The organism is Streptomyces venetus (genome assembly GCF_039540295.1).
Classification (GTDB): domain Bacteria; phylum Actinomycetota; class Actinomycetes; order Streptomycetales; family Streptomycetaceae; genus Streptomyces; species Streptomyces venetus.
The window spans coordinates 167,962-283,304 of sequence record NZ_BAABET010000008.1 but is presented as its reverse complement, the minus strand read 5'-3'; the positions used below and the strand labels follow the sequence as shown (position 1 = coordinate 283,304).

The window sequence follows — 115,343 nt, the reverse complement described above, 5'->3', positions numbered from 1 at the left end:
TAGTTGGCGAGGAACATCTCGTCGCCGTCCAGGTGGTGCCGCACCCGGCGCAGCCGCTCACCGATCGGCGACTCGATGCCGGTCTGCGCGAACGTGATCGTCCAGTCGGCGATGTCGGTGGACAGCAGCTCGGTCTTCCCGCCCCGCAGCACGAAGTCGTTGGACGTCGTCTCCTCGTAGTTGAGGAAGAAGTCCTTGATGTGGTGGGCCCCGTAGCCGAGGCACAGGATGAACTCCGTGTGCCCGAAGTGCGCGTAGTAGCGCATGACGTGCCAGATCAGCGGCCGCGGGCCGACCATCGCCATCGGCTTGGGCACGTCGTCCGCGGCACCGCTGCGCATCCGCATCCCGTAACCGCCGCAGAACAGAACGACCTTCATGCCTTGACCTCGACAATGCTCAGTTCCGGTATGGGAAAGACCAGACGGCCGCCCCAGTCGTGCACGAAGGACAACTGCTCGACCAGCTCGGTGCGCAGGTTCCAGGGGAGGACGAGGACGTAGTCCGGCTTGTCGGCGCTGATCTGCTCGGGCGGCAGGATCGGGATACGGGTGCCCGGGGTGAACCTGCCGTGCTTGTAGGGGTTGCGGTCGACCGTGTACGCGAGCAGGTCGGGCCGGATGCCGCAGTGGTTGAGCAGGGTGTTGCCCTTGCCCGGAGCGCCGTAGCCGACGACCGTCTCGCCGCGGTCTGCCGCCTCGATGAGGAACCGCAGCAGGTCCCGGCGCACCTTGGCCACCCGCGTGGAGAACTCGGCGTACCCGGACAGCTCCTGCAGCCCGGCGGCCTTCTCCCGCGCCAGCACGTCGGCCACCCGCCGCGAAGGCTCGCCCGCCACCCCGGCGGGCCGGGCCCACAGCCGGATGGAGCCGCCGTGCGTGGGCAGCAACTCGACGTCCACGAGCGTGAGTCCGCCGCTCGCCAGCGCCCGGATCGCGGACGCGACCGTGTAGTACTGGAAGTGCTCGTGGTAGATCGTGTCGTACTGGTTCTCCTCGATCAGGGTCAGCAGGTGCTGCACCTCGATGGAGACCCAGCCGTCGTCGGCGACCAGGGCACGCAGCCCCCGGGTGAATCCGACGACATCGGGGATGTGCGCGTACACGTTGTTGGCCACGACCAGGTCGGCCGGTCCGTGCTCCTCGCGGACGGCCGAGCCCGTGTCGGGGCTCAGGAACTCCGTGAGCGTGGGCACGCCCGCCTCCCGCGCCGCCGCGCCCACGTTCACCGAGGGCTCGACGCCGAGGCAGCGGATCCCGCGGTCCACCACGTGCCTCAGCAGGTACCCGTCGTTGCTCGCGACCTCGACCACGAAAGCGTCGGGGCCGAGACCCACCCGCTCCACGGCATCGGCGACGAACGTGCGCGCGTGCTCCACCCAGGAGGTCGAGTACGAGGAGAAGTACGCGTACTCCTCGAACGTCTCCTCCGGCGTGATCAGCGGCGGGATCTGCGCCAGCCAGCATTCGGTGCAGACCCGCAGGTGCAGCGGGTACGCGGGCTCCGGTCGATCCAGTCGGTCCGCGGCGAGAAAGCTCTCACACGGCGGCGTCGCCCCGAGATCGACGACACTCGCCATCGCTTCCGAGCCGCAGAGTCGGCATCGCGTCATTTACTGCCCCCCAGTAATTCCGACCGACCCGCGATCGCGGTGCGGTACTCCTCCAGCAGGCGCTCCAGCCCGACGGCCGGGCTGAAGTCCTGTTCGTAACGGCGCCGGGCCGCCTGCCCCATCTCCCGGTTGCGGGCCGGCCCGGCCGTGATCCCTCGCAGGCAGGACGCGAGCGAGGCGGCATCGCCCGGCCGGTGCAGCAGCCCGGTCACCCCGTCCTCGACGAGTTCGACGAAGGCGCCGTGCCCGGCGGCGACGGTCGGGACCCCCGCCGCCATCGCCTCCACGACCACCAGGCCGAACGCCTCCAGCCACGTCGAGGGAGCCACCACGGCGACCGACCGGGCGAGGGCCTTCCGGCACTCCGCCGTGTCGTACAGGCCGACGTAGCGCACGTCGTCCCGGCCCGCCGCCCAGGCGGTCACCTCCGGCTCCAGCGGGCCCGCCCCGGCGATCACGAGCGGTACGCCCACACCGCCGCTCGCCGCGATCTCGTCCCACGCGGCCATGAGCAGCCGTACGCCCTTGGCCTCCGCGAGCCGGCCGAGATAGAGCAGATGCTCGCCGGCGCCCTCGCGGCACGTGCCCGGGTCGGGCACGAAGTTGTGCTTCACCGCCAGCCGTTCGGCCGGCATGCCGGACCGCACCAGGACGTCGCGCTGCGCCGCGGAGATGCAGAAGAACCGCTCCACGCCGGACCACCATCGCCGCCGGTTCACCGACAGACTGACCGCGAGCGGCACCGTCGCAAGCCGGGAGTCGCGGTAGCAGCCGTGCCGGACGGCGGGCAGCGGCGCGGACCCGACGCACTCGGTGCAGGGCCGGCCGTCCCGCTGGAGCGTGCCGGGCGGGCAGACCTGGGTGTAGTTGTGCAGCGTGGCGACGGCGGGCACGCCGGCGTCGGCGCAGGCGGCCAGCACCGCCGGCGACAGGAGCGGGAAGACGTTGTGGATGTGCACCACGTCCGGCCGCTCGGCGCGCAGCCGGGCGGCGAGTTCCGCGCGGACCGCCGGGTTCCACGGCACCAGCAGCGGCACCGCGGCCTTGCCCAGCAGCGACCGGGCGGCGATGTCGTCGCTGCGCCGCTCGAACACCTCGGCCCGGTGGCCGGCCCCGCGCAGCAGCGCCACCTCCTGGTCGACGACCTTGTTCTCCCCGCTCGGCTGCGCCGAGGCGTAGCGGTTGTGCACCACGAGGACGTGCATGTTCAGGTCACCTCCGATCTGCGGGCCCATCGCGGGACGGGACGTCGCGGGGCTGTGGGCGTCAAGGCTTCGGGCGCCGGGGCTTCGGGTGCCGGGGCCTCAGGCGTCGAGGCTTCGGGCGTCGAGGCTTCGGGTGTCGTGAGGGGAGTGGCCGCGGCAGGCGTCGCCAGCAGCGAGGCGGCCACGGTGAGGTGCAGCAGATACGGCGAGGCGTCGCCCAGCCCGGCCTCGGTGTACGACGCGATCGCGCAGTAGCTGATCAGGAAGATCGCGCAGGCCCTCGACAGCGACGGTGGCCGCAGCAGGGCGACGCCGCCCAGCACGAGGAGGAACGCCGCCACCAGGGCGACACCGGTCATACCCTGCTCGTGGTAGACGGCCAGCCAGCTGTTGTCGATCGGCAGCCCGCCGAAGGACTTGTCGCCGAGGCCCGCGCCGAACAGGCACTCCGAGGCCGTCCGGGGCGCCGCCAGCAGGGCGTCCCAGACCTTGGCCCGGCCGGTGAGGCTGGTGAAGTTCTCCTGGCTCTGTCCGCGCAGGAACCACGCCTGGAGCGCGGAGCCGAACCCCACCGCGGCCACGGCGGCGCACAGCACCGCCCAGGTGAAGAACCGGCGGGCGGCGGCGCTGGTCAGGAGGAGCGAGCCGATCGCCAACGCCAGCCCGACGAGCAGGCCGAGCGTGGCCGTCCGGGTGTGGGTCAGCGCGAGCAGGACGAGGGACGGCACGATGACCACCGCCGCGCTGGTCCTGTCGGTCCGACGGCCCATGAGGAGCAGCACGGTGAGCCCGATGATCACCGCGGCGTACTGTCCGATCTGCGGCGGGGTGAGCGGCCACAACGCGCCGACCAGCCGCCCGCCGTAGAGCTCGGGCAGGGCGGCGCCCGGTGAGATGACCAGGCCGGCGGCCACCGACCCGAGCACCGCGAAGTACATCCGGATGTGGTGCCGGACGAACGTCGGGCCGCCGTCCCACCAGCGGCTCAGCAGCCACAGTGTGCCGACGAAGAGAGCGAGCCGGGTGCAGCGGAACAGCGCGCCGAACCCGGACTCCAGATCCGCGCTGGAGATCACGCTCGGCACCAGCAGCAAGGTGAGCAGGAGCAGGAAGGCGCTGGCCCGGATACGCAGCCGGAGGTTGACCGCGAGCGCCAGCGCGAACGCGGCGACCAGCGCGCCCATGGTGGCCATCTGGATGAGGGAGCGGGGCAGCGGGACGATGGTCTTCGCCCCGGCGGAGCCCAGCGTGTTGAGGATCAGCAGCCCCCAGGCCGTCCCGACGATCCTCGACGTGTGGTCCGTGCCCGTGTCCGCGCGCATCTCAACCACCGTCCTGTGCGCGGAAGGTGCTGCCCGTGTCCTGCTGGTACGGCGTGCTCTGCCACTGCCCGGAGTCCAGCAGCCGGCTCGGGTCGTGGGCGACGAACGTCCAGGGCCCGAGGTAGACGTTGTCGTGCCAGCGGTTGTCCTGCTCGCGGGTGATCGCCTCGGCCACCCGCTCGCCCTGGTACGGCGACCAGTCCGGATAGGTGCCGTAGTTGGCCAGCACCGCCATGCGGTCGCACTGCACCGTGCAGCCGACGACGGACTTGTCCAGCACGAAGCGGTTGCCGTGGATGTCCACCCGCTGGGTCTTCCACCGGCAGTCGGCGTAGAGCGGCGCGGTGGCGATTCCCGGCTGTGCGCAGCGGCCGGTGTCCTTCACCAGCAACGTGCAGTCACCGGAGGAGGTGTTGGCCGGGCTGTTGCAGAACCGGTCGGCGTTCTCCCACAGGGTGATGCCGGACCAGTTGTTCTCCAGCACGTTCCGGTAGATCTCGATCTTGTCGGTGCGGGCTCTGACCCGTGGTTCGCCGCCGGACTCGGACAAGTAGATCGTCGCGAACGGGAAGTTGTCCCCGCGGTCGGCGTACCTGCGGCCCTCGACCCGGTTGTTCCGCCGGATCGTGTTGTTCCGGATGACCGCGTTGTAGCTGGTCTCGTAGATCAGCGCGGCACCGTCGTTGGCCTCGAGCACGTTGTCCTCGATGCGGAAGTCGTTGTTGTTGGTGTCCGCCCACAACCCGGCACCGCGGTTGTCGTGGACCCAGTTGCCGCGCACGTCGGCGCCGTCGACGGCCCAGAACTTGACGCCTCCGGTGCAGCCGCAGCCCTTCCGCCGCCGCTCCCAGTCGTCCCTGTTGTTGCCGGCGATCTCGTTGCCCTCGACCACCAGGCCGCCGATCCGGCCGGTGGCCTTGTACGCGTTCATGCCGTACTGACCGTTGCCGCGCAGGCAGCTGGCGCGGACCCGCTGGCCGGCACCGGCCATCAGCCCGGCGCCGGAGTTGTTCTGGATCGTCGTGTGCTCGACCACCCACCCGTCGGCCGAGTCGTGGTTGACCACACCCTCGTCGTGCGGTGCGACGAAACCCTGCACGGTGAGGTAGCGGATGGTGACGCCCCGAGCGGTGCCGCCGAACGCGTACTGGTTGGTCTTCCGGCCGTCGAACACCGCGCCCGGCGCGCCGAGGTAGGTGTTCCCCTCCTTGGGGACGACCTGGGCGTAGCGGTCCGGCTCGAGCCTGTGCCTGCCCGGTCGCAGCCAGAACGTGGTGTTCGCAGGGCTGCTCTTGGTCTTCGCCGCCAGGTCACCGGCCACCGCGGGATCGACCGTCACCGCGCCCGCCGGCGCCTTCGCCGGCCCGGCCGCGGGCTTGTCGCACACCCGCGCCACGGACGTGGACGGCGCAGCGGTCGGCTTCGGCCGCGCGCCCGGCGTGCTCTCACAGCCGGTCGCCGCGAGCAGGACCAGCGCCAGCGGTGCGGCCGGCCATGCCCAGTGCCGCCACTTGATCCCCACGCGCCCCCCTAGCCGCGGAACCCGAGCACGGTGGTGAACCCCTCCACGCCGTCGGCGAAGCCGGTGCCGACGAGTGTGGTGGTGGGTTCCTTGCGCCCGAAGCCGGCGGAGTACCAGCCGAGCGGCGGGTCGGTCTCGCCGCGGTGCGCCCGCCAGGCCAGCTGCCCGGGCAGGTCGAGTACCGCGGAGCGGTCCTCGTTGTCCCGGGTCCAGGTGAGCACCGCCCGGTTTCCCACCAGGTCCGCGGTGATGGCCGGACCGAGGTGGAACGCCAGCCGCACGGCCCGCCGCGGGCCGCGCACCTCGTCGACCACCCTCAGCTCCCTGGCCGCGGCCGTCAGCTCCACCCGGCGGCGGTGCACGGAGGGCTGGTAACCGTCGTGCTCGGCGCACCAGCGGGCCACCCCCTCCTCGGACGCATCCGCGACCAGGACGCGGCTGCGGGCATGCCGGGTCCACAGGAACGGGCCGCCGGAGACGGACTGGTCACCGTCGTCCAGTTGCAGGGTGTTGTGGCCGAGAGTGGACCGGAAGTACTGCCGCCACTCGGGCTGCCCGTGGTAGCAGAACGTCCCCGGGTCGGCGAGCACGTCGACCCCGTCGTGCCGGACCTCCACGGACAGCGCGTCCGCGTGGGCGTGCGCGGCGATGGACAGGAAGCCGTGCGGGCCACCGTCGCAGCGGCACCAGATCTCTCCACTCCCTCCCGTCTTTTCCGGACCGCGCAGGATGGTGAGCCCCGCGTCGGCGAAGTGGGCTGGTCGGCTTGCCGGGCGGGACACGGCCGGTTCAGTGGGCTTGATCAGCGCGGCCAGCAGCGGGGTGCGCACAGCGGTGCCGGTCACCGTCGGCCACCAGGCGAGCCGGCCGAAGACGGCGTCCCCGGTGGCCAGCAGCGAGGCCCAGCGGTCGGTGCCCGCGCCGTCCACGACCAGACCGTGCCCGTCGTCCGCGTCCCCCTGCCGCGGCGGCCGCAGCCGGCTGTCCACGACGGCCGCGAGCGCGTCGGTCATCCGCAACAGCACCAGGCGGACCGTCGCGGGGACCGCCACACCTGCGGCGTCCGCCTCGGCCACCGCGGCCAGGCCGAGCTCCAGCACCAGCCCGTGGTACTCGGTGGCCAGTTCGCGGTTGAGGCCGGAGAGGAAGGTGTTGCCGCGCAGATTCCGCTCCAGCGACCGCAGTGCGTCGGCCCGCCACCGCGCCGAGGCGGGGAACCACCCGAACGCGCAGGCCGCGGCGAACTGCCCGGCGGCCTCGGCGATGACGTGGTTGTTCGCCGAAGACCCCCGGCTGGGGAAGGCGGCCAGCCAGCGCTGGTGGTGCCAGATCTGGTTCAGCGCCACCGGGTTGCCCTCGAACAGCCCGGCCACGCCCGGCCAGCCGTCGAGCAACCGGCGGATCCACACCCAGGACAGCAGCCGGATGCCCAGCTCGATGCCGCTGATCCAGTGCACGCCGCGCAGCGGTGGATTGGCCGCCCACCACGACCGCAGGTGCTCGGCCACCCGCTCGGCGTACCGCTCGTCCCCGGTGACCGCGTAGGCGGCGGCGAGCACGGTGAGGTACTGGTGCCGGGACGGCTCCCAGATCTGCTTGATGTCCCCGACCGCCTCCTCGTTCCGGTACGGCACGTCGAAGGCGTAGCCCCCCGGCGCCCGGCGGCCGGTCTTCGGGTCGTACCACCAGTCCGGGTCGGCCAGGTCGTCGCGGACCACCCCGAAGTACTCGACGTGCCCGGCCATCAGCCGGTCCGCCTCGGCGATGAGGCGTTTCGCGGCGTCCGGCGGTACCGCGGCGATCGTCCCGGCGGGCAGTACCGCGGTGAACCGGGCGCCGGTCACGCCCGGGCAGTCCGGCGGCGCCGACCGCCACCGCCGCCTGCGCACCGCGTCGCCCGCCCGGCCGCCGATCTCCCGCGGTCCCATCCGGGACAGCCGCCGCAGGTACCAGCCCGCGCTCATGGTCATCGCGTTCTCGCCAACGTCACCGGCGCGCCGCCGGCCAGGGAGGCCTGCACGGCGAGGGTGGCCGCCGTGGTGGCGACCAGTGACTCCAGCGGCACCGGCATCGGCCCGCCGGTCCGCACGGCCTTGACGAACGCGGCCAGTTGGGCGTTCTGGCCCTTGTCCCGGGCCTTCGGCAGCCGCGAACTGACCCACCGCTTGCTGCCGTACACCGAGGCCCGGACGAAGTCGTCGAGCCGCAGCACCTTGCCGTCCGCGACCATGTCCAGCGTCTCCTTGGGGAAGCCGGGCGAGCCGGTGGTGACGTAGCTGATGGTGGCGGTGGACCCGTCCGGGTAGCGCAGCAGGATCTGCAGATCCTCGTTGCCGGGCGTGGTGATCGCGTACACCGAGACCGGGTCGGCCCCGAGCAGCCAGCTCGCCGTGTCGATGAAGTGCCCGCCCTCGCCCGCGAACCGCGAGCCCTCGGTGCCTTGCTGGAGGTACCAGCTGCCGTGATCGAGGCGCCCCGCGTTGACCAGGTAGCGCAGGCTCGCGGGACCGGTCCGGGCGCCGAACCGTGTTCCGGCCTCCCGCAGCAGCGGTGCGAACCGGCGGTTGAAGCCCACCTGCAACCGGTCGTTGCCGGACTCCTCCACCGCCGCGAGCACGCCGGCCAGCTCGTCCTCGCTGAGTGCCAGCGGCTTCTCCACGAACACCGCCTTGCCTGCCAGCAGCGCCTTCCGGGTCAGTTCGGCGTGCGAGCTGTGGCGGGTGACCACGAACACCGCGTCGACGGACTTGTCGCCGAGCACGGCGTCGAGGTCGGTGGTCGCCCCGGCGAAGCCGAACTTCCGCTGGGCGTTGGTCGCGGACAGCGCCGTCGTGGTGACGACCGTGGACAACTCGACGCCGTCGCGCTGTGCCAGGTGCGGCAGCAGCATCGACGTCGCGTAGTTCCCCGCGCCGACGAACGCGAGCCGCACCGGCGTCCTGGCGGCCCGGACCGGGCTCGGCCTCACGTTCACCGAGGGCACGGCCACCGCCGGAGCCTGCGCCTCCACCCCTTGCCCGGGGTACCGGAACAGCACGGCCACGGCCTTCAAGTCGCCGTCCTTCAGGCTCCGGTACGTCTCGACTGCGTCGTCGAAATCGGCGACGTGGGAGATCAGGGGCTCCACGTCGACGCCGCCGCGGGCGACGAGGTCGAGGAAGCACGCCAGGTTGCGGCGCTCGGTCCAGCGGACGTAGCCGATCGGATAGTCGCGCCCTTCGAGCTCGTACTCCGGGTCGTAGCGACCGGGACCGTACGACCGGGAGAACCGGACGTCGAGCTCCTTCTCGTAGTACGCGTTCCACGGCAGGTCCAGGCGGCACTTGCCGATGTCGACGACCCGGCCGCGGTCCCGGCAGAGCCGGGCGGCCAGCTCGACGGGCTGGTTGCTGCCGCCGCCGGCGGCCAGATACACCTGGTCCACGCCGTGACCGCCGGTGAGTTCGGCGACGGAGGCCTCCACGGCCGAGGACTCGGGGTCGCCGCAGGCCGCCGCGCCGAGGCGCTCGGCGAGCTCGCAGCGCACCGGGTCGGGGTCGACCCCGACGACGCGGACCCCCGAGGCGGCAAGGAGCTGCACCACCAGCTGCCCGATCAGCCCGAGGCCGATGACCAGCGCCACCTCGCCGAGCCGCGACTCGCCCTGGCGGACCCCCTGCAACGCGATCGACCCGACCGTGCCGAAGGCGGCGTGCCGCGGAGCCAGACCGTCCGGCACCGGGGTGTACAGGTTCTTCGGCACCCAGTTGAGCTCGGCGTGCAACGCGTGCTCGTTGCCGGCGCAGGCCACGAGGTCGCCGACCTTCACGTCGTCGATTCCGGCGCCGACCTGCTCGACCACGCCGCACAGCGAGTAGCCCAGCGGCGTGTAGGAGTCCAGCTTGCCCATCACCTTGCGGTAGGTGGCGGGCACGCCGTTGGTGGCCACGCTCTGCATGACCTTGGCCACCTGGTCCGGCCGGGAGCGGGCCTTGCCCAGCATCGACATACCGGCCTCGGACACCTTCATCAGCTCGGTCCCGGTGGAGATCAGCGAGAAGGCGCTGCGGACCAGTACACCGCCCGGCTTGCACCCCGGCACCGGCACGTCGAGCACCGCCAGCTCGCCGCTCTTGTAGTTCTGCACAACCTGTTTCACACGAACTCCTGTGATTCCTAAGCCGTCAACCGAGTGCTCTGGCCGGACCCGGAGGTCGCGTCGCGATACCAGTACTCGAGGGTCAGTACGTGCCACAGATGCTTGGAGAAGTCCTGCTGCCCGGAGGCGTCCTCGGCGACCATGCGCGTCAGCGCGTCGCGGCGCAGGAACCCGGAGCGCACGAGCTCGCCGTCGTGGACGACCTCGCGCACCAGCGGTGCCAGATCCCGGCTCATCCAGGCGCGCAGCGGGGCGCTGAACAGGCCCTTGGGCCGGTACACGATCTCCCGGGGCAGGACCGAGGCGGCCGCCTCCTTGAGGACGGCCTTGCCCTGCCGTCCGACGATCTTGCGGTCACCGGGCACGGCGAACGCCGCCTTGACCACGTCGACGTCCACGTACGGCACCCGCACCTCGGTCGACGCGGCCATGCTGGAGCGGTCCGTGTAGGCGAGGTTCAGGCCCGGCAGGAACATCCGGGCGTCCGTCAGGCACATGCGGTTCACGAAGTCGTCGAGGTCGTTGTCCTCGTAGACGTCCGCATGTTCGGTCAGCACGTCCTCGACCGTCCCGGCCAGGTCCGGATCGAGCAGGGCGAGCAGCTCGCCCCGGTCGTACATGGTGTAGCTGCGCCGGAACGCGGTCTCCTCCGGCAGATCGGCGAAGGAGAGGAACCGCTTCGCGAAGCGCACCGACCGGTACCCCCGGCGGGACGTGGCGACCGGCAGCCGGTCCACGGCCCCGGACACCCCTCGCCGCAGGGGCCGCGGGACGCGCTGGTAGCGCAGCGCGAGCAGGTTGGCCAGGTGCTTGCGGTACCCGGCGAACAGCTCGTCGGCGCCCATCCCCGAGAGCATCACCTTGACCCCGGCCTCCCGGGCGGCCGAGCAGATCAGGAACGTGTTGATCGCGGCGGGGTCGCCGATCGGCTCGTCCAGGTGGTACGTCATCCGCGGCAGCAGGTCGAGCACGTTCGGGGCGATCTCGATCTCGTGCAGGTCGACGCCGAACCGCTCGGCCACCTGCCGGGCGTAACGCAGGTCGTCCGGCATCGCCTCGAACCTGGCGTCCTCCGCGCGGAAGCCGATGGTGTACGCGGAGATCCCGGGCCGCTCGCGGGCCGCCAGCGCGGTCAGGTAGCTGGAGTCGAGGCCGCCGGAGAGGAAGGTCGCCACGGGGACGTCGGAGAGCAGGTGACGCCGGGTCGACTCCTCGACGACCGCGGCCAGGTCCGGCCGCTCGCCGGCCCGGGCCCGCTCCCGGCCCTCGGCGGCGACGTCCTTCAGGTTCCAGTACCGGCCGCGCTCCACCCGGCCGTCGGGCCGGCACCGCAGCCAGCTCCCCGGCGGCAGCTTCTCCACCTCGCGGAACGCGCAACGCGAGTCCGGCACCCAGTAGTACAGCAGCGAGGCCACCAGCGCCGCGTGGTCCACCTCCAGCGACCCGCCGGTCGCCGCGGCGAGCGCCTTGAGTTCGGAGGCGAACACCAGACCCTCGCCGCGCCGGCGCAGGAACAGCGGCTTGATGCCCAACTGGTCCCGGGCGAGCACCAGTTCACCGGTCCGCTCGTCGAAGACGCCGAACGCGAACATGCCGCGCAGCCGGGGCAGGCAGTCCGTGCCCCAGCGCCGCCAGGCCTCCAGCAGCACCTCGGTGTCGGAGGTACCGCGGAATCGCACACCGGCGGCCATCAACTCGGTTCGCAGCTCGGGCGCGTTGTACAGCTCGCCGTTGTACGTCAGCACGAGGCCGTCCGAGGCCATCGGCTGGGCGCCGGTCCCGGACAGGTCGATGATGGCCAGCCGGCGGTGCCCGAGGTGCACTTCACCGTCACCGGCGGGGTGGCTGTACCGGCCCGCCCCGTCCGGGCCGCGGTGGGCGAGGGTGTCGGTGAGCCGGTCGGTCACGATCTTCCCGTCCGGCCATCGGTAAGTGCCTGCGATGCCACACATGTCCTACCGCGCCTCCTGGTTGCTGTCCGGGACCCGTGCCGCCCACATCGGCAGCCGCTCCGTCCCCCGCCGGCCGTCCCCCACTGCCTGAACGGCGTGGGAGGTACCGCCGCCGTTCTGCCTGGCCGGCCGCTCGCCGTGGCCCCGCAGCGCGATGTGCTGCCCGTCCCACAGCGTGCCGTCGGTCCGGTCACGCGGATCGGGGTCGATCAACACCACACCGATCACCTGAATGTGCTGGTCCGCCAGCTGCCGTGCCACGGTGTGCAGCCATGCGGCGCTGCCGTGCCCGGCACGCACGACGAGCACGGCCCGGGTGCCGAGGTACTCGAGGTCGGTCCATGCCGTGCCGGGCGCGACCGAGCCCACGCCGAGCCGGTGCCCCTGCCGCGGCACGTCCGCGGCAGGCGCGCCGCTGACCACGGTGGGGTCTCCCGGCTTCGGGCGGTGGCCCGCGAGCTGCGGGCCGGGCAGACCGTCGACGACGACCACCGGCCCCTCCGCCGCCAGTTCCCTGGCGACGTTCAGGGCGATCACGCTCGTGCTGCGCGCACAGCCCAGTTCCAGCAGCGACACCGGTTCCGCGGAATCGCGCACGGTGCGGGCCAGGGACGCGGTGAGCCGCTCGCGTGCCGCCCGGGTCCTCCGGCGCTGCCACAGCCCGGCCGGCCGGCGGGGCGCGCGCGGCAGCTCCGCGATGACCGAGGCGCCGAGATTCGCCGCGATGTCCCGGCGCAGCACGGGGCGGTCCGCCACCACCGCGCCGACCGCGGCCACCGACAGCCCGAGGACCAGCCCGAGGACGAGCCCGATCACCGCGTTGGTGGCCGCGGCCCTGGGCAGGGAGTGCCGCACCGCGCGCGGTGCGTCCACGATCTGGGTGCCGGCGACGAGCTGAGGCGCCCCCATCCGCGCCTCCTCGGCGCGCTGGTCGAAGTCGCCGATCCGCGAGGTGAGTTCGGCCCGGCGGGCGAAGAGAGACTCCGTGCTCGCCGACCCCTTCGGGCCGCTCTGCGTCGGTCCGGCTCCGATCGCCTCGTTGACGTCGGCGAGTTCCTTCCGCATACGGTCACGCTGCTCCAGCAGGGCCTCGGCCTCGGCCTTCGCGGTCTCCCGCATCCGTCTCACATGGTCCGCGACGAACGCGTCGGCCAGCGCCTCGGCCCGGGCCACCGCTTCCGCGTCGCTGGCACCCGTCACATCGATCTGCAACAGGTTGTTGGTCAAGCCTGTGCCCCGGTAGTCCCGCATGAAGTCCGCCGGGCTCTGAGGGGACTTGAGCAACCGCAGGGCCTGGCCGGCGATCCGCGTGGTCTGCAACAGCGCGACGTCGGTGCGGATCAGCGTTCCGGTGTCGTTCGGCTGGTCCTCCTTGTGCGCGACCAGCACCTTGGTCACCGCGGTCGGCGGCGGTGGCAGCAGGACCGCCACCGCCGCGCCGATCAGCAGCCCCAGCAGCGCCAGGGAGCACCAGAGCCGGCGGCGCCTGCGCACCGCCACCACCAGCGCCTGCAGATCCAGCAGCGGAGCGGCGGCCGACGACTGAGAGGTCTTGCCCGTCGTCACACCGGACCTCCCGTCGCGTGACCGCGCACCGCGAGCGCCGGGGCGGCCTCGTCCGGGGACGGGCCGGCAGAACGCGGCGGCCGTGCCCGGACCGTGCCGGCCACGACGATGCCGACGACCTCGTGCCCCGCGTCCGCACACGCCTCGGCGAGGCCGGCGAGTTCCGCCGCGGTCCAGCTGCCCGCGCTGAGCACCACCAGGGCACCGGCCTCGGTGTCGCGGTCCGGCACCAGCGGCCGGGACACCGGCACCGCCACCATCCGCAGCACGGGATACTCCCCGCTCGAAGAGCTTGGAGAAGAATCGCTCTCGGCCTCGGTGACGAGCCGCCCGGCGGCCCGGAGGGCGATCTCGTCGCCGTCCGGGACGACGACCAGCAGCCGCCGGGGGGCCGGAACCTGCTCCCGGAGGCGGGCGCACACCCGCCGGTAGCGGATCCGCCTGTCGGCCTCGTCGCCGGACGTCCGCGGCGTCGGTACGTCCCACCGGACGTCGACGCCCAGCAGCCGGCGGATCCGGTCCCGCGTGCCACGTCCCTCCGCCCGCCGCACGGGCCGTTCACCGGGTACGTCGACGGTACCCAGCAGCGCCGAGCCGAGCGCCGCGGTGATCTCCGGTTCGGTGCGCAGCCGGCGACTCATCCGCGCGGCGGTGAGATGACCGACGACCGCGAGCAGGAAGAACACCAGCGCCCCGGCGACGATGAACTGCGTCCTCGTCGGCGGTGCCTCACCCTCCGGCCGGGCCGCCGGCCCCATGACGACCATGTCGGCCTTGACGGCGGCCGGGTCGGCCTGGTCCAGCTTGTTGACGGCCTCCTGCAGCGTGGTGCGCAGCTTGGCGAGCTCGGTGCGGGTCTGCACGCTCTCCACGCTGCTCCCCGGGTCGGCCGCGTCGGCCAACTCGGTGATGCGGCGGCTGGTCCGCACCACCAACTGCCGCAGTTCCTCGGGCCGCGCCGCCGCTTCGGGGTCGGTGCTGTCACCGGCGATCCGCGCCGCGAACGCCACGAACTGCTGGGCCACCTGGTCGGAGAGCTGCTGGGCGCGCTCCGGGGTGTCGGCCGTGCCCGAGATCTTGATGATGTTCCCGTCGGCGGCCTTGGCGCTCACCCGGCCCCGCAACTCGCCGCCCCCGCTCCAGCCGAGCGTGGCGGCCGCGCGGTCGATCACCACCGAACTGGTCGCGATCTGTGTCTGCGTCAGCAGCTCGCGCTCCTCCCACGCCCCCGGCAGCAGGACCGCTGCCGAGGTCGTGTAGCGCGGCGGAAACAGCAAGGACGTGCCGTAGCCGACGAGCGCGCCCAGCACGGCGAGGATGATGAGAACCCGTCGGCGCCGACGGATCATCCGCCCGATCGTGACCAGGCGTATCGTGTCATCGCTCAACGACGCGGCCTCTTCCCTTCCCGGTTCTGGTCGCCCGCCGACACCGGAGCGTGGTCGCGGCAGGCCGCGGCGTAGGCGGCGAGCAGTGACGCCTGCGAGTTCCGCCAGGAGAGCGGCCCGCTGATCCGCTCCTGGCCGATCTTGCCCATCCGGGCCCGCTGCTCCGGATCGTCCAGGAGCAGCGCGATGAGCCCCGCGAACTCGGCCTCGTCGTCGGCGGGCGCGTAGACGGCGGCGTCACCGGCGGAGACGCGCGCCTCCTTGAGGTCGAACGAGACGATCGGCCGGCCCATCGCCATGTACTCCAGGACCTTGTTCATGGTCGACACGTCGTTGAGCGGGTTGCGCGGGTCGGGGGAGAGGCACACGTCCGCGGTGGACAGGTAGCGCACCAGGTCGGCGTCCGGTATGCGCCCGGTGAACTGCACCTGCTCCGAGAGCCCGAGCCGCCGGGACAGCTCCACCATCGCGTCGAAGGCGTCGCCGGCGCCGACGAACACCGCGTGCCAGTCGGTCCGCCCGAGCTCGTCGCGCAGCTTCGCCAGCGCCCGCAAGGCGTAGTCGACGCCGTCCTGCGGGCCCATCACGCCCAGGTAGCACAGCAGATGGGGCTTGCCGCGCTTCAACCCCGGTTCCGCCGGCACCGGCTGGAACCGGTCGATCGCGGGCGCGCTGCGCACCACGAACACGTCCTCCGGCCGCCGGCCGCCACGGCGTACCGCCACGTCCCGGTAGCTCTCGTTCGTGGCGAGCACGATGTCAGCGGCCCGGTAGGTCCGCCGTTCCAGCGCGCACACGGCGCGGTAGAGCAGGTCCTGGCCGCGGTCGAACCGGGAGAGATACAGCTCGGGTACCAGGTCGTGCTGGTCGAAGACGAACCGCGCGCCGCGCCGCTTCAGCCACAGGGCGGGAAGGAACAGCAGGTCGGGCGGGTTGCAGGCGTGCACCACGTCCACGGGTCCGACCTTGCGGGCCAGCCGGACCGTGTGCCACAACGCCGATCCGTACTCCCGCAGGTAGCCGGCCGGCCCTCCGGTGGCCGCGCGCAACGGGTAGCGGTGGATCCGCACCCCGTCGATCACGGCCTCCGGCTCCCTGTCCCGCTTCTCTCCCCGGGGGCAGATGACGTGCACCTCCCAGCCCGCGTCGCGCAGCGTCGTGCACTCCTGCCACACACGCCGGTCGAACGGCACCGAGAGGTTCTCCACCAGGATCAGCGCGCGCCGGCCCCGCCCGTCGCCGCCGGCTGCGTTACCAAGCAAGGCCCATGTACCCCGGTTCGGTCCGGCGCGCCTCGGCGTCGGGAAGGCGGACGAGGTCGACGATCACCGGGGCGTCCCCGTGGGGCAGCGCCGACAGCACGGCCGGGTCCCTGGTCCCGACCAGGCACACCTCGGCGTGGTCGAGCACCTCGTCGACGGAGTCCGCGAGCAGTTGCGCGAGATGCGGCAGCCGGCTCTCGATGTACTCGCGGTTCGCGCCGAGCAGCCGGGAGAGGCTCACGTTGGCGTCGTAGATCTTGAGGTCGTACCCCTTGCCGAAGAGCCGCTCCGCCAGTTCCACGAGCGGGCTCTCGCGGAGGTCGTCGGTGCCGGGTTTGAAGGACAGCCCGAACAGGCCGACCCGGCGCTTGCCGGCGCGCTCGACCAGGTCCACCGCGCGCTGGAGATGGTCGGAGTTGGAGGCCAGCACGTGGGCGAGGATGGGCACCGAGACGTCGGCCCGCTGCGCCGCGTGGACCAGGCTGCGCAGGTCCTTGGGCAGGCAGGAGCCACCGAAGGCGAAGCCGGGCCGCAGATAGGCGGGGCTGATGTTCAGCTTGCGGTCGGCCAGGAACACGTCCATCACCTGGTGCGAGTCGACCCCGAGCGCCTGGCACACCGCGCCCAGCTCGTTCGCGAAGCCGATCTTGAGGCCGTGGAACGCGTTGTCCGCGTACTTGATCGCCTCGGCCGTCGGCACCGGCACCCGGAACACCTCGCCGGGCAAGCCTTCGTACAGTGCCGTCACCACATCGCCGCTCGCCCGGTCGAGCTCCCCGATGACGGTCTTGGGCGGGTCGAAGAAGTCCCGCACGCTCGTGCCCTCGCGCAGGAACTCCGGGTTGACCGCGACCCCGACGTCCACCCCGGCCGTGCCGCCGACGTACTTCTCCAGGATCGGCACCAGCAGGTTCAGGCAGGTGCCCGGGAGCATGGTGCTGCGGAACACGACGGTGTGCCGGCCCCCCTGCTCGGCTCCCTCGGCCAGCGCGGCGCCGATCTCCTCGGTGACCCGCTCCAAGTACGTGGTGCACAGGCTGCCGTTGGGCTCCGACGGGGTGCCCACGCAGACCAGCGACACCTCGCTGCCCATGATCGCCTCGCGGACGTCGCCGGTGGCGCGTAACGCTCCGGTCCGCACGACGTCGGCGACGAGCTCGCCGATCCGCTCCTCGACCACCGGGGCCTTGCCGTCGTTGACCAGGTCGACCTTCACCTGGTTCACGTCCACCCCGATGACCTCGTGCCCCATGCCGGCCAGGCACGCGGCTGACACGCAGCCCACGTAGCCGAGCCCGAAAACGCTGACTCTCATGACCCGTTCCTCCCCCCGGGCAGGCCCTCTCGGCCTGCGGTTCGCGCGCCGGCCGGACGGCCGCCCCCGCGCATCAGTAGGCCCCCTGGCCATGGAGCACCGCACGCAGCGTCTTCCACAAGATCACTGTGTCCAGGGCGAGCGACCAGTCCTCCACGTACCGCAGATCCAGCCGGACCGCCTCCTCCCACGACAGGTCGCTGCGTCCGCTGATCTGCCACAGGCCGGTGAGGCCGGGCTTGACCAGCAGCCGCCGCCGGATGTCCGGGCCGTACGCGGCGGACTCCTCCGGCAGCGGCGGCCGCGGACCGACGAGCGACATCGATCCGGTGAGCACGTTGAAGAGCTGCGGGAGCTCGTCGATCGAGTACCGGCGCAGCACCGCTCCCACCCGGGTCACCCGTGGATCCCGGCGGAGCTTGAACAGCAGGCCCGCGCCCTCGTTGCGGTCGGCCAGCTCTCCACGTGCCTCGTGGGCCCCGGTGACCATGGTGCGGAACTTGAGAATGGTGAACTCGCGGCCGTCCTTGCCGACCCTGCGCTGGCGGTAGAACACCCCGCCCCGGCTGTCCATCAGCACGAGCAGCCCGACGAGCACCATCAACGGTGCGAACAGCACCAGCAGAAACGTTGCGCCTATTCGATCGACGCCCCCTTTGACCGCCCGGCGCCCCCCGGTGAAGGCCGGCAGGCTGACCCGCAGCAGCGGGATCCCGAGCACCGCGTCGACGTGCAGCCGGGGGCCGGCCACCTCCATCAGCACGGGGGCCACGACCATCTCGGCATCACTGCCTTCGAGGTTCCAGGCCAGCCGCTGAAGCCGGTTCGGTGACCAGTGCGGGTCCGGGGTGACCGCGACGACGCGGTAGCCGTCGTGGTGGACGTGCTTGGCGACGTCCGCCAGCCGGCCGATGACCGGCACCCCGTCCACTTGGTCACCGTCGAGCCCGCGACCGTCCGTCGTGCACACGGCCTCCACCCGCCAGCCGAGGTGCGGGAACTTCCGGGTCCGGGTGATCAGGTCGCGCACGGTGGCCGGGCTCCCGGCGGCGAGCACCGGCCTCAGGCACCGCCCTTCCTTGCGCTGTTTGTGCAGCCAGAGACGCAGCAGATACCGCGCGGGAATGGTGACCAGGGCGATCGCGGGAATCGCGACGAAGATCCAGAGCTTGATGTTGCGCGAGGTGAGCGCGATCCCGCCGAGCGCCAGCACGACGGTCGCCGCGAACAGCGAGCGTCCGAGTCTTCGGAATTCCTCGGCGCCCTGGCCGAGCACGGCCGGAGCCCACGCCCGCCCCACCGCGAGCGCCCCCAGCACCAGCAACTCGGTGCCGAAGGCGAGAACAGCCCACTTCTCATGCCAGTTGGCCGCGTCCCGGGCCCCGAAGAAGTTGCCGATCGCCGCCACCACGATGGCGGTGGCCACGGTATCGCTGGTGATCACGGTACGGCGGTACCGCTGCTCCCAGTCCATCGCGGGCCGGCTGATCGCCCCGTTCGTCAGACGCCCGCGTGCTGACGGTAACGGGCTGACTAATCCCCCTTGCCGCACAGAACCCCCCAGGTTCCCAGTGATTCGACGTGTTCGCCCAACACTGTTCCTCCCCCACGGGAAGCCCCCGCCCCCCGCAGTGTTCCTCCCCTCGGGAGGCCCCCGCCCCCCGCGCCGCGCTGTTCCTCCCCGCAGGAGGCCCCCGCCTCCCGCGCATGCCGTCCCGGCTGTGCCGGGACTACCTGAACAACTCACCCTGGGCGTAGCGGACCGCGTGTGCTGCCGGTCTTTCGAAGTGCGCGGAAATCCGCCGAAGCCTGGGGGACGTGCTGGCTTGCCGTGGCGCTGAACCCGTAGATCATCAAGGGTCGCTTCGTGCTCGATCAGCTGAAGCACGGTCAATCTAGACCATGGAGGCCAGTATGAAGAGAGGGATGTGTGTAATTTGTGCTCAAGATTTGATGGTTGATTCACCGGTGGCTGAACGCCTACGGATGCCTTCACGCCACCACTGCTTTCCGCGCAGGTCGGGCGGCAAGAGGCCATGGTGCTCCGGGCCTTCGCCCGAGCGCGCGCCGCACCGGTCCGAGGGGGCTCGGTGAACGCTTTGGGGTAGATCGGCTTGAACGCGTCCCCTGGCGCGTCACGGTCCTTCACCTGTCGCGCTGAGCCCGTCGATCCCATGCCGGAGGAAGCCGGCCGCCGTGGCGCCGTCGACCTCGAAGCCGCCGTGGTTGTTCAGGGTGAAGGTGCCGCCGGCGAGGCGCTCGGAGGGCGCAGCAGTCCTGAAGGACATCTGGAGCGAGGTGCAGGGTGTGGCCGTGGACCCGGACGACGACTTCTTCGAGCTCGGCGGCGATTCCCTGTCCGCCGTCCGCATCGGAGCCGCCCTGGGCGCCCGCGGTCTGCCGTCCCCGCGCCGCCGCGAGCTGTACTAGAACCCGGCCGTCCGGGCAACGGCGGCGAGTCTCGTTCCACCGTCGAGGAGCAGCGGACCGGTGTGAGCGTCGGTTCTCGGGCGCGAGCGTCGGCCGCACGGCTCAGTCGAGTCGCGAGGTCCGTGGCCCCGGCCTACATTGCGAATGCGGCGGATCGCTACGCGGAGCGCCGGCGCGCCACCATGCGCCGAGGGCAGTGCGTCCGTTCTCCGCCGCGGCAGCGGACCGCAACGAGGGGAACCTCCATGTCCGAATCCGTCGACGGGCGCGTCCCCATCGGCGCGGCCGTGTCCGGCCGCCGTACGACCGGACCACATCCCGACACGCCCTTCCCGGAGTTCTCGGAGCACCCAGGAGCGTCGGGGTTTCCGCAGTTTTCGGGGCCTCCGGAGACGGCACAGCTCCCGAGTGAAGGGCCGCCGACCCCAGCCCCGGACACGGCACTGGCCGAGCCGGAGGTCGGCAGCCCGTTCCCGTCCGCATACGGGCTCGGTGACGAGATGGTCGACCCGGCGGGCGACGAGTTCCGCGCCCTGCTCGGCGAGCTGTACGACGAGGAGCTCGACGCGACCCTGTGGGCACTCGTCGACGAGGCGGACGCCCAGGTGCGAAGGCTGTTCCCTGCGAGCGCAGAGGGACCCGGCACCGATCTCGTCCGTGCCGAGCGCCTGCTGAGGACGTGGTCCGAACCACTGCACGAGTCGCTGGACGACCTGTTGGAACGAATGGCGGCGGCACTTGCAGCCGAGGATCCGGGCGGCCTGGACGAGCGCCGGATCGCGGAAGTCCTCGAGGCCGTCGAACCCGGAGGGGAACAGCTTCCCCCCGTCTTCGAGGACTTCCTCAAGTCCATCCGCGACAAGGCGGCGAAGCTGGCGAACAAGGCGGCACGCCTGGCCCGGAAGGGTGTCGCCGCCGCCGGGCGGCTGGTCCCGGTGGCCGCCCTGCTGCGCAAGATCGCGCCACTGGTACGTCCACTGCTGCAGCGCGTCCTGCGGTACGCCCTCGACCGGCTGCCGCCGGCACTGCGCCCGTACGCGACCAGGTTGGCGCAGCGCTATCTGAAGACGGCGGGCGAGGTGACGGACGATACGGAAGCTCCGGTTGCCGTCCCCGACGTCACGGCGCTCCAGCTCAGGTTCGACGCCACCTTGGCGGAATTGCTCTTCGCCGCCGACGAGTACGAGCAGGAGACACTGCTCGCCGCTGAGGCCGTGGCCGCCGACAGCGAGCAGGACGACACGCTCGCGTTGCTCGATACGGCACGTCAGAGGTTCGTCCAGGGGCTCGAGCACCTCGAGGAGGGGCAGGACCCGACCCGGCTGGTCGAGGAGTTCCTGCCGGTGGCCGCTCTGCGCCTCGGCATCCGGCTGGCCGGCAGACGACGCGTCGTGCGGTTCCTCTCCGACTACCTCGGCCGGCTCATCGCACCGTACGTCGGCCCCCGGATCACTCCGGCGCTCTCCAGGGCCATCGTCGATGCCGGGCTGCGGATGGCGACCCTCGAAGCCCCGGAGCCGGAGGCCGAACAGCGGTGGTCGGAGCGGGAGCCGGGGCCGGTCCGGGAGAGCGACGCACACGCGCCCGGACTCGCGGCCGAAGCGCTCGCCACCCTGGTGGAGGACACCGCGGTACGGGTGGCCGGACTCGACGAGGAGTTGTTCGAGGACCCGCTGCTGCTGGAGTCCGCCGTCGTGGACGCCGTCCGGGAGGCCGCGGCGGCGAGCTTCCCGCACCAGGTGCTCCGGGCGGACGCTCTCGCCCCGCAGGCCGCGCTGCCCGCCGTGCCCTGGGTGGGGATGCCCCGGGGTGCGCCCCGCCGCTACCGCAAGTGCCTGCGCGTCTTCGACGTCACCATCACACCCCAGGCGGCCCGGGCCATCGGCATCCACGGCGGGCGTACGCTCGACGCGCATCTGCGGGAGCGGTGCCGGACCGGGGGTCCGGTGCGGGCCCGTATCCACCTCTACCAGGCCGTGCCGGGAACCCGGCTGGGCAGGATCGCGAGCTCGGAGGCCGAGGCGCTGGGCGGCAACGCCGCGGCCGGGCCCTCGTGGGAGTGGCTGCATCCGCTGACCCCGGCGGCGGCAGGACTGCTGCTCGGCGACCCGTCACTCAGCCACGGGGAGGACGGCCACCCCGACGCGTCCTTCGGCCGCCTCTCCGGGCCCGGGCCGCTCGCGGTGCCACCTGGTCCGCCTCGGGTCGGTCAGCGCTTCTACGCCGTCCAGCTTCCCGGTGCCCCGGCGCCGCTGCTGGAGCAGAGGAGCCGGCGGCCGGGCCCGGCGGCCGGGCCTCCCGTGACCGCGGTGGTCGACGGCCGCAGGCGGGAGATCCGCGTGGCCGTTCACGTGCCCGAGGCATGGGCGCAGACGATGGCCGCGGCGCTGCGTCGGGGCGACAGTCCGGTCGTAGCGCTGGCCGAGCTGCGGCGCACCGTGGGTACGGCCCTGCGTCGGGCGCTGTCCGGCCACGGGCATGCCTGGTTGCGTGTGGAGCAGGGGGCGGCGGCCGCTGAGCACCTGCCGGGCGGGCTCCGAGGGGAGGTCGCCGGGCCGGGGCGGGCCGATGCCGCCGTCCTCGCCCGCAGGCTGGCCACCTGGGTAGGCGTCGGGCTGTCCCGGACCCTCGCCCGCGAACGGGGCGCGCTCGTCGGCGCGACGACGGCGGAGGCCGACGGCATCACGCTGCTCGTTCACCTCGTGCGGCCGCCCGGATTCGATCTGATCCACCGTACGGTGGCGCGGCCCGACGCGACCGCCCGGGTGGGAGGCGACGAACTCGCAGCCGAGCTGACCGGGGCGCCGCACGAGATCCGGGTGGAGATCATCCCTGGGTACCGCCGTGCTTGACGACACCGCCGCGCTCCGGCTCCAGCTCGCCCGTCAGGTCGCGCACTGGCGCGGCGCCGTCACCACCCTCTCCGACCCGGAGAACTTCGCCGCGGCGAGTGCCTGGCAGGCGCTGGAGCACGAACTCGGCGTGGCGATCCGGCGCCACCTCGGGGAAGCGGTCGAGGCGCTGCGCCGTGAGGCCGACGTGCTCACCGCGGAACTCCGCGCCGCCCGCGCCGGTCCCGACCTGGAGCGGCTGCGGCGGCGCATCGCCAAGTTCCGTCAAAACTACGCCCGTTCGGAGACGGCGATCGACTTCTTCGGCGACGCCGTGAACACGAGGACCTCGGGCAAGCTGGGCGCGCTGCTGCGGGCCTGCGATGTGCTCGCGGTCCGCAGTATGGCCGTGGTGCTGCGGCCGCTCGGCCGGCCCGTCCCTCGCGTCCTCACCTATGTCGACAAAGGGATGGGTGCGTCCATTCTCCGCAGCGGCCTGCGTTTCTGGGACGTGGGTGGCCCGACCGTCGCCGCCGCAATCAAGATCACCCGGCACAACCTGCACCGGCCCACCGCCCTGTTGCACGAGGCCGGGCATCAAGTCGCCTACAGCCTGGACTGGAACGACGAGCTGGCGGCAGCCCTGCGGGAGGACCTCGCGGCCGACTTCGAGGTCGGCGAGTCCTGGGCGAGCTGGGCGTCGGAAACCGCTGCGGACACCTTCGCTTTCGCCCACGCCGGCTATGCGGCCGTGGCGGCGCTCCACGACGTCCTGGCAGGGGAGCGAAGCAGACTCTTCGTCACCCGGCCCGGCGATCCCCACCCCGTGGGCTATTTGAGGGTGTTGCTCAACTGCGCCATGGCGCGGCGTTGTTACGGGGCCGGTCCTTGGGACGATCTGGCCCGCGCCTGGACGTCGGCGAACCCGCTCGACGCCGCGCCGCCGGGCGAGCGCGAGCTGCTGGAGCGCTCGGTGCCGTGGCTTGCGCGCATTGCCGAGGTGTGTCTGTTCCGGCCCATGCGGGCGTTCGGCGGACGGCCCCTGACGGCGCTGGTCGACCCGGCGCGCGTGCGCCCGGACGCGTTGCGCCAGCTGGCTCGGGAAGCCGGGCCGGCGCTCCGCAGCTCAGAGCACTGGCTGGACACGGAGGCGTTGCGCCTGCTGGCCCTCTCCGGCTGGCGGGCCGCCACCGAGCCTGGGCACGCTGCACAGGTGGCGGCGGAGTTCGAGGACTGGATGACGCGGCTCGGACGGGGTGTCCGGGCCGCCGCTTGAGACGAAGGAGGACAGGGTGAGCACACCGACTCCGGCTGGACCGGTCGCCCCGGGAACACCGGTGACACTGACCCAAGAGGAAATCGACCTGAAAGGAATCATTGAGGATTCCGAGGTTCTCACAAACCGTCTTTGTGGGCCGAAGCCCCCCGAGAGGACGCCTACGCCCTTCTGGAAATAGGAAAACTGTGACCACCCGCGCCCTCCGTAAGAACTCCGGGAGCACATCATGTTCCGTCAAATCGCGGCCCATATCAGCCCTCCCAATCCGGGGCCCCCGGGCTTGCCGACACCCATCGACAGACAGCTGGACTTCCTCTTCCAGCAGCACCCGGCTGACCTCGTGTCAGTGCTGGAGGCCGGCTGGCGAAACAGCTTCAGATCACCGAAGGTCCGCAACAGAGGGCCGCTCCGAGGAATCGTCGACACGCCTAACCCGCCACCACAGACCGCCTGGCCGACAACGCTCAACGGGCAGCTTGCGGTCGCTCTGACCACCATGAGCAGGCGGCCGTTCGTCCACGACCACATCATCTACGCGTATCTCATCGAGAACACAAGGGTGTTCGAGATTTTCCGAAAGGTGCTCAGCCTGTTTCTGCACGGCGAACAGCTGGGCATCCCGCAGCGCTCGGAGACCTTCGAATGGCTCCGCACGACGGAGGAGCTGTTCTTCCGGAGCGGAACGCCGCTCACCGTCCTCTCGATCGACAGTCAGCTTCGTCCGGACCTGCGCGCCACCAGGAGAAACGCTTATCAGCGCCTGCTGGGCATGGACCTCAACCATGGCACGGATGACGGCTCGGTCTACCCGTACGAGAAGGCAGTGGCTGCCAACCGTGAACTGGTCGCGGTCCTGGAGGAGTTGCTGAGGCAGGTCTGGGTCGGTGTCGCCTACACCAATGTGGGTGTACCTGTAAACGGTCCGCTGCCCATCGACACGGCGGCGATTGCCAACCTCGCCCTGCGGTTGCAGAACATGCTCAACGAGCGGCGGGGAAGCGCGCCCACACTGCCCAACCTGGCCCGGGAGGAGTTCGTCGCCGTAGCGGCGATGTCCTGGTTCCATATGACGTTGCTCTACAACAGCCCCGTGGTGCTCGACCTACAGGCCACGGCCGCCAGTCCCGAGGACCGGCTCAGCCGGATCGGAGAGCGCGTGGGAATGCCGCCGCACAGCCGATCGCACAGCTACTTCGTTCTCGCGCCGCTGCTCAGCCAGCTGCTCATCGAGATCGAGGCCGGTCTGTACTCCAGCCAGGTGGGAGCGCGGGCGCTCTTCGCGCCCCTGACGCCGGCGGGCGCCGGCAATCCGATCCGGTCGCGGCTGCAGGACATCATCCACCACTGGTCGCTGGCCACCGGCCGTGACCTGAAGTCCGTGGCGGTCACTACGACCCGGGGTTTCGCACCACCGGCACCCGCCCCGACGGCCGGAGCGCCGGCCATCGCGCCGACGACGAGCAACTCGGCGGCCCTCGCACCTGCCTCCGTTGACGCCTCGCGCACCCTGAGCCTGCAGACGCTCCGCGTCTGACACAAGGAGCCACCCGATGAACCACGCCTCCTGGGAATCGGTCCCACTGTCGGACCGGCCCGGCAGCGGGCCGGCGGCAGCCGCTCTCGACGAGCCGGCCACCGAGATCGGGCACTGGTCGTACCCCGTCGTGGGCCCTCTGCGCGCACCGCACGAGATCCTCGCGCTGGCGGAGTCGCCCGGCGCGGGGCCAGTCGACCTCCGCACGGGGGAGACCTGGACCGGGACGCCGCCGCAGGAGGACTTCCTCCGACGGGTGCTCGCCGCTCACATGGCCCGCAGCCGGTCACGGAAGGGCCGGCCGGGACGAGACCTCGAGCCGGGCGAACGCGCAGTGATCCCCGGCACGAACATCGACATGAGGGCCGACGCGGCTGCCGCGGCCGGCCGCCTGCTCGCCGCCGCCAATCAGGCGCTCGCCGCCGCCCGCGGCCGCGGCGACGAGGACGCCGGGAGAACCCGGCGTATCACCGTGGCCAGTGGCTACCGCGGCAGCGACCACCAGGAGCGGCTGTGGCGTACGTACTTCGGGCGCTACTACGACGAGACGGCCGCTGCCCGCAGCGGGCTGCCCGGCGGCCCACACGGGGAGGCGGCCGTACGGCACATGATCGAGGTCTTCCGGATCCCCTCCCGGATCGCCGCGCCCGGTTACAGCAACCACCAGAACGGCATCGCGATCGATCTCCTCCAGGAACGCGACCCGGCGCACCCGATCCGGAACAGCACCCGGCCCGAAGCCGTACAGCGATGGCGGCGCACCTGGTTCTTCCAGTGGTTGCAGGCCAACGCCGGCTCCTACGGGTTCGCCCCGTACGAGCGTGAGCCCTGGCACTGGGAGTACCGGCCCGGCGGCGCGCCCCGCCGAGAAGCCGAGGCGGTGGAGTACGACCGCTGGACCTTCGCCGGCCCGACTGGATGGGAGGAATCCACCGAGCCGTCAGAGGCCGCTGAGCCGGAGGAGTACGAGGAGTACGAGGAGTACGAGGAGTACGAGGAGTACGGGTACGGGGGGTACGGGGAGGGCGCAGGCGAGGATCTCGACGCGCGCTGGGGGCCCGAAGGCACCCCGGAGGCGGCGGAACCGGAGGAGGGACAGGAACCGACGGAATGGCAGGAGGAAGTGGAGGGTGAGGAGGACCAGTGGGCTGCCGAAGCCGCTCCGGGTGAGGATCCGTACCTCGAGTGGGAGCAGACCGTGTGGGGACAACCCGAATCGGTGCGGACGGAGGACCCGCAGTGGCACCTCACCACTGAGCAGACCGACACCAACCTCCCCACCGGACCGTTCGGGTCGCTCGTGGCCGACCTGCCGGGCGGGCGGCGTTTCTCGTACACCTTCACCCGCGACGACGTGTTCTGGGCTGCCAAGCTGGTGTCACTGGAGGCCGGTGGCACCGATGACGCCGAGAACGCCGCCGTGATGTGGGCCATGCTGAACCGCTACGCGCTCTTCGCGCACAAACACCGGGAATACCCGACGTTCACCTCTTTCGTCCGCGCGTACTCCACCACGCTCCAGCCCGTGCTCCGGAACCCGAAGTCGGCCGAGGCCCATATGCACGACCGTGATTTCGTGCCCACGGGCGGCCACTACAAGGGGACGACCGTCCCACGCGGACAACTCGGCCGGCATCTCAAGACGCAGGCGGTGCCCTGGAGCGGCATCAAGCCCGAGTCGGCCAAGCGACTGGCACTGCGCGCGCTGACCGGAGGCCTGCCCAACCCCGGCATCGGCAACGCCACGGAGTTCGCCTCGACCCGCATCTTCTGGCAGCGCAGGAACCATACGAAGGCGGAGCCGACCCGAGACCAGTGGCTGGACTACACGAAGGCCTTCGCACGCCACCGCGAGCTCCGCTGGATCGGTGACAGACCGGGCCTTGACCAGCGCGCGAACGCGTTCTTCGTCCACCGGGCCGCGGAAAAGCTCCCCCCGGACACGGTGCGTGTGATCGCCCCCTGATCCGCTCCCGCGGCGTCCCGGCCGGCCGTTTCCCCACTCGCCGGTGGGGGAACGGCTCACGCGGACGGGTGCGTCACAGCGCGGCGGCGGCGCCGTGCAGGTTCTTGGCGGCCAGGCGAGGCCTTCGGTGTGGGAACAGGCGGCGTCCTACGGTCGGGTGATCGTGGAGACGGTCGGGGCGGGGTGGTGGCGATCAGCCGGGGAGGGGAGCGCCGTCGGTTCGTCCCTCCAGGGCTCGCAGCACGGCCGTCATGTCCTCGGCGCCGTGGCCCCGATCGACGGTTTCGCCGTACAGGGCCTGACACAGGTCGAGGAGCGGGGAGGCGACCCCGGCCTTGCGCGCCGCCTCGGCGATCAGCCGGTTGTTCTTCAGCACGTCCGCAGCGGCCGCCTGGACGGTGAAGTCCTGGGCCAGCAGTTTCGATGCCTTGACGCGGGAGACATCGCTGGCCATCGGGCCCGCGTCCAGGACGCCCCGGAGCAGGCTCCGGTCGAGTCCCTGCCGGTCAGCGAAGTGGAAGGCCTCGGTCAGGCCGGTGACCATCGTGATCAGGAAGAGGTTCACCGAGAACTTCATCAGAAGGGCGCCCGGGACGGCGCCGCAGTCGAACACCTCGTGGCACATGGGGGCGAGCAGCGGGCGCACGGCGGCCGCCGCCTCGCTGTCACCCGCCAGCATGCCCACGAGTTCGCCGCGCTCGGCGGGTACGCGGGAGCCGGAGACCGGGGCCTCGACGTAGCCGCCGCCCGCGGCCCGGATGTCGTCCTGCAGACCGGCGGAGTATTCGGCCGAGGTCGTGCCCATGTGGACGACGGTGTGTCCGGCGACTCGCGCGGCGAAGTCCGCTGTGCCGCGCCCCAGCACAGCGTCCATGGCGGCCTCGTCGGCGAGCATGAGGATCACCGTGCCGGCCCGGTCGAAGACCTCGGCCGGGCTCGCGGCGACCTCGGCACCGGCGGCACGCAGAGGTTCGCACCGGCCGGGGGTGCGGTTCCACACGACGAGAGGCGTCCCGGTCCGTGCGAGGTTGAGAGCCATGGGCTGTCCCATGACCCCGAGGCCGACGAAACCGACGTCCATGCTCCACTGCCTTCCCCGGCTCGCGCCGACATGGTTATGACAGCGGTCATAGTAGCTGCCGCTATGACGGCGGTCATAGGGTGTGGCCCGAGTGTTCGCGGTCGTGGAGGTCGAAAATGAAGGCGACAGGGGCAGCGGCCGAACGGGGGCCGCGCGAGCGGATGGTCTTCAGCGCGGCCCAGCTCATCCGGCGTGACGGGGTCGCCGCCACCGGCATGCGTGAGGTCGCCGCGCACGCGGGGGCGCCGCGGGGCTCCCTTCAGCACTACTTCCCCGGGGGCAAGGAGCAACTGGTCAACGAGGCGGTGGGTTGGGCCGGCCGGTATGCGGCAGGCCGTGTCGCTCGTTTCCTCGCCGCGCTGGCCGAGCCGACGCCCAGCGGGCTGTTCGCCGAGATGGTGCGCCAGTGGACCGACGAGTACCGGACGACCGGGTTCGCGGGTGGCTGCCCGGTGGCGGCGGCCACGGTGGACTGCGCGGAGTCCACCCCGGCCACACGCGAGGCGGCGGCCGCCGCGTTCGCCGCCTGGACGCAACCGGTGGGCCGGGCCCTGACGGAGATGGGGGTGCCCGAGGAGCGGTCCGGCGCGCTCGCCACCCTCATGATCAGTTCCCTGGAAGGCGCCATCCTCATCACCCGTGCCGAGCGGGACGTCCGCGCCCTGACGGCCGTGGCCCGCGAGCTCGGGCCCCTCCTTGACGCCGCGGTGCGCAACGAAGCGTGACTATTTCCTTCAAGTCCTCGTCCTGACTTGCCTGGTGGGCGCGGCGCGGCCCCACCTCGGCCACACCAAGGTGCCCGCCGTACTGCCGGCCGTCGAGCAGGCCCAGGAGGTCGTCTTCGCGGTCGTCGGCTTCGTCATGCGCCTCGCTCCGCTCGCCGTCTTCGGCGTCACCGCGCACCTGGCCGGTGAGCAGGAACCGCGTGGCCGCAGTCGTCGTCGCCCGCTGGGAAGGAGCCCTGGACACCCAGCAGGCGCGGAAGACATCCCTCGTCACTCCCGCGCTGAAGGCCAAAGCGGCCCGGGCGGACTGAGGGCCACCCGAGCCCCGGTGGCGCACGCCTCTAGACATCCGATCTCTTCTGCCGCGACGATGTTCGCGCCCTCGGCACGCGTCGAGTTGGCTGTCACTCCCTCTGTGAAAGAGCCGATGAATGGGGCGGGAGATCTCACGGTGATCAATGAATCCCAACCGCGGCGACGAGGCGTTCTCAAGTTCGGCGGCGGCCTCGCCTTCGCACCTCTGATCACTCAGCCGGCCGGCGGAACTCCCGCGGCACGGGCCGCCGCCGCGGGGACCGCCGCCCCGGCGGGCTTCCACTGGCCGACCCTGTCACGCGAGGCGCTGACCTACTCCCTGCCCGCCGAGGACTGGCAGTCGCAGGCCCTGCCGATCGGCAACGGCCGACTCGGCGCCATGCTCTTCGCCGACCCCTACGAGGAGCGCGTCCAGTTCAACGAACAGAGTCTGTGGGGCGGTGTCAACAACTATGACAACGCCCTCGCGGGCAAGCCGGACAGCGATTTCGACACCGGCATGACCGGCTTCGGCTCGTACCGGAACTTCGGTGACCTCGTCGTCACCTTCGCTCCCCGCGCGAGGCCGAAGGTCACGGCTCCGGGCGGACCGTACAGCAGTTCCTCGTCGGAAGGGGTCGACAAGACGTACGACGGCGACTCGAGCACCAAGTGGTGCATCGAGCGGCCCGGCGCCAAAGTGCGGTGGCAGGTTGAGCTCCCGGAGCCCGTCGCGGTGGCGTCCTATCGTCTGACGAGCGCCAACGACGTGCCGCAGCGCGATCCGCAGGAGTGGACCCTCTCCGGGTCCGCCGACGGCGCCACCTGGACCACGCTGGACAGCCGCACTCTGGAAGCGCCCTTCGAGAACCGCTTCCAGACGAAGGAGTTCACCTGCGCCGACACCGCGGCCCACCGCTTCTACCGGTTCGACTTCGTCCCCAAGGCGGGCGTCAGCCACTTCCAGGTCAGCGAGATCGGTCTGTCCGGCGTCGACCTCGGCGCGGGAGGCGCGATGTACCTGTCGTCGCCGAGCGGCCATGCCAAGGGGGCGGGTGCCGGCACCGGGCGCCGGGCCACGGACATCTCGTCTTCGGCCGACGGCGATCCGGCGACGGTCTGGCGGGTCGACGCGGCCGCACCGGCGGTCGTCTGGCAGGCGGAGCTGCCCCGCCCGGTGGCCGTCACGTCGTACGCGCTGACGGCGGCCCCGGACCGTCCGCAGGACGATCCCCGGCGATGGCGGCTCGAGGGGTCGCAGGACGGGCTGACCTGGACGACCCTCGACACGCGGAAACCCGAAGCACCCTTCGCCGATCGCGGCGAAAGGCGGGCCTTCCGGATCGGCGACAGCACGGCCTACCGCGCCTACCGGCTGACACTGACCCCCGGCGCCTCCTCAACAGGCCTCCAGATCGCGGAGATCGCGCTGGAAGGCAAGGGCTTCGACTCGCGCACGCAGCGCACGGTCGTCGACTACCGCCGCTCCCTCGACTTCGTGAACGGCGTGCACGTCACCCGTTTCGGCGCACCGGGACGGCGCGTCCTGCGCGAGGCCTTCGCCGGCCGGTCCGCGGACGTCATGGTCTTCCGGTACACGTCGGAGCGTGCCAGGGGACTCTCCGGAGCGGTATCGCTCGCGTCCGCACAGGACAAGGCCCCGACGACCGTCGACGCCGACGTCGGACGGATCTCCTTCAGCGGTGTCATGGGCAACGGCCTCAGACACGCGTGCACCGTCCAGGCCGTGCACACCGACGGCGACCTCCGCGCCGACGGTTCGGTGCTCCGCTTCAGCGGCTGCACGACCCTGACCCTGTTCCTCGACGCGCGCACCGACTACGAACTCGACGCCGCCGCCGGATGGCGCGGAGCCGATCCGGGACCGACGGTCGCCAGGACGCTCCGCAAGGCGGCCGCCCGGCCCTACGGCCGACTGCGCGACGAGCACACCGCCGAGACGCGCGCCCTGATGAACCGTGTCTCGGTCTCCTGGGGCACCTCCGACGACGCGGTCGTCGCGACGCCCACCGACGCCCGGCTGGCGCGCTACGCGGCCGGCGGTCAGGACCCGACGCTCGAACAGACGATGTTCGACTACGGCCGGTACCTGCTGATCAGTTCCTCGCGCCCCAGCGGCCTGCCCGCCAACCTCCAGGGCCTCTGGAACGACAGCAACCAGCCGCCGTGGGCCTCCGACTACCACACCAACATCAATGTCCAGATGAACTACTGGGGCGCCGAGACGACGAACCTGCCGGAGTGCCACGAGGCGCTCGTCCGGTTCATCGAGCAGGTGGCGGTGCCCAGCCGCGTGGCGACCCGCAACGCCTTCGGCAAGGACACGCGCGGCTGGACCGCCCGCACCAGCCAGAGCGTCTTCGGCGGCAACGCGTGGGAGTGGAACACCGTCGCGAGCGCCTGGTACGCACAACACCTCTACGAACACTGGGCGTTCACTCAGGATCTGGACTACCTCCGGGCCGTCGCGTATCCGATGATCAAGGAGATCTGCGAGTTCTGGGAAGACCATCTCAAGGAGCGCGAGGACGGACTCCTCGTCGCGCCGAACGGCTGGTCCCCCGAGCACGGGCCGCGCGAGGACGGCGTCATGTACGACCAGCAGATCATCTGGGACCTCTTCCAGAACTACCTCGACTGCGAGTCGGAGCTCAAGGCCGACCCCGCCTACCGTGCCAAGGTCGCGGACATGCAGGCACGCCTCGCACCGAACAAGGTAGGCAAGTGGGGCCAGTTGCAGGAGTGGCAGGAAGACATCGACAGTCCCACCGACATCCACCGCCACACCTCGCACCTCTTCGCGGTCTACCCGGGCCGTCAGATCACCCCGGCAACCCCCGAGTTCACGGCCGCCGCCCTCGTCTCGCTCAAGGCCCGGTGCGGGGAGAAGGAGGGCGTTCCCTTCACGGCGGCGACGGTGTCGGGCGACAGCCGCCGCTCCTGGACCTGGCCCTGGCGCGCGGCCCTCTTCGCCCGCCTCGGAGACGGGCACCGCGCCCAGATCATGCTGCGCGGACTGCTGACCTACAACACACTGCCCAACCTGTTCTGCAACCACCCGCCCTTCCAGATGGACGGCAACTTCGGCATCTCGGGTGCCGTCGCGGAGATGCTCCTGCAGAGTCACGACGGCGTCATCCAGCTGCTGCCAGCGCTGCCGGACGATTGGAAGGCCACGGGCTCCTTCACCGGACTGCGTGCCCGCGGCGGTTACGAGGTCAGCTGCACGTGGCGGGACGGCAAGGTCACCTCGTACAGAGTCGTCGCCGACCGGGCGCGGAACCGGAGGAAGGTCACCGTGCGGGTGAACGGCGTCGACAAGAAGGTGAAGCCGGCGAGGCCCTGACGGCAGCCACACCGCGGGCTCTGTTTGACCTTGACACGGTGACAAGGCCTTCACTGCTCGCCGAGGAGGTGGTCTCGATGACGACCACGAGGCAGGGAACGGATGCGGCACGAGCGCTCCAGGGGTTGGAGGACGAGAGGTCGTCGGTGCGGCTGCGGGCCGCTCTGACGGTCGGGACGACGCCGGATCCGCGGTTCGTCGGCAAGCTCGTCGAGCGGTGCGCGATCGAGCCCGAGTTCTTCGTCCGCGACATGCTGACCTGGGCGCTCACCCGCCACCCGGTGTCCCTGACACTCCCGGCGCTGCTCCGCGAAGTCGGCTCGGACAACGCGCGGGCACGGAGCCAGGCGCTGCACACGCTGTCGAAGATCGGGGACCGCCGGGCCTGGCCGGTGATCACACGCGCGCTGCTGTCCGACGCCGACGACCACGTGGCGCGGACCGCGTGGCGGACCGCGGTCGTGCTCGTGCCGGACGGTGAGGAATCCGCTCTGGTGGACGTGCTGGTGACGCAGCTCGGTCGCGGTGGGCGGGAGACGCAGCTGAGTCTCAGCCGGGCGCTGGTCGAGCTGGGGGAGGTGATCGTGCCGGCTCTGCTTGCCGCGACGAAGGTCTCCGACCCGTCCGTGCGTGCGCACGCGCTCGCCACGCAACGGCTGCTGCGCGACCCGGACACCGGGTTCGAGTTCGCGATCGAGGAGGCGAAACGCGTCGTGGCCCTGGGCGGGTCGGGCCAGGAGGGATGATGGGGCGTGTTGATCGGTGAGGTGGCGCGACGGTCCGGGGTCAGTGCCCGCATGCTCCGGCATTACGAGTCGCTCGGGCTGGTGCGTCCTTCGGGGCGTACCGGCTCCGGCTACCGGGAGTACTCCATGGAGGACATCCAGCGGGTCTTCCATATCGAGAGCCTGCGGTCGCTGGGGTTGTCGCTGCGTGAGATCGGGCGTGCCCTGCACGAGCCCGGTTTCACGCCCTCGGCGCTCGTCGACGATCTCATCCGTCAGACGCGCGAACGCATCGCGGCGGAGACCGAGTTGCTCACGCGGCTGCGCCGGATCCATGCCGCGGAGCCCGCCGACTGGGAGAACGTCCTCAAGGTCGTCGCACTCCTCCAGGCCCTGGGTTCCAAGAGCGCCGACGCGCGCCAGCGCGCGGCGCTCTCGTCGGGCGAAGAGGTTCCGGTGCCGGTGGAGGCCCTGGTCGAGGCGGCACTGAGCGAGACGGACGCGAATGTCGCCGGGGCTCTTCGCTGGGCCTTGGCGCGTTCGGGCGAGGGCGGCCCGGCGCTCCTGGCGGAGGGCCTCGGCTCACCGGTGGCCGCCGTGCGCGAACGTGCCGTCCGGTCCCTCGTCGAGATGCCCGGCGCCGAGGCCACCGCGCGGCTGCGGGACGCCCTCGCGCACCCCGACGCCGTGGTTCGCGGGTACGCGGCTCTGGCGCTCGGGACACGTGGTGTGGCCGACGCCGTCCCGACGCTCCTGGACATGATCGTGCAGGGAAGGAACGACACCGACGCGGCGGACGCGTTGAGCGTGCTGTCGAGCGACGCCATGCTGGCTGACCGGATCGCGACCGGGCTCGTCGAACGCCTCGCCGGCGGCACCACCGAAGCGCCCGCACGCGGACGGCTGACCCAGGCGTTGGCGGGCATCCCTGGGCCCAAGGCGTCACATGCCCTCGTGGAGCTGTCGCATGACGAGGACCGCGCCGTCGCGCTGACCGCGGCGTACCTGCTTCGGCTGCGCGACGGGGTCCGCCGGGATTGACGGTCAGTGGTGGGCGTGAACCACCGCATGGCCCTTGCCGCGGCCGATCATCCACTTGTTGACCGGCGTGGTGATCACGAAAGCGACCGCGAAGCCGCCCAGCAGTGCGGACCAGAACAGCCCGTCGGACAACTGGGCGTCCATCGCGCCGGGCGTGAGGGCGACGATGCCGTTGTCGACGATCTCCATCACGGCGATGGAGACGCTGTCGGCGGCGAGCGCGACCTTGATCGCCGTCCTGAAGTCCAGGCCGGCACGGCGGACGGCGAACAGAGTGAAGGAGTAGCCGAAGAGGAACGCGAGTGCGATCGCAAGGATCATGGTGGGCACGTTGCCCCACCCCAGGGCCGTGCCGACGACCATGCCCAGGATCTCGCCGATGGCGCAGCCGATCAGGCAGTGCAGTGTCGCCTTGACCGCCGTCCCCCAGGTCGCTCCGGTGTGCCCGTCGTGGTCCGCGTGGTCGTGCATGGTGCCGGCGTGCCGCGCGCTCTGGTCCATGGCCCGTCCCCAATCCCGTCGAGTGAGACCCGTCGGTGAGCCTCACAGTCAAGGACTGTATACCCCCAGGGGGTACCGTGTCAGGGGTGGACGTCAGATGTCCTCATGGACGGCGAAGCGAACAGGTTCGGTGACGCCGGCCTGCTTCAGGTCCTCGACCGTGGTTTCCATCCGGTCGAGGCGCGACCGCAGTGCCTCGCCCTCGGCGTTACCCGGCTGGGCGCGCAGGGCGAGTCGCATCACGGGGTGATGGTGGTGCTCGCCCGTGGGGCCGCTCCACGGTGGGGCGAAGCTCCACGGCACCGGCCCTGTCAGCTCGTTGGCGGCCATCCAGTCGTCGATCCGGGCGTCCACCCAGCCGTGGAGCTTCCAGAAGATCGGGTTCACATGGGCGGAGTAGGTGTCGGCGAGCCAGTCGTAAGCGGAGTCGTCCCACCGGGGGTCGACGCTGAAATCGGCCCCGCCCTGCCGGTAGGAGGGCATTTCGGCCGCCCAGCGCAGATGCAGCTGGTTGTGGATGCCGAACTCGATGCGGGCGCCGAGGCGGCGGAGAGTCATCTGACGCAGTTCCGCCGGGTTCATGAACAGGGCCTCCCAGTCCCGGATCCGGTCGAACGCGGCCTGGGTCTTGGCGTTCCCGATGGCGTTGGTGGTCGCGGTGTCACCCGGGATGTCGAAGGGAGGTGGGACCGGGTGTTCGGTGTCCTGCGGAGACGGAACGGTCGGCCACCCCTCCACGCGAGGATGCCGCGGGTCGCCCAGATCGGCGAGCATCTCGTCGACCGTGCCGATCATCTCCCGGTGCATGAAGAGGAAGTCCTCGCCCGAGCCGTTGTCGAACTCGACGGAACGTCTGCCGGTCACAGGGTCCGGCGCCGACAGGGACTGGCGTGGCGGCTCCCAGCCGTGGTCGCGGAAGACCCCGCGCTCTCCCGGCGTCAGGACCGCCCACGAGTCACGTGCGGAGTGCCACAGCATGTGGTGCAGACGCACGGCCCGATCGGCCATGGCGTCTGTCACGGGCTTGGGAAAGGCGTTCATTTCGCCCCACCTCTTATGCGTCTCCTGGTTCCACTGTGACGCGGAACGTCGGCTGATGCACCCGGGGTAGTGGTCGGACCGCGGTGGCCGGAATCCGACCGGGTCGACATCGCTTCTCTTTTGCGCTTGGCTGCGGACCAGACCTTTTCATGATCCGGGGGGATCCCTATGAACCGCGCTGTCCGCGCGCTCCGCACCGTCCGAGCAGCCGCCTGCACCCTCGCCGTCGCCGGTCTCACACTCGGCCTCAGCTCCTGTTCCGAGGCGGTCGACCAGGTCGACAAGGCGGTGGACGAGACGTACGACGTCACCTACGAGGTCACGGGGAAGAACATCGACTCGATCGAATTCCACGGCGGCGGTGGCAAGGCCACGGAGCCGAAGATCGAGTCGGTGTCGAGCCCCGAGCTGCCCTGGAGGAAGACGGTCACACTGCGCGGCATCATGCCCGCGGCGGTCATGCCCGTCGCCGCGGACCCCGAAGGCGCCCAGGTGACGTGCAAGATCACCTACAAGGGCAAGGTGCTCGACGAGCAGAGCGCCGAGAGCCTGGTGACCTCCGGCGGCTGCACCGCGGAGTCCCCGGTCACCGGGTGACCCCGAGCTGCCCGGTCGGCTGGCACCGAGGTGCACTACACCTGTCACTCCCCGGTGCGTCGCCGTCGGAAGCCATGGTGATCGAGGAGCCAGTGGCCGAAGAGGGCTCCGCCGTACACGACGTACCCGACACCGATGAGCCAGGACTCCACCACGAGGACGACTCCGACGGCTCCGTAGCTGATCGCGTTGGTGACGATGAGGGGCGTGAAGACGAAGTGGGAGAACGTGCGCAGGCCGACCAGGCCCAGCATGGTGGCCGCCGCCCCGGGGAGCAGATCGCTCCAGCGGACCTGCCCGCCCAGCAGGAAGCGCTGCCCCCACCAGAAGAACAGCACACCGGAGGCCGAGCTCAGCGCGATGCGCTCCGGTCCCGAGACGAGGCTCCGTGTCTGCGCCTCCTGGTACAGGTACGCGGTCATGGCGACCATCCACACCGCTTGACGCCAGACCCGGTGCCAGGGGCCGGCCGCCAGGCCCCAGGTCCGCTCGTAGCCGTTCTGCACGCTTCCGCCGAGCGCGATGCCGAAGACGGCGAGAGCGACTCCGCCGAGCACACTGGTCGTGCCGATGACTTTGCGCGGGGGGCTGATGATGTCCGTGAGCAGACGAGCGGACCGCCCGGACAGTCCCATGCCGTCGGCCAGCCAAAGCGCGAATCCGCCACGCTCGAGAGGGTCGGCGGCGGCGACCACGATCAGCAGCGGCGCCAGCGTGACCAGTGCGAGCGTGGCGAACCCCATGGCCCGGTGCAGCAGCTCCAGGTCGCGTCCCTGCCGGACGAGGGTGTGCGCGCCCAGGCGTTCCCACCCGTGGTGCACCGCACGCCCCAGCCGGTTCACGGCATGCCGACTCGTACCCACGCGACGGGCGTGACCGGCCGGCGGCCCGCCACACCGTGTGTCGTCATCCGCGGTGTCCGCGGTGCCTGCGGTGTCCGCGGTGCGGTGCCGGTCACCGTTCGTTCGCCTCCCGGTACGCTCTCCGTCCCCGTCGCGGAATTCGTTGACCGTTTTGAAACGACACAAACGCCGCAGGAGCGAAACCCCTGCCGTCGGAACCTCACCCGGGCGGCGGACCCTGATGTGCGTCCGGCGGGCGTCTCGCTGGTGCTGCTGCGCCGGCGCGGTCGACTGTCCGCGGCCACCCTGGCCCGCGAGCTGGAGGTGTCCACCCGCACCGTGCTGCGGGACATCGAGGCGCTGTCCGCGGCCGGCGTCCCGGTCTACGCCGAACGCGGCCGGCATGGCGGCTTCGCGTTGCTGCTCGGTTTCCGGACAGAGCTCACCGGACTGAACCACGACGAGACGCTCGCCCTGCTGGTCGCCGGAACACAGCGTGGCGCGCAGGTGTTCGGCCTCGGCTCCGCGCTCGCCTCGGCCATGCTCAAGGTGGTCGACGCGTTGCCGGAGAGCTACCGGGACACCGCGGTCGACGCGGCGCGGCGACTGCTCGTCGACCCGGACTCCGACCTCCTCTCGCGCCGCGTGGTCACCGAGGAGGTGCCGGACACCGTAGTCGCCGAGGTAGGCCGTGCGGTGTTCGCCGGACACAGGCTGCGCATCCACTACGCCGCTGCGGACCGGGCCCCGAAGTGGCGCACCGTCGACCCGATCGGCCTGGTCACCGTCCGTGGCCAGGGCTACTTGCTGGCCACGAGGTCCGGCGCGGACCGCACCTATCGGCTGGCCCGGGTGCTGGCCGCCGAGGAACTCGACGAGCCCGCACAGCGACCGGAGCAGGTCGATCTGGACCGGGCCTGGCAGGAACGCGGCACCCGTTTTCGGACCGGCGGTGACCAAGTCGTCGTGCTGGTACGGGTGAGCCCGGCGCGGCGCGAGGAACTGGTGGGCACCGCGCTGGCTGTCCGCGCCGAGGAAGCCGACGCGGACGGCTGGTCGCGGCTGGAGGTGACCTTCCAGGATGCGCGGCACGCCGAATGGGCGCTGTGGCAGCTCACCACGGACGCGGAAGCCCTCGCCCCCCAGTGGCTGCGCACCTCATTGCACCACCGCGCCTCCGCGATCGCCGACCGCTACGGAGCATCGTCCTGAGGCCTGCGGGCCCACGACATCTTCCGGGGACGAGAGCGGCGGCCGGGTTCGCGCGGCCGTCCCGCCGGGCGGCTGACCAGGGCCTGCCGCCGCATCCCGGCGTTTGCCGACGGTGCCGGTGGAAACCCGGCGGTGCATGAGCACAGCGCCACGCCGCCTGCCGCGACAGAACCGGGTCCTGCGGTTCGTGGCTCACCCGGAGCGTGGGTCCAGGGACCTGCGGCCCTCCCGCTCCCGCGCGTCGCGACTGCTGATCGGGATCGGAGCCGGCCGCGCAGGGGAGCGGAACGTGAGCAGGAGTTGTTCATGGACATGACGTCAGTGGCCGACAGCGGTCCCGCACGAAAGTTGCGCGCGCTCCTCCGGCGCACCGAACGCAGCTACTCGGCAGGGCACGACCGGCCGCTCGTCGGCTATCTCGGGGCCATGGCGGGCTTCGCGGCGTTCACGGCGGCCTGGACCACTGCCGTCCGGCGCCACGGCCGCCCGCTGCCCGACCGCCCGGAGCCCTGGGACGTCGTCCTGACCTCGGTGGCCACGTTCCGGCTCAGCCGGCTGCTCAGCAAGGCATCGGTGACCAGCCCGCTGCGGGCCCCGTTCACCAAGTACGTCGGACCGCAGGGCCCGGCCGAACTGCACGAGGAGGCACAGCCCGAGCCGGGCCGGCACACCGTCGGCGAACTCGCCACCTGCCCGTTCTGCATGAGCGTCTGGGTCGCCTCGGCCCTGACCGCCGGACAGCTCCTGTGGCCCCGCGCGACCCGCACCGCCATGGGCACGCTCACCGCCCTGGCCGGCGCCGACGCCCTGCAACTGGCGTACGGCGTGCTCATGCGGCGGACGACCGGCGACTGACCGGGCGGCGGCGGCGCTGCCCGGTCAGCGGGTGAACACGCCGGCCAAGGTACCCGCCCCGACAGCGCAGGGGAGGAGGGCGCAGGCGACCACCGCGTGACGTCTGAGCAAGGCGCGGCGGAGGTCGCTGTAACGGGCCTCGTACTCCTGGCGCAGTTCGTCGGCCCGCCGGGCCGTGGCGAGCAGCAGCTGACGGGTGACGTCGAGGCGCCGCCGGACGTAGTGGCCGACGACTTCCTCCGCTTGTGCTGTGGTCAGCCAGGGCATCAACGCGCAGAGGTCTTCGGCCTCGCACCGCGCCTGGCCATGATGGGCGTGGGCGAGCAGATAGCCCTCGGCCTCGTCGGCCAGACCGCTGTGCGGCTCCACGGCCGACGCCCCGGGTCTGTGACGCCTCATGGCCGTGCGCCCTTGTGCCCCTCGGGTTCGACGACATCGCGTTTGCCGGTGTTCTCGGCCTCGTCCAGCGCGGCCACGTCGGGGTGGTGCAGGTCGAAGGCCGGGGACTCGGAGCGGATGCGCGGCAGGGTGACGAAGTTGTGCCGCGGGGGCGGGCACGAGGTCGCCCACTCCAGTGAACGCCCGTACCCCCAGGGGTCGTCGACCTGGATCCGTTCGCCCTGCTGGGCGGTCTTCCACACGTTGTACAGGAACGGCAGTGTGGACAGGCCCAGCAGGAACGCGCCGATCGACGAGACGGTGTTGAGCGTGGTGAAGCCGTCCGCGGCGAGGTAGTCGGCGTAACGGCGGGGCATGCCCTCGGCCCCGAGCCAGTGCTGCACCAGGAACGTGGTGTGGAAGCCGACGAACAGTGTCCAGAAGTGGATCTTCTCGATGCGGTGGTCGAGCATCATGCCCGTCATCTTCGGCCACCAGAAGCTGAAGCCGCCGAACATCGCGAACACGATCGTGCCGAAGAGCACGTAGTGGAAGTGCGCGACCACGAAGTACGAGTCGGTGACGTGCCAGTCCATCGGCGGGGAGCCGAGGATCACGCCGGTCAGGCCACCGAAGAGGAACGTGACCAGGAAGCCGACAGCCCACAGCATGGGAGGTTCGAACGACAGGGAGCCCCGCCACATGGTGCCGATCCAGTTGAAGAACTTCACGCCCGTCGGTACGGCGATGAGGTACGTCATGAAGGAGAAGAACGGCAGCAGCACCGCGCCGGTGGCGAACATGTGGTGAGCCCACACCGTCACCGACAGTCCGCCGATGGCGATCGTCGCGCCGATCAGACCCGTGTAGCCGAAGATCGGCTTACGGGCGAAGACGGGGATGATCTCGGTGATCACACCGAAGAACGGCAGCGCCAGGATGTACACCTCGGGGTGCCCGAAGAACCAGAACAGGTGCTGCCAGAGGATCGCACCGCCGTTCTCCGCGTTGAACACCTGCGCCCCGTAGCGGCGGTCGGCCTCCAGCACGAGCAGGGCCGCCGCGAGGACCGGGAACGCCAGCAGCACCAGCACCGAGGTGAGCAGCACGTTCCAGGTGAAGATCGGCATGCGGAACATGGTCATGCCGGGGGCGCGCATGCAGATGATGGTGGTGATGAAGTTGACGGAGCCGAGGATGGTGCCGAACCCGGACAGGGCCAGGCCCATGATCCACAGGTCTCCGCCGACGTAGGGGGTGCGTTCGCCCCCGCTGAGCGGGGTGTAGGCGGTCCAGCCGAAGTCGGCGGCTCCCTGCGGGGTGAGCAGGCTGGCCAGCACGATCAGGCCGCCGAAGAGGAACAGCCAGTAGGACAGCATGTTCAGCCGCGGGAAGGCCACGTCCGGCGAACCGATCTGCAGGGGCATGACCGCGTTGGCGAATCCGGCGAACGTCGGTGTCGCGAACAGCAGCAGCATGATCGTGCCGTGCATGGTGAACGCCTGGTTGTACTGCTCGTGGGAGAGCAGCTGAAGTCCTGGCCGGGCCAGCTCTGCCCGGATCGCCATCGCCAGGGCCCCGGCGATCAGGAAGAAGCCGAACGACGTGATCAGGTAGAGGTGCCCGATCTTCTTGTGGTCCGTCGTCGTCAGCCAGGAGACGACCACTCGGCCTGGGCCCCGGCCCCGGGGCTCGGCCGCCGGGACGGGAGTGACCGGTTCGGTGTGTGTCGTCATGGGCTCCTCGATCGACAGCCGTGGTGCGGGGGACGGGTGAGGCGGGATGCAGCACGGAGGAAGCTAGTCGTGACGATTCGTCCCCTGGCGTGGCCTCGCCCTCCGCTGGGCCGAACGGTCGAATGATCCGTTCGTTCGAGCGATGCCCTGGCTTCACCGTGAGGGGCGGTCCGGTCGAAGCCGCTCTGGTCCGTTCCAGTGGGACGAGTCGGCCGCGGGTAGCAACCGGTGCAGCCGGAGGGACCGGTACGGCCCTGTGAGCGAGCGGTGGCCGAAATGCGGGCGACGAGCGCCGGGAGGCGTTCCGGCGTCCGGTGCGGCTGCCGGCCGTGCATGAGACGGCCGAGGTCGTGGGCCCGTCGTCGCTGCCGGAGGTCCGTCGTCGTCCTCGTCGGCGCGCCGAGACCCTCGTATGCGCAGAGCGCCGCGCATCGCACCCGGGGCCGAGCGGTTCAGCCGGTGCGGTACAGGGCCGTGAGCAGTTCGACGGCGGGCTGCGTGGCGGGGTGCGGATCGTCCCGCCACCAGGCGAGGCGTACGACGATCGGCTCGGCGTCGAGCACCGGCAGGTAGGCGACACCCGGCCTCGGGTACTGGTGGGCGGTGGACTCCGCGGTCATGCCGACGCACCGGCCGCTGGAGATGACGGTGAGCCAGTCGTCGACGTCGTGGGTCTCCTCGGTGGCCGGACGTGAGTCCGGCGGCCAGAGCTCCGGGGTGGTCGTCCCGGTCCGGCGGTCCACCAGCAGCGTGCGCTCCGCGAGATCGGACAGCCGGACGGAGCCGTCCGAAGCGAGGGGATCGTCGGCGGAGACGGCGGCCACGCGCCGCTCCAGGCCCACGATGGCCGCGTCGAAACGCCTGTCGTCCAGGGGCCTGCGGACCACCGCGAGGTCGCAGGCGCCTTCCCCGAGACCGGCGCTGGCGGAGTTGGACCGGATCAGGTGCAGATCCGTGCCGGGGTGTGCCTTCGCCCAGCGGCGCTGGAAGGCGGCCGTGTGCCGGCCCACGGCCGACCAGGCGTAGCCGACGCGCAGACGCGTGTGACCCGAGGTGGCCTCAAGGACCAGGTGGTCCGCCTCGGCCAGCACCCGCCTGGCCTGTGCGACCACCCTCAGCCCGGTCGCCGTCGGCGTCACCTCCCGCGAGGTGCGGCGCAGCACCCTGACACCCAGGGCCCGTTCGAGCGAGGCCAGGGTCCGGGAGACGGCGGCCTGGGAGACGCCGAGTGCGATGGCCGCGTCGGTGAAGGTGCCCTCGTCCACGATGGCGACGAGACACCGCAGGTGACGGAGCTCCAGATCCATGAGCCCAGCGTATAGACAGTGGCACAGATGCATTTTGTGAAGGCGACGCCGTCCCACACGATCGGCACATGCGAGCCGATGCCACCGCCGTCCCCGCAGGCCGTACCGCCGAGCCCTTGTCTCCTGAGCCGCCCCGAGGGCGTCTGGCCGGGGTGGCCACCATGGTCGGCAGTGGTCTGTCCAACCAGACCGGCGCCGCGATCGGCTCCCTCGCCTTCCCCGTGCTCGGGCCCGTCGGCGTCGTCACGGTCCGTCAGTACGTCGCGGCCGTCGTGCTGACGGCTGTCGCACGCCCCAGGCTGCGCAGCCTCACCGGGTGGCAGTGGCGACCGGTGCTGGGACTGGCCGTGGTGTTCGGGACGATGAATCTGTCCCTCTACACCGCCATCGACCGGATCGGACTCGGCCTCGCGGTGACCCTGGAGTTCCTGGGCCCGCTGGCCATCGCGCTGGGCGGAGCGCGCCGCCGGGTCGACGCGTGGTGTGCGGTGATCGCCGCGGCAGGCGCCGTCACCCTGATGCGTCCGCAGCCCTCGACCGACTACCTGGGGCTCGGGCTGGGGCTGCTGGCCGCGTGCTGCTGGGCCTCGTACATCCTCCTCAACCGGACCGTGGGCCGCCGCATACCCGGTGCGCAGGGTTCCGCGGCGGCCGCACTCGTGTCCGCCGTGATGTTCCTGCCCGTGGGGGTCGCCGTGGTCCTGCGGCATCCTCCGACCGCCGGCGCCGTCGGCTGTGCCGTCGCCGCCGGTGTGCTCTCCTCGGCCGTCCCCTATCTCGCCGACCTGTTCACCCTGCGCCGCGTGCCCGCGCAGGCGTTCGGTCTCTTCATGAGCGTCAACCCGCTCCTCGCCGCCCTCGTGGGCTGGATCGGACTCGGGCAGGGGCTGGGTGGTCCGGAGTGGGGGGCCATCGCGGCCGTCGTCTCCGCCAACACCGTCGGCATGCTCGCCCGGGACAGCCGGCGCACGGGAGCTTGACGCACCAGAGCGCGGCACGAACGTGGTTCACGTCGCGCGTCCGGCTGCGTGTTGCGCACCACCGGCCTCGACGTCCGGGCGACGGTTCCGGCCGAGTCCGTCCGGTTCCGGCCGGCCTCTTGACCCGCGGCGGGCCCTCCCCGATGCTCGGTTGCGTATAGCGGTGCGTGTATCTGATGAGGCAACTCTCGAAAGCAGTGCACCCGCGCGTGTTTCCCGTCTGAGGAGCAGCTCATGGCTCACGAGGTTCGTGCCGTCGTCGCCCGCAAGAAGGGCGCACCGGTTTCCGTCGAGACGATCGTCGTCCCCGATCCCGGCCCGGGTGAGGCGCTGGTCAAGGTCGAGGCGTGCGGCGTCTGCCACACCGACCTCCACTACCGCGAGGGCGGGATCAACGACGAGTTCCCCTTCCTGCTGGGGCACGAGGCGGCCGGCCGGGTCGAGGCGGTGGGGGAGGGTGTCACCGGCGTCGAGCCCGGTGACTTCGTCATCCTCAACTGGCGTGCCGTCTGCGGCCAGTGCCGGGCGTGCAGCAAGGGCAAGCCCTGGTACTGCTTCGCCACCCACAACGCGACGCAGCCGATGACGCTGCTCGACGGCACCCCGCTCTCGCCCGCCCTCGGTATCGGTGCCTTCGCTGAGAAGACGCTGGTCGCGGCCGGACAGTGCACCAAGGTGGACCCGGCCGCACCGGCGACGGCCGCCGGTCTGCTCGGCTGCGGTGTCATGGCGGGCTTCGGCGCCGCCGTGAACACCGGCGCCGTCGGCCGGGGGGACTCCGTCGCCGTCATCGGCTGCGGCGGTGTCGGCATGGCGGCCGTCGCGGGCGCCCGGCTCGCTGGCGCGTCCAAGGTCATCGCCGTCGACATCGACCGGCGCAAACTCGACCGGGCCCTGGCCATGGGGGCCACCCACACAGTCGACGGGACGAAGGGCGACGTCGTGGAGGCGGTGCGCGAACTGACCGGAGGGTTCGGCGCCGACGTCGTCGTCGAGGCGGTCGGCCGCCCCGAGACGTACCGCCAGGCCTTCTACGCCCGGGACCTGGCGGGCACGGTCGTGCTGGTCGGGGTGCCCACCCCGGAGATGAAGGTGGAGCTGCCGCTGCTCGACGTCTTCGGGCGGGGCGGTTCGCTGAAGTCCAGCTGGTACGGCGACTGCCTGCCCTCGCGTGACTTCCCGGCCCTCATCGACCTGTACCTGGGCGGCCGGTTCGACCTGGACGCCTTCGTCTCCGAGACCATCGGCCTCGGTGACGTGGAGGAGGCCTTCGAGAAGATGCACGGCGGCGACGTGCTGCGCTCCGTGGTGGTGCTGTGATGGCCGGCGCACCGCGCGTCGAACACCTCGTCACGAGCGGCACCTTCAGTCTCGACGGCGGCACCTGGGACGTGGACAACAACGTCTGGATCATCGGTGACGACGACGAGGTGGTCGTCATCGACGCGGCGCACGACTCCGACGCCGTCCTGGAGGCCGTCGGCGACCGGCGCCTTTCGGCCGTCGTGTGCACCCACGCCCACGACGACCATGTGCGCGCGGCACCGGACGTCGCCCTCGCCACGGGCGCGCCGGTCCTCCTGCACCCCGACGACCAGGTGCTCTGGAAGATGACCCACCCGAACCGGCGCCCCGACGGACCCCTCACCGACGGCGACGAGCTCGTCGTGGCGGGCATCGGCCTGCGCGTCCTGCACACACCCGGGCACGCGCCCGGGGCCGTGTGCCTGTACGCCCCCGACCTGGGGGCACTGTTCAGCGGCGACACGCTGTTCGCGGGCGGACCCGGTGCGACCGGACGCTCGTACAGCGACTTCGGCACCATCATCACCTCGATCGGTGAGCGGCTGCTGACGCTCCCGGGCCAGACGGTCGTCCACACCGGACACGGCGACACGACGACCGTCGAGGCGGAAGCCCCGCACCTGGAGGAGTGGGCCGCCCGCGGCTGGTGACCCGGGCGTCGCCCCGCCCGGCCCCGCGCGTCACAACCCGCCGTGGCCGTCACAGCCCCGCCGTGGCCGGAACCCGTCCGTCTCGTCGGCCCCCGCTGGTGGCCTGAGTCTGGCGGGGTCCGGCGCTTGGAGCATATGGCGCCGACGTTCCCGATCCCCCGGTTCTGTGGGACGTCCCGCCCTGACCTGCGTTTCTCATGATGAGTGACGTTTCGCATGACGCAACACAAAATAGGGGCGTCCGGTGTCCCCTGAACTCCTTGACAAGGGTTTGCGGGCGCCTCCAAACTGGCGTTGCGTTCACCGCAATCCGTTCCGCTATACGCACCGAGGTGTCATGATGATTCCCGCGTGCCGTCTCGTGGATCTGCCCCGAGGCGAGGCCCACAGGCTCGACATCGACCCGCCGGTCTCGGTGTTCCACACCGACGACGGCGAACTCTTCGCCATCGACGACACATGCACCCACCAGGACGCCTCGCTCGCCGACGGCTGGCTGGAGGGATGCGAGGTCGAATGCCCGCTGCACGCCTCGAAGTTCAACCTCAAGACCGGAGCCGTCGACGCCCCGCCGGCCAAGCTCCCGGTGCGCACGCACGAGGTCTTCGTCGAGGACGGCATGATCTACGTCCGGCTGTCCACGTCGGCTCCGAACCTGCCTCCCTGCATCGCCGCCCGGCTGGCCGGGGGCGTCGCGTGAGGACAGTGGCCGTGGTGGGCGCGTCGCTGGCGGGTCTGTCAGCGGCGCGCTCGTTGCGCAAGCAGGGATACGACGGACGGCTCGTCGTCATCGGCGACGAGATCCATCGCCCCTACGACAGGCCGCCCCTGTCCAAGGAGTTCCTCGCCGGTGGGATCGGCGAAGCCGATCTCGCACTGGAGCCGGACGACGAGGACCTGCGGGCGGAGTGGCTCCTCGGAGCCCGCGCCGCCGGGCTCGACAGCGCGCCCCGTGCCGTGCGGCTCACCGACGGCAGGGAGGTGCGGGCCGACGGCATCGTCATCGCCACCGGAGCCTCCGCCCGGACCCTGCCCGGCATGGACGGTCTGGCCGGTGTGCACACCCTGCGCACCCTGGACGACGCCCGCGCCCTGCGGGACGAACTGGCCCTGGGCGGACGCCTGGTCGTGATCGGCGGCGGCTTCATCGGTGCCGAGGTCGCCTCCACCGCCCGCGCCCTCGGCCTCGACGCGACCGTCGTCGAGGCGGCTCCCACGCCCCTGGCCGGACCGCTCGGCGCGACCATGGGGAGCATCGTCTCCGCCCTCCACGCGGACCACGGGGTACGCCTGTTGTGCGGGGTGGGCGTCAAGGGGCTGAGCGGCGAGACCCGCGTCGACGCCGTCCTGCTGGAGGACGGCCGCAGCATCCCCGCCGACATCGTGGTCGTGGGGGTCGGGGCCCGTCCCTGCGTGGAGTGGCTGCAAGGCTCCGGCGTCGAGCTCGACGACGGCGTCACGTGCGGTGCGGACGGCCGTACCAGCCTCGCCGGGGTCGTCGCGGTCGGCGACTGCGCCTCCTGGTACGACCCGCGCGCGGGCACCCACCGCCGCGTCGAGCACTGGACCGGCGCCCGGGAACGCCCCGATGCGGCCGTCGCCGCGCTGCTGTCCTGGGGCGAGACCGAACCGGGTGTACCCCGGCCGCCGTACTTCTGGTCCGACCAGTACGGCGTGAAGATCCAGTTCGCGGGCAACGCGGCGCGCGCCGACAGCGTGACCATCGAGGAAGGCACCGCGGACGACCGCAACGTCCTGGCCGTCTACCGGCGTGCCGGACACCCGGTCGCCGTCCTCGGGATGAACCAGCCACGGCTGTTCACACGCTGGCGCAAGCAACTCGCGGCCAAGGCGTCCTGAGACGGGCCGTCGGTGGCGCGGCTCCTTGCCCGACGGCGCCCGGTGCAGCTCGTCCCCGCGCGTGCAGGCCCGATCCGCGACGTTCCCCCGAGGAGTGCCCTGTGACCTCGACCGGTCTGCCGGAAAGCCTGATCGCCACCCTCCCCGGCTCCTCCTACATGGATCCGGCGATCTTCGCCCAGGAGCAGGAGCACATCTTCGAGGCGATGTGGTTCTGCGCCGTGCGCTCAGCCGACCTCGCCAGGCCCGGTGCCTTCCGGACCGTGCAGGTGGGCCGCGAGAGCATCCTCGTCACCCGGGCACGGGACAACTCCGTCCGTGCCTTCCTCAACGTCTGCCGGCACCGCGGAGCCAAGCTCTGCACAACGGAGGCGGGCGAGGTCAAACGCGCCTTCCAATGCCCATGTCGTCTTCCACCGGATGTACCCGGTCGCCGCGGACCGCACGATCGTCGAGTGCGACTGGCTCTTCCTCAAGCACGTCGTCGAGAGCGGCAAGGACGTCAGCCGGTCGGTGGAGCTCTTCGACCGTGTCAACCGGCAGGACTTCGACGCGTGCGAGCGCTGCCAGCCCGCCATGAGCTCCCGGCTGTATGCCAAGGGCGGAGTGCTCGTGCCCAGCGAGCATCACATCGGCGCGTTCCACGCCTTCGTCCAGGAGCGGCTGGACGCGGGGCGGCCGCAGTAGCGCGGCGGGGTCAGCCCAGGTAGCCCATCCGGTGGCTGATCTCTTCCGCGCCCTTGATCAGCACCGGAGCGAAGTCGTGCATACGGTCCTCGGTGAGCCGGTACGCCGGTCCCGAGGCGCTGATCGCAGCGATGACCTCTCCGTCCCTGTTGCGGACCGGAGCGGCCATCGCGTGCAGCCCTTCCTCGAACTCCTCCAGAGTCCAGGAGTAGCCACGCTCCCGCGCCTCGGCGAGGTTCTTCTCGAGCTTCGTCTTCGCGGTCAGAGTGCGGGGCGTCATCTTCTTCAGGCCCGCCTGCGACAGCAGCGCGGCACGCTCCTTCGGCGGCATGTGGGCCAGCAGGATCTTGCCGCTGGACGTGGCGTGCAGCGGCGTCAGCTGGCCGACCCAGTTGAACGCCGTGACGGCACCCGGACCGCGCACCTGGTACAGGTTGATCGCGTACTGCTCCTGCATCACCGCGAGGTTCACGGTCTCGCCGATCTCCTCGGCGAGACGCTCGCAGACCGGGCGGCTCTGCTGGGTGATGTCGATCCGCCCGGTGACCGCGCCCGCGAGACGGACGATGCCGAAACCGAGGCGGTACTTGCCGCGCTCGCCCGCCTGCTCCACCAGGCCGCGCACCTCCAGGGCGCCGAGCAGCCGGAACGCGGTGGACTTGTGGACGTCGATCTCGGCGGCCACCTCGCTGACGCCGGCCTCGCCGCGCCGGGCCAGGATCTCCAGCACGGTGATGGCGCGGTCGACGGACTGCACCCCGCCCGTCGGCGCACTTGTCGTTTCGGTATCTGCATGGTAGTTGCTCACGACGCAACTATACGGGCGTTAAACATAGGCGACACCGGTGCAGGTCACGGGCTTTGCACAGACAATCGGGAAGTTGCGCTGTTCGCAACCTGGTGCGCATGGAGATACCGGTACTAGCATGCCGCGCATTCTCTACGGCGCTAGCGAGACGAGGCCTCATGGCTCACGTGCAGTACGACTTCGTCATCGTAGGTGGTGGATCGGCCGGCAGCGCACTGGCCAACCGCCTCTCCGCCGACCCGGGCAACCGCGTGCTGGTCCTGGAGGCGGGCAGGCCCGACTACCCCTGGGACGTCTTCATCCACATGCCCGCGGCACTGACCTACCCGATCGGCAGCCGCTTCTACGACTGGAAGTACGAGTCCGAACCGGAGCCCCACATGGGCGGGCGGCGCGTCTACCACGCGCGAGGCAAGGTGCTGGGCGGTTCCAGCAGCATCAACGGCATGATCTTCCAGCGGGGCAACCCCATGGACTACGAGCGCTGGGCCGCCGACCCCGGCATGGAGACCTGGGACTACGCGCACTGCCTGCCCTACTTCCGGCGGATGGAGAACTGCCTGGCCGCCGACCCGGACGACGAGTTCCGCGGCCACGACGGTCCCCTCGTCCTCGAACGCGGACCCGGGACCAGCCCGCTCTTCGAGGCCTTCCTCAAGGCCACCGAGGAGGCGGGACACGCTCCCACCGAGGACGTGAACGGCTACCGGCAGGAAGGCTTCGCCAGGTTCGACCGCAACGTGCACCGCGGGCGCCGGCTGTCGGCCGCGAAGGCGTACCTCAAGCCCGTGCGGAAGCGGCCCAACCTCACCGTCACCACCCGTGCCCTGGTCACCCGCGTCCTCTTCGAGGGCAAACGGGCCGTCGGCGTCGAGTACCGGCGCGGTCGCGGCAGACCCCAGCAGGTCCGTGCCCGCGAGATCATCCTCTGCGGAGGTGCGATCAACTCCCCGCAACTGCTCCAGCTCTCCGGCGTCGGCAACGCCGAGGAGCTGAGCGCGCTCGGCATCGACGTCGTCCACGATCTGCCGGGTGTCGGCGAGAACCTCCAGGACCACCTGGAGGTATACATCCAGTACGCCTGCAAGCGGCCCGTCTCCATGCAGCCCTACCTCGCGAAGTGGCGCGCCCCCTTCATCGGCCTGCAGTGGCTCCTGCGCACCGGCCCCGCCGCCACCAACCACTTCGAGGCGGGCGGCTTCGTCCGCGGCAACGAGGACGTGGACTACCCCAACCTGATGTTCCACTTCCTGCCCGTCGCGGTCCGCTACGACGGCTCCGTCCCCGCCGGAGGCCACGGCTACCAGGTGCACGTCGGGCCCATGTACTCCGACGCCATCGGCTCGGTGAAGATCAAGAGCAGGGACCCGGCCGAACACCCCGCGCTGCGCTTCAACTACCTGTCCACCGAACAGGACCGCCGCGAGTGGGTCGAGGCCGTCAGGGTCGCCCGCGAACTGCTCAACCAGCCCGCCATGGCCCCGTACAACGCCGGGGAGATCTCGCCCGGACCGTCCGTCGAGACCGACGAGGAGATCCTCGCCTGGGTCGCCAAGGACGGCGAGACCGCGCTGCACCCGTCGTGCACCTGCAAGATGGGCACCGACGAGATGGCGGTCGTGGACCCGGCCGACCTGCGGGTGCACGGGATGGAGGGGCTCCGGGTCGTCGACGCCTCCGTCATGCCCTACATCACCAACGGCAACATCTACGCGCCGGTGATGATGATCGCCGAGAAGGCGGCCGACCTCATCCTCGGCAAGGAGCCGCTGCCGCCGTCCAAGGCCGAGTACTACCGGTACCGCGACGCACCCGCGTAACGTGCAGTTTTCAGACAGCTGATCGGCCCGAAACCGAGGCGTTCCGGGCCTGTCGGCGACACGCTCTCCGGACTGCCTCCGTGGCGAAAACGTCATCGGTCAACCCCTTGACGTGGGTTCCCGCCTTATCCAGAGTGTTCCACCACAAGCAATACGGTGCGCGATGCGCAACGCGATTCGCTCGAAGGGCTCCCGACGTGGCAGACCTGTTCGTGGATGGAAAGTGGCGGGAACCGGTGGCAGGAGGCCACCGGGACATCCGGTGTCCTGCCGACGGCACGCTCTCCGTGACCGTCTCCGAAGGCACCCGCCCCGACGCCGCGGCGGCCGTCGACGCCGCCCGCCGCGCCTTCGACGAAGGCCCCTGGCCGCGCACCCCCGAGCGCGAGCGCGGGTCGCTCCTGCTGCGCACCGCCGACATCGTCGAACGCGACGCCGACGCGTTCGCCCGCGCCGAATCACTGGACACCGGCAAACGGCTGGTGGAGAGCGAGTACGACATCGCCGACGTCGTCTCCTGCCTCCGCCACTACGGAGGCCTCGGCGGCACCGACGCCGGCCGGGTGATCGACACCGGCCGCGACGACGCCGTCAGCCGCGTCGTGTACGAGCCGATCGGCGTGTGCGCCCTGATCACCCCCTGGAACTATCCGCTGCTCCAGGCGAGCTGGAAGGTCGCACCCGCTCTCCTCGCCGGCAACACGATCGTCCTCAAGCCCAGCGAGCTCACCCCCTCCACCTCGATCCTGCTGATGCGGGCCCTGGAGGAGGCCGGCCTCCCGGACGGAGCCGCCAACCTCGTCCTCGGGACCGGACCCGAGGTGGGCGCACCGCTCGCCGAGCACCCCGCCGTCGACATGGTGTCCTTCACCGGCGGCCTGGACACCGGCAGACGCATCATGGCCACCGCCGCCGCGACCGTGAAGAAGGTCGCGCTGGAACTCGGCGGCAAGAACCCCAACGTCGTCTTCGCCGACGCCGACTTCGAGACGGCCGTGGACTTCGCGCTCACGGCCGTCTTCCTGCATTCCGGGCAGGTCTGCTCGGCCGGCGCCCGGCTGATCGTCGAGGACACGCTGCACGACCGGTTCGTCGACGAGGTGGTCCGCCGCGCCCGGCGGATCCGGCTCGGCGGCCCCTTCGACCCGCAGGCCGACACCGGCCCGCTGATCTCCGCACAGCACCTGGCGAAGGTCGAGGCCTACGTCGCGGCCGGACTCGCCGAGGGCGCCGTCCTGCGCTGCGGAGGCGAACGCCCCGACGACCCGGGCCTGGTCAGCGGCCACTTCTACCCGCCGACCGTGCTCGACGGGTGCGGTCAGCACATGCGCGTGGTGCACGAGGAGTCCTTCGGACCTGTACTCACCGTGGAGCGCTTCACCGACGAGGACGACGCGATCCGCATCGCCAACGACACCGAGTACGGACTCGCCGGGGCCGTGTGGACCCAGGACGCAGGCAAGGCCCAGCGGGTGGCTCGCCGGCTGCGCCACGGCACGGTCTGGATCAACGACTACCACCCCTATGTACCGCAGGCGGAATGGGGCGGGTTCGGGCACTCCGGCGTGGGCCGCGAACTGGGCCCGACCGGCCTGGACGAGTACCGGGAGCCCAAACACATCTGGCAGAACATCCAACCCCGGCCGCAGCACTGGTTCCGCGGCTGATCGCCGAAAAGAGGTCGAACATGACCCCAGCAACGACCGAGGCGCCACGGCGGCGCGACACCCCCCGGGATCCGGCCCCCACGCCGGTCATCTCCGTGCGCGAGCTGTGGAAGGTGTTCGGGCCGAAGGCGGACCAGGTACCGGGCTCCGAGGAACTGCGCGGACTCACCCGGCGCGAACTGATGGACCGCACCGGATGCACCGCCGCCGTGCGCGACGTGGATTTCGAGGTCGCGCCCGGCGAGGTGTTCGTCGTCATGGGCCTGTCCGGCTCCGGCAAGTCCACCCTGGTCCGCTGTCTGACCCGGCTGATCGAACCCACCGCCGGCGAGATCCTCTTCGAGGGCGAGAACATCCGCGACGCGGACGCCGGCCGCCTGCGCGAACTGCGGCGCAGCAAGTTCTCCATGGTCTTCCAGCACTTCGGGCTGCTGCCGCACCGCCGGGTCGTCGACAACGTGGCGTTCGGCCTGGAGATCCGCGGCATGAGCAGAGCCGAGCGCACCAGGCGCGCGCTGGAGGTCGTCGAACTCGTCGGCCTCTCGGGGTACGAGAACTCCTACCCCGACCAGCTCTCCGGCGGTATGCAGCAGCGTGTCGGCCTCGCCCGCGCCCTGGCCGGCGACCCGGACGTGCTCCTCTTCGACGAGCCGTTCTCGGCGCTCGACCCGCTGATCCGCCGTGACATGCAGAACGAGGTCGTCCGGCTGCACCACGAGGTCGGCAAGACGATGGTGTTCATCACCCACGACCTGTCCGAGGCGCTGCGGCTGGGCGACCGCATCCTCATCATGCGCGACGGCCGGACGGTCCAGTGCGGCACCGGCGACGAACTCGTCGGCGCCCCCGCGGACGACTACGTACGCGACTTCGTCCGGGACGTGCCCCGCGGGGACGTGCTGACCCTGCGGTGGATCATGCGCCCGGCGGAACCCGGCGACCCCCTGGACGGCCCCGAGCTGGGACCGGACGTCGTGGTGAAGGAGGCCACCCGGGCGGTGCTCGCCGCCGAGAAGCCGGTCAAGGTCGTCGAGAACGGCAAGCTGCTCGGCATCGTCGGCGACGAGGAGATCCTCGCGGTGGTCGCCGGGCAGGAAGGCGACGCGTGATGACCGTCGCCGTCGAGAAACCGCGGAAGACCGGGACCGAGGAGCGCCCACCCGCTCCCGCCCGGCGTGTGCGGACGGTCAACCGCTCCCTGGTGGTGGCCGCGATCCTGATCGTCTGGCTGGTGCTCTTCGCCGTGCTGCGCGGCAGACAGACCCTGTCCCTCGCGGCGGCCGACCTGACCGATCTGCACCGGTGGTTCAACGACGTCAACGACTCGATCGGCGCCGACCGCAACTCCAACCCGCTCTTCCTCTACTTCTTCAACGAGATCCGCCTGGTCATCGACACCCTGGTGACCTTCGTCCAGGAGCTGATCTCACAGCCGGGCGCGGGCCGCCCGGTTCCGCAGATCGGCTGGCTGGGTGTCGTCGGCATCGCCGGTTACCTCTCCTGGGCCGTCGGCAACTGGCGGGTCGCGCTGCTGGCGGTGGCCGGCTTCACCTTCCTGGGCCTTCAGGGCCTGTGGCAGGAGAGCATGGACACCCTGGCACTCACCGTCTCGGCCGTTTTCGTGGCGCTGCTGTTCGCCATCCCCCTGGGCGTGTGGGCCGGACTGTCGGACCGGTTCCACCGGATCGTCACGCCGTTCCTGGACTTCATGCAGACGATGCCGACCTTCGTCTATCTGGCGCCGCTGACCCTCTTCTTCCTGATCGGTCCGGCCTCCGCCACGATCGCCACCGCGATCTACGCGGCCCCACCGGCGATCCGCATCACCGCCCACGCCATCCGCTCCGTACCGGAGACCACCGTGGAGGCGGCGGACTCGCTGGGCGCGACGCGGCGGCAGGCGCTGCTGAAGGTCCTGCTGCCGATGTCCAGACGGACCGTGGTGATGGGCGTCAACCAGACCATCATGGCCGCCCTGGCCATGGTGACCATCGCGGCCCTGATCGACGCGCCCGGCCTCGGCAAGACCGTCGTCCAGGCGCTGCAGTCGCTCGACGTCGGCACGGCCTTCAACGCCGGTCTGGCCATCGTCGTCATGGCCATCGTCCTGGACCGGGTCACCACCGCGGCGAGCGCACGCGCGGACACCGCCCGCGGCTCGGACAGCCCGCTCGTCAAGTGGCGGCGGCAGCTGCTCGCGGCCGGGGGAGTGGCCGCGCTGGTGCTGGTGTACCTGTCGCACACCTATGTGTGGGCGGCCGAGTTCCCCGGCGACGGCGGCATCGGCAGCAGCATCGCCAAGGCCGCGGCCGACGTGACCACCTGGGCGCAGGACAACCTCTCGGGCCTGACCAACGCCTTCCGCGACGCCCTGACCAACGGCCTGCTCAACCCGTTCCAGGCCCTGCTGACCGACTCTCCGTGGTGGCTCGTCGGCGCCGCCCTCGTCGCCGTCGGCGCGGTGCTCGGCGGATGGCGCGCCGGGGCCACCACCGCCGTCTGTGTGGGCCTGCTGGTCGCCACCGGCGTGTGGTCGGACGCCATGACGACGCTGGCCTCCACCGCGGTGGCGACCGTGCTGGTGATGCTGCTCGGCGTCGTCCTCGGGGTGTGGATGGGACGCAGCGCGCTCGTGGACCGGCTGCTGCGGCCCTCCCTGGACGCGGCGCAGGTCATGCCGCCGTTCGTCTATCTCGTGCCGTTCCTCGCGCTGTTCGGCGCGACACGGTTCACGGCCATCGTCGCCGCCGTCGTCTACGCGGCGCCCGTCGCCATCAAGATCATCGCCGACGGCGTGCGGGCCGTGCCCGCGACCACCGTCGAGGCGGCCACGTCCACCGGGTGCAACACCTGGCAGATCATCACCAAGGTGCAGCTGCCGATGTCGCGCGGCGCACTGACCCTCGCGACCAACCAGGGCCTCATCTACGTGCTGTCGATGGTCGTCGTGGGCGGCCTGGTGGGAGCGGGCGCCCTCGGCTACGACGTCGTGGCCGGGTTCTCGCAGGGCCAGCTGTACGGCAAGGGACTCGCGGCCGGGCTCGCCATCGTCCTGCTCGGAGTCATGTTCGACCGGATCACTCAGGCAGCGGCTCGCCGCACCAGCGCATAAGGAGCACCACACCATGGCACGACACTGGAGAGCCGGCGCGGCCGGCCTGGCCGTCCTCGGCCTCACCCTCACGGCCTGCGGAGGCGCGAAGGTCGGCGAGGACAGCGCGGGCGGCTCGGGCGGCAAGGGCAAGTGCGGCACCTTCAACCTCGCGATCAACCCGTGGGTGGGCTACGAGGCGAACGCGGCGGTCCTCGCGTACGTCGCCGAACACGATCTCGGCTGCAAGGTCGAGCAGAAGGACCTCAAGGAGGAGATCGCCTGGCAGGGCTTCGGCACGGGCGAGGTCGACGCCGTCGTCGAGAACTGGGGCCACGACGATCTGAAGAAGAAGTACATCACCCAGCAGAAGACGGCCGTCGAGGCGGGCCCGACCGGCAACAAGGGCCTCATCGGCTGGTACGTGCCGCCGTGGCTGGCGAAGGCGCACCCGGACATCCTCGACTGGAAGAACCTGAACAAGTACGCGTCGAAGTTCAAGACCTCGGAGTCGGGCGGCAAGGGCCAGCTCCTCGACGGCGACCCGTCGTACGTCACCAACGACGAGGCCCTGGTGAAGAACCTGAAGCTGGACTTCAAGGTGGTGTACGCGGGCAGCGAGACCGCCCTCATCCAGGCGTACCGCAACGCCGAGAAGAACAAGCAGTGGGTGATCGGCTACTTCTACGAGCCGCAGTGGTTCATGTCCGAGGTGCCGCTGAAGAAGGTCGGCCTGCCCGCGTACAAGGCGGGCTGCGACGCCGACGCCGAGAAGGTCGCCTGCGACTATCCCGTGTACAAGCTCGACAAGATCGTCAGTGCCAAGTTCGCCAAGTCGGGCAGCCCGGCCTACGACCTGGTGAAGAACTTCACCTGGACCAACGACGACCAGAACACCGTGGCCAAGTACATCGCGGTGGACAAGATGGCGCCCGAGGCCGCGGCGAAGAAGTGGGTCGAGGCCAACCGCGACAAGGTCGACGCCTGGATCAAGTAGGGCGCCCGACCGCCCTGTGAACCCCCGCCGGGAAGGCCCGGCAGGCTGTGCCCTCAGCCTGCCGGGCCTTGCCGTTTCGCGGTGATTCCGCCCTGTCGCCGCGGGGCGCTTTTCCGCCGTCTCGGACCCCTTGACACGTCTCTTCACGGCGGGCACATTGAGTTGCGCAACCTGAACCTTGTTGCGCACAAAGCAACTGGACGCTTTCAACGTCGGAGGTGCGGCGATGGCGGGACCCCGGGTGGTCATCATCGGAGCGGGCGTCGTGGGGGCCGCGCTCGCCGACGAGATCTCCGCGCGAGGCTGGACCGAAGTGACCGTGGTCGACCAGGGCCCGCTGCCCGCCACCGGGGGATCGTCGTCGCACGCCCCGGGCCTGGTCTTCCAGACCAACCCCTCCAAGACCATGACCGAGATGGCCCGTTACACCGTCGAGAAGTTCTGCTCGCTCGACGTCGACGGGCAGCCCTGCTTCCTCCAGGTCGGCGGCCTGGAGGTGGCGACCAGCCCGGAGCGCGTCGCCGAACTCCAGCGGCGCCACGGCTGGCTCTCCTCCTGGGGCATCGAATCCCGGCTGCTGGGCACCGAGGAGTGCGTCGAACAGCACCCGCTCGTCAACCCGGACAGGGTCCTCGCCGGTCTCCTCGTCCCGACGGACGGCCTCGCGAAGGCGGTCCTCGCCGTCGAGGCGCAGATCCGCCGGGCCACCGAGCGCGGCGTACGTTTCCTCGCCCGCCACGAAGTCCTCGACGTCCCAAGGGCCGAGGGCGAGGTGACCGGCGTCCTCACCGACCAGGGCGAGATCCCCGCCGACATCGTCGTCTGCTGCGCCGGCATCTGGGGGCCGAAGATCGCCCGCATGGTCGGCATGAACCTCCCGCTCACGCCGCTCGGCCACCAGCTCGCCTGGACGGGCCCGGTACCGGCCCTGGCCGGCCAGACGCGGGAGGCGGTCCGCCCGATCCTGCGCCACCAGGACGCCGACCTCTACTACCGCGACCGCTTCGACACCCTGGGCATCGGCTACTACGGCCACCGCCCGATGCCGGTCTCCGCCGACGACATCCTCTCCGTGGACGAGGCCGAGGAGATGCCCTCCGTCCTGAAGTTCACCGAGGAGGACTTCGAGGAGGCCTGGAGCGAGACGCGGTCACTGCTCCCCGCGACGAGGGACGCCAAGGTCGAGGAGGGCATCAACGGCCTGTTCTCCTTCACCACCGACGGCCTGCCCCTGCTCGGTGAGTCCCCGGACGTCAAGGGCTTCTGGGTGGCCGAGGCCGTCTGGGTCACCCACTCCGCGGGCGTCGGGCGGGCCATGGCCGAGTGGCTGGTCGACGGCTACTGCTCCTCGTTCGACCTGCACGAGTGCGACGTCAACCGTTTTGAACCGCACCAGCTCTCCCCGGAGTACGTACTGGCCCGCGACTGCCAGAACTTCGTCGAGGTCTACGACATCCTGCACCCGCTCCAGCCGTCGGGAGACCCGCGCCCGATCCGCACCAGCCCGTTCCACACCCGCCAGCAGGAACTGGGCGCCTTCTTCCTGGAGGCGAACGGCTGGGAGCGGCCCCAGTGGTACGAAGCCAACGCGGGCCTGGTCGAAGGCCGTTCGGTCGTCACCCCGAACGACTGGGCCGCGCGCTACTGGTCGCCCGTCGTCGCCGCCGAGGCCCAGACCACCCGCGAGACCGTCGCGATGTACGACATGACGGCCCTCAAGCGGCTGGAGGTCAGCGGCCGCGGCGCCGGCGAGTTCCTGGAACGGCTGTGCACCGGCAAGGTCGCCAAGTCCGTCGGCTCGGTGACGTACACCCTGCTCCTCGACCACGACGGCGGCATCCGCAGCGACATCACCGTCGCGCGGCTGGCCCCCGACCTCTTCCAGGTCGGTGCCAACGGCAACCTGGACCTCGACTGGTTCACCCGCCACCTCCCCGCCGACGGCACCGTCCAGGTCCGCGACATCACCCCCGGCACCTGCTGCATCGGCCTGTGGGGACCGCGCGCCCGCGACGTCCTCCAGCCCCTCACCGACGCCGACTTCTCGGCCACCGGCCTGAAGTACTTCCGCGCCAAGCGTGCCCACATCGGCTCCGTGCCGGTGACGGCGATGCGGCTGTCGTACGTCGGTGAGCTCGGATGGGAGCTGTACACCACCGCGGACCTGGGCCAGAAGCTGTGGGACACGCTGTGGCGTGCGGCGGAGCCGCTGGGCGGCATCGCGGCCGGGAGGGGCGCGTTCAACAGCCTCCGACTGGAGAAGGGGTACCGGTCCTTCGGTACGGACATGACGTACGAACACGATCCGTACGAGGCCGGGGTCGGCTTCGCCGTGAAGCTCGACAAGGACGACTTCGTCGGGAAGGCGGCGTTGGAGCGGCGCAAGGGGGAGGTGCGGCGCAGGCTGACGTGCCTCACGATCGACGACCCGCGGGCCGTCGTCATGGGCAAGGAGCCGGTGTTCGACGGGGACTGTGCGGTCGGCTATGTCACCAGTGCGGCCTATGGCTACACGATCGGCAAGGGCATCGCCTATGCGTGGCTTCCGGTGGAGCTTGCGGAGCCGGGGACCGTCGTGCACATCGGGTACTTCGATCAGTCCGTCGAGGCCGTGGTGGCCGAAGAGCCGCTGTTCGATCCGGCGATGGCCCGTCTTCGTGGGTGAGTTCTCGTCTGCGGGTGCGTCGTGGCTTGTCGCGCAGTTCCCCGCGCCCCTCGGGGGCGTTCAGGCTCAGCCTCCTTGGAAGGAGCTCCCCAGGTGACCGCACAACTCCTCGACGGCAAGTCCACTGCTGCCACCATCCGTCGTGAACTCGCCGAGCGCGTAGCGAAGCTGACCGCCCTCACCGGTCGGGCGCCTGGCCTTGGCACCGTCCTGGTCGGTGACGATCCGGGCAGTCGTGCCTACGTCGGTGGCAAGCACCGTGACTGTGCCCAGGTGGGGATCGCCTCCATCCGCCGGGAGCTGCCCGCCGACGCCTCGCAGCGGCAGGTCGAGGAGACCGTCGACGAGCTCAATGCCGATCCTGCCTGCACCGGCTACATCGTCCAGCTGCCACTGCCGGGCCATCTCGACGCGGGTGCCGTGCTGGAGCGCATGGACCCGGCCAAGGACGCCGACGGACTGCATCCCGTCAACCTCGGCCGGCTCGTCCTCGGCGCCGAGGCTCCGTTGCCGTGCACCCCGCGCGGCATCGTCGAACTGCTCCGGCGCCACGACATACCGCTCGCCGGAGCGCGGGTGTGTGTGATCGGCCGGGGCATCACGGTCGGACGGCCCATCGGACTCCTGCTCACCCGCCGGTCCGAGAACGCCACCGTCACCCTCTGCCACACCGGAACCAAGGGCCTGGCCTGGCATGTGCGCGAGGCGGACATCGTCGTCGCGGCCGCCGGCTCACCCGGGCTGATCACCAAGGACATGCTGCGTCCCGGCGCGGCCGTCCTGGACGTCGGCATCACCCGCACCGGCCAGGGGCTGGTCGGTGACATCCATCCGGACGCCGCCCAGGTCGCCGGATGGCTCGCGCCGATGCCCGGGGGAGTGGGCCCCATGACCCGGGCCATGCTGCTCGCCAATGTCGTCGAGGCCGCCGAGAGGAACGCGAACGCCGTATGAACGCGCTGAACACCCCGCTGGCGGAGCTGGACCCCGAGGTCCACGCCGCGCTCCGCGCCGAGCTGCACCGCCAGCAGTCCACCCTGGAGATGATCGCCTCCGAGAACTTCGCGCCCTCCGCCGTGATGGAGGCCCAGGGCTCGGTCGCGACCAACAAGTACGCCGAGGGCTACCCGGGCCGCCGCTACTACGGCGGCTGCGAACACGTCGACGTCACCGAGCGGCTGGCCATCGAGCGGGTCAAGTCCCTCTTCGGCGCGGGCTTCGCCAACGTGCAGCCGCACTCGGGCGCCCAGGCGAACACCGCCGTCTTCTTCGCCCTGCTCCAGCCCGGCGACACCGTCCTCGGCCTCGACCTCGCGCACGGCGGGCACCTCACCCACGGCATGCGCATCAACTACAGCGGCAAGACGCTCAACATCGTGCCCTACCACGTGTCCGAGGCGGACAACCTGGTCGACATGGACGAGGTCGAGCGGCTCGCCAAGGAACACCGCCCCAAGATGATCATCGCGGGCTGGTCGGCGTACCCCAGGCAGCTGGACTTCGCGGCCTTCCGCCGGATCGCCGACGAGGTGGGCGCCCTGCTGATGGTGGACATGGCGCACTTCGCCGGGCTGGTGGCGGCCGGCCTGCACCCGAGCCCTGTACCGCACGCCCACGTCACTACCACCACGACGCACAAGACCCTCGGCGGCCCGCGCGGCGGCGTCATCCTCACCAATGAGGCCGACCTCGCCAAGAAGATCAACTCGGCGGTGTTCCCCGGTATGCAGGGCGGCCCCCTGGAGCACGTCATCGCCGCGAAGGCGGTGTCCTTCAAGGTCGCCGCGTCACCGGAGTTCGCCGAACGCCAGGCCCGCACCCTCGCGGGCGCCCGCATCCTCGCGGACCGCCTCACCCGGCCGGATGCGGCGGCGGCCGGGGTGAAGGTGCTCACCGGGGGCACGGACGTCCACCTCGTCCTCGTCGACCTGCGCGACTCGGAACTGGACGGCCGCCAGGCCGAGGACCTCCTCCACGAGATCGGCATCACCGTCAACCGCAACGCCGTGCCCTTCGACCCGCGCCCGCCCATGGTCACCTCGGGCCTGCGCATCGGCACCCCTGCCCTGGCCACCCGGGGCTTCACCGAGCAGGACTTCGCCGAGGTGGCGGACGTGATCGCCCTCGCCCTCCAGCCGCGGCCGGACGTTGCCGCCCTGCGCGCCCGCACCGAGGCACTGGCCGCCAAGCACCCTCTCTACCCCCACCTGTCCGACAACGGAGACGCCCGATGAGCCCCCGCACCCCCGGCGCCGAGCTCCCGGAACACCCCGACCGGCTGTGGCGCAATCCCGAGCCGAAGCGCTCGTACGACGTCGTCATCGTGGGTGGCGGCGGACACGGCCTGGCCACCGCCCACTACCTGGCGAAGAACCACGGCATCACCGACGTCGCCGTGCTGGAGAAGGGCTGGCTGGCGGGCGGCAACATGGCCCGCAACACCACCATCATCCGCTCCAACTACCTCTGGGACGAGAGCGCCGGCATCTACGAGCACGCGCTCAAACTGTGGGAGGGCCTGGCGGACGAGCTCGACTACCCGATCCTCTTCTCCCAGCGCGGCGTACTGAACCTCGCCCACAGCCTCCAGGACGTCCGCGACAGCGTGCGCCGAGTCGAGGCCAACCGCCTCAACGGCGTCGACGCCGAGTGGCTCGACGCGGACGGTGTCAACGACGTCTGCCCGATCGTCAACACCTCCCCGGACGTGCGCTATCCCGTCCTGGGCGCCACCTACCAGCCGCGCGCCGGCATCGCCAAACACGACCACGTGGCGTGGGGCCTGGCCCGCTCCGCCGACGCCGCCGGCATCGACATCATCCAGAACTGCGAGGTCACCGGCCTCGACGTGGTCGGAGGCCGGGTGGTCGGAGTACAGACCACCCGGGGCCCGATCGCGGCGGGCAAGGTGGCCCTGTGCTCGGCGGGCCACACCTCGGTGCTGGCGGCGATGGCAGGCATCGAACTCCCGCTCCAGAGCCACCCGTTGCAGGCGCTGGTGTCGGAGCTGCTGGAGCCGGTCCACCCGACGGTCGTCATGTCCAACGCCGTCCACGTGTACGTCAGCCAGGCCCACAAGGGCGAGCTGGTGATGGGCGCGGGCATCGACTCGTACAACTCCTACACCCAGCGCGGCGCCTTCCACATCATCGAAGAGCAGATGGCGGCGGCCCTGGAACTCTTCCCGGTCTTCGCCCGCGCCCACGTGCTGCGCACCTGGGGCGGCATCGTCGACGTCAGCCCCGACGCCTCACCGATCATCGGGCTCAGCCCGGTCGGCAACCTGTACCTCAACTGCGGCTGGGGAACCGGCGGTTTCAAGGCCACCCCGGGCGTGGGCTGGGTCTACGCCCACACCATCGCCCATGACACACCGCATCCGCTGAACGCCCCCTTCTCGCTCGACCGTTTCACCACCGGCGCGCTCGTCGACGAGCACGGCGCGGCCGCGGTGGCCCACTAGGACCACTAGGGAGCCGAACCATGCTGCTGATCCCCTGCCCGTGGTGCGGGCCCCGCGACGAGGCCGAGTTCCACTACGGCGGCCAGGCCCACGTGCCGTACCCGCAGGACCCGTCCTCCCTCACCGACGAGGAGTGGTCCCGCTACCTCTTCTTCCGCGACAACCCGAGGGGCCCCTTCGCCGAGCGCTGGAGCCACTCGGCGGGCTGCCGCCGCTGGTTCAACGCCGTACGGGACACGTCGACGAACGAGATCCTGACGGTCTACCGGGCGGGGGAGCAGCGCCCGGTCGCATTCCAGCCGAGTCCGGCACACCCAGCCCGTCCGGCGTTTGAGGACGAGGCCGTCCAGGCCGAAGGGGGGCCTGGGGGCGCAGCCCCCGGCGGGGTCGAAGGGGCGGAGCCCCTTCAGGAGGGGACGGGTAGGGGCGGAGGGGGCGAAACAACCCAGCCGTTCCGCCACCCCACCCGCGGCCGAATCCACCGCGACGAACCCCTCACCTTCACCTTCGACGGCACCGAATACCAGGGCTACAAGGGCGACACCCTCGCCTCCGCCCTCCTCGCCAACGGCGTCATCCAGACCGGCACCAGCATCAAACTCGGCCGCCCCCGTGGCATCTTCTCGGCCGGTGTCGAGGAACCCAACGCGGTCGTCCAGATCGAGGAACCGTTCCCCGAGCCGATGCTCCCCGCCACCACCGTCGAGCTCTACGACGGCCTCGCCGCGACCGGCCTCCCCGGCCAGGGCCGCCTCGCCACCGCACCGGACCCCGCCCGCTACGACGCCGTGCACACCCACTGCGACCTCCTGGTCGTGGGCGCGGGCCCGGCCGGCCTCGCCGCGGCGTCAGCCGCCGTACGCTCAGGCGCCCGCGTCATCCTCGCCGACGATCAGCCGGAACCCGGCGGCAGCCTCCTCGGCACCGGCGAACTCCTCGACTGGGTGGACGAGACGGCCGCCCGGCTCGACGCCGCCCCCGACGTCCGCGTCCTGCGCCGCACCACGGTCTTCGGCTACTACGACGACAACCACCTCCTCGCCGTGGAGCGCCGCACCAACCACCTCGGCGCCGAGGCCCCGGAGCACGTCTCCCGTGAACGCGTCTGGCGCATCCGAGCCCGCCGCGTCGTCCTCGCCACCGGAGCCCACGAACGCTCGCTGGCCTTCGCCGACAACGACCGCCCCGGCGTGATGCTGGCCGCCTCCGCCCGCACCCACCTCAATCGCCACGGCGTGCTGCCCGGCCGTCACGCGGTCGTCTTCACCACCAACGACAGCGCCTACGCGGCGGCGCTGGACCTCGCCGCGGCGGGCGTCGGCATCACGGCGATCGTCGACACCCGCCCCGAGCCGGGGGAGTGGGCGCAGCGGGCCCGGCAGGCCGGCATCGAGGTGCTGCCGGGCCACGCCGTGATCGCCACAGAGGGCGCTCCCCGTCTCTCCGCCGTGACCGTCGCGCCGTACGGAGAGACGACAGGCCGACGGGAGTTCGCCGCCGACCTGCTGCTGGTCTCCGGCGGCTGGAACCCGGTGGCGCACCTGTTCAGCCAGGCGGGCGGCAAGCTCCGCTACGACGAGGAACTCGGCACCTTCGTCCCCGACGCGTCCCGGCAGGCCGTCGAGGTCGCGGGCGGCGCGAGCGGCGTCTTCGACCTGGCACGGGTTCTCGCCCAGGGGGCCGCCGCGGGCGCCCGCGCGATCGAGACCGAGGGCTACACCGCCGAGGCTCCGCGTCTGCCCCGGGTGCCCGGGCACCCGCGGACGCCGTCCATGCGGGTCTTCACCGTCCCCGGCCGGGAGGGCGCCCCGCGTTTCGTCGACCTCCAACGCGACGTCACCGTCGACGACCTGGCCCGCGCGACCGGCGCCGGTATGCGTTCGGTCGAGCACACCAAGCGCTACACCACGGCCGGCACGGCCAACGACCAGGGCAAGACCTCGGGCGTCCTGGCCAGTGGCACGGTCGCCGAACTGCTCGGCGTGGACGTCTCGGCGCTCGGCACGACCACGTTCCGTCCGCCGTACACGCCGGTCTCCTTCGCCGCCCTCGCGGGCCGTGACCGCGGCGTGCTGAGCGACCCGGTCCGTACGACAGCCCTCCACACATGGCACGTCGCGCACGGCGCGCTCTTCGAGAACGTCGGCCAGTGGAAGCGCCCCTGGTACTACCCGCGGGACGGTGAGGGCATGGAGACGGCGGTGCTGCGCGAGTGCGCCGCCGCCCGTGAGGGCGTCGCCTTCATGGACGCCTCCACCCTCGGCAAGATCGACGTCCAGGGCCCGGACGCCGGCGTCTTCCTCGACCTGCTCTACACCAACATGATGAGCACCCTGAAGGTCGGCATGATCCGCTACGGCGTGATGTGCCGCCCGGACGGCATGGTCTTCGACGACGGCACGGTCATCCGCCTCGCGCAGGACCGCTTCACGGTCACCACGACCACGGGCAACGCGGCCGCCGTGCTGGACTGGATGGAGGAGTGGCTCCAGACGGAGTGGCCCGAACTGCGGGTCCACTGCACCTCCGTGACCGAGCAGTGGGCCACCGTCGCCCTGGTCGGCCCGAAGTCCCGCGAGGTCCTCGGCTCCCTCGCGCCCCGACTGGCGGTCGCCAACGACGACTTCCCGTTCATGGCGTGGCGGGACACGACCGTCGCCGGCATCGACGCCCGGGTCTGCCGGATCAGCTTCTCCGGTGAACTCGCCTACGAGATCAACGTGTCACCGTGGGAGGCGCTCACCCTGTGGGAGGCGCTGCACGAGGCGGGCGCCCCGTACGGCATCACCCCGTACGGCACGGAGACGATGCACGTCCTGCGCGCGGAGAAGGGCTATCCGATCGTCGGGCAGGACACCGACGGCACCGTGACACCGCAGGACCTCGGCATGACCTGGGTGGTGTCGAAGAAGAAGCGGGACTTCATCGGCAAGCGGTCCCACGCCCGTGCCGACACCGCCCGCCCCGACCGCAAGCACCTGGTCGGGCTGCTCCCCGAGGACCCGGGAACGTTCCTCCCCGAGGGCACGCACCTGGTGGCCGGCGGTGTGCTGCCCGAACCGCCCGTCCCGATGCTCGGCCACGTCACGTCCAGCTACCGCAGCGCGGCCCTCGGCCGGACCTTCGCGCTCGCCCTGGTCAAGGGCGGCCGGGACCGCATCGGCGAGCGACTCTACGCACCCGTGGGCGACCGGCTGGTCCCGGTGACCGTCGCGAGCCCCGTCCTCTACGACCCCGAGGGAGCCCGCCGCGATGGCTGACACCGCCCTGACCGCCCCGCTCCGCAGCCCCCTGGCGCACGCCGCCGGCCGGCTGGCCGCCGCGACCCGCACCTCCGGGGGCGCGGTCCGGCTGGCGGAACTCCCCTTCCTGACCCAGGTGAACGTGCGCCTCGACCCCAAGGGAGCGGCGGCGGACGCCGTGGGGCTGGCGCTGGGGCTCCCCCTGCCCGTCGAACCCGACACCGTCGTCCGCGCCGGGGAACTGACCGCGCTGTGGCTCGGCCCCGACGAGTGGCTCGTGGTGGGCCCGCCCGGCGGCCAGCGGGAACTGGAGGGCCGGATCCGGGAGGCCGCGGGCGACGAGCCCGTGTCCGTCATCGACGTCTCGGCCCAGCGCACCACGCTCCTCGTGGCGGGCCCCCGGGCCCACGACCTGCTGGCCCACGGCTGCTCGCTGGATCTGCACCCACGGGTCTTCGGCCCGGGCCGCTGCGCCCAGACGACCCTGGGCCGCACCCAGGTCGTCCTCGTCGCCCGTGACGACCCCGGGGCCGGTTTCTGGGTGCTGGTCCGTTCGTCGTTCGCCGGCTATCTGACGGACTGGCTGCTGGACGCGGCCGTGGAGTGGACCGGCTGACGCCGGCACCGCGGAAGCGGGGTTCGGTGATCCGGTCTCCGGGTCACCGACCGCCGCCTTCAGCCGAGGCCGTGTCCTGGTCGGAGACCGGGCCGGGCCCTTGCGGGCCTCAGCCCGCGTAGCCGAGACGGCGGCTGAGCTCGTCCGCTCCCGCCACCACCACCGGTGCCAGTGCGCGCATCCGCTCCTCGGTCAGCCGGAAGGCGGGCCCCGACGCGCTGAGGGCGGCGATGATCTCACCGTCCTCCGAACGCACGGGAGCCGACAGGGCGTTGAGGCCCTCCTCGTACTCCTCCATCGTGATGGCATAGCCCCGCTCGCGGGCTTCCGACAGGTCCGCCTCCAGCTTCTTCCTGGACGTCACCGTGCGCGGTGTCAGACGGGGCAGGCCGGCCTCGGCGAGGAGCTCGTCGCGGTCCCTGCGGCCGAGATGGGCCAGGAGGACCTTGCCGCTGGAGGTGCAGTGCAGCGGCGTCTGCCGTCCCACCCAGTTCTGCGCGGCGATGGCCGACGTACTGCGCACCTGGTAGAGGTTGATCGCGTGGTGGGACTCCAGCACGGCGATGTTCATCGTCTCGCCCACGTCGTCGACGAGACGCTCGCAGATCCCCCGCCCGTGCTTGGTGACGGCGATACGGCCGGTCACGGCGCCCGCCAGGCGCACGACCCCGAAGCCGAGACGGTACTTGCCGCGTTCGCTCTCCTGCTCGACCATCCCGTGTGCTTCCAGCGCGCCGAGCAGACGGAAGGCGGTGGACTTGTGGACGTCGATGGCCGCGGCCACTTCACTCACGCCCGCCTCGCCGTGCTGGGCGAGGATCTCCAGCACGGCGACAGCACGGTCAACGGATTGCACCCCGCCACTGGGGGCGCCTGCGGACTCGGCGCCGTAGTTGCTCATGGCGAAACTCTAGGTGAAACAGTCAACAGGCGTGAGGGGCTGGAGGTCATTTTCCTCAGCGGAAGACGACCGTACGGTTGCCGTTGACCATGACGCGGCTCTGGCTGTGCCATTCCACCGCCCGGGCCAGGACCTGCGCCTCGACGTCGCGCCCGAGGGCGACCAGGCTGTCGGGGCGCTGAGCGTGGTTCACCCGGATGACGTCCTGTTCGATGATGGGTCCCTCGTCGAGGTCCGGGGTGACGTAGTGGGCCGTCGCCCCGACGAGCTTGACGCCGCGCTCGTGCGCCTGGACATAGGGCCGGGCGCCCTTGAAGCTCGGCAGGAACGAGTGGTGGATGTTGATCGCGCGGCCTTCGAGCTGCTTGCACAGGTCGTTCGACAGGATCTGCATGTAGCGGGCGAGGACCACGAGGTCGATGTCCAGCTCGTCGACGAGCTGGAGCAGCCGCGCCTCCGCCTCGGGCTTCGTCTCCCGGGTCACGGGCACGTGGTGGAACGGGATCCCGTAGCTCTCGGCGAGCGGCTCGAAGTCGCGGTGGTTGGAGACGATCGCCGGCACCTCGATGTTCAGCGAGCCGGTGCTCCGGCGGAAGAGCAGGTCGTTCAGGCAGTGCCCGAACTTCGACACCATGATCAGTGTGCGCGTCGGGGTCGACGCGTCGTACAGCTGCCAGGAGATCCGGTACGCCTCCGCCACCGGGGCGAAGCCGGACTTCAGGTCCTCGATCGAGGTGCCCGGGTCCGAGACGTCGAAGTGGACCCGCATGAAGAAGCGGTCCTGCAGCCGGTCGTCGAACTGCTGGCTCTCCTGGATGTTCCCGGAGTGCCGGACCAGGAAGCCGGTGACGGCGTGGACGAGCCCCGAGCGGTCGGGGCACGACAGGGTGAGGACGAACTCGCGGCCGGTGGTGGGTCCAAGAGACACTGAGCCCTCCCTGAGGAAGTGCGCATTACGCAACAGTGGGACTTATACGCAACATGGTCCTGGCTGTGGCGGTCTGCGGTCAAGGGCTTGACAGTGGGTCGGGCGGACTGCACTGTGAGTTGCGTAGCAAGCAGCTCGTTGCGCATGAGGCAACCACGCCGCCCGACCGGGGCGCTTCACTTCGAGGTGAACCATGACTACGACCGGCCTGCCGGAGAGCCTGATCGCGACCCTCCCCGGTGACCACTACACAGCCCCGGAGATCTTCCGCCTGGAGCAGGAGCACATCTTCGAATCCATGTGGTTCTGCGCGGCACGCGCGTCGGAACTGGCGAAGCCGGGTGCCTTCAGGACCGTGGACGTCGGGCGGGAGAGCGTCCTGCTGACCCGCTCGCGGGACGGCTCCGTCCGGGCGTTCTTCAACGTGTGCCGGCACCGGGGCGCGAAGCTGTGCACACAGGAGTCCGGCGAGGTGAAGCGGGCCTTCCAATGCCCGTACCACGCCTGGACCTACGACCTCAACGGCAAACTCGTCGCGGCCCCCAACCTCACGAAGATGCCGGACGTCGGTCGCACCGAGTACGGGCTCGCGAGCGTGGCGGTACGCGAGTGGCTGGGCTATGTGTGGGTGTGCCTGGCCGAGAACCCGCCCTCGTTCGAGGAGTCGGTGATCGCGGACGTGGTGGCCCGCCTGGGCGACGTGGAGTCCATCGAGCGGTACGACGTCGAGAGCCTGGAGGTCGGCAGGCGGATCGTCTACGACGTCAAGGCCAACTGGAAGCTGATCATCGAGAACTTCATGGAGTGCTACCACTGCGCGACCATCCACCCGGAGCTGACCGAGGTGCTGCCGGAGTTCGCCGACGGTTACGCGGCGCAGTACTACGTGGGGCACGGCGCCGAGTTCGGCTCGGAGGTCCAGGGCTTCACCGTCGACGGCTCGGAGGGCCTGGACCGCATCCCCACGGTCGCCGAGGAACAGGACCGCCGGTACTACGCGGTCACGGTGCGCCCGCAGGTCTTCATCAACCTCGTCCCGGACCATGTGATCTTCCACCGGATGTTCCCGGTGGGGGTCGACCGGACCATCGTGGAGTGCGACTGGCTGTACCTGAAGGGCGTGGTGGAGAGCGGCCGGGACGTCAGCCGGTCGGTGGAGCTGTTCGACCGCGTCAACCGGCAGGACTTCGACGCCTGTGAGCGCTGCCAGCCGGCGATGAGTTCCCGCCTGTACGCCAAGGGCGGCGTCCTGGTGCCCAGCGAGCACCACATCGGCGAGTTCCACGACTGGGTCCAGGACCGCATCGGCACCCGCGCGGGCCTCGGGGAGCACTAGGAGTGGCCGGAGGAGCTCGCTTCCCGGGCGAGCGCCGCGCCGGCCAGGTGGTTCTCACCTTCTGACGCGGGCAGGAGACCGGCATGGCACTGATTCTTGTGACCGGAGCGGCCAGCGGGCTCGGGTACGACACGGCGAAGGCGCTGGCCGACGACGGCCACGACGTGGTCGTCCACGTCCGCAACCGGGCCCGGCTCACCGGCACGGACGACACCGCCCGCTGGAAGGGCGCCGTCACCGGCGACCTCGCCGAGCTGGACGCGATCCGCGATGTCGCCGGGCAAGCCGCCGAGTTCGGCCGCTTCGACGCCGTCATCCACAACGCAGGCGTCATGAACCGACCGGAGGACGCCACCGTCAACACCGTCGCGCCCTACGTGCTGACCGCCCTGATGGAGAAACCGGCCAGGCTCGTCTACCTGAGCAGCTCCATGCACCGGACCGGCTCCACCGACCTGGGACGGCTCACCGACGGCACCGCCTCCTACGACGACACCAAGCTGTGGGTCACCGCGCTCGCGCTCGCCGTCGCGTCCCGCTGGGCAGGCACCTCCAGCCATGCGGTCGACCCCGGCTGGGTCCCCACCCGCATGGGAGGCCGCGGCGCACCGGACGACCTGACCGCGGGACGCGAGACTCAGGCGTGGCTCGCCACGCACCGCGACGTGACCCCGGGCACCGGTGGCTACTGGTACCACCAGCGGACACAGGCACCGCACCCCGCCGCGCAGGACGCAGAATTCCAGGCTCGGCTTCTCCAGGCCCTGGAGAACCACACCGGCATCGCGCTCGGCTGATCGCGAACGCGTTCAGGGAGCCGCGTCGAGATCCACCTCGAGGTCCTCGGCCTCGGTCCAGAATCCGTCGTCCGCGTCCTGGAGACGGGCGGCGGCGTGATCCATGTGGAGGCGTGCGGCCCTGCGTGCCGCCTCGGCGTCGCGCGCTTCGACGGCGGCGAGGATGGCGTGGTGCTCTTCCCGGACCGCTTCGAGGAAGTCGTTCCGGCGTGCCTCGTTCGCCCGCGTGACGCGGATGCCGCCGCGCAGCACCTCGCCCAGGTACCGCAGCGTCGAGACCATCACCGTGTTCCCGGTCGACTCGGCGATGGACCGGTGGAAGGCGAGGTCCTCGTCCACGCCGTCGCCGCCGGCCGCCACCGCCGAGTCGATCGCGTCCAGGGCCTCACGCATCCGCGTCAGGTCGCCGGCCGTGGCCCGGGTGGCCGCGAGATGGGCCGCCTCACCCTCGATGGCACGGCGCAGCTCCGCGATCTGCACCACCTTCGCGCGGGTGTCCGCGGCCTCGAGGTCGAGCGGACGGGCGCGCCGTGGCAGCACGAACACGCCGATGCCCTGACGCGGTTCGATCAGGCCCGCGTTGCGGAGCCGCGACAGGGCCTCGCGCACGACCGTACGGCTGACGCCCAGCTGCCTGACCAGCTCCACCTCTGTCGGCAGTCGGTCGCCCTCGGCCAGCCGCCCCGACTCGATCTCCTCCGAGAGCGTCGCGGCGACCTGATCTGCGAGCCGGACGGGACCGCTCACCTTAGAAAACATGGTTTTCAGTCTATAGGTCCGGGTCTCGTCGTTCCGCCGCCGACGACGCGCCGACCAGGATCGCGTCGGGATGGTCGGCCAGGTAGCCCCGGACCACCGATTCGAAGCTCGGGTCGGGCTCCAGCCCGAGCGCCGCGGCCCGCGTGTTGTCGAAGACCGAGGGCCACGACCCCACGACGGCCTCGACAGCGTCATCGGGCGCGACGGTCACCAGATCGGCCACGGCGTCGCCCGCCACGCGCCGCAGCGTGGCCAGCATCTCGGCGACCGAGACCGTGAGCGCCGGGAGGTTGACCGGCAGCCCGCCGTCGAGCCGGCCCTTCCCGGTGCCGCGCTCGGCTTCCGCGATGCGCAGGATCCCCTCGACCGTGCGGCGTGGCGACGCCAGGGCCACCCGCAGGCCGGGGCGTACGGGACAGATCGCGGGGAGACCCGCGAGCGGCTCGCGGATGATGCCGGACAGGAAGCCGGAGGCGGCCGCGTTCGGCTTGCCGGGCCGCACGGACACGGTCATCAGCCGGGCGACCCGTCCGTCGACGAAGCCCTTGCGCGTGTAGTCCGCGACCAGCTGTTCGCAGACGAGCTTCTGGATTCCGTAGCTCGACCGGGGAGTGGGCAGGGTCGATTCGCCGACCACCGGGGGGAGGGGCAGAGCCGGGTCGGAACCGTAGACCGCCACGCTGCTGGAGAACACCAGGCGCGGCACCGGCCCGTCGGCGGCCGACTGCGCCCGGGCGGCTTCGAGGACGGCGCGGGTGGTGTCCAGGTTGGCGCTCATACCGAGGTCGAAGTCGGCCTCGCACTCGGCCGAGACGGCGGCGGCGAGGTGGATGAGCACGTCCACCGGCTCCGCGAACACCTCGTCGAGACACTCGGCGAGGTCACCCCGCACGATCTCCACGAGGGGATCGGCCGCCTCCGCAGCCCCGGCCGGTACGTACCGGTCGGTCAGCACCAGGCGATCGATCGGCACGCCACGATGCGTCCGCGCCCTGAGCAGGGCGTCGGTGATCTCGCGTCCCAGGAAGCCGAAGCCGCCCGTGATGACGATCCTCATGCGTCGTCTCCTCGGTAGTCGTTCAGCCAGCCGAGGCCGTCGCTCGTGCCGGCCCGGGGGATGTACTCGCAGCCGACCCACCCGTCGAAGCCCAGGTCGTCGATGACGCCGAACAGATGCCGCACGTCGAGCTCGCCGCTGTCGGGCTCGTGGCGGTCCGGCACGCCGGCGATCTGCAGATGACCGACCCGGCCGGTCGGCAGGTCGCGGCGCAGCGTCATGGTGAGGTCGCCTTCGACGATCTGGCAGTGGTAGAGGTCGAGTTGCACCTTGAGGTTCGGGGCGCCGACGTCCCGGACGACCGCGTGCGCCTGCGACTGCCCGGACAGGAAGTAGCCCGGCATGTCACGGCCGTTGATCGGCTCGATGAGGACGTCGACGGCCACCGCGGCGGCTCGCTCCGCGGCCCACTCCAGGTTGGCCAGGTAGGTGTCGCGGTGCTCGTCCCGTTCCTTCGGGGTCGCGTCCGCCGGCACGAGACCGGCCATCACGTGCAGCCGCGGGCAGTCCAGCGCGGCGGCGTAGTCGAGGGCGCGGGCGACGCCGGAGCGGAGTTCCGCCTCGCGGCCGGGGAGCGCCGCGATCCCGCGTTCTCCGGACTCCCATGCCCCGGGAGGCGCGTTGAACAGCACCTGCCTGAGGCCGTGGTCGTCGAGGCGGCGGCGCAACTCCCCGCTGTCGTAGGCGTAGGGGAAGAGGTATTCGACGGCGGTGAAGCCGTCCGCCGAGGCCGCGGCGAAGCGGTCGGGAAAGGCGTGCTCGGTGTACATCATGGACAGGTTCGCTGCGAACCTCGGCATGGTGGCTCCAGTGACGGGACCGGGCGGCCCCGGTCAGCGGTTGACGGTCTGCTTGTCGGTGGTGAGCACCGCGGCGGCGCCTACGACGAGAGTGAGCGCCAGGACGTACATCGGGAGCGATGTCGAGCCGGTCGCGTCCTTCAGCGCGCCGATCATGTAGGGACTCAGGAAACCGGCGAGGTTGCCCACCGAGTTGATCACGGCGAGACCGACCGCGGCGGCGGTACCGCCGAGGAACGCGGTGGGCAGCGACCAGAACAGCGGGGCGCAGGTCAGCACACCGGCCGCGGCGACGGACAGCGCGACCAGGGACAGCGCGGTGGACCCGGCCCAGCCGGCCGCCAGTGAGAAGCCGACGGCGCCCATCAGGCTCGGGACGACCAGGTGCCAGCGGCGCTCACGGCGCCGGTCCGCCGAACGCCCGAACAGGTTCATCGTGACGAGTGCGGCCAGGAACGGCACCGCGCTGAGCACACCGATGGCGAGGTTGCCCTCGATGCCGGTGGACTCGACGAACGTGGGCATCCAGAACGTCAGGGCGTACTGACCCATGACGAAGCAGAAGTAGATGAGGCACATCAGCCACACCTTGGGCTCGCGGAAGGCGTCCCAGACCCGGCCGTGCACGGTCTGGTGCGCCGCGTCCTCGGCGATCGCCCGTTCGACGACGTCCTTCTCCTCGTCGGAGAGCCACTTCGCGGCGCGCACGCTGTCGTCGAGGTAGAACAGGGTGGCCACGCCGATGAGCAGAGCGGGTATCGCTTCCAGCAGGAACATCCACTGCCAGCCCTGCCAGCCGTTCACGCCCTGGAACCGGTCCATGATCCAGCCGGAGAGCGGGTTGCCGAAGATACCGGCCACCGGGATCGCGGACATGAAGAGAGCGATCACGCGGGCACGGCGGTGCGAGGGGAACCAGTAGGTGCAGTACAGGATCACCCCCGGGTAGAAGCCGGCCTCCGCGGCGCCGAGGAGGAACCTCAGGACGTAGAACATCGCCTCGTTGTGGACGAACATGAACGCCGCCGAGACGAGGCCCCAGCTGATCATGATCCGGGCGATCCAGGTGCGGGCGCCGACGCGCTGCAACATGAGGTTCGACGGGACCTCGAAGAGGAAGTAGCCGATGAAGAACAGGCCGGCGCCGAGGCCGTACGCCGCCTCGCTGAACCCGAGGTCGTCGGACATCTGGAGCTTCGCGAAGCCGACGTTGACCCGGTCCAGGTAGGAGACGACGTAACAGAGTACGAGGAAGGGGACGACACGTCGTACGACCTTGCGGAAGACGGCGTTCTCACGGGCGGCGTCGGTGACTTGGGACGCCGATAGGGGCATGGACATGGCGATCCTTTGAGCGGCTCAGGGGAATTCTCCGGAAGGGGAGAGGGGGTCACCACGCGGCGTTGAACGTGGACCTCAGTTCGTCGAGCGCGTGCTCGGCGAGCGGCTCGGGGCGACGGTCGGTCAGGAGCCAGAGACGTGCCGTCTCCTCGAGTTCTTCGAGGACGGCGAGAGCGGTGGCCGCGTCGGGGCCCCAGACCACGGGGCCCAGCCGGTCCAGCAGCACCGCCCTGATGGGCGTACGGCTCGCCGCCCGGTCGGCGATGTGCGCGGTCACCAGGTCGGCCACGCGCGGGTCGCCGGGCCGGTGGTAGGGGACGAGGGGGACGTGCCCGACCTTCATCACGTAGTACGGGGTGATGGGGGGAAGCACGTCGTCGTCGCTCCACACCCCGGCCAGCGTGAGCGCGACCAGGTGCGTGGAGTGGGTGTGGACGACGAAGCGGGCCGTGGGGTCGGCGGCACAGATACGGCGATGCAGTGTCAGGGTCTTGCTGGCCCGGTCGCCCGCCACCTGCTCACCCCGGGCGTCGACCAGCGCCAGCCGGCCGGGTTCGAGGAACCCCAGGGCGGCGTCGGTCGGCGTGATCAGGTGGTGGTCGCCGGCCTTGGCGCTGATGTTGCCCGCGCTGGCATGGACGTAGCCCCGGGCGAACAGGCTGGTGCCCACACGGACGATCTCGCTGCGGGCGTGGTCGACCGCCTCGTCGTCCGCTGTCTCGGCGGTGGTGCTCGGCTGCGGGTTCATGCGGCCTCCTCGTCCAGGAGCGCGAAGGAGCGGGTGAAGAAGTCGGGGCGGCCGAAGTTCCCCGACTTGAGCGTGATGTGGAGCGTGTCCCCGCCGGGCAGGTGCGCCGCGCACCACGGCACACCGGGGTCGATCTGCGGACCGATGCGGAGTCCGGTGATGCCGAGCGCCTGGACGACCGCGCCCGAGGTCTCGCCACCCGCGACGACGAGGCGGCGCACGCCGCGTTCCACGAGCCCCTGTGCGACGCGGGCCAGTGTCCGCTCCACGAGCTCACCGGCCTCGGCGGCACCGAGCCGGCCCTGCACGGTCCGGACGGTGTCGGCCGGCTGGGTGGAGCAGACGAGGACCGGCCCGTCCTCCAGATGCGAGTCGGCGAAGGCCAGGGCCTCCGCGACCACGTCCTCGCCGGCCGCCACCCGCAGCGGATCCACGCTGAAGGCGGGGCGGCCGGTGCGCAGGTACTCGAGGACCTGACGGTTGGTGGCCTCGGAGACCGAGCCCGAGACGACGGCCCCGTGGCCGGTGGGGGGTGGCAGGTGCGCGGCGGCGCGGGACGGCTTGAACCCCCAGTTCGCGGGCAGGCCGATCGCCAGCCCCGAGCCGGCTGTCACCAGGGGGAAGCCCTGGACCGCCGCGCCCAGGCGCACCAGGTCGTCGTTGGCGACGGCGTCCACGACGGCGATCCCGATGCCGTCCGCACGCAGGGCGTCGACGCGGGCCCGGATCGCCTCGACGCCGTCGGCGACGACCGTGTGGTCGATGAGTCCGACCTCTCGCGTGCTCTGGGCGCCGAGGACGGAGACCAGGTTGGAGTCGGTCATCGGCGTGAGCGGGTGGTGGCGCATGCCGCTGTCGCCGAGCAGCACGTCACCGACGAAGAGATGCCCCTTGAAAACGGTGCGCCCGTTGTCGGGGAACGCCGGTGTGGCGACCGTGAAGTCGGTGCCCAGGGCGTCCATCAGCGCCTCGGTCACCGGCCCGATGTTGCCGGCCGGAGTCGAGTCGAAGGTGGAGCAGTACTTGAAGTAGATCTGCTCGGCGCCCATGGACCGCAGACAGGCGAGAGCGCGCAGTGACGCCTCGACGGCGTCGGCGGCCGGGACGGTGCGCGACTTCAGGGCGATCACCACGGCGTCCGCGTCCACCGCCTGCTCGACGCCGGCCGGTGGTGTGTCGATCAGCTGGACCACGCGCAGGCCCGCGCGCACCAGGTTGTTGGCGAGGTCGGTGGCGCCGGTGAAGTCGTCGGCGATGCACCCGAGGCGGATTCCCATGTCAGGCCTCCACCGGCTCGGGCAGGTCGACCCCCGGGAAGATCTTGATGACCGCGCTGTCGTCCTCGGCCCCCAGTCCGGACGCCGAAGCCTGGAGGAACATCTGGTGGGCCGTGGCGGCGAGGGGGAGCGGGAACCGTTCCGGCCGTGCGGAGTCCAGCACCAGCCCCAGGTCCTTGACGAAGATGTCGACGGCGGACAGGGGTGTGTAGTCGCCGGCGAGCACATGCGCCATGCGGTTCTCGAACATCCAGGAGTTGCCGGCGCTGTGCGTGATGACCTCGTAGAGCGCCTCGGCGGGGACACCTGCCTTGATGCCGAGGGCCATCGCCTCGGCCGCGGCGGCGATGTGCACGCCCGCGAGCAGCTGATTGACGATCTTGACCTTGGAGCCGAGCCCGGCGCGCTCTCCCAGGCGGTAGACCGTGCTGCTCATGGCCTCCAGCACCGGGTCGGCGAGGGCGTAGGCCCCGGCGGAGCCCGAGGTCATCATGGTGAGTTCACCGCTCGCCGCACGCGCCGCGCCTCCGGAGATGGGGGCGTCCAGGTAGAGCACACCCCTGTCCGCCAGACGGCCCTCGAGCGCGGCGGACCAGCCCGGGTCGACCGTGGAGCACATCACGAAGACGGAGCCGGGGCGGAGCCGGTCGGCGGCTCCGTCGGCACCGAACAGCACGGCATCCACCTGTGCGGCGTTCACCACCACGCTGACCAGGACGTCCACCGCGGCCGCCAGCTCACCACAGGTAGCGAACGCCGTCCCGCCGTCGCGGGCGAAGTCCGCGGCCGTCTCGGGCCTCAAGTCGTGAACACCCACGTCGTAGCCCGCCGTCCGCAGGCTCCGGGCCATCCCGAGGCCCATGGCCCCCAGGCCGACCACGCCCACCCTCGGTGCCGCGGGCTCGTTCCGGTCGCTCATGCCCCTCCTCGCCTTGCCGTGCCGTCCGGGGTGGCTGGGGCAGCCCCCACCGGGAGATCAGGTCATATGATGACCTGAGGACGACGGAATGCAAGGTGTGATGTCCGTCACTCGGGTCGGGGGCCGTGGCGGGCCGGGAAGCGGTCAGTGCCTCACGGTGCCCGGTGCGCACGCGCGTTGCGTACGAACAAGGTGTGCAGATCCCGCACGGCCCGGGGGACGGAGACCGCGGGGCGACGCTGCAACACCAGCAGCACATCGGTCTCGTCCTCCGCGAGGGGGCGCACGGTGATGGTGCCGCGCCGCTCCAGCGGATCGCCGATCACACTGAAGTCGGGCAGCACCGTGGCCCCCAGCCCCTCGGCGACCATCAGCTTGCCCATCTCGGCGCCGTCGGTGGAGTACGAGAAGGACGGTGTCCGGCCGCGCAGCAGCCGGTGCACGAAGCGGTGCATCACGTAGCCGGACCGCATCACGATGAGGGGTTCGGCGAGCAGGCTGTCCACATCCACCGCGTCCAGGGCCGCCAGCGGACTGTCCGGGCGTACGCACACCACCGGCCGTCCGCGCAGCAGCTCGGTCGTCTCGAAGTCGGGCGGTACGTCGTCACCGTGGAGGTAGTTCACCAGCCCCAGGTCGAAGGCGCCCTCCAGCAGGCCCCGGTGGATGTCGCCCTGCTGCGCCCCGACCACCTCGACCTGGGTGGCCGGGTGCGCGGACCGGAACTCCCGCACGGTCGGGATGAGCAGCGGGACGGTGGCCGTGTTGACCGTGCCGAGCCGCACCATGCGGCTGATGCGGTGCTGGTCGCCGGCCGCGCCGCGCAGCCGGTCCACCGCGTCCAGCACCGTCATGATGTGCGGCAGCAGCTCCCGGCCCTCGTCGCTGACCTTCGCTCCCGACCGTTTGCGCTCCAGCAGGTCCACGCCGAGCTCCCGCTCCAGATTCCGTACCGTCTCGCTCAACGCGGGCTGGGACAGATGCAGTTCCTCCGCGGCGCGCCGCAGCGAACCGAACCGGGTCACGGCGGCGATGTATTCCAGCTGTTCTATACGCACGACAGGAGACTGCGTCCACCGCACGCCCGGTTCAAGGGAATCCCTGTCACAACCTCGTGAATACCGACTCTCACCATGTGGAATCACCACCCTCGCTCCTTGACCGGCCGGACTCACGCTTGGTTGGATCGTCGACATGAAGCGACAGGACCTCACGCGACGACGCCACGTCGACCTCGCGCGTGTCTCCAGCTCCTGCTGTCGCTGCCACGTCTGAGCGCAGCGCACCCGAGGGAAACCCTCCCACTGGCTTTCTGCGCCTCCCCCGGTCATGAATTCCGGTCCCGGACCTTTTCCGTCGTGCTGACGGCGTTTCCGGCACCGCTGCTCCAGCGCGCCTGAATTCACCCCTGGCGAGCACCTTCCCGTGCCGACGCCCGCGTTCTCCGCGCGCTTTTCCGCTCTCCCAGGAGTCCTCCCATGCCCGTACCGCCCGTATCCGACCCCGTCCGCTTCGCCTACTGGGTGCCGAACGTCAGCGGCGGCCTGGTCACCAGCACCGTCGAACAGCGCACCGACTGGGGCTACGAGTACAACCGCGAACTCGCCGTCCTCGCCGAGAACAACGGCTTCGACTACGCCCTCAGCCAGGTCCGCTACATGGCCAGCTACGGCGCCGAGTACCAGCACGAGTCGACCAGCTTCAGCCTCGCCCTGCTGCTCGCCACCGAGCGGCTGAAGGTCATCGCCGCGGTCCACCCCGGACTGTGGCACCCGGGCGTCCTCGCCAAACTCGGCGCCACCGCCGACCACTTGTCGGGCGGCCGCTTCGCCGTCAACGTCGTCAGCGGCTGGTTCAAGGGCGAGTTCACCGCCCTCGGCGAGCCGTGGCTGGAGCACGACGAACGCTACCGGCGCGCGGAGGAGTTCATCACCGCCCTGCGCACCATCTGGACCGAGGACCACGTCGAACTCGCCGGTGACTTCTACCGGGTGCGCGACTTCTCCCTCAAGCCCAAGCCCCTCAACACCCCCGAGCGACCGAACCCCGAGATCTTCCAGGGCGGCAACTCCACCGCCGCCCGCGCCATGGCCGGCCGCGTCTCCGACTGGTACTTCAGCAACGGCAAGGACTTCGACGGCGTCACCGAGCAGATCAACGACGTACGGGCCTCCGCCGCCCAGGCGGGCCGCACACCCCCGAAGTTCGGCCTCAACGGCTTCCTCATCGCCCGCGACACCGAGGCCGAGGCCCGCGAGACGCTCCGCGAGATCGTCGCCCACGCCGACACCGAGGCCGTGCACGGCTTCCGCGACGCCGTCCAGCAGGCCGGCCAGTCCACCGCCGACGGCAAGGGCATGTGGCAGGACTCCAGCTTCGACGACCTCGTCCAGTACAACGACGGCTTCCGCACCGGGCTCATCGGCACACCCGAGCAGATCGCCGAGCGGATCGTCGCCTACAAGCGGCTCGGCGTCGACCTCTTCCTCCTCGGCTTCCTGCACTACCACGAGGAGGTCGAGTACTTCGGCAAGCGGGTGCTGCCCCTCGTGCGCGAACTGGAGGCCCGGGAACCCGCCTCCGAGCCCGTCGCCGCCCGCGCCTGACCGCCGCCCGCCCGAGAACACCCCACGAACGGAAGGTCCTCGCATGGCCACCGTCCTGTCCGTATCCGGCAGCCCCTCCGCCACCTCCCGCACGCAGCGACTGCTGCGCCACCTCGACGCCCGGCTCACCGCCCAGGGACACGAGGTGATCCCGCTGGACGTCCGCGCCATCCCCGCCGAGGCGCTCCTCGGGGCGGACTTCCGGCACCCGGAGATCGTCCGGGCCACCGCCCTGGTCGAGCAGGCGGACGGGGTGGTGGTCGGCACCCCCGTCTACAAGGCCGCCTACTCGGGACTGCTGAAGTCCCTGCTGGACCTGCTCCCGCAGTACGCGCTGGCCGGCAAGACCGTCCTGCCGCTGGCCACCGGCGGCTCCACCGCCCACGTCCTGGCCATCGACTACGCCTTGCGCCCCGTGCTGAGCTCCATGGGCGCCACGCACATCGTCCCGGGCTGGTTCACCCTCGACAAGGACATCACCGTGGGCGACGACGGCTCCACGACCGTCGCGCCCGGCTCGGCCGAGGCCCTGGCCCAGGTCACGGACCAGTTCTCGACCGCGCTGGGGGGCCGTACGGCGCTGCTGGCGGCCACCGGATGAGTGCGCCCCACGTGATCGCCGACGACGCCGAAGCGCTCGCCGTCGCCGCCGAACTGGCCGCGGAGTTCCGCAAGGACGCCGCCGAACGGGACGCGCGGCGCAGGCTCCCGCACCCGGAGCTGGAACGGCTGTCCGCCTCCGGTCTGCTGGCCGTGAGCGTCCCGGCCGAGTTCGGCGGCGCGGACGTCGGTGCCGGGACGCTCGCCGAGATCTTCCGGTTGCTGGCCGCCGCCGACGCCAGCCTCGCCCAGATCCCGCAGAGCCACTTCGTCTACGTCAACGTGCTGCGCCGCCAGGGGACGCAACGCCAGCAGGAGTTCTTCTTCGGCGAGGTGCTGCGGGGCCGGCGGTTCGGCAACGCCCAGTCCGAGGCGGGCACCAAGCACGTGCAGGACATCCGTACCAGGCTCGCGCCGCGCCCGGACGGGTCGTACGTCCTCGACGGCGTCAAGCACTACTCCACGGGCGCGCTGTTCGCCCACTGGATCCCCGTGCTCGCCCGCGCCGACGACGACACCCTGCACGTGGCGTACGTGCCGCGCGACGCCCCCGGTCTGACGGTCGTCGACGACTGGGACGGCATGGGGCAGCGCACCACGGCCAGCGGAACCGTCCGCCTGGAGCGGGTGCCCGTCCCCGCCGACCGGGTCGTGCCCCACCACCTCACCTTCCAGGAGCCCCAACTCCACGGGGCGGTGGCCCAGTTGCTGCACGCCGCCATCGACGCGGGCATCGCCTCCGGCGCGCTCGCGGAGGCCGTGGAGTTCGTCCGCACGAAGAGCCGGCCCTGGTTCGAGAGCGGGTTCGAGACGGCCGCGGAGGACCCGCTGCTGATCCAGCGGTTCGGCGAACTCGCGATCCGGGAGCGGGCGACTCAGGCCCTGCTGCGCGAGGCCGCCCGGGCCGTCGACGCCGCCCGGGACGACCTGACCGACGACTCGGCCGCCGAGGCCTCGATCGCGGTGGCGACGGCCAAGGTGACCGCGGCGGAGACCGCTGTGGAGGTCGGCAGCGCCCTCTTCGAGGTCTCCGGCACCCGCTCGGCGCTCGACTCCCTGGGCCTGCACCGCCACTGGCGCGACGCCCGCACCCACACCCTGCACGACCCGGCCCGCTGGAAGGTCCAGCACATCGGCCGCTACGTCCTGCACGGCACCCGGCCGCCCAGGCACGGCCTGCTCTGACCCCCCTCCGCCTCCCCACGTCACGATCGGAGACCCCCTCGTGTCCCTGACCTTCCACTGGTTCCTGCCCACCAACGGCGACAGCCGCCATGTCGTCGGCGGCGGCCACGGCACCCCGGCCACCGAGTCCGGACGCGACCGGCCGCCGTCGGTCGGCTACCTGAGCCAGATCGCCCGCGCCGCCGAGGACCTCGGCTTCGTCGGCGCCCTCACCCCCACCGGCGCCTGGTGCGAGGACGCCTGGCTGACGACGGCGATGGTCGCCCAGCACACCGAGCGGCTGAAGTTCCTGGTGGCCTTCCGCCCCGGCTTCGTCTCGCCCACGCTGGCCGCACAGATGGCCTCCACCTTCCAGCGGCAGACCGGCGGACGGCTGCTGCTCAACGTCGTCACCGGCGGCGAGAGCCACGAGCAGCGCGCCTACGGAGACTTCCTGGACAAGGACGCGCGCTACCGCCGCACCGGCGAGTTCCTGCAGATCGTGCGGGAGCTGTGGGAGGGCAAGACCGTCGACCTGCACGGCGAGCACCTCCAGGTGGCGGACGCGACGCTGGCCCGCGTGCCCGACCCGATCCCCGAGGTCTACTTCGGGGGCTCCTCGCCGATCGCCGGAGAGATCGCCGCGCGGCACGTGGACGTGTACCTCACCTGGGGCGAACCCCCGGCGCAGGTCGCCGAGAAGATCGCCTGGATCAGGAAGCTGGCGGCCGAGCAGGGCCGCACGGTGCGGTTCGGCATCCGGCTGCACGTCATCACCCGCGACAGCTCCGAGCAGGCCTGGGCGGAGGCCAACCGGCTGTTGGACGGCTTCGACCCGGAGACCGTGGCGTCGGTGCAGGCCGGACTCGCCCGCAGCGAGTCCACGGGGCAGCAGCGCATGCTCGCCCTGCACGACGGCGGCAACCGGGACGCCCTGGAGATCCACCCCAACCTGTGGGCCGGCATCGGCCTGGTGCGCGGCGGCGCGGGCACCGCCCTGGTCGGCAGCCACGACGAGGTCGCCGAACGCATCAAGGAGTACGCGGCTCTGGGCATCGAGGAGTTCGTCCTGTCCGGCTACCCGCACCTGGAGGAGGCCTACTGGTTCGGCGAGGGCGTCCTGCCGAGGCTCCAGGCACAGGGCCTGTGGCAGCACCCCTTCCCGCAGGCCGTGGCGGGTTCTTCGGCCCAGGTCCCCTTCGCGGGTACGGGATCCCCACGATGACGCCCGTGATCGCGACGACGCCGGAGCGGTCGCCGGAGCGGTCGCCGCAGCGGCCGAACCGGCAGCCGCGTTCGCCCCGCGGCGCCGCCCAGCGTGACGCCGAACGTATCCTGCCGCGCGCCGAACTCGACCTGCTGTCCGCTGTATCGATCCCGTCGCCTACTCGTCGGACAAGGTCAGGTCAGGTACCCGCCACGCCGCGATCACGAAGGCGGCCAGGGACACCGCGGCGCCGGTGAGGAAGACGAGGCGCATCGAGGCGACGTAGCCTTCCAGGAACGGCAGGGCCGCATGCGGGTCGAGGGCGCGCAGGAAGGCCGAGTCCTCCAGGTCGACGCCGCCGCCGGGGCGCAGCACTCCCGTCAGGGCGTGTGCGGTGTCGGGCTGGGTCAGCAGCCGGCGGTAGGCCGGGTCGTGGCGGGCCTCGGCCAGCCGGTCGGCGATGCTGCCGGCCGCCGTGGTGAACAGGATCGACAGGAACGCCGCGGTGCCGACCGTACCGCCGTTGGAGCGGAAGAAGTTGACCGACGCCGTCGCCGCGCCCATGTCGGTACGGGGTACCTCGCACTGCGCGAGCGTGGTGAGCGTCTGCATCGACGCGCCCAGTCCCGCGCCCATCAGGACCATGCCGAGCGCCGGATGCCACAGCGGGCTGTCCACGCGCAGCGTGGCGAAGACGAGCATGGCCGCGGTGAACGAGCCGACCCCGGCGACGAGGTGGACCTTGAACCGGCCGGTGCGGGCGATCATCCGGCCCGTCAGCAGCGTCACCGCGAGGTTCGCGGCCACCGTGGGCAGGGTGGCCAGGCCCGCCGCCATGGGGCTCATCCCGCGGACGAGTTGCAGGTAGAGCGGCAGCGTCGTCATCGCGCCGAACATGCCGATGCCGACGACGAAGTGCAGCCCGACGCCCAGCCGGAAGGCCCGGATGCGGAACAGCCGCGGCGGCAGCAGCGCGGCGTCGCCCGACCGCCGCTCCACCGCGACGAACACGGCCAGTCCCACCACGCCGACCGCGTACATCGACAGCGCCCGGGGTGAGTCCCACCCCCAGGTGCGGCCCTGCTCGGCGACGACCAGCAGGGGCACGAGTCCCACGGCCAGGGTCAGCGCACCGGCGTAGTCGAGCCGGTGGCCGACCCGCCGGTGCGGGAAGCGCAGGACGCGCACGATCGTCACCGCGGCCGCGGCGGCGAGCGGCACGTTGATCAGGAAGATCCAGCGCCAGCCGTCGATGCCGAGCAGGGTGGCCCGGTCCGCGAACGCGCCGCCCACCAGGGGCCCGACGACGCTCGCCCCGCCGAACACGGCCATGAAGTAGCCCTGGTAGCGGCCCCGTTCGCGTGGGGTGGTGATGTCGGCGACGATCGTCATCGCCAGCGACATCAGCCCGCCGCCACCGAGGCCCTGCACGGCGCGGAACGCCGCGAGTTCGTAGATCGACGTGGCGCAGCCGCACAGCAGCGAACCGACGGTGAACAGGGCGATCGCGGCGAGGTACACGGGCCTGCGGCCGTGGATGTCGGACAGCTTGCCGTAGAGCGGTGTCGCGATGGTGGCGGTGATGAGGTACGCGGTCGTGACCCACGCCTGGGCCGTCAGCCCGTGCAGATCGTCCGCGATGGTCCGCAGCGCGGACGAGACCACCGTCTGGTCCAGCGCCCCCAGGAACATGCCGAGCACCAGCCCGGACATGACGGTGGTGATCTGCCGGTGAGTGAGCCGCGGGGGCAGGTCCCCGGCCGAGTCCTGTTCCCGGGTGTCGGAGAAGGTCACGTGTGTCGTCCTCGCAGTGGGGGAGGGGGCCGTCCGGCTAGCCGGCGATACCGGCCAGGTCGGCGACCGCGTGCGTGACGTCCGGAAGCGTCAGCATCGCCAGTTGGGCCGACCGGGCCCGGGCCCGCGGCTCGGGGTCGGCGAGGAGCTTGCGGCACACCTCGGCGATGCCGGCCGGGCTGCGGTCGGTGATGTGACGGCCCAGGCCCAGCTCCTCCACGCGCTCGGCGTTAGTGGGCTGGTCCCCGAAGAACGGCAGGACCGCCAGTGGCGTGCCGGTGCGCATGGCCTCGCGGATGCTGTTGAAGCCCCCGTGGGTGACGAACAGGTCCACGGACTCCAGCAGCAGCGGCTGCGGCACCCGGTCGGTGACGTGGATGTGCCCGGGGAGCCCTGCGCGGTCCAGCGGTATCCCGGACGTCGACACGACCACCGTGCAGTCGTCCAGTTCGGCCGCCGCGTCCACGAGCGCGTTCAGGTTCTCGGTGGCGTCCGGCATCTTCACGGGCAGCGGCTCGGTCTGGTCTTCCATGCGCGCACGCAGCTGCGGCAGGGCGGTGCCGATCCCGGCGTACACCAGGGGGCGGTCCGTGGGCAGGGCGGCGGCCCACTCCGGCAGCACTCCGCCGCGCTCGACGTCCACCGTCTGCCGGTAGGACCACGTCCGGGGCAGATGCCGGGCGAAGGAGAAGGCGGACGGCACGTAGTCGACGCGGCCGTGCGGGACGACGGACAGCGGGTCCTCCCGCACGGGCAGCCGCAGCTCCGCGCGCCGCTCGTTCAGCTGCGGCAGCACCTCCGCCGGATCCAGGATGTTGCTGAACCCGGAAGGCGTGGGCAACTGCGGTATGCCGAGCAGCTCGGCGGTGAGCACCGCGGCCATGTCCATGCCGTCCCGCAGGATCAGGTCGGGCCGGAAGTCCCGGGCGAGGGGAAGCAGGACGTCCAGGTGCGGCTTGACGTGCGGCCCGGCCACGTTCCGCATCAGCAACCGGGTCAGAACACCTGACGGGTCCGTCGAGTCCGGGGTCTCCTCGAGCTCGGCGAGGTAGGGGGCCAGCGTGGCCATCGGGTTGAACTCCGGCACTGAGGCGTTCACCTGTACCTCGTCGTCACGGAAGACGGGGACGAGGGCCTCGGTGGTGACCACCAGCACCTGATGCCCGGCTCCGGCCAGGGCGCGCAGCAGCGGCAGCTGAGCGCGGCCGTGGGAGGGACTGCCGAGCGTGGTGCACAGAACCCGCATGGGGGTGAGCCTTTCTGTTGGCGACTCTTCGGAGAGGAACGAAAAGGGTCTTGTCACGCCACCCGCGTCGGCGCCTGCGCCAGCCCGATGCCCTGCCAGGTCAGTCCGGCCCGTGCGAGGCGGTCCGCGTCCAGCAGGTTGCGGAAGTCGTGGACCTCGCGGCCCGCCATGCGCGCGGCGATCGCCGCCCAGTCGAGGTCGCGCAGCTCCGGCCACTCGGTGAGGACGAGGCAGGCCGCCGCCCCGTCCGCCGCCCGCACCGGGTCGTCGGAGAGCTCGACCAGATCGCTCAGGTCGGGCCGCTCCTCGCACAACGCGGGGTCGTACGCGGTGAGTTCGGCTCCGCGCTCGCGCAGCAGCCGGGCGATGGAGAGCGCGGGGGAGTCGCGCAGGTCGGAGGTGCCGGCCTTGAAGGTCAGGCCGTACAGGGCGAGTCGTACGCCGTGCAGCGAGCCGCCCTCGCCGCGCCCGCACGCGGCGGCGACCCGCTCGACGAGCTGCCGCTGGTGGGTGACGTTGGTCTCGATGGTGGCCCGCAGCAGGGGGAAGTCCACCCCGGCCAGGTCGCACACGGTCAGCAGGGCGTGCGTGTCCTTGGGCAGGCACGAGCCGCCCCAGCCGGGCCCGGGCCGCAGGAACGCGGAGCCGATGCGGGGGTCCCGGCCGATGCCCTCGGTGACATCGTCGATGTCGGCGCCGAAGCGTTCGCAGACGGTGGCCAGGTTGTTGGCGAAGGACAGCTTCATGGCGAGGAAGAAGTTGGCCGCGTACTTGGTGAGTTCGGCGCTGGCGGCGTCGGTGAGCACCAGCGGCGCGTCCAGTTCGGCGTACAGGTCGGCCACCCGCCGGGCGGCGTCCCGGTCGGCGGCGCCGATCACGATCCGGTCGGGATGCAGGAAGTCCTGGACCGCGCGGCCCTCGCGCAGGAACTCCGGGTTGCTCACGACGGCCACGTCGTCCCGGTCGAGCAGCGTGGCGACGCGCTCGCTCGTCCCGACGGGCACGGTGGACTTGTTGACGACGACACAGCCGGCCGGCAGCACGTCACGGATCTGCGCTGCGACGGCCTCCACCGCGGCGAGATCGGCCGCGCCGCCCGCGCCCATCGGGGTGGGCAGGCACAGGAACACCACGTCGGCATCCGCGACGGCGGCCGCGGTGTCGCCGGTGAAGTCGAGCCGGGACGCGTCCAGGGCGTCCCGGACGGTCTCCGGCAGACCGGGCTCCAGGATGTCCACCCGCGCCTCGCGCAGCCGCTCGACCTTGTGCGGGTCGGCGTCGGCGCACACCACATGGTGGCCGAGAGAGGCCAGGCAGGCGCCGGTGGTCAGGCCTACGTAGCCGGTTCCGATCACGGCGACACGTCGAGCAGGCACAGAAGATCACCACTTCCGGTCGGTGGGGGACCCCGCGTGCGACGGCTTCGAGGAGCGCGAGGGCGCGCGGTGTCGCGTGCTGCGGGCGGACCTGGGAGGGCCGACGTCGTCGTGCGGCCCCCGAACAGTGAGAACTCAAGTCATCGGTCGTTGACCTGACACAGGTATGGCATGTGCTCAGAAGGGAAGTCAACGATTGATGACATCGGTCGGTGACTTTGAGACAGCTCCCGCAGACTGGAACATGGGCGCATGGCGGAAGCGCCGTGGACCTCGGAGGTGCGGTACGTGTCGGGAGTACAGAACGACGAGACGTCGAAGGCGATGGCCCCACGGCCCGCCCGTAAACGCTCGGCCTCGGCCACGCGCACCGCGCTTCGTGCCGCAGCGGCCTTCCGCTTCGGCAAGTACGGTTACGACGGCACGAGCGTGCGGGACATAGCGGGCGACGTCGGTGTCGACGCCGCCCTCGTCTACCGCTACTTCGGCTCGAAAGAAGCGCTGTTCAACGACGTATCGGGTACGGGCAAGATGTTCGAGCCGCTGCTGGACGAGCCGGTCGAGGCGATCCCCGAGTGGTTCTGCGCGCTGCTCACGGGGCCGCCGCGGGAGGGCGGTTTCCCGCATCCGGTGCTGTCCGTGCTGCGGTCGTCGGGCCGGGACGAGGCGGTGGCGCGGCTGCGGGCGGATTTCACAGAGGTGTTCTCCGAGCGTCTGGCCGCCCGTCTCGGCGGCCCCGACGCCGATCTGCGGGCGGAACTCCTCGCGGCGTGGATGCTCGGCACCAGCCTGATGCGCTCGGAGATCCGGCCCCCCGCCCTGGCCTCGGCGCCGGACGCCACGCTGGAGCGGTATCTGCGGGAAGGCATCGAGGTGTTGCTGGGTCCGCTGCCGGAGGGCGGCTGCCGGGCGGCCGGGGGCCGGTGCGGGGCGGCCGGGGACGGATGCGGTGACGGGCAGGAGGCGTGACCGGCGGAGGAGGGGGCCGGGCGGAACACATGGCGGCCCTCTTGACGTGGCACCGAGGCGGCCTGACACTCCATAGGAGAGATTCCCAGTGAACGGGTAGGAAATGATGGAGCCTCCGGAGTCGCCCGCCGACCGCGCGGTCCGCGCGGGCCGGTCGTCTCTCCTCCTCACCTCCCGCAGGCACATCGATCTCCTGCGCGTCTGCAGCGCGGCGAGGCCTCTGCGCTGAACCGGCGGTGCCCACCGGCACCGCACCCCGCCACCCACGGGTATGCGCCGACGCCGCCGCGCACCCACCCCGCGTGCGCCGCCCGCCGCACCTGCGCGAACCAAGCCGGACCCGGACCCAGGGAGACACATGCCCGCCGCACCCCTGTCCACCGTGCCGTCCCTCCCCTCCTCGCCGTCGCCGTCGTTCCGAGGCAGGATCGGGTGTGACGCGAACAGCGGCTACTACGCCGCACCGCGCCGCTACCGCCTCCACCTCTCGCTGTCCTCTCCCCACAGCCTGCGGATCGCCATCACGCACAGCCTGCTCGGTCTGGAAGAGACCCTTCCCATCGAGCTGCTGCCGGCCGTCCCCGACATGCCCGACGGCGGACACTCCGCACTGCTCCCCCTGTACGAGGCCAGCTCGCACCGGCACTCCGGGCCGGCCGTCGCACCGGTGCTGAGCGACACCTGGACCGGTCGGATCGTCAACAGCCACTCCGCACACATCCGCCATGACCTGGCCCGGCACTTCGGCGGCGACGGCCCGGACCGGCCGGTCCTCCACCCGCACGGCGCGGAGGAGGAGATCGAGGCCGTCGAACATCTCTGCCAGTACCGCATCGACGAAGCCGCACAGCAGGCCGGGCAGGCCGACGTCGACGAGGCGGCGCGCCGTACCGCCCTCAGTTCCCTGCTGCGCGTCCTGGGCACCCTGGAAGCCCGGCTCGCTCACCAGGACTTCGTGCTGGGTGACCGGATGACCGCCGCCGACGTGCGGTTGTGGGTCGCCCTGGTCCAACTCGACACCGTGCACCGCCTGCACCTGGACGCGGCCGCGGTCCACCGAGTCGCCGACCATCCGCACCTGTGGACGTACGCCCGGCGGCTCGCCGCACACCCCGCCTTCGGCTGTCATCTCGACCTGGACGGCATCGCCCGCAGGCACCACGCCCGGTGCCAGGGGCTGGAGGCCGCGGGAGCGGCGGTGCAGATCCTGGACTGGGCGGCTCACATCACGGACACTCCGCACGCTCCCGCGGAACGACACTCCGCACTCCACCTCCGCCCGTCCGGCCCGGCCTGACCTTCGTCAGGCGAGCGCGTCGTCCGTGAACTGGTTGGTGTCGAAGAGCTGGTTGATGTGACCGCCGAGTTCGGACCAGTGCTGTCCGGAGAGTTCGGCGGCGGCCCGGGCGTCACCGCCGGCGCAGACCTCCACGAGCCGGGCGTGGTGCTCGATGGTGTTGCGGCCGCCGAGCAGGGTGGAGAACTTGCGGTAGAGGATCCGGTGGATCTGCGGGTGGAGCCGCTCGACGATCCGGCTGAGGACCGGATTGTCCGCTGCCGCGATGGGGACCGCGTGGAAGCGGTCGTCCGCGGCGAGCGCGGCGTCCGTGTCGTTGGCGGCGACGGCCTGTTCGAAGTCCCGGTTGGCCTGGCGCATGTGCCGGAGGTCCTGCTCGGTCATGACCGGCACGGCCGTCTCGACGGCGAGCTGATCGAGGGAGCGCAGGACGGCGAGCGTCTTCTCGACGTCGCGGCGGTTCAGGGTGGTGATGCGGGTGTAGACGCCCGGCTTGGCCTCGACCAGGCCGATGTCGGCGAGCCGGGCGAGCGCCTCGCGCACCGGGGTCCGGCTGAGACCGAGGCGCTCGGCGAGTTCGCCGTCCTTGACCTTCTCTCCGGGGGCGAGTTCCCCGCGCACGATGGAGTCGCGCAGGCGGTGGAAGACCTCCTCGCTCAGGAGACGGCGGGAGACAGGGGTGTCCAGTGACATATTGCGTACAGTACATCGGCTGCCGCCCAGCCCCGTGCCCGTCTCCCCGTCCGCATCCTCACGCGGTGGACGTCCGGCGGACCAGGGCCTGAGCCAGGACCGCCGCCGGATCGACGAGGGGGACGTCGATGGCGTCCGCTGGGAGCCCGAGCGGGATCTCCGTGCAGCCCGCGATGATCACCTGTGCTCCCTGTGCCGTGAGCCCGCGCGCGGCACGCACCAGCGGTGCGGTGGCCGTGGCGTCCCGGGCGCCCGCCTTCACCGCGCGGACGGCGGCCATGACCTCCTCCTGCCGGCCGTCGGGCTCCGGCAGCACGAGGTCGATCCCGTAGCCGTCCAGCCACTCCTGGTAGAGGCCCGCGCGGACGGTCCCCGTGGTCGCCAGCAGGCCGGCGGTCCGCACGCGGGGCCGCAGGGTGGTGAGGTGCTGGGCGACCTCGCCGATCATGTGGACGATGGGCAGCCCGACGTGGTCGGCGATGCGGGGCACGAAGGCGTGGGCGGTGTTGCAGGGGATGGCGATGAGGGTCGCGCCGGCCTCGCGCAGGACACGACCGCCGTTGAGGAGCCAGGGTGTCGGGTCGGGGCCGTCGCCGAGCAGGGCTTCGGTGCGGTCGGGGACGGTGGGGTCCGACCAGATGACCGTCCTGAGGTGGTCCTGGTCGCTGGTGCCCGGGGTCAGCGACACGAGCTTGGCGTAGAAGTCGGCGGTGGCGGCCGGTCCCATCCCGCCCAGGATGCCGACGATCTCCGTGGTGACGGGACTGGTCACCGGGCGGTCTCTTTCCGGAGCGTCCCGGCCTGCTGTGCGGAGGCGGGCTCGGTGTGTCCGGCGGGCCGGGGACCGCGTTTGTCTTCCCGGCGCTTCTCGGAGCTGTCCACGACGGCGGCGGCGAGCGAGTTGCCGACGACGTTCACGCCGGTGCGGGCCATGTCGACGATGAAGTCCACGCCGAGGAGCAGGGCGATGCCCTCGGCGGGCAGGCCGATGGAGTTGCCGGCGGCGATGAGGACCACGATGGAGGCGGAGGCGACCCCGGCCATGCCCTTGGAGAGGATCACCAGTACGCCCACCATGACGAGCAGGGCGGGCAGGGAGGTGTCGGCGCCGTAGGCGTTGGCGAGGAAGACCAGGGCGGCGGCCTGGTAGAGGACGGAGCCGTCGGTGTTGAAGGAGTAGCCGAGGGGGACGACGAACGAGGTCGTGGACCGGCTGAGGCCGAACGCTTCGAGCTTGCCCATCAGCGGTGCCAGTACCGATTCGGAGCTGCGGGTGACGAAGGCGATCCCGGCCAGCCCGGCGATCGACCTCATCAGTTCGACGTAGCGGATGTGGTGGATCGCGGCGATGACCGGGAAGAGCACGCCGACGACGATGGCCAGGCCCGCGTAGACCACGGCGATGAAGCCCATCAGGCTGCGCAGGTTGCCGAAGCCGTAGTGGGCGACGTCGTAGGAGATGAACCCGAGCACGCCCAGGGGCGCGACGCGGATGACGTAGCCGACGACCTTGAACATCACCGAGGCGACGGAGTCCAGGACGGAGGCGAAGGGTTCGGACTTCTCCCCGATCGCGGCCATGGCGACGCCGACGAGGAGGGCGAAGACGATCGCGCCGAGCAGGTTGCCCTCGCCGAACGCTTCGAAGATGTTCTTCGGGAAGGCGTGCAGGACGAGTTCGTGGAAGTCGATGCCCTGGCTCATGCCGTCCAGGTCCTTGGCGTCGGCCCCGTGGACGGGGGCGCCCTTGCCGATGCCGGTGAGCTTGGCCAGGCCGACCGCGATCAGCAGGATGATCGTGGTGACGATCTCGAAGTAGAGGATGGCCTTGCCGGCGATCCGGCCGACCTTCTTGACCGACTCCATGCGGGCGATGCCCAGCACGATGAGCGGGAAGACCAGGGGCAGGACCACGACCTGCACCAGGTTCAGGAACACGTCCCCGAGGATCTTCATCTGCTCGCCGGCCGACGGGGCGAGGGTTCCGACCACGGCTCCGAGGCCGACGGCGATGATCGACTGGACCCCGATCGGCATCCTCAGACAGCGCCGCAGCGGCCCTGAGGGCCGGTTCTTGTCGGTGTCCGCGCTGGTGGCGGGGGTGTGCGAGGTGGTCATGGAAGCCTCCCGGGCACTCTAATATATTGCGCTCTGCGTATTGGGCGGTAAGACTGGGCTCCAGAGCATGGGCCTGTCAAGGGCCCGCGCACGACGCAGCCGGAACACGAGCCGGTGGTGGGGGAGAGAGAGGAGGTCCCGGTGGACGCCCGCTACGGCGCGCGCTCCGCAGCCGTCGGCGTCAGGCCGGGCGGCAGAACCGGAGAGGTGTATCCCATAACTAGACTGACCGGTATGAACCCTGGCGCCCAGCAATCCGACGGCCCCGCCGCGCCGCCGCCCCGCAGTGACGCCGAGGCCCTCTCCAAGGCCATGCTGCGCGCGAGCCCGGCCGGTCCCACCGCCGCGGCACCCGACCAGAAGGGCGGCTGATGTCCCTCTCGACCTCCGTCCGCCGTGCCCCGCTCGCCGCTGCCGCCCTCGTCCTGCTCGCGACCCTCACCGCCTGCGGCGACCTGCACGCCTCGGACGCGACAGCCGGGAGCGCTCCGAGCGCCTCCGGCGAGTCCTCGCCCAGTGCCGCGGGAGCCTCGCCGTACGTGGAGGCGGGGGCCGGAGACGGGGCACCGCACCAGAACGAGAACAACGCCTACCGCCGTGAGGGCGAGATGGAGCCCGGCCACGCGAAGGACGCCGAGCGGGAGGCCGACCGCATCAGGCCGGTGATCGAGCGGCTGTGGAAGCAGCGCACATGGGACCCCACGACGGTCCGGTCGGCCCTGCTCCGCCTCGGCTACGAGGAGGAGCGCGTCACACCGGACGGCAAGCGGCTCGGCGGGACCCTCACCGTCCGGGAGATGTTCGCGCGCTGGGAGAACGACGGTTACGTGACGCCCGAGGGGGCGCTGGTCGCCCTGCGCGTCCACGACGACGCCTGCGTCACGGCGTTCGTGCAGAAGTCGAACTTCGAGGTGCGGACCAACGGCCCCTACCCGGAGACCGGGTGCTTCGAGCCGCCCTACGGCCACTGAAGGTCATGACATCGCGGCCGACAACGCGGTGATGCTCTGACCCACTCGGCGCACCTGGTGCACGGCCGGCCTGATCCAGACGGAAGGCCCTAGCCCAGCCCGGGTGCTTCGTCGAGGAAGCCGCCCGACTGGTGCTGCCACAGCTTGGCGTAGGCGCCGTCGAACGCGAGCAGCTCCTGATGGGTGCCCTGTTCGACGACCCGCCCGCGGTCGAGGACGACGAGCTGGTCCATGGTGGCGACCGTGCTCAGCCGGTGCGCCACCACGAGCGCGGTCCGCCCCTCCATCAGCCGCCACAGCGCCTCCTGCACGAGGAGCTCGCTCTCGGAGTCCAGGGCGCTGGTCGCCTCGTCGAGCAGCAGGATCGGCGCGTCGCGCAGGATCGCCCGGGCGAGCGCCACCCGCTGGCGCTGACCGCCGGACAGCTTCACTCCGCGCTCGCCCACCATCGTGTCGAAGCCGTCCGGCAATGTGTCGGCGAACTCCGTGACATGGGCCGCCTCGGCCGCGCGGCGGATCTCGGCGTCGGTGGCGTCCGGCCGGGCGAACGAGATGTTCTCCCGCAGGGTGCGGTGGAACATCGCCGGGTCCTGCGGCACGTAGGCGATCTGGCTGCGCAGGTCGGCCTGGCGCAGCCGGCTGATGTCCTGACCGCCGACCAGGATGCGGCCGCCGTCGATGTCCGTCATCCGCAGGAGCAGCCGGGTGAGGGACGTCTTGCCCCCGCCGGACCGGCCGACCAGTCCGAGCTTGGCGCCGCTCGGCACGTCCAGGTCGAGTCCCTCGAACAGCGGCCGGCCGCCCCGGTGGGCGAAGGTCACCTTCTCGAAGCGGACATCGGCGGCCCGGGGCCGCAGCGGCTCCGGGACCGGCGGATCGAGCACGGTCGGCGGCGTCAGCAGCAGCTCGGTGAACTGCGCGGCCTCCGTCAGCGAGCTCTCCAGACGGCGGTAGATCTGGTTGAAGTCGAACATGATCCGCGTGGCGTTGCTGTAATAGGTGAAGGCCACCACGATCGCCTCCACGCCCTGCGCGCTCCCGGCGAGCCCGACCGCGAGCAGCAGGCCCACCGCGTTGGTCAGCACCGACATCGGCGCCACCAGCGTGTCGATGCGCAGGTTGCCGTAGTCCCACGACCGCAGGCTGAGCCGGCGTGACGTGGCGACGCGGGAGCGGTGCTCGGCGGCCTCACGCTCCTCGGCGGCGAACGCCCGTACCGTGTCCATGTTCATCAGGCTGTCGGCCACATGGCCCGACACCAGGGCGATCGCCTCCTCACGCTGGTGCACCAGCCGCTGGCGGCGCCGGATGAGGGGCACGACCAGCACCGCGGTCAGCGCGATCATCGCCAGCAGCCCGACGACGAGCAGCGGTTCGTAGCGCCAGAGCACCACGGCCCCGAACGTCAGCGGCACGAAGTTGCCCACGATCTGGAACGCCAGGGTGTCCACGCACGGCTCGAACCGGGAGGCGAAGCTCAGCACACGCTTGGTCAGCGATCCGGCGAAGTTGTCCTGGAAGAACGCCGCGTCCTTGGCGAACAGTTCGTCCATCCCGATCACGTACAGGTGCTCGATGCCGAGGGCGTCGACGCGGTTGAGACAGTGCAGGGCGACGCGCCACAGGGCCTCCGCGAGCAGCAGGACACCGGCGAAGCCCAGTACGTACGGCAGGGTCGAGGCGACCGTGACGTCGCGGTCGCCTGCCATGTCGCCGACGAGCTTGGCGACGATCAGAGGCGCCACGTAGTTGATTCCGATGTTGCCGAGCGCCGAGAGCACCATGGCGGGTGCGGTCCAGCGGCGGAGCCGGGCCAACTCCCGCCCGTAGTAGCGAAGTGCGAGCAGTACCGAGCGCTTGCCCGGCCGAATCCTGCGTGATTCCGGCGTTTCCATCCCACCCCTGTGTCGTCCTGCGGCTGACCGCCGGCGCGTCTGCGCGGGCAGGGGTCGTCGCCGCAACGAATGCGTGGATTTCGGGTCGAGTCCGGAAGTGTCCCGCGACAACGACCACGGAGTCCAAGCGTTTTCCGGCCGGACGGTGGTGCGCGGGGAGCGCCCCGGAGGCGCGGTGGGCGGACTGGGGGCGGACGGTGGTGCCCTCGACTGGCTCCCCCGGCCGCCTATGACAGTCGTTATAGACGAGTGCTAGCCTGCTGTCCTCTATAACGACTGTCATAGGAGAGTGCCGTGACGATCATCACCGTGACCGCGCCGACGGGACGCCTCGGCGTCGAGCAGCGCCGCGAGCTCGCTCGGACGCTGACCGACGCGGTGCTGGTGCCCGAGGTCGGGCAGCCCGCGCCGGCCGCCCGGGTCGGGTTCCAGGTGCACTTCGTCGAGCGCGAGCGGGACATGATGGCCATCGGCGGGCGGCTGTTGGCGGATGCCGGACCGGAAGCCGACGTGATGGTCGTCGATGTCGCGGTGATGGACGCCGCCTGGCAGGCGGACGTGCGCGCTCAGGTCATCGAGCGGATCCTCGCCGCGCTGGCGGCGGCGTGCGGGCAGGACGAACCCTCGCCGGCGTGGTGGGTCACCTTCCGGGTGATCGACGAAGGCAGTTGGGGTGCTTCCGGTGGTGTGCTGTCGATCCTGCCGCTCCTCGCGAGCGGGGTGTTCACCGAGGAACGGGCCGAGGCCGTCCGGGCGGCGTTGGCGGTCAGGCCCTGATCGTGGTGAGGATCAGCGCCTCAAGCTGGGCCGCGGTGCGGTCCAGCGGCTGGGTGCTGCGCTTGGCGCGGCACATGGCCACGGTCCCCTCGACCGCGGCGACGACGAGCGTCGCGACCTGCGCCGCCTGTTCGGGATCGGCGCCGTGCTCGCGCAGGGAGCCGGCCAGCAGGCTCTCCCATTCGTCGAAGACCTCGGCGGCGGCCGTCAGGGCGGTGGGCGTCTCGTCCGCGGGAGGCTCCTCGATGGAGACGGCGAGGACCGGGCAGCCGGCCCGGAAGTCACTGTCCACGACGATCTTGCGCCACAGGGCGAGGAAGGCTTGCAGCCCCGCGACCGGGCCCGCCTCCAACTCCCGGCGCAGGCTGCGGGCGGCCCACGCGCCGGTGTGGCGCACGGCCTCCGTGGCCAACTGCTGCTTGCCCTCGGGGAAGTAGTGGTACGTCGAGCCGAGCGGCGCCCTGGCGTGCTTGGCCGTCTCGCGGATGCTCGTGGCGTTCAGGCCGCGCCGGCTGATCATGTCGGCCGCACCGGCCACGATCCGCTCGCGCGCCGTCGGGCTGGGCTTGGTCACGTACGCGATCCCTTCTGACCCCACTGGCTATAACAACCGTCATAGTCTAGCGTGACCGTCGTCTATAACGACTGTCATAGCCCTGAGAGAACCTAGAGAGGTACCCCCATGCCGATGATCCGGCTCACGGCCCCGGCCGGCGCACTGACCGAAGCGGGACGCCGGAGCGTCCAGCGCGACCTCGCCACGGTGCTGCTGCGCTGGGAGGGCGCACCCGACACCGCGTTCTTCCGCGCCCAGGCGTGGAGCTACCTCGTCGAACTGCCCGACGGCGCGCAGAGCACCGCGGAGGACGGGGCGCCGCGATTCCTCGTGGAGGTCACCGTCCCGCAGGGCGCCCTGTCCGAGCGCCGCAAGGCGGGCCTGGTCGAGGAGGCGACGAAGACGGTGCTGGCCGCGGCGGGACTCGCCCAGGACGACGCGCTGCGGGTGTGGGTGCTGGTGCACGAACAGCCCGACGGCACCTGGGGCGCCGGTGGCTCCGTCATCCGCTACGCCGACCTGGTCGCCCTGGCGAAGGGGCAGCAGGGCGATGCGTGAACTGACCTACGTGGCCAGGCGCACCGTCGAGTGGCGCGAGGCACCCGACCCCGAGCTCCGGTCCGACCAGGAGGCGATCGTCGCCCCGGTCGCCGCCACCCCCTGTGACGTGGACTCCTCGATCCTCGCCGGGCACGGCTTCATCGAGCCGCCCTTCGCCCTCGGCCACGAGTGCGTCGCCCGGGTCGTCGAGACCGGCGACGCCGTCACCGCCGTGGCCCCCGGCGACCTGGTCGTCGTCCCCTGGTCCATCAACTGCGGCACCTGCGACCGCTGCCGGGCCGGGCTGACCGCGCACTGCACCGCCGTGCCCTACATGGCGATGTACGGCGCACCGATCGGCGGCAGCTGGGGCGGCCTCTTCTCCGACCTGGTCCGCGTGCCCTACGCCGACGCCATGCTGGTCCCGCTGCCCACCGGTCTCGACCCGGTCGCCATGGCGTCCGCCAGCGACAACTGGTCCCTGGCCTGGCGCCTGGTCGCCCCGCATCTCAGGGCCCGGCCCGGTGCCCGGGTCCTGGTCGTGGCCCGCGGCAGCATCGGCCTGTACGTGTGCGACATCGCCCGCGCGCTCGGCGCCTCCGACGTGCTCTACGTCGACCCCGACCCCGGACACCGCGACCTGGCCAGGGCCTTCGGAGCCGCCACCGCCGAGACCCTGGAACCGATCCCGCAGGGCTACGACATCGCCGTCGAGGCCACCGGCCGCGTCGAACAGCTCTCGCTGGCCGTCAAGTGCCTGGCGCCGGAAGGGATCTGCGAGAGCGCGGGCAACCACTTCCGCCCCGGCGAGCTCCCCCTGCTCGACATGTACCTCACCGGCGTCACCCTGCGCGTCGCCCGCGACAGCGTCCGCGCCCACATCCCCGACGCCCTCGAACTCGCCGCCTCCGGCAAGGTCGACCCCCGGAAGGTCGTCTCCCACGTCATCGACTGGGAGGACCTGCCGGCCGCCCTGCCGGAGAAACACCTCAAGCCGGTCTTCGTCAGGTCCGGCGACTGACCACGCCCGGGCGTGATGCCGGAGGAGTCGCCGAACTCCAGCCCGGACAGGTCGGGCGGCGCCGTGTGCCGGGGCGGGTGGTCACCCCAGACAGAGCGGGAGCCGTGCGGCCAGGTCACCCAGCTCGGACCGCTCCGCTGCCGTCGGCGCGCGCCGGCCCGTGCCGACCAGCAGGGCGTCCCGGTCGTGGAACGACGCGGGGAAGGGGCTCCCCGCGATCCGCTCCAGCATCTCGCGGGACCGGGTGAGCCCCTGCGCCGGCGGCAGTTCCGGGTCCGGCAGGTGCGCGATCAGGTCGAGGTGGTGCAGGGTCCACTCCATGACGTACGCCGAGAGGTAGTCGGCCACGGTGAGGACCTCGTCGCGGGTGCCGACCCTGAGGGCCGGGTCGGCGAGCAGGGCGGCGCGGCCCGCCGCGGAGCCGACGTCGTCCAGGTGGAACACGAGCAGCCTCGGGTCCTCGTACGCGGCGGCCAGCCGGACCGTCAGCGCGTCGAGCGGGTCCTCGCCGGTCGGCGGTGTGGCGCTGACGTCCCAGTAGCTCACCGCGTCCCGGGTCGGTTCCCGGTCGGACGGGGTGGTGAGGGTGATCAGGACGTCCTGGGCGTCGATGACCAGATGGCACACCAGGTCCCGCACCAGCCAGCCCGTACAGCCGGACGGCCGCGCGAAGTCCTCGTCGCGGAGCCCGGCGACCGCCGTGCGCAACGCCGTCCAGGAGCGTGAGAAGAGATCCACGTGATCCACGTCGGCAACGTAGTGCCGGCCGTCGGGGCGGACAAGCGCATTTCGGCGGTCGATGTGCCCGACCGGTCCGCACGCGACCTCTGCGTCACGCGCCCGGGAACTCCCATGCGCTGCCGACCAGTTCAGCCGCACACCACTCTGGCGGCCCCGAGAACTCCTGGGGCCGTCGGTAACGCCTCTGCTGTCACATGGGCCTCTCCCGACCCCTGAGCACCTCCTCCGTGCGGCCGAGGCGACGGCGAGCTGACCCGGCCGGGTGCGCCGACGCTCAGCCGCCGGCCGCACCCAGCCGTTCCGTCGCGAGGGCGGCGAGTTCGTCCGCGGTGCGCGGCCCGGGCGCCGACTCGGTCAACAGCCCCTGGGCGCGCAGGAGATCCGTGGCCGCGGCACCCCACGGCAGCCGAAGCCCCGCCTCCCGGAGGAGATCGGTGCGGGCCAGCGCCACGGGGGCGGGCCCGGTGCGGACGCCGGACGGGGTGAGCAGCGCCGCGTCGTCGGCCCAGCGCAGGGCGAGGTCGACGTCATGGGTGGCCATCACCACCGTGGTACCGGTCTCGCGAAGCCTGTCGAGTGTGGTGAGGAGGCGTTCCTGGCCGTCCGGGTCGAGGCCGGCCGTCGGCTCGTCGAGGATCAGCACCCGGGGCCGCATGGCGACCGCGCCCGCGATGGCGGTGCGTTTGCGCTGCCCATAGGAGAGCAGATGGGTGGGCCGGTCGGCCAGGGCGGTGATGTCCAGCGCGGCGAGCGCCTCCGCCACCCGCGCCCGCACCTCCCCGTCGGGCAGACCGAGGTTCAGCGGACCGAACGACACGTCCTGTTCGACGGAGGCCGCGAACAACTGGTCGTCCGGGTCCTGCACCACCAGCTGGACGGTCGTCCGCAGCCGCGTCAGGCCCTTGCGGTCGTAGGTCACCGGCTGCCCCTCGACCGTCAACCGGCCCTCGTCCGGGCGCAGTCCGCCGCTGAGCAGCCGCATCAGCGTGGTCTTGCCGCTGCCGTTGCGGCCGAGCAGGGCGAGCGCACGCCCCTCGGCGATGTCGAAGTCGAGGCTGCTGAGCACGGCGGGGCCGTCCTCGTAGGCGAAGGACGCGCCCCGCAGGGCGACGAGGGCGGGCTCGCTCATGTCAGCGGCCTTTCCAGTGCGAAGGTGAGGACTGCCAGCGCCGCGAGGAGGGCACAACTGGCGGCCGTGAAGCGGACGGAGACGCGGGCTTCGGGCAGCAGGACGCGCAGCGTGCCGTCGTAGCCGCGCCCGGCGAGACCGGCCTGGAGGCGGGCCGCCCGGTCGAAGGCCCGGACGAACGCGGTGGCGCCGAGCCCGCCCAGCGAACGCCAGGCGGCGGCCCGCGAGGTGTGCCCGAGCCGGGCGGCCTGCGCGTCGCGGACCCGGCGCACGGAGTCCAGCAGCAGGAAGCTCATGCGGTACGTCACCAGCGCCACGTCCACGACGGGCGCCGGGATCCCGGCCCGGACCAGCCGCGGCAGCAGGTCCGACATGGGCGTCGTGAAGGCGAACAGCAGCACGCCCAGGGAGGCCGCGGAGGTGCGTAGCAGCAACTCACCGGCCCGGACCGGCCCGTCGTGGGCGAGGGAGACGAAACCCCCCGGGCCGCCGACCTGGACCAGCAGCGTGACCGCGCCCGTCACACAGAACCCCAACGGCACCCGATAGGCCCGCCACAGCCGTTGCCAGGGCACACCGGCCGGACCCAGCAGCACCACCAGGGCCGTCACGAGCACCAGGGCCGCGCCCGGCCAGGGCGGCAGCGAGACGGCCAGCACGGTCAGCCCCAGCCCGAGCACGGCCTTGTCCACGGGATGACGGCGGCGCCAGCGACTGCTGTGCGCCGCAGCGTCGATCGGCAGCACGCGACTCAGGCCCTCTCGACCGTGGACTCCTCGGCGGCGTCATGCTCCTGGCTCGCCGCGACCCGCTCCAGTGCCCGCTGCTCGCCCTGCCGCCGCCCCCGGCGCAGGCCGAAGTAGTAGGCGAGGACACCGGCGCCGAGCGCCGCCTGGAGGGAGAACAGGGCCGACTCGATCTCACCGGACGGCGGTTCGTACAGCGGCGAGAACCACGGCTTGTAGTCCGGCTTGATCTCGGTGATCGCCGTCTCGGCTTCGCCGTCGGAGCCCGTGAACGGCTCCTTCTTGTGGTCGCCGAGGCCGAGTGCGAGCGGCAGCACGGCGAGCGCGGCCACGAGGACCAGCAGCAGAACGTTGATCTTCGTGTTCCTGCTCATCGGGTCACCGCCTCGGTCCCGGCCTCGGTCCGGGACCGCTTCTCGGCGAGGAGCACACCCAGCCGGGTCAGTTCGCCCTTGCTGGACTGCACCAGCAGCCGCATCACGAGCACCGTCAGCAGACCCTCGCTCACCGCGAGCGGAATCTGCGTGACCGCGAAGATGGAGCCGAACTTGCCGAGCGCCCCCAGGAACCCGCTGCCCGGGTCGGGGAAGGCCAGCGCCAGCTGCACGCTGGTGACGCAGTAGGTGGACAGGTCGGCGACGAACGCGGCGAAGAACACGGTGACCATCAGCGGCACGTCGAACCGCCGCAGCAGCTTGTACACCGCGTATCCGGCCCAGGGCCCGACGATCGCCATGGAGAAGACGTTGGCGCCGAGCGTGGTGAGACCACCGTGCGCGAGCAGCAGGGCCTGGAAGAGCAGGGTGATGGTGCCCAGCACCGCCATGATGGGCGGCCGGAACAGGATGGCTCCCAGGCCCGTGCCGGTGGGGTGGGAACAACTGCCGGTGACGGAGGGCAGCTTCAGGGCGGACAGGACGAAGGTGAAGGCGCCGGAGGCACCGAGGAGCAGAGTGCTCTCGGGATGCTCGCGCACCTCACGGGTGAGTGACCGGGCCCCGTGGATGACGAACGGCGCCGACGCGACGCCCCAGGCGACCGCGTGCGCCGGAGGAAGGAAACCCTCGGCTATGTGCATGGCTCAGCAGACCCTCTCCAGCACCTCGTGGATGGTTGACGCGCCTTGGCCGGTCTCCTGGCTCACGGGTCCCACCGCCCGTACTCCGCCTTCCCGGGTCCCTGAGGACCCAGTGGCCGCCCGCGAGGGCCGGAGCCGGACTTCCCGATCACAGTGGCGAGGGCCGCACCGGCATCACACCGGATTTCCCGTTCACCAAGGCGTGGTGACAGTAGTGCCGGGACGAGGGCGATGACAAGCCACCCGAGGGGGCGCGCAAGGGGCGCCCCCCGGCACACCGGCGCAGAACTCCTCAGTCGTCGCCCTCGTCGTCATCGTCCCCCGCGCCCTCCTGGGACGGCTCGGGCTTCGCCTCCTGGGGCTTGTCCGCCTTCTCCGGCTTGGTGTCGCTCGTCTCCTCCGTCGGGGCCGTGGAGCTCGGTTCCGGGGCCGCGGAGGTCGGGGGAGCGGGCGCCGTGGTGGAGGGAGTGACATCGGCCACTGTGCCGACGGTCGGCGCCCCGTCGCCCGCCGGGGCGGACCCGAGAGGGTCGGCGGACTCGGCTGACGAGGGGGCGGCAGGGCTGCTCGCGGACGGGGACGCGTCGGGTTCCGTGCCCTGCGTCGCGGTGTCGTCGGGAGCGAACCACATCATGCCGGCGAGCATCGCGGCCAGGAAGAGGGCCGCAGCGGCGGCCGTCGCGGCCACGCGCGGCCGGTTGCCCGGCGCGTTGCGCGGAGCGGCACGACGTGAACGCCCCTCCCGGGCGGTGCGGGACCCCGTCGGCAGCGCGTACGTGGCCGGGGCGGAGCTCTCGGCCGCCGCGTACGTTCCCGGCTCGGAGGGCGGCGCCGGGAACGCGGCCTCCGGCAGCGGCTCGGGCAGACCCCGCCAGGCGCCGCCGGCGAACCACTCGGCGGTCTGCTGGGCCGTGGGCCGGTCCTCGGGCCGCTTGGCGAGCAGGGCGAGCAGGTAGCTCTCGAAGGCCGGCGGGAGACCGGTGACACCGAGTTCGCGAGGCGGCACGGGGGTGTTGTCGAGATGCTGGTGGAGGAGCGCCACGGCGGTGTCCGCCTGGAACGGCGGGCGGCCGCTGAGGAGCTGGTAGAGCACGCAGCCCAGGGAGTACATGTCGGAGGCGGGGCTCGCGGGCTTGCCCAGGGCCCGTTCCGGCGCCAGGTAGAGGCCGGTGCCGACGATCTGGCCGGTCGCCGTGAGTGCCGCGCCGGGATCGTCGAGGAAGCGCGCGATGCCGAAGTCACCGATCTTGAGCGTCCCGTGGACGTCCAGCAGCAGGTTGGCGGGCTTGACGTCCCGGTGCACGATGCCCTGCTCGTGCGCGGCGGCGAGTCCGGCGGCGGCCTGCGCGGCGAGGGTCGCCACCCGCTCGGCGGTGAGCGCGCCGGAGACGGCCAGCACTCCGGAGAGGCTGTCACCGTCGACCAGTTCCATCACCAGGAACAGCCGGTTGTCGTGCTCGCCGAAGTCCAGGACACCGACGAGGTTGGGGTGGTTGAGACGCCCGGCGGTCTGGGCCTCCAGACGGAACCGGGAGGCCGCCGTCGCGTCCGTGTCCTGCGGCAGCAGTAACTTGACGGCCACCGCCCTGGCGAGCATCTGGTCGTACGCACGCCAGACTTCTCCCATTCCGCCGCGCCCGATCTCAGTGTCCAGCCGGTAGCGGCCCGCTAGCAGCACTCGTCCTCGTCCTCATGCTCGTGGGAAGGTCGTCGCCGCAGGCGCAACTCCCCGCTTTCCCGCGGAGGTTGATGTGGGGGTGCCGCAGCCGACCCAGGATACTGGCGCCACGTGACCGCCGTGGCCACCCGTGTCAGGCGGCCGCGCCCTCCACCCGGCGCGGCAGCAGCGTCACCGCGAGGGCCGTCACGGCGGCGAGGACCAGCCAGGGCACGGCGGCCGGGAGGCCCAGGTCGAGCAGGAAGCCGGTGGCCGCGCTGCCCGCGAGCACGATCAGACCGGAGACGGACGACAGCGCACCCGTGTAGAGGCCGATCCGGCCTTCCTCGGCGAGGTCGGGCACCCAGGCCCGGGCGGCGGGCACGACCAGCATCTGCCCCACCGTCAGCAGCACCACGAAACCCGCGGCCGGCAGCAGCCCGGCGACGCCCGTCCAGCCGGCGGGGCGCGTGACGGCCACCACCGCGAAACCGGACGCGATCAGCAGCAGCCCGGCGGTCATGGAGCGGTGCAGGTCGAGCCGGTCGCCGGCCCACCCGGTCACGCGCAGCTGAGCGAAGACCACGAGCACCGAGGAGAGCGCGAACAGCCAGGACAGCGGCGCCTGGGAACCCGCCGCCCGCTGCACCTCGTCCGGAAGGGCCAGGTACAGCTGGTTGTAGGCGAGCAGGTACGAGCCGTACGCGCCGCACAGCGCCAGGAAGCGGCGGTCGCGCAACAGCGTCCGCACCCCGCCCCGCCGCGGGGCGCGGCCCCGGCCCGGGATGTGCTGCGGCATCAGCCACAGGTGCCCGGCGAGGACGAGCACGAAGACCGCGGCTCCCGCGAGGCACGCGGTGCGGAAGTCGACGGCGAGCAGCAGCCCGCCGAGCAGCGGGCCGGCGAAGGCCCCGATCTGGCCCGCCACGCCGAACAGGGCCAGGACGCGGGTGCGCGCCCCGTGCCCCGCCGCTTCCCAGTCCACCGCCTGGCGGGCCACCTCGGACTCCACGGCGGGGGAGAACAGCGCGGCGGCGAAACCGATGACCAGCACGGCGCCGATCACCGACCAGGTCGTCTCCGCGTACCCGAGCCACGCGAACCCGGCGATCCGCAGCACGCATCCCGCCAGCACCACCGGGCGGACTCCCCACCGGTCGACGAGCCAGCCGCCCACCACGAACAGCCCCTGCTGACTGAAGGTGCGCAGCCCGAGGACGAACCCGACCAGCCAGCCCGCCATGCCGATCGCGGTGCCCAGATGCTCGGCGAGGAACGGCAGGACGGCGTAGAAGCCGATGTTGAAAGCGAGTTGCGTCAGGATCAGCAGCCGCAGCAGCGGCGAAAGCCTCTTCCAGAGCCGCCAGGTGCTCTCCCGCGGAGCCCTGGGCGTCGTACGGGAGGCGCCAGGGCCCAGGACACGGGAGGTGGGGTCGGTCATCGTTTTTCCGCCGGTGGGGTGGGCACAGGGCTCAGCAGGGCGTCGGGCTGGTGCGACTGCCGCCGCGGCGCGGGCATGACCCGTGCCCCGGGCGGGCCGGCCGGTCCGCCGGACCGCTCCCGCCGCCGGGGCAGCCGTTCACGCCGCCGGGGCAGCCGTACACCCCCGGCCGCCGTCACCGCGAGCGCTCCCAGCAGGGCGAGCACGGCGGCGGGGAAGAGGACGGCCCACGGGGCCCGTTCGGCGTACGGCTGGTTCTCGGCGAGCAGCAGTCCCCACTCGGGAGACGGCGGCTGGGCGCCCAGACCGAGGAAGCCGAGCGCGGCGAGACCCAGCGCGATGCCGGGCAGCCGGATCAGCGCGTGCCGGGCCACCGGCGGCAGGACGGCCGGCAGCAGTTCGTACCGGAGCAGGTGGCCGCGCCCGGCGCCCAGGGCGCGGGTGGCGGCCAGGTGCGTGGTCGCGCGCTCCTGACGCAGCAGTGCGGAGGTGTGGGCGGCCAGCGGGGACCAGGCGACGGCGCCGACGGCGAGGGCGGGCGTCCACGTACCGCTGCCCGCGGCCCCGGCGACGAGGAGACCGGCCGGCACGGGCGGTACGGCGCTGACGGTGTCGACCAGCGGCCCGGACAGCCTCGGCAGCAGCCCCAGCAGCAGTCCGGTGACGAGGGCGGCGGCGCTCACCGCCAGGGCGATGCCGAGCGTGGTGAGCGCGCCGTGCGAGACCCGGGCGAGGACGTCCCGGCCGAGCGCGTCCGTCCCGAAGGGGTGCGCCGGGGACGGGGCTTGCAGCCGGGCGAGGGCGTCCAGGGCGAGGGGGTCGCGGGGCAGTCCGAGACCGATGACGGCGGTGAGCAGCGCCCCGTACAGCAGCGGCAGGGCGCGGGGCGCCGGCGGGCCGGGCCGGTGCAGGGAGTGCAGGGCGCCGTCGCGCAGCGCTGGCCCGGTCAGCAGCCGGGCCGCGAGCCGGGCGAGGACGCCGGCGGCGGCCGCGAGCAGGACCAGGGCGAGCGTGCCGGTCCGGAGTACGGGCAGATCCTGGGCGAGGGCGGCGTGCAGGGTGAGCCGGCCGAGGCCCGGGATGTCGAAGATCTGCTCCACGGCGACGGAGCCGCCGGTCAGGCCGACCACGAACAGGCCCAGGTTGGGCAGCAGTCCGGGCACACAGCGGCGCACCGCCTGCCGCGCCACGGACTTCGGCGGGACACCGCGCGCCGCTGCGGCCAGCGCCCAGGGTTCGGTGAACGCGCCGGGCAGCAGGTCGTCCAGCAGCCGTCCGAGCAGCGCTCCGGCGGGCAGGCCGAGGGCCAGCGAGGGCAGCACCATCCACGGGGGCCCGTACCAGCCCAGCGCGGGCAGCCAGCCCAGCCGCACACCGATCACCGAGGCCAGCACCGAGGCGACCAGGAACTCGGGCAGCGCGGCCAGCATCGCGGTCACCGTGCCTCCGCGCCCGCGCCCGCGCCCGCGCGCGCCGGGCCGGCCGCGGGCGCCGAGCCGGAGCGTCCGGGCGCACACCGCGGTCACGGTGGCCGCGGCGACCAGGAGGGCCCCGGCCATCAGCAGCAGCGACGCGCCGAGCGCCTGCGCGACGGAGGGCAGCACCTGGGCGCCGGACACCCACGAGGTGCCCGCGTCCCCGTGCAGCAGTCCGCTCAGCCACCGGCCGAGCAGGGCCGAGGGGCCGTCGTCGAGCCCGAGTTCGTCCCGGATCGCGCGCAGCGTCGCGGGCGTCGGGTCGCGGTCCGCCGAGCGGGCTTTGAGTACGGTCAGCGCCGGGTCGGTGCGCGACAGCCACGGCAGCAGCCCGATCGCGCCGACCAGGGCGGCCGCGAGCACGGTCCGCCACAGCAGTGTCGGGCCGCCGCCGCGCGCGAGCACGCGCAGGTGGGCGAGGCCCTTGGTCAGGGGTGGGATCGCGGTGTTCAGTGTCGTCCCCGGGGTGGTCAGGCGAAGGGAATCTCGAAGTGCACCACGCCGCTGCCCCCGCCGGGCACTTCCTCCCGCTCGTCGCACACCACCTTGCCCTGCGACCGCCACAGGCCCATCGCGCCGGGGGAGTGCGGATAGGTGTGCAGATACACGGACCGGTAACCACCGTCGGCCCGTGCGAAGTCGACCAGGCCTTCCACCAGCCGCCGGGCCAGCCCGCGCCGCCGGTGGCCGGAGCTGACGTACACCCGCCGGAGCTGAGCCGTCTCGCCGGAGGGGAACCGTTCCGCCAGCCAGCGCGGGTTCGGCGGATGCGCCGGTCCGCGCGCGTCCAGCGCCCCCGTGGCCGCCACCGTTCCGTCCCGCTCGTCCACGGCGACCAGCAGCGTGTGGCGCGGCGGTTCGACGTAGAACGACACCGGGTCGATGATGTCGGCGTGCCAGCCCGGCACATAGCCGGTGCCGAAGTCGCGGTACACGGCGTCCAGCATCACCACCCGCGCCCCGTCGATGTCCGCAGGTGCGGCCGTCCTGATGCTGTAGTCATGCATTTGCGCATCATATGCAAATAGCCTCTGAGGCCCCTGAGCCCGGTCGACATCCGGCCGCAGGGCACCGACGTCTCGGCCCTGCCGCCGCTGCGCCTGAGCCACCGGCACGGCTCACCCTGCGGCTGCGCTTCGAGCGTCCGAAGCGGCACCGCCCCGGCTGCGACCGGCCCGAGGAGGGCACGGTGAAGGCCGAGCCGCCACCCGGGCAGGAGTGCCTGATGAGCGTCGGCGACCGCACGTACCACTTGGAGGAGGTTCACTGGCACACCCCCTCCGAACACACCGCCGGCGGGGTGGCGTTCCCGATGGAACAGCACCTGAAGTGGGCAACGACGACCGCGGCCGGTGAGAAGGAGTACGCCGTCCTCGCGGTCTTCGTCCACCCGGGCGAGGCCCACCCCTCCCTGGACCGGCTGCTGGGCTCCGCCCGCCGGGACGAGGACCCCTGGGACGTGCCGGACGTCGAGCTCGGCACGCTCGTGCCGCCCTGCACCGAGTCCTACCGCAACGTCGGGTACAGGCGTCCGCCGCCGCGCTGGCGCACTACCGGAGCCTCTTCCCCGACGGCAACGCCCGCGAGGTGCAGCCGCTCGGCGACCGGCGTATCGCCGGCGACGTCATCGCTGGTGGTGAGGCGCGGGACGGGGCGGTCCGCCAAGGCCGCGCACGGGTACGGCCGCTCAGCTCCCGGCCGGGGTGAGCACGACGAAGTCCGCGTTCGCCGGGTCCAGACAGACGGCCAGCCTGCCGACGCCCTCCACGTCCGCGGGGCCCATCTGTACGCTGCCGCCGTTCCCGGTGACCGCGGCCACCGCGGCGTCGCAGTCCGCCACGGCGAAGACCGGGTGCCAGTACGGTCGCCCGCCCGCCAGTGACAGCTGCTCCTTGCTCAGCTCCATGAGGCCGCCGTGCATACGGTCCTCGGGGAGACCGGCGGGGGTGATCAGGGTGTATGTGCCCGCGCCGCCCGGCAGCTGCGTGTCGCTGAACTGCCAGCCGAAGAGTCCGCCGTAGAACTCCTTCGCGGCCGCGGCGTCGCTCGTGTACAGCTCGGTCCAGCACAGCGAGCCCGGCTGGTCCACCAGGTCGACCCCCTTGTTGGTCCCCGGCTGCCAGACGGCGAACTGGCCTCCCAACGGGTCGCTGTACTGCGCCATCCGGCCCCACTCGTCGAGGTCCATCGGAGCCACCCGCACGGTGCCGCCCGTCTGCTCCACGGCCTGCGTCGTGGCGTCCGCGTCGGTGACGCTGTAGTAGATCATCCAGGCCGGGCGCGCCCCTTCCTCCGTGAGCTTGCCGAGCCCGGCGACGATCTTGCCGTCCTTCCGGAACATCCCGCCTTCGAAGTCCTCGCTCTGGCCCATGGACTCGTACTCCCAGCCGAGCACAGCGCCGTAGAACGCCGCGGCGGTCCGGACGTCCGGAGCTCCGAGGTCGAGCCAACAGGGGGAACCGGGGGCGAACTCCGTGGTGATCATGGCGATGCTTCCCTTCCACTGATCCTCTGTGGCCCCAGCCTGACACCGGGCACCGGCACTCGCCCGTCGGCGGCTCGTGGGACCATCGGGTCCGTCGCCCGGCCGGGTGGCCGCGGATCTGTGCCTGTGAGGTGGGTGGTCGGGGTGGACCGATGGGAGTGGGACGACACCCTGTTCTCGGGGGCCGCCGCCTACTACGGGCGGGGAAGGCTGCCGTACGCCCCCGGACTGGCGGACGCGCTCGCGGAAGCGTTGCGGCTCGACGGGCGGGGGCGTCTGATCGACGTGGGCTGCGGGCCCGGGACCCTCGCCCTGAGCTTTGCCCATCTGTTCGGCGAGATCGTCGGTGTGGACCCCGACAGCGGGATGATCGCCGAAGCCGCGCGCGGGGCCGCCGACCGGGGAGTGGGGGAGAAGACCCGGTGGGTGCGGGCCCGCGCCGAGACTCTGCCCGCCGGGCTCGGCACCTTCACCGTCGCCACCTTCGGACAGTCCTTCCACTGGATGGACCGCGACCTGGTCGCGGCGACCGTCAGGGACATGCTCCGGCCCGGCGGGGCCCTGGTGCACATCGCGGATCTGAAGACGGAGGAGCCGACCGCCGACGGTCTGCCGCACCCGGCGGTTCCCTATGCCGCGGTGGACGAGCTGGTCAAGCGGTACCTGGGGCCCGTACGGCGCGCAGGTCGCGGTCTGCTGCCGCAGGGGACAGCGGGTGGAGAGGCCGAGGTGTTCGCCCGGACGGGATTCGCCGGCCCGCGGCGCCTCGTCGTGCCCGGCGGACTGGCACTGGAGCGGACCTTCGACGACGTCGTCGCCTGGGTGTTCTCGATGTCCTTCTCGGCACCGCATCTGTTCGAAGGGCGCCGCGACGACTTCGAGAGGGACCTGCGCGGGCTGCTGCGGGAGGCCTCCGAGTCGGGCCTGTTCTCCGAACGCGGGCCGAGCACGGAGGTCTTCGTGTGGCGGACGGAGGCCTCCCCGAACTGACCGGAAGGGCGCCGGGCCGGCGTCAGTGGACGGACAGACCGCCGTCGACGTAGACCGACTGCCCCGTGAGGTAGGCGGAGGCCGGGCTCGCCAGGAAGACCGCCGCGCCCGCGAAGTCCTCCGCCAGGCCGTTCCGCCCGATCATGGTGCGTGCCGCGAGGGCGGCCACCTTCTCCGGGTCCGAGGAAAGCCGCGCGTTGAGCGGTGTCATGACGAAGCCCGGCACCAGCACGTTGCAGGTGACACCGCGTGGTGACCACGCCTCGGCCTGGGACCTCGCCAGCGCCTCCAGCCCGCCCTTGGAGGCGCCGTAGGCACCGCTCTGGACGAAGGCCCGGTGCGCCTGCTGCGAGCTGATGTGCACGATGCGCCCGTACCCGCGCTCCGCCATACCGGGGCCGAACCGCTGACCCAGCAGGAAGGGGGCCTCCAGGTTGACGGCCATCGTCACGTCCCAGACGTCCTCGGTGAGTTCGTCCATCGGCGGGCGCAGGTTGATCCCGGCGCTGTTGACGAGGATGTCGGGCTCCCCGAACACCTCGGCGGCCCGCTCGGCGGCCGTCCGCACACCCTCACGCGTGCTCAGGTCCGCGCTGACCCACGCGGCGCGGCAGCCCTCGGCCGTCAGCTCCTCGACCGTCGTGGCCAGTCCGGCCTCGCCGCGGGCCACGACCACCACGCTCGCCCCGGCACGCGCGAGGGCGCCCGTGATGGCACGGCCGATACCGGAACTGCCGCCCGTGACCACCGCGACCCGGCCCTTCAGGGAGAACAACTGGGAGAGATACGCCTGTTCGGCCGCTGTCGGTGTCGTCATGGCGAGAACTGTATGAGGCCCGACCGGAGGCATCGACTCCGGGACGGGCAGTGGTCTGGATCACATACCGTGTGTTGAGTGCCCGGCCCCGGCGGTTTCCGTACCCATGGGTGAACGAGCGGGGCCGGATGCGAGGATGAGGCGCCATGACAGCTGGGTGGTGTGCTCGCACGACACGGGCCGCGGTGTTCGCGGCCGTCTGTGTCGTGCTCGCCGCCCTGGGGCACGTCATGATGTCCGGCGACCACGTGCCGATGCGGACCCTGGTGGCCGGTTGGGCCGTGACCGGTGTGGCGGGCTGGTGCCTTGCGGGCCGCGAGCGCGGTCTGTGGCTGGTCGTCGCCGCCGCCGTGGCCGTGCAGACGGCCCTGCACTCGGCGTTCTCCCTCATGCCGTCGGCGCCGTCCGCCGGAACAGCGGGTTCCAGGGCAGTGGACTCCATGGCCATGGAGTCGAAGCACATGGGATCCCTGCACATGGGATCCATGGACGCGGGTTCCATGGGGCACGACATGCACTCCATGGAGTCCATGTCCCCGCACCTGGGGCACGCGGGACACCTCCCGGGCGGTGACTCGTCGCTCGGCATGCTCTCCGCCCACCTGCTCGCCGCCTTGTTGTGCGGTCTGTGGCTGGGCCACGGCGAGCGGGCCGTGTTCCGCCTGCTGCGTGCCGTGGCCGGCCGGCTGGCCGCGCCGCTGCGACTCCTGTTCGCCCTGCCGGCCCCGCCGCCCCCACCCGTGCGCGTACGGCGACCGTCCTCGGACCGGGCGCCGCGCCTCCTCCTTCTCGTCCACGCGATCACCTCTCGAGGGCCGCCCGTGAGGGCCGCTGCCGTCTGACGGCAGCCGGTGGTCCCGGGGCAGCCCCTGTGCGCCCCGGAATCGGTCGTACGTCCGTGCCCGCGGGCATCGCCGTACGGGTACGACCGCATCCCTCACTCACCAGGACCGCGTGGACACGCGGGCACGCCATCCCGTAGGCACGCGTGCCCGCACGCCCGTGGTCCCGGCATCCCGAGAAGGACATCAGGTGATCACTCCTGCCCTGCCTCTGCCCTGTGAGAGAACCGAACCCTCGGCGCGGGCCGACGAGTCGCGCGACGAGTCGATAACCGCCTGGGCGCTGGCCGCCCGCGGCGGGGACTCCGTGGCCGTCGACCGCTTCGTGCGCGCCCTGCACCGTGACGTCATCCGCTACGTGGCCCACCTGTGCGCGGATCCGCAGGCCGTGGACGACCTGGCGCAGGACACGTTCCTGCGGGCGCTCGGCAGCCTGCACCGGTTCGAGGGCCGTTCCTCGGCACGTGTCTGGCTGCTGGCCATCGCCAGGCGGGCGGTGGCCGACAGCATCCGGTACACCGCCGTACGCCCCCGCCGGGCCGACCTGCCGGACTGGGAGCCGGCGGTCGAGCTCGCCCAGCCCCGCGGACTGCCCGGCTTCGACGACGGTGTCGCGCTGCTGGAGCTGCTGGCCGGACTGCCGGACGAGCGGCGCGAGGCGTTCGTCCTCACGCAGCTCCTCGGTCTGCCGTACGCGGAGGCCGCCGAGCTGAGCGGCTGCCCGATCGGCACCGTCCGCTCCCGCGTGGCCCGCGCCCGGGCGTCGCTCCTGGCCCTGCTCGCCGAGGCGGAGGAACCGGCTCGCGCCGGGTCACGCGCCCTGGCCGCGGCCTGACTCACGCCACTCCGGCGCCCGGTCCCGGGCGCCGGAGTGGCCGGCGACCGCCGCACACCGCCCGCCTTCCTCAGCCGCTCCCCGGCCCCCCTGCATCCACCGCGCGCCAGAACGCGTCGACACGGGAGTTGAACACGTCCGGGACCTCCTGGAAGGGCTGGTGGGCCTCGCCGGGCAGGACCTCGAACGCGGCGCCGGGGATGCTGTCCGCGACCACACGGCCGAGGCGTGGCGGTGCCACGAGGTCGACCTCGCCGGACAGGACGAGGGTCGGCACACCGATCCGGTCCAGACGGTCGAGCGTGTCGTGACCCGCGAACGCCGCGAGCTGGCGCTGGAAGGCCTCGACGGACTGCGGGTGTGCAAAGGCCAGCGTCTCCTCGACGAGACGGTCGACCATGCCGTCGGCGTGGGCGCGCGGCGTGTAGACCCACAGGTAGAACGCCTCCAGCATGGCCCGCTCGCCCGGGGCGCGTTCCGCCATCCAGCGCCAGAAGCGCGCCACGGCCCGGAAGTAGGGGTCGGGGCGGGCCATCGTGCTCATGAGGACGAGGCTGCGCACCAGCCCGGGGTGCCGCAGCGCCATCTCCTGGGCGATGAAGCTGCCTCCCGAGAAGCCGGTGACATGGGCGGCCGGAACGTCGAGCGCGCGCAGCAGCGCGGCGGCGTCGTCGGCCATCCCCGGCACGGACAGCGGCCCCTCGGGCAGCGGTGTGCGCCCGACGCCCCGGTTGTCGAAGGCGGTGATCCGGTAGCGGTCCGCGAGCCCGTCGAGCTGGGACCGCCAGACCTCGGCGGGATCCCCGAGCCCCGAGACGAGCAGCACGTCGGGGCCCTGGCCCCGGCGCTCGACCCACAGCAGCACGCCGTCGGCGTCGATCATCTCTCCCATGGGCGGCCTCCGGGCGGTCAGGGCGCCGGAGTGGTCACGCCCGGGCCGGCTCGATGTTCTGGTTGGCGTGGAAGAGGTTGTCCGGGTCGTAGGTCCGCTTGACCTGGGCGAGCCGGTCGTAGTGGTCGCGGTAGGTCGCCCGGACCCGTTCCTGGCCCTCGCCCGCACCCATGAAGTTCACGTACGAGCCGCCCATGGAGTACGGGTGCAGTTCCTCCTGGTAGCCCACGCACCACTGCCTGATCGCCTCGGCGTTGGCCGGATCGGGATCGACACCGGCGAAGACGCCGGACCAGACGGCGTCCCGGTAGCTCCACGCCGTGTCGTCCGGGCCCATCCGGTGGGCGGCACCGTCGATCGGATAGAGGTGCATCAGCGAGAGCTGCGTGGGATTGTTCTCGCCGTACTTGAGATGTACGTCCAGAGCGGCGTCCGGGATGTGGTCGAAGAAGTCGCCCCGCCAGTACCACTGGTAGCCCGTCGGGATCAGCTCGTCGAACATGCTCTGCAACGCGACGTAGGGCATCGGTGTCGCGAAGTGGAAGGCAGGCGGGCCGGGTTCGTTCACCACGGAGAGCGTCTCGTCGAGCCGGTCCGGGTCACCGGTGTGGCACCACACGACGCCGCACACCTTCTCCCCGTGGAGTTCCTCGGGGAAGGGCGGGCCGGGCGGGACGACGAAGATCGCGAAGAAGCCGTAGACGTCCTCCGGTGCCTGCGGGAGGAACTCGCGGTACCACGCCAGCACCTCGCGAGTGTGACCGACCGGCCAGACGGTCACCCCGACCCCGACGGTGTCCACCGGGTGCAGCCGGTAGGTGAGGGAGGTCGCGATGCCGAAGTTGCCGCCGCCGCCGCGCATCGCCCAGAACAGGTCCGGGTGTTCGTCCGCGCTCGCGGTGACGTAGCTGCCGTCGGCCAGGACGACGTCCGCGGAGATCAGGTTGTCCGCGGTGAGGCCGTACTTGCGGGTGAGGTAGCCGTGTCCGCCGCCGAGGGTCAGGCCCCCGACGCCCGTCATGGAGATGATGCCCGTGGGGGTGGCCAGACCGAATGCGTGCGTCGCGTGGTCCAGGTCGCCGAGGTGGGCGCCACCGTCGGCCTGGGCGGTCCTCGCGGCCGGGTCGACGCGCACCCCGCGCATCGGTGAGAGGTCGATGGTGACGCCGTCGTCCACCAGGCACAGGCCGGGTCCGCTGTGCCCGCCGCCCCGTACGGCGAGTTCCAGGCCGTGGTCGCGGACGTAGGAGACCGCCGCCATGACGTCCGCCGCGTCCGCGCACCGCACGATGGCGGCCGGGTGTTTGTCGATCATCGCGTTGTAGATCTTGCGGGCCTCGTCGTACTCCGCGTCCCGTGGGCCTGTGACCGGTCCGCGCAGCGTGGTCCGCATGTCTTCCAGGGTGGCGCTGTCCATGACGATCTCCTCGAGCGCGTGACCGTGCCGACATCACCAGGGTCTCGCCGACAGCGGGGCGATGCATGTCCGGGCGGACCGGCCGCTCCAACGCCGGGGCCCGGTCGGCGCGTCACGCCCCCCGCGTCACGAAGGCCGCGGCGTCGCCCGGGTCGGCCTTCGCAAGGGTTGCGGAGATCCGGTCGGCGACCTTGGCAGGGGCATGGCTCCTCCAGGACGGACGTGCACGG

At 71.5% G+C, this 115,343-nt stretch carries 98 protein-coding genes, 2 pseudogenes and 1 riboswitch (1 of these 101 running past the window's edge); of the genes and pseudogenes, 47 read left to right on the top strand and 53 right to left on the bottom strand.

Going from position 1 to position 115,343, the window contains the following annotated elements:
• From ABEA82_RS26445 to ABEA82_RS26380, 14 genes are all read right to left on the bottom strand, one after another.
• Positions 1-380: the 5' portion of a glycosyltransferase family protein gene (locus ABEA82_RS26445; protein WP_345664163.1), read on the bottom strand. It extends 415 nt beyond the left edge of the window; 380 of the gene's 795 nt are visible here — the first part of the coding sequence; it begins with the start codon at positions 378-380; the stop codon falls past the left edge of the window.
• Positions 377-1,612: a methyltransferase domain-containing protein gene (locus tag ABEA82_RS26440; RefSeq protein WP_345664162.1), complete on the bottom strand. Its 1,236-nt coding sequence runs from the start codon at positions 1,610-1,612 to the stop codon at positions 377-379. Before ABEA82_RS26440 ends, ABEA82_RS26445 begins: the two co-directional genes overlap by 4 nt.
• On the bottom strand, positions 1,609-2,817 hold the full coding sequence (locus tag ABEA82_RS26435) for a glycosyltransferase (RefSeq protein WP_345664351.1): 1,209 nt from the start codon (positions 2,815-2,817) through the stop codon (positions 1,609-1,611). The genes ABEA82_RS26440 and ABEA82_RS26435 overlap by 4 nt, the downstream gene beginning before the upstream one ends.
• Positions 2,818-2,819: 2 nt before the next feature.
• Positions 2,820-4,139: an O-antigen ligase domain-containing protein gene (locus ABEA82_RS26430; RefSeq protein ID WP_345664161.1), complete on the bottom strand. Its 1,320-nt coding sequence runs from the start codon at positions 4,137-4,139 to the stop codon at positions 2,820-2,822.
• Position 4,140: 1 nt separating this feature from the next.
• Positions 4,141-5,661, bottom strand: coding sequence for a right-handed parallel beta-helix repeat-containing protein (locus ABEA82_RS26425; RefSeq protein ID WP_345664160.1), 1,521 nt, complete (start codon positions 5,659-5,661; stop codon positions 4,141-4,143).
• A gap of 8 nt (positions 5,662-5,669) precedes the next feature.
• Complete coding sequence (locus ABEA82_RS26420) at positions 5,670-7,631, bottom strand: heparinase II/III family protein (protein ID WP_345664159.1); 1,962 nt, start codon at positions 7,629-7,631, stop codon at positions 5,670-5,672.
• Complete coding sequence (locus tag ABEA82_RS26415; protein WP_345664158.1) at positions 7,628-9,799, bottom strand: bi-domain-containing oxidoreductase; 2,172 nt, start codon at positions 9,797-9,799, stop codon at positions 7,628-7,630. Before ABEA82_RS26415 ends, ABEA82_RS26420 begins: the two co-directional genes overlap by 4 nt.
• A gap of 17 nt (positions 9,800-9,816) precedes the next feature.
• Positions 9,817-11,751, bottom strand: a complete 1,935-nt coding sequence (gene asnB / locus ABEA82_RS26410) for an asparagine synthase (glutamine-hydrolyzing) (protein ID WP_345664157.1) — start codon at positions 11,749-11,751, stop codon at positions 9,817-9,819.
• Positions 11,752-11,754: 3 nt separating this feature from the next.
• Complete coding sequence (locus ABEA82_RS26405) at positions 11,755-13,317, bottom strand: Wzz/FepE/Etk N-terminal domain-containing protein (RefSeq protein ID WP_345664156.1); 1,563 nt, start codon at positions 13,315-13,317, stop codon at positions 11,755-11,757.
• On the bottom strand, positions 13,314-14,705 hold the full coding sequence (locus ABEA82_RS26400; protein ID WP_345664155.1) for a Wzz/FepE/Etk N-terminal domain-containing protein: 1,392 nt from the start codon (positions 14,703-14,705) through the stop codon (positions 13,314-13,316). Before ABEA82_RS26400 ends, ABEA82_RS26405 begins: the two co-directional genes overlap by 4 nt.
• Positions 14,702-15,967: a glycosyltransferase family 4 protein gene (locus ABEA82_RS26395; protein ID WP_345664154.1), complete on the bottom strand. Its 1,266-nt coding sequence runs from the start codon at positions 15,965-15,967 to the stop codon at positions 14,702-14,704. Before ABEA82_RS26395 ends, ABEA82_RS26400 begins: the two co-directional genes overlap by 4 nt.
• Positions 15,957-17,282 carry a nucleotide sugar dehydrogenase gene (locus ABEA82_RS26390; RefSeq protein WP_345664153.1) on the bottom strand — a complete coding sequence of 442 codons (1,326 nt, stop codon included), beginning with the start codon at positions 17,280-17,282 and terminating at the stop codon, positions 15,957-15,959. Before ABEA82_RS26390 ends, ABEA82_RS26395 begins: the two co-directional genes overlap by 11 nt.
• Positions 17,283-17,355: 73 nt before the next feature.
• A complete protein-coding gene (locus tag ABEA82_RS26385) occupies positions 17,356-18,834 on the bottom strand; it encodes a sugar transferase (RefSeq protein WP_345664152.1) in 1,479 nt (492 codons plus the stop codon).
• 583 nt (positions 18,835-19,417) lie between these two features.
• A complete protein-coding gene (locus ABEA82_RS26380) occupies positions 19,418-19,570 on the bottom strand; it encodes a hypothetical protein (protein ID WP_345664151.1) in 153 nt (50 codons plus the stop codon).
• Positions 19,571-19,589: 19 nt separating this feature from the next.
• On the opposite strand from ABEA82_RS26380, the gene ABEA82_RS26375 reads away from it, so the two are divergent.
• The 5 genes from ABEA82_RS26375 (at position 19,590) to ABEA82_RS26355 (ending at position 27,322) form a co-directional block, all read left to right on the top strand.
• Complete coding sequence (locus ABEA82_RS26375) at positions 19,590-19,712, top strand: phosphopantetheine-binding protein (RefSeq protein ID WP_345664150.1); 123 nt, start codon at positions 19,590-19,592, stop codon at positions 19,710-19,712.
• A gap of 245 nt (positions 19,713-19,957) precedes the next feature.
• The gene (locus ABEA82_RS26370) at positions 19,958-22,564 is read left to right on the top strand and encodes a hypothetical protein (RefSeq protein ID WP_345664149.1); all 2,607 of its coding nucleotides are present in this window, start codon (positions 19,958-19,960) and stop codon (positions 22,562-22,564) included.
• Positions 22,557-23,819, top strand: a complete 1,263-nt coding sequence (locus tag ABEA82_RS26365; RefSeq protein ID WP_345664148.1) for a hypothetical protein — start codon at positions 22,557-22,559, stop codon at positions 23,817-23,819. The genes ABEA82_RS26370 and ABEA82_RS26365 overlap by 8 nt, the downstream gene beginning before the upstream one ends.
• Positions 23,820-24,048: 229 nt before the next feature.
• Positions 24,049-25,356 carry a hypothetical protein gene (locus ABEA82_RS26360; protein ID WP_345664147.1) on the top strand — a complete coding sequence of 436 codons (1,308 nt, stop codon included), beginning with the start codon at positions 24,049-24,051 and terminating at the stop codon, positions 25,354-25,356.
• Positions 25,357-25,372: 16 nt separating this feature from the next.
• Positions 25,373-27,322: a M15 family metallopeptidase gene (locus tag ABEA82_RS26355; RefSeq protein WP_345664146.1), complete on the top strand. Its 1,950-nt coding sequence runs from the start codon at positions 25,373-25,375 to the stop codon at positions 27,320-27,322.
• A gap of 193 nt (positions 27,323-27,515) precedes the next feature.
• Here the strand turns inward: ABEA82_RS26355 and ABEA82_RS26350 are convergent, their stop codons facing one another.
• A complete protein-coding gene (locus tag ABEA82_RS26350) occupies positions 27,516-28,403 on the bottom strand; it encodes an NAD(P)-dependent oxidoreductase (protein WP_345664145.1) in 888 nt (295 codons plus the stop codon).
• Between the two features lie 116 nt (positions 28,404-28,519).
• Here ABEA82_RS26350 and ABEA82_RS26345 point away from each other — a divergent pair, with 116 nt between their 5' ends.
• The 5 genes and pseudogenes from ABEA82_RS26345 to ABEA82_RS26330 all read left to right on the top strand — a co-directional run bounded on the left by ABEA82_RS26345 (position 28,520) and on the right by ABEA82_RS26330 (position 34,555).
• On the top strand, positions 28,520-29,128 hold the full coding sequence (locus ABEA82_RS26345) for a TetR/AcrR family transcriptional regulator (RefSeq protein ID WP_345664144.1): 609 nt from the start codon (positions 28,520-28,522) through the stop codon (positions 29,126-29,128).
• A pseudogene (locus ABEA82_RS38725) lies at positions 29,100-29,312 on the top strand (cation:dicarboxylate symporter family transporter); the annotation flags it as partial. The gene ABEA82_RS26345 and the pseudogene ABEA82_RS38725, both read left to right, overlap by 29 nt.
• Before the next feature lie 267 nt (positions 29,313-29,579).
• Positions 29,580-32,789 (top strand): glycosyl hydrolase family 95 catalytic domain-containing protein, encoded by a 3,210-nt coding sequence (locus ABEA82_RS26340; RefSeq protein WP_345664143.1) that lies wholly within the window; start codon positions 29,580-29,582, stop codon positions 32,787-32,789.
• Between the two features lie 77 nt (positions 32,790-32,866).
• The gene (locus ABEA82_RS26335; RefSeq protein ID WP_345664142.1) at positions 32,867-33,535 is read left to right on the top strand and encodes a HEAT repeat domain-containing protein; all 669 of its coding nucleotides are present in this window, start codon (positions 32,867-32,869) and stop codon (positions 33,533-33,535) included.
• 6 nt (positions 33,536-33,541) lie between these two features.
• A complete protein-coding gene (locus ABEA82_RS26330; RefSeq protein ID WP_345664141.1) occupies positions 33,542-34,555 on the top strand; it encodes a MerR family transcriptional regulator in 1,014 nt (337 codons plus the stop codon).
• A gap of 3 nt (positions 34,556-34,558) precedes the next feature.
• Here the strand turns inward: ABEA82_RS26330 and ABEA82_RS26325 are convergent, their stop codons facing one another.
• The gene (locus ABEA82_RS26325; RefSeq protein WP_345664140.1) at positions 34,559-35,056 is read right to left on the bottom strand and encodes a DUF4396 domain-containing protein; all 498 of its coding nucleotides are present in this window, start codon (positions 35,054-35,056) and stop codon (positions 34,559-34,561) included.
• Positions 35,057-35,149: 93 nt separating this feature from the next.
• Complete coding sequence (locus tag ABEA82_RS26320; protein ID WP_345664139.1) at positions 35,150-36,097, bottom strand: hypothetical protein; 948 nt, start codon at positions 36,095-36,097, stop codon at positions 35,150-35,152.
• Between the two features lie 168 nt (positions 36,098-36,265).
• On the opposite strand from ABEA82_RS26320, the gene ABEA82_RS26315 reads away from it, so the two are divergent.
• Positions 36,266-36,694, top strand: coding sequence for an MmpS family transport accessory protein (locus ABEA82_RS26315; protein WP_345664138.1), 429 nt, complete (start codon positions 36,266-36,268; stop codon positions 36,692-36,694).
• A gap of 44 nt (positions 36,695-36,738) precedes the next feature.
• Here ABEA82_RS26315 and ABEA82_RS26310 read toward each other — a convergent pair whose 3' ends face one another.
• Positions 36,739-37,536, bottom strand: coding sequence for a ribonuclease BN (locus ABEA82_RS26310; protein ID WP_345664350.1), 798 nt, complete (start codon positions 37,534-37,536; stop codon positions 36,739-36,741).
• A 243-nt stretch (positions 37,537-37,779) separates the two neighbouring features.
• Between ABEA82_RS26310 and ABEA82_RS26305 the strand changes: the two genes are divergently transcribed.
• Both ABEA82_RS26305 and ABEA82_RS26300 read left to right on the top strand, forming a co-directional pair.
• Positions 37,780-38,748 carry a helix-turn-helix transcriptional regulator gene (locus ABEA82_RS26305; protein WP_345664137.1) on the top strand — a complete coding sequence of 323 codons (969 nt, stop codon included), beginning with the start codon at positions 37,780-37,782 and terminating at the stop codon, positions 38,746-38,748.
• Positions 38,749-39,060: 312 nt separating this feature from the next.
• On the top strand, positions 39,061-39,603 hold the full coding sequence (locus ABEA82_RS26300; RefSeq protein WP_345664349.1) for a DUF1360 domain-containing protein: 543 nt from the start codon (positions 39,061-39,063) through the stop codon (positions 39,601-39,603).
• A gap of 24 nt (positions 39,604-39,627) precedes the next feature.
• Here the strand turns inward: ABEA82_RS26300 and ABEA82_RS26295 are convergent, their stop codons facing one another.
• The 3 genes from ABEA82_RS26295 to ABEA82_RS26285 all read right to left on the bottom strand — a co-directional run bounded on the left by ABEA82_RS26295 (position 39,628) and on the right by ABEA82_RS26285 (position 43,024).
• Positions 39,628-40,002 carry a hypothetical protein gene (locus tag ABEA82_RS26295; RefSeq protein ID WP_345664136.1) on the bottom strand — a complete coding sequence of 125 codons (375 nt, stop codon included), beginning with the start codon at positions 40,000-40,002 and terminating at the stop codon, positions 39,628-39,630.
• Entirely contained in the window at positions 39,999-41,717 is a 1,719-nt protein-coding gene (ctaD, locus tag ABEA82_RS26290; protein ID WP_345664135.1) for an aa3-type cytochrome oxidase subunit I, read from the bottom strand. The genes ABEA82_RS26295 and ctaD overlap by 4 nt, the downstream gene beginning before the upstream one ends.
• Before the next feature lie 452 nt (positions 41,718-42,169).
• Complete coding sequence (locus tag ABEA82_RS26285; protein WP_345664134.1) at positions 42,170-43,024, bottom strand: LysR family transcriptional regulator; 855 nt, start codon at positions 43,022-43,024, stop codon at positions 42,170-42,172.
• A gap of 68 nt (positions 43,025-43,092) precedes the next feature.
• On the opposite strand from ABEA82_RS26285, the gene ABEA82_RS26280 reads away from it, so the two are divergent.
• From ABEA82_RS26280 to ABEA82_RS26255, 6 genes and pseudogenes are all read left to right on the top strand, one after another.
• The gene (locus ABEA82_RS26280; protein ID WP_345664133.1) at positions 43,093-44,004 is read left to right on the top strand and encodes an EamA family transporter; all 912 of its coding nucleotides are present in this window, start codon (positions 43,093-43,095) and stop codon (positions 44,002-44,004) included.
• 234 nt (positions 44,005-44,238) lie between these two features.
• Positions 44,239-45,324 carry an S-(hydroxymethyl)mycothiol dehydrogenase gene (locus ABEA82_RS26275; RefSeq protein WP_345664132.1) on the top strand — a complete coding sequence of 362 codons (1,086 nt, stop codon included), beginning with the start codon at positions 44,239-44,241 and terminating at the stop codon, positions 45,322-45,324.
• Positions 45,324-45,959: an MBL fold metallo-hydrolase gene (locus ABEA82_RS26270; protein WP_345664131.1), complete on the top strand. Its 636-nt coding sequence runs from the start codon at positions 45,324-45,326 to the stop codon at positions 45,957-45,959. The genes ABEA82_RS26275 and ABEA82_RS26270 overlap by 1 nt, the downstream gene beginning before the upstream one ends.
• Before the next feature lie 337 nt (positions 45,960-46,296).
• Entirely contained in the window at positions 46,297-46,659 is a 363-nt protein-coding gene (locus ABEA82_RS26265) for a bifunctional 3-phenylpropionate/cinnamic acid dioxygenase ferredoxin subunit (protein WP_039934293.1), read from the top strand.
• Positions 46,656-47,819: an NAD(P)/FAD-dependent oxidoreductase gene (locus tag ABEA82_RS26260; RefSeq protein ID WP_345664130.1), complete on the top strand. Its 1,164-nt coding sequence runs from the start codon at positions 46,656-46,658 to the stop codon at positions 47,817-47,819. The genes ABEA82_RS26265 and ABEA82_RS26260 overlap by 4 nt, the downstream gene beginning before the upstream one ends.
• 101 nt (positions 47,820-47,920) lie before the next feature.
• Positions 47,921-48,506, top strand: a pseudogene (locus ABEA82_RS26255) (aromatic ring-hydroxylating oxygenase subunit alpha).
• A gap of 10 nt (positions 48,507-48,516) precedes the next feature.
• Here the strand turns inward: ABEA82_RS26255 and ABEA82_RS26250 are convergent.
• Positions 48,517-49,263, bottom strand: a complete 747-nt coding sequence (locus ABEA82_RS26250; RefSeq protein ID WP_345664348.1) for an IclR family transcriptional regulator — start codon at positions 49,261-49,263, stop codon at positions 48,517-48,519.
• A 209-nt stretch (positions 49,264-49,472) separates the two neighbouring features.
• On the opposite strand from ABEA82_RS26250, the gene betA reads away from it, so the two are divergent.
• The 11 genes from betA (at position 49,473) to ABEA82_RS26195 (ending at position 66,875) form a co-directional block, all read left to right on the top strand.
• Entirely contained in the window at positions 49,473-51,134 is a 1,662-nt protein-coding gene (gene betA / locus ABEA82_RS26245) for a choline dehydrogenase (RefSeq protein ID WP_345664129.1), read from the top strand.
• A 197-nt stretch (positions 51,135-51,331) separates the two neighbouring features.
• Entirely contained in the window at positions 51,332-52,801 is a 1,470-nt protein-coding gene (locus tag ABEA82_RS26240; protein ID WP_345664128.1) for an aldehyde dehydrogenase family protein, read from the top strand.
• 20 nt (positions 52,802-52,821) lie between these two features.
• Complete coding sequence (locus ABEA82_RS26235; protein WP_345664127.1) at positions 52,822-53,910, top strand: quaternary amine ABC transporter ATP-binding protein; 1,089 nt, start codon at positions 52,822-52,824, stop codon at positions 53,908-53,910.
• A complete protein-coding gene (locus ABEA82_RS26230) occupies positions 53,910-55,913 on the top strand; it encodes an ABC transporter permease (protein ID WP_345664125.1) in 2,004 nt (667 codons plus the stop codon). Before ABEA82_RS26235 ends, ABEA82_RS26230 begins: the two co-directional genes overlap by 1 nt.
• A 13-nt stretch (positions 55,914-55,926) precedes the next feature.
• Positions 55,927-56,889 carry an ABC transporter substrate-binding protein gene (locus ABEA82_RS26225; RefSeq protein ID WP_345664123.1) on the top strand — a complete coding sequence of 321 codons (963 nt, stop codon included), beginning with the start codon at positions 55,927-55,929 and terminating at the stop codon, positions 56,887-56,889.
• A 226-nt stretch (positions 56,890-57,115) separates the two neighbouring features.
• Positions 57,116-59,554 (top strand): GcvT family protein, encoded by a 2,439-nt coding sequence (locus ABEA82_RS26220; protein WP_345664122.1) that lies wholly within the window; start codon positions 57,116-57,118, stop codon positions 59,552-59,554.
• A 93-nt stretch (positions 59,555-59,647) separates the two neighbouring features.
• Positions 59,648-60,508 (top strand): bifunctional methylenetetrahydrofolate dehydrogenase/methenyltetrahydrofolate cyclohydrolase, encoded by an 861-nt coding sequence (locus tag ABEA82_RS26215; protein WP_345664121.1) that lies wholly within the window; start codon positions 59,648-59,650, stop codon positions 60,506-60,508.
• Complete coding sequence (gene glyA / locus ABEA82_RS26210) at positions 60,505-61,788, top strand: serine hydroxymethyltransferase (protein ID WP_345664120.1); 1,284 nt, start codon at positions 60,505-60,507, stop codon at positions 61,786-61,788. Before ABEA82_RS26215 ends, glyA begins: the two co-directional genes overlap by 4 nt.
• Entirely contained in the window at positions 61,785-63,017 is a 1,233-nt protein-coding gene (locus ABEA82_RS26205; RefSeq protein WP_345664119.1) for a sarcosine oxidase subunit beta family protein, read from the top strand. Before glyA ends, ABEA82_RS26205 begins: the two co-directional genes overlap by 4 nt.
• A 20-nt stretch (positions 63,018-63,037) precedes the next feature.
• Positions 63,038-66,277 carry a sarcosine oxidase subunit delta family protein gene (locus tag ABEA82_RS26200; protein WP_345664118.1) on the top strand — a complete coding sequence of 1,080 codons (3,240 nt, stop codon included), beginning with the start codon at positions 63,038-63,040 and terminating at the stop codon, positions 66,275-66,277.
• Positions 66,270-66,875, top strand: coding sequence for a sarcosine oxidase subunit gamma (locus ABEA82_RS26195; protein ID WP_345664117.1), 606 nt, complete (start codon positions 66,270-66,272; stop codon positions 66,873-66,875). Before ABEA82_RS26200 ends, ABEA82_RS26195 begins: the two co-directional genes overlap by 8 nt.
• Positions 66,876-66,984: 109 nt before the next feature.
• Here ABEA82_RS26195 and ABEA82_RS26190 read toward each other — a convergent pair whose 3' ends face one another.
• Both ABEA82_RS26190 and purU read right to left on the bottom strand, forming a co-directional pair.
• A complete protein-coding gene (locus ABEA82_RS26190) occupies positions 66,985-67,776 on the bottom strand; it encodes an IclR family transcriptional regulator (protein ID WP_345664116.1) in 792 nt (263 codons plus the stop codon).
• 55 nt (positions 67,777-67,831) lie between these two features.
• Entirely contained in the window at positions 67,832-68,704 is an 873-nt protein-coding gene (purU, locus tag ABEA82_RS26185; protein ID WP_345664115.1) for a formyltetrahydrofolate deformylase, read from the bottom strand.
• Positions 68,705-68,897: 193 nt separating this feature from the next.
• Here purU and ABEA82_RS26180 point away from each other — a divergent pair, with 193 nt between their 5' ends.
• Positions 68,898-70,040, top strand: coding sequence for an aromatic ring-hydroxylating oxygenase subunit alpha (locus ABEA82_RS26180; RefSeq protein WP_345664114.1), 1,143 nt, complete (start codon positions 68,898-68,900; stop codon positions 70,038-70,040).
• 83 nt (positions 70,041-70,123) lie between these two features.
• Complete coding sequence (locus ABEA82_RS26175; RefSeq protein ID WP_345664113.1) at positions 70,124-70,837, top strand: SDR family oxidoreductase; 714 nt, start codon at positions 70,124-70,126, stop codon at positions 70,835-70,837.
• A gap of 12 nt (positions 70,838-70,849) precedes the next feature.
• On the opposite strand, the gene ABEA82_RS26170 is transcribed toward ABEA82_RS26175, so the two are convergent.
• The 8 genes from ABEA82_RS26170 to ABEA82_RS26135 form a co-directional block, all read right to left on the bottom strand.
• On the bottom strand, positions 70,850-71,596 hold the full coding sequence (locus ABEA82_RS26170; protein ID WP_345664112.1) for a FadR/GntR family transcriptional regulator: 747 nt from the start codon (positions 71,594-71,596) through the stop codon (positions 70,850-70,852).
• A gap of 10 nt (positions 71,597-71,606) precedes the next feature.
• A complete protein-coding gene (denD, locus tag ABEA82_RS26165) occupies positions 71,607-72,653 on the bottom strand; it encodes a D-erythronate dehydrogenase (protein WP_345664111.1) in 1,047 nt (348 codons plus the stop codon).
• On the bottom strand, positions 72,650-73,453 hold the full coding sequence (gene otnI / locus ABEA82_RS26160; protein WP_345664110.1) for a 2-oxo-tetronate isomerase: 804 nt from the start codon (positions 73,451-73,453) through the stop codon (positions 72,650-72,652). Before otnI ends, denD begins: the two co-directional genes overlap by 4 nt.
• A 33-nt stretch (positions 73,454-73,486) precedes the next feature.
• Positions 73,487-74,794 carry an MFS transporter gene (locus ABEA82_RS26155; RefSeq protein ID WP_345664109.1) on the bottom strand — a complete coding sequence of 436 codons (1,308 nt, stop codon included), beginning with the start codon at positions 74,792-74,794 and terminating at the stop codon, positions 73,487-73,489.
• 49 nt (positions 74,795-74,843) lie between these two features.
• Positions 74,844-75,542 (bottom strand): class II aldolase/adducin family protein, encoded by a 699-nt coding sequence (locus ABEA82_RS26150; RefSeq protein WP_345664108.1) that lies wholly within the window; start codon positions 75,540-75,542, stop codon positions 74,844-74,846.
• On the bottom strand, positions 75,539-76,819 hold the full coding sequence (otnK, locus tag ABEA82_RS26145) for a 3-oxo-tetronate kinase (RefSeq protein ID WP_345664107.1): 1,281 nt from the start codon (positions 76,817-76,819) through the stop codon (positions 75,539-75,541). Before otnK ends, ABEA82_RS26150 begins: the two co-directional genes overlap by 4 nt.
• 1 nt (position 76,820) lies before the next feature.
• Positions 76,821-77,738, bottom strand: a complete 918-nt coding sequence (gene ltnD, locus ABEA82_RS26140) for an L-threonate dehydrogenase (RefSeq protein WP_345664106.1) — start codon at positions 77,736-77,738, stop codon at positions 76,821-76,823.
• 152 nt (positions 77,739-77,890) lie between these two features.
• A complete protein-coding gene (locus ABEA82_RS26135; RefSeq protein ID WP_345664105.1) occupies positions 77,891-78,796 on the bottom strand; it encodes a LysR family transcriptional regulator in 906 nt (301 codons plus the stop codon).
• 136 nt (positions 78,797-78,932) lie between these two features.
• Here ABEA82_RS26135 and ABEA82_RS38720 point away from each other — a divergent pair, with 136 nt between their 5' ends.
• The 5 genes from ABEA82_RS38720 (at position 78,933) to ABEA82_RS26115 (ending at position 83,333) form a co-directional block, all read left to right on the top strand.
• Positions 78,933-79,013: a putative leader peptide gene (locus ABEA82_RS38720; RefSeq protein WP_423654031.1), complete on the top strand. Its 81-nt coding sequence runs from the start codon at positions 78,933-78,935 to the stop codon at positions 79,011-79,013.
• Between the two features lie 203 nt (positions 79,014-79,216).
• Positions 79,217-80,344, top strand: a complete 1,128-nt coding sequence (sfnG, locus tag ABEA82_RS26130) for a dimethylsulfone monooxygenase SfnG (RefSeq protein WP_345664104.1) — start codon at positions 79,217-79,219, stop codon at positions 80,342-80,344.
• A gap of 43 nt (positions 80,345-80,387) precedes the next feature.
• Positions 80,388-80,945: an NADPH-dependent FMN reductase gene (gene ssuE / locus ABEA82_RS26125; protein ID WP_345664103.1), complete on the top strand. Its 558-nt coding sequence runs from the start codon at positions 80,388-80,390 to the stop codon at positions 80,943-80,945.
• A complete protein-coding gene (locus tag ABEA82_RS26120; protein ID WP_345664102.1) occupies positions 80,942-82,129 on the top strand; it encodes an SfnB family sulfur acquisition oxidoreductase in 1,188 nt (395 codons plus the stop codon). Before ssuE ends, ABEA82_RS26120 begins: the two co-directional genes overlap by 4 nt.
• A gap of 40 nt (positions 82,130-82,169) precedes the next feature.
• The gene (locus ABEA82_RS26115; protein WP_345664101.1) at positions 82,170-83,333 is read left to right on the top strand and encodes an LLM class flavin-dependent oxidoreductase; all 1,164 of its coding nucleotides are present in this window, start codon (positions 82,170-82,172) and stop codon (positions 83,331-83,333) included.
• A 159-nt stretch (positions 83,334-83,492) separates the two neighbouring features.
• On the opposite strand, the gene ABEA82_RS26110 is transcribed toward ABEA82_RS26115, so the two are convergent.
• The 3 genes from ABEA82_RS26110 to ABEA82_RS26100 are packed head-to-tail and all read right to left on the bottom strand — an operon-like array spanning position 83,493 to position 87,731.
• A complete protein-coding gene (locus ABEA82_RS26110) occupies positions 83,493-85,109 on the bottom strand; it encodes an MDR family MFS transporter (protein WP_345664100.1) in 1,617 nt (538 codons plus the stop codon).
• A gap of 37 nt (positions 85,110-85,146) precedes the next feature.
• Positions 85,147-86,355, bottom strand: coding sequence for a glycosyltransferase (locus ABEA82_RS26105; protein ID WP_345664099.1), 1,209 nt, complete (start codon positions 86,353-86,355; stop codon positions 85,147-85,149).
• A gap of 53 nt (positions 86,356-86,408) precedes the next feature.
• Positions 86,409-87,731, bottom strand: coding sequence for a UDP-glucose dehydrogenase family protein (locus tag ABEA82_RS26100; RefSeq protein WP_345664098.1), 1,323 nt, complete (start codon positions 87,729-87,731; stop codon positions 86,409-86,411).
• Positions 87,732-87,983: 252 nt separating this feature from the next.
• On the opposite strand from ABEA82_RS26100, the gene ABEA82_RS26095 reads away from it, so the two are divergent.
• Positions 87,984-88,700, top strand: coding sequence for a TetR/AcrR family transcriptional regulator (locus tag ABEA82_RS26095; RefSeq protein WP_345664097.1), 717 nt, complete (start codon positions 87,984-87,986; stop codon positions 88,698-88,700).
• 358 nt (positions 88,701-89,058) lie between these two features.
• Positions 89,059-89,997, top strand: a complete 939-nt coding sequence (locus ABEA82_RS26090; protein WP_345664096.1) for a glutathione S-transferase C-terminal domain-containing protein — start codon at positions 89,059-89,061, stop codon at positions 89,995-89,997.
• 6 nt (positions 89,998-90,003) lie between these two features.
• Here ABEA82_RS26090 and ABEA82_RS26085 read toward each other — a convergent pair whose 3' ends face one another.
• From ABEA82_RS26085 to ABEA82_RS26075, 3 genes are read right to left on the bottom strand one after another with little or no spacing between them, the layout of a single operon-like run.
• Positions 90,004-90,690: a GntR family transcriptional regulator gene (locus ABEA82_RS26085; protein ID WP_345664095.1), complete on the bottom strand. Its 687-nt coding sequence runs from the start codon at positions 90,688-90,690 to the stop codon at positions 90,004-90,006.
• A 58-nt stretch (positions 90,691-90,748) separates the two neighbouring features.
• Positions 90,749-91,462, bottom strand: coding sequence for a cysteate racemase (cuyB, locus tag ABEA82_RS26080; RefSeq protein ID WP_345664094.1), 714 nt, complete (start codon positions 91,460-91,462; stop codon positions 90,749-90,751).
• Positions 91,459-92,808: a dicarboxylate/amino acid:cation symporter gene (locus tag ABEA82_RS26075; RefSeq protein ID WP_345664093.1), complete on the bottom strand. Its 1,350-nt coding sequence runs from the start codon at positions 92,806-92,808 to the stop codon at positions 91,459-91,461. The genes cuyB and ABEA82_RS26075 overlap by 4 nt, the downstream gene beginning before the upstream one ends.
• Positions 92,809-92,949: 141 nt before the next feature.
• Between ABEA82_RS26075 and ABEA82_RS26070 the strand changes: the two genes are divergently transcribed.
• Together ABEA82_RS26070 and ABEA82_RS26065 are read left to right on the top strand one after the other, a co-directional pair.
• Entirely contained in the window at positions 92,950-93,180 is a 231-nt protein-coding gene (locus ABEA82_RS26070) for a hypothetical protein (protein ID WP_345664092.1), read from the top strand.
• Positions 93,180-93,779 (top strand): hypothetical protein, encoded by a 600-nt coding sequence (locus tag ABEA82_RS26065; RefSeq protein ID WP_345664091.1) that lies wholly within the window; start codon positions 93,180-93,182, stop codon positions 93,777-93,779. Before ABEA82_RS26070 ends, ABEA82_RS26065 begins: the two co-directional genes overlap by 1 nt.
• Before the next feature lie 89 nt (positions 93,780-93,868).
• Here ABEA82_RS26065 and ABEA82_RS26060 read toward each other — a convergent pair whose 3' ends face one another.
• On the bottom strand, positions 93,869-95,674 hold the full coding sequence (locus ABEA82_RS26060; RefSeq protein ID WP_345664090.1) for an ABC transporter ATP-binding protein: 1,806 nt from the start codon (positions 95,672-95,674) through the stop codon (positions 93,869-93,871).
• A 294-nt stretch (positions 95,675-95,968) separates the two neighbouring features.
• Between ABEA82_RS26060 and ABEA82_RS26055 the strand changes: the two genes are divergently transcribed.
• Entirely contained in the window at positions 95,969-96,451 is a 483-nt protein-coding gene (locus ABEA82_RS26055; RefSeq protein WP_345664089.1) for a tautomerase family protein, read from the top strand.
• On the opposite strand, the gene ABEA82_RS26050 is transcribed toward ABEA82_RS26055, so the two are convergent.
• On the bottom strand, positions 96,441-97,025 hold the full coding sequence (locus tag ABEA82_RS26050; RefSeq protein WP_345664088.1) for a TetR/AcrR family transcriptional regulator: 585 nt from the start codon (positions 97,023-97,025) through the stop codon (positions 96,441-96,443). The genes ABEA82_RS26055 and ABEA82_RS26050 overlap by 11 nt on opposite strands.
• A 108-nt stretch (positions 97,026-97,133) precedes the next feature.
• Here ABEA82_RS26050 and ABEA82_RS26045 point away from each other — a divergent pair, with 108 nt between their 5' ends.
• Together ABEA82_RS26045 and ABEA82_RS26040 are read left to right on the top strand one after the other, a co-directional pair.
• Positions 97,134-97,565 carry a tautomerase family protein gene (locus tag ABEA82_RS26045; protein ID WP_345664087.1) on the top strand — a complete coding sequence of 144 codons (432 nt, stop codon included), beginning with the start codon at positions 97,134-97,136 and terminating at the stop codon, positions 97,563-97,565.
• Complete coding sequence (locus tag ABEA82_RS26040; protein WP_345664086.1) at positions 97,558-98,568, top strand: zinc-dependent alcohol dehydrogenase; 1,011 nt, start codon at positions 97,558-97,560, stop codon at positions 98,566-98,568. Before ABEA82_RS26045 ends, ABEA82_RS26040 begins: the two co-directional genes overlap by 8 nt.
• A gap of 81 nt (positions 98,569-98,649) precedes the next feature.
• On the opposite strand, the gene ABEA82_RS26035 is transcribed toward ABEA82_RS26040, so the two are convergent.
• The 10 genes from ABEA82_RS26035 to ABEA82_RS25990 form a co-directional block, all read right to left on the bottom strand.
• Positions 98,650-99,306, bottom strand: a complete 657-nt coding sequence (locus ABEA82_RS26035) for a maleylpyruvate isomerase N-terminal domain-containing protein (protein ID WP_345664347.1) — start codon at positions 99,304-99,306, stop codon at positions 98,650-98,652.
• A 277-nt stretch (positions 99,307-99,583) separates the two neighbouring features.
• Positions 99,584-100,438: an energy-coupling factor ABC transporter ATP-binding protein gene (locus tag ABEA82_RS26030; RefSeq protein ID WP_345664085.1), complete on the bottom strand. Its 855-nt coding sequence runs from the start codon at positions 100,436-100,438 to the stop codon at positions 99,584-99,586.
• Positions 100,435-101,184 carry a cobalt ECF transporter T component CbiQ gene (gene cbiQ / locus ABEA82_RS26025; RefSeq protein ID WP_345664084.1) on the bottom strand — a complete coding sequence of 250 codons (750 nt, stop codon included), beginning with the start codon at positions 101,182-101,184 and terminating at the stop codon, positions 100,435-100,437. Before cbiQ ends, ABEA82_RS26030 begins: the two co-directional genes overlap by 4 nt.
• A 5-nt stretch (positions 101,185-101,189) precedes the next feature.
• Entirely contained in the window at positions 101,190-101,558 is a 369-nt protein-coding gene (locus tag ABEA82_RS26020) for an energy-coupling factor ABC transporter substrate-binding protein (protein WP_345664083.1), read from the bottom strand.
• Positions 101,555-102,262 carry an energy-coupling factor ABC transporter permease gene (locus ABEA82_RS26015; RefSeq protein WP_345664082.1) on the bottom strand — a complete coding sequence of 236 codons (708 nt, stop codon included), beginning with the start codon at positions 102,260-102,262 and terminating at the stop codon, positions 101,555-101,557. Before ABEA82_RS26015 ends, ABEA82_RS26020 begins: the two co-directional genes overlap by 4 nt.
• 30 nt (positions 102,263-102,292) lie before the next feature.
• Positions 102,293-102,477, bottom strand: a riboswitch (cobalamin riboswitch).
• A gap of 77 nt (positions 102,478-102,554) precedes the next feature.
• Entirely contained in the window at positions 102,555-103,889 is a 1,335-nt protein-coding gene (locus ABEA82_RS26010) for a serine/threonine-protein kinase (protein ID WP_425588554.1), read from the bottom strand.
• Between the two features lie 184 nt (positions 103,890-104,073).
• Positions 104,074-105,360 (bottom strand): MDR family MFS transporter, encoded by a 1,287-nt coding sequence (locus ABEA82_RS26005; RefSeq protein WP_345664080.1) that lies wholly within the window; start codon positions 105,358-105,360, stop codon positions 104,074-104,076.
• Complete coding sequence (locus ABEA82_RS26000; RefSeq protein ID WP_345664079.1) at positions 105,357-107,240, bottom strand: ABC transporter permease subunit; 1,884 nt, start codon at positions 107,238-107,240, stop codon at positions 105,357-105,359. The genes ABEA82_RS26005 and ABEA82_RS26000 overlap by 4 nt, the downstream gene beginning before the upstream one ends.
• Before the next feature lie 65 nt (positions 107,241-107,305).
• Complete coding sequence (locus ABEA82_RS25995; RefSeq protein WP_345664078.1) at positions 107,306-107,842, bottom strand: GNAT family N-acetyltransferase; 537 nt, start codon at positions 107,840-107,842, stop codon at positions 107,306-107,308.
• Between the two features lie 680 nt (positions 107,843-108,522).
• Complete coding sequence (locus tag ABEA82_RS25990) at positions 108,523-109,320, bottom strand: VOC family protein (protein WP_345664077.1); 798 nt, start codon at positions 109,318-109,320, stop codon at positions 108,523-108,525.
• A 144-nt stretch (positions 109,321-109,464) separates the two neighbouring features.
• Between ABEA82_RS25990 and ABEA82_RS25985 the strand changes: the two genes are divergently transcribed.
• Entirely contained in the window at positions 109,465-110,310 is an 846-nt protein-coding gene (locus tag ABEA82_RS25985; RefSeq protein ID WP_345664076.1) for a class I SAM-dependent methyltransferase, read from the top strand.
• Positions 110,311-110,332: 22 nt separating this feature from the next.
• Here the strand turns inward: ABEA82_RS25985 and ABEA82_RS25980 are convergent, their stop codons facing one another.
• Positions 110,333-111,127: an SDR family NAD(P)-dependent oxidoreductase gene (locus ABEA82_RS25980; RefSeq protein ID WP_345664075.1), complete on the bottom strand. Its 795-nt coding sequence runs from the start codon at positions 111,125-111,127 to the stop codon at positions 110,333-110,335.
• 146 nt (positions 111,128-111,273) lie between these two features.
• Here ABEA82_RS25980 and ABEA82_RS25975 point away from each other — a divergent pair, with 146 nt between their 5' ends.
• Together ABEA82_RS25975 and ABEA82_RS25970 are read left to right on the top strand one after the other, a co-directional pair.
• Positions 111,274-111,969 (top strand): hypothetical protein, encoded by a 696-nt coding sequence (locus ABEA82_RS25975; RefSeq protein ID WP_345664074.1) that lies wholly within the window; start codon positions 111,274-111,276, stop codon positions 111,967-111,969.
• A gap of 190 nt (positions 111,970-112,159) precedes the next feature.
• Entirely contained in the window at positions 112,160-112,804 is a 645-nt protein-coding gene (locus ABEA82_RS25970) for a sigma-70 family RNA polymerase sigma factor (RefSeq protein WP_425588553.1), read from the top strand.
• A gap of 70 nt (positions 112,805-112,874) precedes the next feature.
• On the opposite strand, the gene ABEA82_RS25965 is transcribed toward ABEA82_RS25970, so the two are convergent.
• The gene (locus ABEA82_RS25965) at positions 112,875-113,696 is read right to left on the bottom strand and encodes an alpha/beta fold hydrolase (protein ID WP_345664073.1); all 822 of its coding nucleotides are present in this window, start codon (positions 113,694-113,696) and stop codon (positions 112,875-112,877) included.
• Between the two features lie 34 nt (positions 113,697-113,730).
• A complete protein-coding gene (locus tag ABEA82_RS25960; protein ID WP_345664072.1) occupies positions 113,731-115,113 on the bottom strand; it encodes an FAD-binding oxidoreductase in 1,383 nt (460 codons plus the stop codon).
• Between the last annotated feature and the right edge of the window lie 230 nt (positions 115,114-115,343).

Excerpts from the sequence above, each read along its gene's own strand:
- ABEA82_RS26440 (WP_345664162.1), bottom strand. The coding sequence starts at position 1,612 with ATGACGCGATGCCGACTCTGCGGCTCGGAAGCGATGGCGAGTGTCGTC.
- ABEA82_RS26435 (WP_345664351.1), bottom strand. The coding sequence starts at position 2,817 with ATGCACGTCCTCGTGGTGCACAACCGCTACGCCTCGGCGCAGCCGAGC.
- ABEA82_RS26430 (WP_345664161.1), bottom strand. The coding sequence starts at position 4,139 with ATGCGCGCGGACACGGGCACGGACCACACGTCGAGGATCGTCGGGACG.
- ABEA82_RS26420 (WP_345664159.1), bottom strand. The coding sequence starts at position 7,631 with ATGACCATGAGCGCGGGCTGGTACCTGCGGCGGCTGTCCCGGATGGGA.
- asnB (WP_345664157.1), bottom strand. The coding sequence starts at position 11,751 with ATGTGTGGCATCGCAGGCACTTACCGATGGCCGGACGGGAAGATCGTG.
- ABEA82_RS26390 (WP_345664153.1), bottom strand. The coding sequence starts at position 17,282 with ATGAGAGTCAGCGTTTTCGGGCTCGGCTACGTGGGCTGCGTGTCAGCC.
- ABEA82_RS26380 (WP_345664151.1), bottom strand. The coding sequence starts at position 19,570 with ATGTCCTTCAGGACTGCTGCGCCCTCCGAGCGCCTCGCCGGCGGCACC.
- ABEA82_RS26370 (WP_345664149.1), top strand. The coding sequence starts at position 19,958 with ATGTCCGAATCCGTCGACGGGCGCGTCCCCATCGGCGCGGCCGTGTCC.
- ABEA82_RS26360 (WP_345664147.1), top strand. The coding sequence starts at position 24,049 with ATGTTCCGTCAAATCGCGGCCCATATCAGCCCTCCCAATCCGGGGCCC.
- ABEA82_RS26355 (WP_345664146.1), top strand. The coding sequence starts at position 25,373 with ATGAACCACGCCTCCTGGGAATCGGTCCCACTGTCGGACCGGCCCGGC.
- ABEA82_RS26350 (WP_345664145.1), bottom strand. The coding sequence starts at position 28,403 with ATGGACGTCGGTTTCGTCGGCCTCGGGGTCATGGGACAGCCCATGGCT.
- ABEA82_RS26345 (WP_345664144.1), top strand. The coding sequence starts at position 28,520 with ATGAAGGCGACAGGGGCAGCGGCCGAACGGGGGCCGCGCGAGCGGATG.
- ABEA82_RS26335 (WP_345664142.1), top strand. The coding sequence starts at position 32,867 with ATGACGACCACGAGGCAGGGAACGGATGCGGCACGAGCGCTCCAGGGG.
- ABEA82_RS26325 (WP_345664140.1), bottom strand. The coding sequence starts at position 35,056 with ATGGACCAGAGCGCGCGGCACGCCGGCACCATGCACGACCACGCGGAC.
- ABEA82_RS26320 (WP_345664139.1), bottom strand. The coding sequence starts at position 36,097 with ATGAACGCCTTTCCCAAGCCCGTGACAGACGCCATGGCCGATCGGGCC.
- ABEA82_RS26315 (WP_345664138.1), top strand. The coding sequence starts at position 36,266 with ATGAACCGCGCTGTCCGCGCGCTCCGCACCGTCCGAGCAGCCGCCTGC.
- ABEA82_RS26300 (WP_345664349.1), top strand. The coding sequence starts at position 39,061 with ATGACGTCAGTGGCCGACAGCGGTCCCGCACGAAAGTTGCGCGCGCTC.
- ABEA82_RS26295 (WP_345664136.1), bottom strand. The coding sequence starts at position 40,002 with ATGAGGCGTCACAGACCCGGGGCGTCGGCCGTGGAGCCGCACAGCGGT.
- ctaD (WP_345664135.1), bottom strand. The coding sequence starts at position 41,717 with ATGACGACACACACCGAACCGGTCACTCCCGTCCCGGCGGCCGAGCCC.
- ABEA82_RS26285 (WP_345664134.1), bottom strand. The coding sequence starts at position 43,024 with ATGGATCTGGAGCTCCGTCACCTGCGGTGTCTCGTCGCCATCGTGGAC.
- ABEA82_RS26280 (WP_345664133.1), top strand. The coding sequence starts at position 43,093 with ATGCGAGCCGATGCCACCGCCGTCCCCGCAGGCCGTACCGCCGAGCCC.
- ABEA82_RS26275 (WP_345664132.1), top strand. The coding sequence starts at position 44,239 with ATGGCTCACGAGGTTCGTGCCGTCGTCGCCCGCAAGAAGGGCGCACCG.
- ABEA82_RS26270 (WP_345664131.1), top strand. The coding sequence starts at position 45,324 with ATGGCCGGCGCACCGCGCGTCGAACACCTCGTCACGAGCGGCACCTTC.
- ABEA82_RS26265 (WP_039934293.1), top strand. The coding sequence starts at position 46,297 with ATGATGATTCCCGCGTGCCGTCTCGTGGATCTGCCCCGAGGCGAGGCC.
- betA (WP_345664129.1), top strand. The coding sequence starts at position 49,473 with ATGGCTCACGTGCAGTACGACTTCGTCATCGTAGGTGGTGGATCGGCC.
- ABEA82_RS26235 (WP_345664127.1), top strand. The coding sequence starts at position 52,822 with ATGACCCCAGCAACGACCGAGGCGCCACGGCGGCGCGACACCCCCCGG.
- ABEA82_RS26230 (WP_345664125.1), top strand. The coding sequence starts at position 53,910 with ATGACCGTCGCCGTCGAGAAACCGCGGAAGACCGGGACCGAGGAGCGC.
- ABEA82_RS26225 (WP_345664123.1), top strand. The coding sequence starts at position 55,927 with ATGGCACGACACTGGAGAGCCGGCGCGGCCGGCCTGGCCGTCCTCGGC.
- ABEA82_RS26220 (WP_345664122.1), top strand. The coding sequence starts at position 57,116 with ATGGCGGGACCCCGGGTGGTCATCATCGGAGCGGGCGTCGTGGGGGCC.
- glyA (WP_345664120.1), top strand. The coding sequence starts at position 60,505 with ATGAACGCGCTGAACACCCCGCTGGCGGAGCTGGACCCCGAGGTCCAC.
- ABEA82_RS26205 (WP_345664119.1), top strand. The coding sequence starts at position 61,785 with ATGAGCCCCCGCACCCCCGGCGCCGAGCTCCCGGAACACCCCGACCGG.
- ABEA82_RS26200 (WP_345664118.1), top strand. The coding sequence starts at position 63,038 with ATGCTGCTGATCCCCTGCCCGTGGTGCGGGCCCCGCGACGAGGCCGAG.
- ABEA82_RS26195 (WP_345664117.1), top strand. The coding sequence starts at position 66,270 with ATGGCTGACACCGCCCTGACCGCCCCGCTCCGCAGCCCCCTGGCGCAC.
- ABEA82_RS26190 (WP_345664116.1), bottom strand. The coding sequence starts at position 67,776 with ATGAGCAACTACGGCGCCGAGTCCGCAGGCGCCCCCAGTGGCGGGGTG.
- ABEA82_RS26180 (WP_345664114.1), top strand. The coding sequence starts at position 68,898 with ATGACTACGACCGGCCTGCCGGAGAGCCTGATCGCGACCCTCCCCGGT.
- ABEA82_RS26175 (WP_345664113.1), top strand. The coding sequence starts at position 70,124 with ATGGCACTGATTCTTGTGACCGGAGCGGCCAGCGGGCTCGGGTACGAC.
- ABEA82_RS26170 (WP_345664112.1), bottom strand. The coding sequence starts at position 71,596 with ATGTTTTCTAAGGTGAGCGGTCCCGTCCGGCTCGCAGATCAGGTCGCC.
- denD (WP_345664111.1), bottom strand. The coding sequence starts at position 72,653 with ATGAGGATCGTCATCACGGGCGGCTTCGGCTTCCTGGGACGCGAGATC.
- otnI (WP_345664110.1), bottom strand. The coding sequence starts at position 73,453 with ATGCCGAGGTTCGCAGCGAACCTGTCCATGATGTACACCGAGCACGCC.
- ABEA82_RS26155 (WP_345664109.1), bottom strand. The coding sequence starts at position 74,794 with ATGTCCATGCCCCTATCGGCGTCCCAAGTCACCGACGCCGCCCGTGAG.
- ABEA82_RS26150 (WP_345664108.1), bottom strand. The coding sequence starts at position 75,542 with ATGAACCCGCAGCCGAGCACCACCGCCGAGACAGCGGACGACGAGGCG.
- otnK (WP_345664107.1), bottom strand. The coding sequence starts at position 76,819 with ATGGGAATCCGCCTCGGGTGCATCGCCGACGACTTCACCGGCGCCACC.
- ltnD (WP_345664106.1), bottom strand. The coding sequence starts at position 77,738 with ATGAGCGACCGGAACGAGCCCGCGGCACCGAGGGTGGGCGTGGTCGGC.
- ABEA82_RS38720 (WP_423654031.1), top strand. The coding sequence starts at position 78,933 with ATGAAGCGACAGGACCTCACGCGACGACGCCACGTCGACCTCGCGCGT.
- sfnG (WP_345664104.1), top strand. The coding sequence starts at position 79,217 with ATGCCCGTACCGCCCGTATCCGACCCCGTCCGCTTCGCCTACTGGGTG.
- ssuE (WP_345664103.1), top strand. The coding sequence starts at position 80,388 with ATGGCCACCGTCCTGTCCGTATCCGGCAGCCCCTCCGCCACCTCCCGC.
- ABEA82_RS26120 (WP_345664102.1), top strand. The coding sequence starts at position 80,942 with ATGAGTGCGCCCCACGTGATCGCCGACGACGCCGAAGCGCTCGCCGTC.
- ABEA82_RS26105 (WP_345664099.1), bottom strand. The coding sequence starts at position 86,355 with ATGCGGGTTCTGTGCACCACGCTCGGCAGTCCCTCCCACGGCCGCGCT.
- ABEA82_RS26095 (WP_345664097.1), top strand. The coding sequence starts at position 87,984 with ATGGCGGAAGCGCCGTGGACCTCGGAGGTGCGGTACGTGTCGGGAGTA.
- ABEA82_RS26090 (WP_345664096.1), top strand. The coding sequence starts at position 89,059 with ATGCCCGCCGCACCCCTGTCCACCGTGCCGTCCCTCCCCTCCTCGCCG.
- ABEA82_RS26085 (WP_345664095.1), bottom strand. The coding sequence starts at position 90,690 with ATGTCACTGGACACCCCTGTCTCCCGCCGTCTCCTGAGCGAGGAGGTC.
- ABEA82_RS26075 (WP_345664093.1), bottom strand. The coding sequence starts at position 92,808 with ATGACCACCTCGCACACCCCCGCCACCAGCGCGGACACCGACAAGAAC.
- ABEA82_RS26065 (WP_345664091.1), top strand. The coding sequence starts at position 93,180 with ATGTCCCTCTCGACCTCCGTCCGCCGTGCCCCGCTCGCCGCTGCCGCC.
- ABEA82_RS26060 (WP_345664090.1), bottom strand. The coding sequence starts at position 95,674 with ATGGAAACGCCGGAATCACGCAGGATTCGGCCGGGCAAGCGCTCGGTA.
- ABEA82_RS26045 (WP_345664087.1), top strand. The coding sequence starts at position 97,134 with ATGCCGATGATCCGGCTCACGGCCCCGGCCGGCGCACTGACCGAAGCG.
- ABEA82_RS26040 (WP_345664086.1), top strand. The coding sequence starts at position 97,558 with ATGCGTGAACTGACCTACGTGGCCAGGCGCACCGTCGAGTGGCGCGAG.
- ABEA82_RS26030 (WP_345664085.1), bottom strand. The coding sequence starts at position 100,438 with ATGAGCGAGCCCGCCCTCGTCGCCCTGCGGGGCGCGTCCTTCGCCTAC.
- ABEA82_RS26020 (WP_345664083.1), bottom strand. The coding sequence starts at position 101,558 with ATGAGCAGGAACACGAAGATCAACGTTCTGCTGCTGGTCCTCGTGGCC.
- ABEA82_RS26015 (WP_345664082.1), bottom strand. The coding sequence starts at position 102,262 with ATGCACATAGCCGAGGGTTTCCTTCCTCCGGCGCACGCGGTCGCCTGG.
- ABEA82_RS26010 (WP_425588554.1), bottom strand. The coding sequence starts at position 103,889 with ATGGGAGAAGTCTGGCGTGCGTACGACCAGATGCTCGCCAGGGCGGTG.
- ABEA82_RS26005 (WP_345664080.1), bottom strand. The coding sequence starts at position 105,360 with ATGACCGACCCCACCTCCCGTGTCCTGGGCCCTGGCGCCTCCCGTACG.
- ABEA82_RS25995 (WP_345664078.1), bottom strand. The coding sequence starts at position 107,842 with ATGCATGACTACAGCATCAGGACGGCCGCACCTGCGGACATCGACGGG.
- ABEA82_RS25990 (WP_345664077.1), bottom strand. The coding sequence starts at position 109,320 with ATGATCACCACGGAGTTCGCCCCCGGTTCCCCCTGTTGGCTCGACCTC.
- ABEA82_RS25980 (WP_345664075.1), bottom strand. The coding sequence starts at position 111,127 with ATGACGACACCGACAGCGGCCGAACAGGCGTATCTCTCCCAGTTGTTC.
- ABEA82_RS25975 (WP_345664074.1), top strand. The coding sequence starts at position 111,274 with ATGACAGCTGGGTGGTGTGCTCGCACGACACGGGCCGCGGTGTTCGCG.
- ABEA82_RS25965 (WP_345664073.1), bottom strand. The coding sequence starts at position 113,696 with ATGGGAGAGATGATCGACGCCGACGGCGTGCTGCTGTGGGTCGAGCGC.
- ABEA82_RS25960 (WP_345664072.1), bottom strand. The coding sequence starts at position 115,113 with ATGGACAGCGCCACCCTGGAAGACATGCGGACCACGCTGCGCGGACCG.